Raw genomic sequence first — 105777 nt, 5'->3', positions numbered from 1 at the left:
GTGACAGCCCTGTAGTCGAAACTTCGTTCCCTCCCGAGCGGATCCTGAGTACGGCGGGACACGGGAAATCCCGTCGGAAGCAGGGAGGACCATCTCCCAAGGCTAAATACTCCCTAGTGACCGATAGTGCACCAGTACCGTGAGGGAAAGGTGAAAAGCACCCCGGAAGGGGAGTGAAAGAGAACCTGAAACCGTGTGCCTACAAGTAGTCAGAGCGCGTTCATGCGTGATGGCGTGCCTTTTGTAGAATGAACCGGCGAGTGACGATGGCGTGCGAGGTTAAGCCGAAGAGGCGGAGCCGCAGCGAAAGCGAGTCTGAACAGGGCGAAAAGTACGTCGTCGTCGACCCGAAACCAGGTGATCTACCCATGTCCAGGGTGAAGGCCGGGTAACACCGGCTGGAGGCCCGAACCCACGCACGTTGAAAAGTGCGGGGATGAGGTGTGGGTAGGGGTGAAATGCCAATCGAACTTGGAGATAGCTGGTTCTCCCCGAAATAGCTTTAGGGCTAGCCTCGGGATGGAGAGTGTTGGAGGTAGAGCACTGATTGGGCTAGGGGCCCTCATCGGGTTACCGAACCCAGTCAAACTCCGAATGCCAACGACTTATGCCCGGGAGTCAGACTGCGAGTGATAAGATCCGTGGTCGAGAGGGAAACAGCCCAGATCGCCAGCTAAGGCCCCAAAGTGCACGTTCAGTGGAAAAGGATGTGGAGTTGCCGAGACAACCAGGATGTTGGCTTAGAAGCAGCCACCATTTAAAGAGTGCGTAATAGCTCACTGGTCGAGTGACTCTGCGCCGAAAATGTACCGGGGCTAAACGTGCCGCCGAAGCTGCGGGATGACCGTTGGTCATCGGTAGGGGAGCGTTCTAAGGGCAGAGAAGCCAGACCGGAAGGACTGGTGGAGCGCTTAGAAGTGAGAATGCCGGTATGAGTAGCGAAAGCAGAGGTGAGAATCCTCTGCGCCGAAAGCCTAAGGGTTCCTGAGGAAGGTTCGTCCGCTCAGGGTTAGTCGGGACCTAAGCCGAGGCCGAAAGGCGTAGGTGATGGACAACAGGTTGAGATTCCTGTACCACCTCCTTCCCGTTTGAGCGATGGGGGGACGCAGGAGGATAGGGCGAGCAGGCGGCTGGAAGAGCCTGTCCAAGCCGTGAGGCTGATCCGCAGGCAAATCCGCGGATCATAAGGCTAAGCGGTGACGGCGACGGATTGATCCGGAAGTCCCCGATTTCACACTGCCAAGAAAAGCCTCTAGCGAGGGAAGAGGTGCCCGTACCGCAAACCGACACAGGTAGGCGAGGAGAGAATCCTAAGGCGCGCGGGAGAACTCTCGTTAAGGAACTCGGCAAAATGACCCCGTAACTTCGGGAGAAGGGGTGCTCTTTGGGGTGAAGAGCCCTGAAGAGCCGCAGTGAAAAGGCCCAAGCGACTGTTTATCAAAAACACAGGTCTCTGCGAAGCCGAAAGGCGACGTATAGGGGCTGACACCTGCCCGGTGCTGGAAGGTTAAGGGGAGCGCTTAGCGGAAGCGAAGGTGCGAACCGAAGCCCCAGTAAACGGCGGCCGTAACTATAACGGTCCTAAGGTAGCGAAATTCCTTGTCGGGTAAGTTCCGACCCGCACGAAAGGTGTAACGACTTGGGCGCTGTCTCAACGAGAGACCCGGTGAAATTATACTACCTGTGAAGATGCAGGTTACCCGCGACAGGACGGAAAGACCCCGTGGAGCTTTACTGCAGCCTGATATGGAATTTTGGTATCGCTTGTACAGGATAGGTGGGAGCCTGGGAAGCCGGAGCGCCAGCTTCGGTGGAGGCGGCGGTGGGATACCACCCTGGCGGTATTGAAGTTCTAACCCGCACCCCTTATCGGGGTGGGAGACAGTGTCAGGCGGGCAGTTTGACTGGGGCGGTCGCCTCCCAAAAGGTAACGGAGGCGCCCAAAGGTTCCCTCAGAATGGTTGGAAATCATTCGGAGAGTGCAAAGGCACAAGGGAGCTTGACTGCGAGACGGACAGGTCGAGCAGGGACGAAAGTCGGGCTTAGTGATCCGGTGGTTCCGCATGGAAGGGCCATCGCTCAACGGATAAAAGCTACCCCGGGGATAACAGGCTGATCTCCCCCAAGAGTCCACATCGACGGGGAGGTTTGGCACCTCGATGTCGGCTCATCGCATCCTGGGGCTGTAGTCGGTCCCAAGGGTTGGGCTGTTCGCCCATTAAAGCGGTACGCGAGCTGGGTTCAGAACGTCGTGAGACAGTTCGGTCCCTCTCCGTCGCGGGCGGAGGAAATTTGAGAGGAGCTGTCCTTAGTACGAGAGGACCGGGATGGACGCACCGCTGGTGTACCAGTTGTCCCGCCAGGGGCACCGCTGGGTAGCTATGTGCGGACGGGATAAGCGCTGAAAGCATCTAAGCGTGAAGCCCCCCTCAAGATGAGATTTCCCATCGCGTCAGGCGAGTAAGATCCCTCGAAGATGACGAGGTCGATAGGTCCGAGGTGGAAGCGTGGCGACACGTGGAGCTGACGGATACTAATCGATCGAGGGCTTAACCTATAAGCGGCTTCTTCCGACGGTTATCTAGTTTTGAGGGAATGAAAAAACTCTTGACAGCTCAGCGCGAATCATTATAATAGTAAATGTCTAAAGAGATGTCATTTCGCAGCAGCTCAGTGACGAGCATTTGCATCATCGGATGAACTGCGAGTTGCCTCGACGCATCCAGCTTCTTTGAATCGGCTGGCAGAGGAAGAGGCAGGACATCTTGTTGGGAGAATTGACCGTCGTTATGATTCCGCAGTAGCTCAGTGGTAGAGCAATCGGCTGTTAACCGATTGGTCGCAGGTTCGAATCCTGCCTGCGGAGCCATCGTGGAGAGCTGTCCGAGTGGTCGAAGGAGCACGATTGGAAATCGTGTAGGCGTGAATAGCGCCTCAAGGGTTCGAATCCCTTGCTCTCCGCCACTATCCAAAACCGTGGCCCGTTGGTCAAGTGGTTAAGACACCGCCCTTTCACGGCGGTAACACGGGTTCGAATCCCGTACGGGTCACTTCTTCGTGGAGGATTAGCTCAGCTGGGAGAGCACTTGCCTTACAAGCAAGGGGTCGGCGGTTCGATCCCGTCATCCTCCACCATTATTTGCAAAGAAAGAGTTTATCGTCGCGGGGTGGAGCAGTCCGGTAGCTCGTCGGGCTCATAACCCGAAGGTCGCAGGTTCAAATCCTGCCCCCGCAACCAAAATTGGTCCCGTAGTGTAGTGGTTAACATGCCTGCCTGTCACGCAGGAGATCGCGGGTTCGAGTCCCGTCGGGACCGCCATTGTTTCAAAATTATGAAAAGAGACAGCTCAGCAGTTCAGTTGGAGTTGCCTCAACGCATCTGGCTTCCTCGAATCAGCTTGTAGAGGAAGAGACACGGTGCAGTACAAGCAAAGCAATGAAAAACTTAATATGGCTCGGTAGCTCAGTCGGTAGAGACGAGCATCTGCTTCATCGAATTCGCTTCGAGTTGCCTCGACGCATCCAGCATCGTCGAATCCGCTGGCAGAGGAAGAGGCACAAAGCGGTATCAATAGGCAGTGTGAAAAATATAATACGGCTCGGTAGCTCAGTCGGTAGAGCAAAGGACTGAAAATCCTTGTGTCGGCGGTTCGATTCCGTCCCGAGCCACCATATAATTGATAGCAAGCTGACTTAGCTCTATTGGCAGAGACGAGCATCCGCTTCATCGAATCGATTGCGAGTTGTCCCGACGCACCCAGCTTCTTCGAATTGGCTGGTAGAGGAAGGGACACAACAAATGAACAATGAGCCACGATTTATATCATAATTATGCCGACTTAGCTCAATTGGTAGAGACGAGCACTTGCTTCGTCGAGTCGGCTTCGAGTTGCCTCGACGCATCCTGCTTCCTCGAATCAGCTTGTAGAGGAAGAGGCACAGAGCACAACAATGAGCCACCTTCTTGCATTTGTTTTATGCCGACTTAGCTCAATTGGTAGAGCAACTGAATCGTAATCAGTAGGTTGCGGGTTCAAGTCCTGCAGTCGGCACCATTCTTTGGAGGGGTAGCGAAGTGGCTAAACGCGGCGGACTGTAAATCCGCTCCCTTTGGGTTCGGCGGTTCGAATCCGTCCCCCTCCACCATGATTAAAGGGGCATAGTTTAATGGTAGAACAGAGGTCTCCAAAACCTCCGGTGTGGGTTCGATTCCTACTGCCCCTGCCATTTTGATTATCATTATGGCGACTATGGCGAAGTGGTTAACGCACCAGATTGTGGCTCTGGCATGCGTGGGTTCGATTCCCACTAGTCGCCCTTCACTTTCCGGCATTGGGGTATAGCCAAGCGGTAAGGCAACGGACTTTGACTCCGTGATGCGTTGGTTCGAATCCAGCTACCCCAGCCAATGATGCGGAAGTAGTTCAGTGGTAGAACACCACCTTGCCAAGGTGGGGGTCGCGGGTTCGAGTCCCGTCTTCCGCTCTCGATCAAGGCGGCATAGCCAAGTGGTAAGGCAGAGGTCTGCAAAACCTTTACCCCCGGTTCGAATCCGGGTGCCGCCTCCATCTAATGAATATAAAAAGTGTTGACAGACATGAAGTAATGTGATAGAATAATACATGTCGCGCCGATGTGGCGGAATTGGCAGACGCGCACGACTCAAAATCGTGTTCCCGTGAGGGAGTGTGGGTTCGACTCCCACCATCGGCATCGAAAATAGGGGAAAGGCTTTAGGGACAAGGGGTTTCACGTAAGTGAAATCCCTTGTTTTTTTATTTACCGAATACGATTCGAGAAAAGAAAATCGTGTGCGTACAATCGTGTTCGGTGAGGTGAAATGGAAAGTGAAAAGAATAGAAAATGAGAGAAAATTGCAGAGAAAGAGCAAGAGAGGAAGAAGAGGAGAGCTGAGTCGTGAAGAGTTGTTGTTAATATCTGACGACATTGGAGAAATTGAATACACATTTGAGGAATTGTTAGAGATATTTATTGAGGATTGCGAATTGAGGAATTTAAGGGAACATACGATTAAATATTACCGCAGTGAGTTAAATGCATTTGTAAAACTGCTGAAAGAGCAAGAAATCGAGTTGCGTGTAAGTGAATGGACAGGAGAAACCATTAAGCGAAATGTCATTATGTACATGAAAGAAAAAGGTCTTAAGACAGTCAGTATCAACTCCCGTTTGCGAGCCATGCGGGCGTTTTTTAACTTTTTGGAAGGACGGAATCTCATAAAAAGCAATCCGATGAAAGACATCAAATTGCTGAAGGATAGAAAAAGGATTGTAGAAACATTTGATAATCAGCAGATAAAGGCTTTATTTAAAGCATGCGACCTTCGTACGTTTGTAGGTTTAAGGGATTATACGATTATGATGTTGCTGTTGGAAACAGGGGTTCGAGTAAATGAATTAGTAAGTATAAAAACAACGGATATCATTTGGGAGCAAAAAGTCATCCGCATTCGAAACACAAAAGGTGGCTTCGAACGTTTTGTTCCTATTCAAGATAAAATGATTAATCAGTTGAAAAAATATATAGCTGTTAGAGGGAGCATTCCCGTTAGGAGCTTTTCCGGGGACTTGATCAAAAAAAGCCCTCTTGGTATGATACAGGGGTGTCAACCACATCACTCACCATACCAAGGAGGACTTCAGATGAATTGTACACAAAACTATAAAATTGATCAAGTAACCGAACAAACGCTTGTCGTGGGTATTGATATCGCGAAACGAACCCACTACGCCTGCTTCGTGGATGACCGGGGGCGCGTGCTTCGCAAATCGTTCCCGATCTTCCAGTCGAAAGAGGGGTTTCAACAGCTGTATAAAGCGATTCAGGGGGCGATGCAAGCGTTCGGGAAGTCAGAGGTGATCGTCGCCGTGGAGCCGACCGGGCACTACTGGTTGAACCTGGCCTACTTCCTCGAGGAGCACGGGATCCCGTTGGTCATGGTCAACCCGGCGCATGTGTGCCGGTCGAAAGAACTTGATGACAACCTGCCGACGAAACACGACGCCAAAGACGCCCTGGTCATTGCCAGACTGGCAAAAGACGGACGATTCCTCGTTCCCCGGCTGCTGCACGAGATTGAAGCCGATTTGCGCGTGGGGAGCACGCTCAAAGAGAAGCTCCGCAAGGAACAGACGGCGGTGAAAAACGCGATCGTCCGCTGGACGGATCGGTATTTTCCAGAGTTTTGGACCGTGTTTCGTGACTTGGGGAAAACGGCGCTTTCGGTGTTGGAGTGGACGCCGCTTCCGGCTGATATGGCCGGCCGGACGGTGGAGGAGCTTCTTGAGGTGTACCGGCAAAGCGAAGGGATGAAATGCCCGCAGAAGGCCAAAATTCAGGCGTTGATCAACACCGCGAAGGACTCGATTGGGGTGACGGAAGGGACAGCGATGGCCCGGTTTGAGATCGCCGCGTTCGTCCGCCGATACCGCCAATTGGAGGCGGAGATCGCTGCACTGGACGCCGAGTTGAAGGCATTGGTTCAAACGACGATGGAGTACCAATGGTTGAAAACGGTCGACGGGTTGGGAGACGCCACGATCATCGATCTGCTGGCGGAGATCGGCAGCTTCGCCCATTATCGGGACCCGCGCCAATTGGTGAAGTTGGCGGGCCTGACGCTCAAGGAGAACTCCTCCGGCCAGCGCAAAGGGCAAAAGCACATCTCCAAACGGGGACGGAAACGGTTGCGCTCGGTGCTGTTTCGGGCGATGATTCCGCTGATTCGGCATAACGAGGCGTTTCGCGAGCTGCATGAGTATTATACGACCCGATCCGTCAATCCGCTGACCGGAAAGCAGTCCATCGTCGCCTTGTGCCGGAAGCTGTTGAATGTGCTGTTTGCGATTTGTACGAAGAAACAAGCGTTTGACGCGGAGCGAATGAGGCGGGACGTCTTGTCCCATGTTCCACACCGGGCGGCCTAAGGCCTCCCCCCGCGAACGGAAGAAGTGTTGGACAACAGGATGACACCGGAGAAGCTGGCGTGATCTCATCCATTCGACCTTGAGTCCCGAAAGGAGCTTGGCCAGCCTCCGCCTGATGACGAGACCGAACGAGGGAATGTTGGCGCAAAGACGCCCGGAGACATGGGAGAGTTCGTCCTCATCAGCGATGCGGAGATCCAAGGGTGCATCGAATACACTTCCCCCCACGTCAGGAAAATGGATCCAGGCGTGGCCGCGAAGCGCACCCTAGGTCTGTAAGATATCCACAAAACTGAAAAAGGATGTAAGGGATTTTGTCGAAAAATATTTTTTCGGCACCCCTGAGAGGCCGAAAAGCCTTGATAGATCAACATTTCTAGAGGGAGGCAGCTAAGGTTTTAAATAAGTTTTCTTCGGAAAAGACAATTGTGGCAAGAATAGGCGGAGATGAGTTTGCAATACTTGTAGCTGATACGAATAAGGAAGAAGTAGAAAAATTATTAGCAGATATTTCAAGAGAAATATATAAATATAATGAACAGAGCAAAAATATAAAAATCAAGATGTCAGCAGGAATTGCTTTCAGCAACACTTCCATCGGAAATATGAATGAGTTGTTTGCTCAAGCGGATAAGAATATGTACAGGGAAAAGAAAGCAAAAAAAGAATCTTCCAAACATGCTTTGAATTGTTGACTACATCAATGATTTAGCAGAGTCTCTCGAGCCACTTCAAGAGGCTATTTAAGAGACGCTTAATGAATTAAGATTATAAACTTCTTTGTGTAAGAAAAATGGCTCATCGGATTATGTGATGGAAACATATTGATAATTGTATTGGAACAAAAGTTTATCCCGCCAATGAGGGATTCGTTCAATAAATATTATTTATATTTATAACAGTAACAGAAGACTGGAGGAAATGTTATGTTAGGAATAAAAGTAGAAAAATTAAATGATAACTTAGTGATTAGTTGGTTGCTATCGAAAATAGAAGTACCCATTTCTGATATTGTAGAAGTAACACTTGACGATACTTATGGTGGGGAGGAGAAGACAGCTATCAGAATTGGTACACCATATGGTGAAACGGATAGAGTGGTCATTCAAACACATTCTAATACCTATATTTTATTTACGACTGATGCAGTTTCTATTAAAAATAAAATCTGCTCGTTTATAAACGATGAACTCAAACAGAAATGAAATTCTATTTCCATGCCAAGTGTAAAAGCAAACTTTTGTTTAAAATAAAACGACAAAACAACTTTCCACTACAAAATCCGAATACCCAGGAAAATTATTACAAGTAATCCTTACGGAGATATAACTCAAATCAATACACTGCTTTGTGTATTGTCAAACTTTTGATTGGATTGAATTTTACAAAACCATTGAAAATACTGATATTATTGAAGCACCTATAAAATACGAGAGGAATGTATACAGATGACGTAAAAGAATTTATAAAACACTGTCCTGAGGTTATTTAAATAATTAAACTAATGGAAGCATTACTTCAAGAAGCAGGAAGTAATGCTTTTTTTGTTGAAGTAAAAGGTAGTTTAGTGGAAAAGCTTTTCTATATTTTGGGTTTTATGTAATAGTAGGGATATACGTTCGATTGGAGGAAATTAACTGATGATTATCAAAAATGACAAAGATATCATTCAACTGATTAAAGAAGACGAGTGGATGATGGATATATTAAGGGCCGTAAAGTCGTTGAATTTACCTGATTGGTGGGTCTGTGCTGGATTTGTTCGTTCGAAAATATGGGATACGTTACATGGTTTTAAAGAAAGAACTCCTATTCCAGATATTGACGTTATCTATTTTGATGATACCAATATGGAAGAATTAGAAGAAAAGAAGTTAGAAATGAGGTTAAGAAATATCCTCCCTAACGTTCCTTGGTCAGTGAAAAATGAGGCAAGAATGCACGTTGTCAATAACATTCCTCCTTATTCATCTTCCGTAGATGCTATATCAAAGTTTCCAGAAACAGCAACATCTTTAGGTGTAAAATTAGATGAAAAGAATGACATCATCTTGGTTGCTCCTTGGGGAGTAGATGATGTGATTAACTTGGAAGTAAAACCGACACCCTATTTTAAAGAATCAAAAGAATTATCAAAGATTTACGAAGAACGGATAACGAAAAAGAACTGGAAAAATATTTGGTATAAGGTTAAAGTTTTTCATATTGAAAATTCTTATTAAACTCTCATAGCAGAACAGAATTTTTCCTTAATCTGTGGTGCCGCGAAGCGATGCATGGATAGATTTTTTGTATACTCTTGGTAGGCAAAAATTAATTTAAGGAGAGAGTGAAATGTTAATCGGCCATATCAAGGAAATTGTCCGTTACCCTGTGAAATCTTTCAATGGAGAGAGTGTACAAAAAACTAAAGTAATGGAATATGGTTTGTATGGCGACCGTAGTCATGCTTTTTTAGATAAAACAAGACCAGGGAAGTTTTTAACAATAACACAATTCCCAGAAATGGTTCGATATAAAGCAAGATTTGTTGGGGAAGAGTTAATGGAAGAATACCCCAGAGTTGAAATAACGACACCTGAAGGTAAGGTTGTTGATTGGGGGGATGAAGACCTAATTAGAGAAATAGAAAACAAATCGAAACGGAAAGTTTCTCTTGTAAAATATACTCCCTCTTATGTACCTTTAGGGGCAATTGAAGAAGAACACATTCAATTGGTAACGGATGCTTCTTTGCTTAAATTAAAAGAAATATGGGGAAAAGAGGTCAATTATCAACGTTTTCGCCCTAATTTACTTATATCATTAAAAGAGAAAGTCCCATTTATTGAAGAAACGTGGTTTGGCAGAAGGATTAAAATAGGACGAGAAGTGGAGATTCAATTAAAAAGACATTGTGAACGGTGCATGATTATTACTGTTAATCCTGATAATGCAGAACGAGATTCGTCTTTGCTTAAAACTCTTGTACAACAAAGAAATAATCATTTTGGCGTTTATGCTTCTGTTATAAAAACAGGTGAAATTCATGTAGGCGATGAAGTCTTTCTTCTTGAATGATATTTTGCCAAATCACCATCAAACCAAATGTCAACTCTACTAAGCTCCCATGGAAGGATAGAACTTCTTGCATAATCTGTGGTGAAACTCGCTTCATGGTTGGCTAACGGGTACGATACTTCAGAAGGAGTATCGTTTTTCTTGTTGGACTAACGGGCAGTATAGTTGAAGTTACCTAAGTAAACCATTATTGTATTTTTATTTAAATATTTGTATAATTATGTAAAATCATATTTGATAAGGGGGAACTAAAGTGGAACTAATTCCTGGGTCCACTAATTTAATGGATTATCTGGAAGAATTGGATGTTGTAAATTTTTCCCATCATTTAATTCAGAAAAAAATGAATGAATTGTTTCATGAAGGACAGTCAGAAATGGAAAAGGCTAAAATAGCATTTGAATTTGTAAGAGACGAGATTTCTCATTCGTGGGATATACAAAGCACAAGAGTTACATGTAAAGCTTCTGAGGTTCTTTACTATTAAAGAAGGAATTTGTTATGCAAAATCAAATTTATTAGCTGCACTACTACGTTCGCAGGGGATACCAACTGGTTTTTGTTATCAACGATTGATGTTGTTTGATACGCCAGAAAAAGGTTATTGTATTCATGCTCTAAATGCAATTTTTCTGAAAACACTTAATAAATGGATTCGATTAGATGCTCGTGGTAATAAAAAGGGAATTGATGCTCAATTTTCAATTGACGAAGAAAAGTTAGCTTTTACTCCTCAAAAAGAATTTGATGAAAGAGATTACCCAATAATTTATGCGAAGCCACATCTAAAAACAATTGCTGTTTTAGAAGAACATACAGATGCATTAGAAATGTATAAAAATCATTTGCCAGAATATTTATAGTTGTTTAAGATAAAGGTGGCGATAGTTGAACAAGGCATACAAAAAAGACCGATTTACTTCGGTCTTTTTCTGTGGTATAAAAATCAACACTGAAATTTAACAAAGCCGAAGATTTAAAAAACTTGATAGGTAAAATTTATCTTTCGAAAACTTTTTATTCTTTTCTTATTTAACTATCCCGAAAATTAGTATTTTCATCATTTGCTGGTGCCGTAAGCACGACATGGAGGTCTATACTGAAAATTTCTCTTTCCAGTATTTTAATAAGGTTATGTAACATAGTTGAACATTCCATTAATTTTACGAACGGTTGGCAATAGTTGAGTGACAAAAAGAAAACGTTTGGTTTTTAAAAAATTATCCAAGCGTCTTTGCTTAGTGTGTGTTCAATCTTATGCTAAATGGTCAATGAAATGATGATTGTTTTATGTTGTTATTTGAGATTTTGTACTTCAAAATCTTTTGGTTAATTATCTCAGTGCAGAAAAATTTATGAATTTTAATAATGCAGGAAAAAGGCAAGAAAAAATTATTGACCAAAAATGAGATAATTTATATAATATCTGCAAACAGCATGAAGGCTTGAGTCGTATTCGGTAATAATGAACCAAAAAATGAGGAAATGAAAGAACCCCTTGTTGCATCTGGGTTTGCTTTAATTGAGAGGGATGCACGGTTTCATAATCGACTCAAAATCGTGTGGGGTAGCCCCCCGTGTGGGTTCGACTCCCACCATCGGCATCGAAATAGGGAAAAGGCTGACAAGGGATTTCACGTACGTGAAATCCCTTGTTTTTTTATTTACCGAGGAGGTAGATGTTAAGTTTTACTGATAAGAGTCAATAAAACCATCTTTACATGTTTTTTAAAGGTTATGTGGAATTTGAGGTTAATATATTTTTGGGAGGTTATTCAACTGGTGGGCAGTCTGGCTGAAGAGGGAGGATTAAAAGAAAGAATATTGAATATCTAAGTAAAATAAGAAGGTACAGGTGGGATATGTGATGTATATAACAAGATGGGCAACAAAAAATGAGCTCCCGTTACTTGCAGAATATTAGTTTAAAATGGCATGTGAGATGGGGGAAAAGGATGGTATACCTATACCAAACATTGAACGTGTTAACGAAGTTAGAAACTTATTTCTTAAGGAGAGCGAGGAGAATAATCTAAGATTCAGGGTTGCGGTTGATGAGAAAGGAAACATTGTGGCATGTGCAGGGGGGCTTATTAGAATGGAGTATGCCACTCCTCTAAGTGAAGAGCAAACTCCTTTTGGTTGGATAATTGGTGTTTATACAATTAACAATCACCGAAAAAAAGGCTTGGCTTCTCAATTGGTGGAAGAAGTCTGTTCTTGGCTAAAAGAGCGAGGAGCAAGAAGGGCTCGACTATGGGCAAGTTCACAGGGCAGGAGAATCTATGAAAGGATTGCACGAGTGTTGATTATCCAAAATTATACATACGCCTTCCATAAATTTGGGCATACTCAAACAAAGCAGCGGCCATCCCGGATTTCCAATCGAGAGGAAGCTGCCCAGAGAAAAAACGGCGAACGAACGAAATGAAGGAAAGAGAGACATTCGTCTGTTTTTTGGTTTGATCATACAGCCATCGCAGCAACACATACGCGATGAACGCCGCAAACAGTTGGTTGTATACCGCATTTTCCGTCGTGCCAAACAAGGTCGGGACATTCAGATATTGCTTCACCCAACGGAAAAAGACCTCAACAGTCCAACGTTGTTGGTACATGTCGGCAATGGTTTCCGCAGACGCATGGAAGAGGTTCGTCACGACCCGAATGTCGCGGCCATTCGCATCTCGAAAGATCACCACCCGGTGACGCTTGGTGGAGCGGCATTGTTTCGTCCCCAACTGGCACGTGAAGTCGGCTTGAACCGATGAGGATGTGCTGGAAAGGCGTTTCAAGCTTTTTTTCTGATGAAGTTCGATGTTGTCCTTCATCCGAATGACAAAGAGCTGATGCTGCTCCACAAATCGATCGAGGCGTTCGATTTTGAAATACGCCCGGTCTTCCACCAGCACTTGTTGAGCGTTCGTCAACTGTTCTCCCACCGGGCCATCATGACGCAGTCCGATGGTTTCCACCACGTCTGCCGGCAACGAGGATTCCGGCGAATACGCGACGTGCAGCTTCACTCCGGCGCGTTCGCCGTGATACGGCGCCCATGGCAGGCGGTTTTTCCCGACCGTGACGGTCGTCGAATCCACCACCCGAAGCGGTTTGGGAAACCGAAGCGAACGGCGGGTTTGGCGGTTGCACTTGGAAATGATCAACGCCAACAAGCGTTTCATGATGTCATAGGGAACTTCTTTCGCTTTCTTGGATACAGTTGAATAATGGAATCGCGGCAATCCATACAGAGGCCCCACATCGGCTCCGTGGCGAAAGCTTTTCCATTGATGCATGGCGGCCAGCAGGAAGAAGTGAATCAACTCGCGCAACGTAAAGGTTCGAGACGAATCACGATACCCAACCGCTTCGGCAATCAGTTGAATCTCTTCATCCGAAACAAGTTTTTGCATCAAATTCGGGAGTGTGGTATGCTTGTTCATAGAGAGCACCTCCTGGGTTTGTTTGTGTCGCTACTCACATTCTACAGGAAAGGTGCTCTTTTTTCTATACCCTTTGGATTTTATTGGATAATCAACACGCCTGTTATGATATGATAATGACGATACTAATCATTTCATACTCGGAGGGGATGGGTGTTGGGAAAACGGAGGAACAAGGCGGCAGCGAGTGCAGTGTTGGCGCTTGGGCTCGTCTCTTCGTCGCTGCTGTCGACGTCGGCGGGTGCTGAGGACCAAGATGTCGTCAAGCTGCGCATTTTGGAGACCACCGACGTACATATGAATCTCGTCAACTATGATTATTTCAAAGATAGTCCGACGAATGAGTTCGGGCTGTCAAAAACGGCGCGATTGATCGAGCAGGCGCGCGCTGAGCAGCCGAATACGCTTCTGTTTGACAACGGAGATTTGATTCAAGGAACGCCGCTTGGCGACTATGTGGCGAAAGTGAAGCCGCTGCAAGATGGCGAAGTGCATCCAGCCGTGAAACTGTTGCATTTGTTGAAATATGATGCGGCGACAGTGGGAAACCATGAGTTCAACTATGGCTTGGATTTCCTCGATGAGGTGTATGATGATGCCAAGCTGCCGATCGTGAACGCGAATGTGTACCGCGATGACCATGATCAAAATCCAGATAACGATGTCAACTATTTCACGCCGTATCACATTTTAGAGAAAGAAGTCGTTGATGAAGACGGGGAGGCACATACGCTGAAGATCGGTGTCATCGGCTTTGTGCCGCCGCAGATTATGGATTGGGACAAAGCGAATTTGCAAGGGAAAGTGATAGCGAAAGACATTGTGCAGTCGGCGCAAAAGTATATTCCAAAAATGAAAGCCGAAGGGGCCGATTTGATCGTCGTGCTGTCGCACTCGGGCATTGAAACCGGCGGAAACAGCCCGAATATGGAAAATGCCTCCTATTATTTGACGCAAATTCCGGGGGTCGACGCCGTGCTGACCGGCCACCAGCATAAAAAATTTCCGGCGCTTCCGGGAACGACGCCTGATTTTCTGGATGGGAACGGTATCAACAATGAAAACGGGACGATCAATGGCGTTCCGGTGACGATGCCAGGTTCGTGGGGCGATACGCTTGGGGTCATTGACTTGACGGTTGAGCAAGTGGATGGGAAATGGAAAGTAACACAGGCAAAAGCCCAGCTTCGCCCGGTGTATGACAAGGCGACGAAAACGCCGTTGGTTGACAGCGATTCGGCCGTTGAGCAGGCCATTCAGGCGGAGCACGAAGCGACGATCCAGTACGTCCGCAGCCCAGTGGGAAAAACTACGAGCCCGATCAACAGCTATTTTGCACTCGTTCAAGATGATCCGTCCGTGCAAATCGTCACGAACGCCCAAAAGTGGTATGTGGAAAAAATGTTAAAAGGGACGCAGTATGAAGGCCTTCCGGTGCTGTCAGCCGGCGCTCCGTTCAAGGCCGGCGGGCGCGGTGGACCGAGCTATTACACGGATATTCCGGCAGGGGAAATCGCCATTAAAAACGTCGCCGATTTGTACTTGTATCCAAACACGGTGTATGCGCTGAAAATTACGGGAGCCGAGTTGAAAGAATGGCTTGAGTGGTCGGCGGGACAATTCAACCAAATCGACCCGAACAAGACAGGCATTCAGCCGCTTGTCAACAACGACTTCCCGACGTACAACTTCGACATTATTGATGGCGTGACGTATGAGATCGATGTGACCGAGCCGGCGAAATACGACAAAAACCAAAATGTGATCAACCCGAAAGCAAACCGCATTAAAAACTTGCGATTCCAAGGCAAACCGGTGACGGCGAAGATGGAATTTATCGTTGCGACGAACAACTATCGGGCGACGACGAACCGGATCATCAATCCGGGCGGGAAAAACACGATTTTGGCCGCGCCGGATGAAAACCGGCAAGTGATCATCGATTATATTCGCGAAAGCGGAACGATCAACCCGTCCGTGGACGGCAACTGGACCTTTGCGCCAGTGAAAGGGAAAGCATCGGTGACCGTTTCCTTTGAATCGTCACCGGAAGCACAAAAATATTTGCCGCCAGACGGCCGCATCCGCTATGTGGCGACGTTGCCGAGCGGGTTCGCTCAATATGAATTGGCGCTGCTGCCCCGGAAAGAAGCGAAAACCGGCCATTCGAAAACACCAACAACGTTCGGACGCTGAGCGAAAGCGGGGGGAACGGCCGCTGACTTGCCGTCTATCCGCACATTATGTCGGAATCTTGTTTCACTAAAGGAATGTACCCGTGGCGCCATATAGATGCAATTTGAAGCTTTAACATTTGCAGCTTTTACCAAGCATTTGATTGACTGTCGGGCGACCGAACAACGCCGCTTTCAGACCCATATATAGATCCGTGAAGCAGGTGGTTGTTCGGTCTTTCGTCACGTCAAGGCGTGACGGAGACAAGTTTGTGGCTTGCCTCCGACAGTCGAAAATGGATGAACCGCTTTTTCGTCAAGGGTATGGTAAAAAATATGCGTTCCTTTTAAACTAAGCGAGGATGAATTTGGCTTATTTCAACAGACCGATCGCCAGTTTCCATGAGCCCCATCCGGGAAGACGCTTGTCCCCTCCCGGATGGGGTTTCGTGCTTTCATGGACATCGCAGCCAAGGCCCAAACGCTGCTGAGTGAGGGGATCGTCCCCACGATCCTTGTCTGAAAGGGATGGTTTTTCTTGCGCGGCTGCACCGCCCGCCCCTTGCCCCATTATTGCGCGTGCCGCAGGCTGGCGATGGATGCCTCATGTTCGATCGAGCGTTTGCAAAGGATGGCCAAAATGTGCTCATGGCGCTCTTGGTTGACTTCGATCCTTTTGACAATGTGATTGATTTCCATGACCGCTTGCCGGATAGGAACAAGATCGTCTTTGGTCGCCATGTTGGCTTGAATGTCGTTTACGTTGGACTGGAGTGCAGCCAGTTCCTCTTTGGTCGCCATGTTTGCTTGAATGTCGCTTACCTTGGACTGAAGCTCGTCCACAGTGGAGCGAAGTTCGGCGAGCTCGTCTTTCGTGGCCATGTTCGCCTCGATTTCGTTTACTTTGGATCGGAGTTCAGCGAGCTCGTCTTTGGTGGCCATGTTCATTTCGATGTCGTTTACTTTGGACTGGAGCTCGTCCACAGTGGAGCGAAGTTCAGCGAGTTCATCTTTCGTGGCCATGTTCGCCTCGATGTCGTCCACTTTGGATCGGAGTTCGGCGAGCTCGTCCTTGGTGGCCATCTTCGTTTCGATGTCGTTTACTTTGGACTGGAGTGCAGCGAGTTCATCTTTCGTGGCCATGTTCGCCTCGATGTCGTCCACTTTGGATCGGAGTTCGGCGAGTTCGTCTTTGGTGGCCATCTTCGTTTCGATGTCGTTTACTTTGGACTGGAGTGCAGCGAGTTCGTCTTTGGTGGCCATGTTCGCTTTGATGTCATTGACGTCGGATGTCAAGGCGCCGACGTTTGTGTGCAATTGATCGAGGCGGCTCAAAATTTGGTTCAAGAGCGCTTCCATATGGATCTCCTTTCCCTTTGTTAACTGGCGGTGATTCGGGCTCACTCTCCAAGGCTGTTTCTACGTTGCCAGCGCGTCTGGATCTCGTCGATGCAGGGCTTGGTCAAAGGGTTCAACGATCAGTGGGGATATGTGCAGCAGTGTGGGGACGTCCAATTCCCATTTTAGCACAAATCATTTGAGGAGGGACAAGAGATTTTTGCGTGTTGGGAAGGATGGGAGATGTTAGGGAGATGCGGCTTTTCGCGCTGTTTCGCAAACGGAAAACCATTGCGGCGCCGTCCTTTCCTCTTCTTGCGATTTCCCGCCAATCCGGGGAATCCATAGGTTTTCGCCGGTCTTTCAGCGGGCGGGTAATCTGTTTCGAAGGTGTCGGGCTGGATGGAAAAGGTGGTTTGACACCATTTTCAAAAAGATGGGGAGGAACTTCCGTTTCCGGCAGACTGCAAACCTTTGAGGCTGTCAGGCGGGTTCTGTCCTCAAAAACTAGGAAAATGGCCAATATACATATTGAAAACTATGCGGGTGGAAGCGATAATGTAAAGTATACATGATCTTTTCGGAACAGATCGCTCATCGCAATGAGGGGGGAGAAGGATGTTAGGCATTACCAGCTACGGAATGTATTTGCTTGCGTCGATTTTGATGCATGCCACTCCGGGCGTGGACACGATGTATATTATGGGCCGCAGTGTGGCGCAAGGGAGGAAAGCAGGCGTTTATTCGGTGTTGGGCATCTCGACGGGGGTGCTCGTTCATACGCTGCTGGCGGCGTTTGGCTTGGCGGTAGTTTTGCAGCGGTCGGTGGTGGTGTTTACAGCGATTAAAATCGCCGGGGCGGCGTATTTGGTGTACCTTGGGGTGAAAATGATGCGGCAGCCGGCGCCGCCCGCGTTGGAGTCGGGGGAGTTGGCGCCGATGAAGCTGAAAAAAATTTATTGGCAAGGCGTGACAACGAATGTGATGAATCCGAAAGTGGCGCTGTTTTTCCTTTCGTTTTTGCCGCAGTTCATCGAAACGGCTCAGCCGTACGGTCCGCTCCCGTTTCTGCTGCTCGGCGTTTCGTTCGTGGTGACGAGCACGCTGTGGGGGCTTGGCGTCGTCTATGTGGCTGCGCTGGCGACGAAACGGGTGCGCCAACATGCGAAAGCGGCGCTTTGGGTGAATCGGCTGACAGGGATCGTGTTTATCGGGCTTGGCGTGAAGCTGCTGCAAACGAAAGCGTCGTGAGCGAGGGCGGGCGGCGTCGGAACGCACGATTCTCAGCCGAATGAAAGCGCGGGCGGTGATTCATGAGGGGTTGGTTGGAGGAATGGGGGCGGATGACAAAGGAATAGCGGTGATTCTCCTTGTGGCGGGAATCGGGATGTTTCCGTTTGGGATCGTGATCCTTAAGCAGCAGTGGGAAGCATACAAGAAGGGGGAGGAGCGTGAGCGGAGAATAGCCTTGTTTTTTGAAATGATCGATCTCTGGTCAACGTGGGTGCTGTTCCTCCCCCTGCTTCTCATATTAGGAGGCGCGGCGCTGTTGTGGAGATGAGCAGAAAAGAGGGAAGCCGCCCTCTTTTTTCTTGCCGCTACGACCGCTCGCTGAAGGCGATTTGGATGCCGATGGCGGCGAAAAGGATCCCTTTTAGCCAGTTGATCCGCCGAGCGATTCGTTCGTTCGACAGCAGCCAGTGGCGCAGTTTTTCCGCACCGATGCTCACCAAGGTGAAGACAACGAGCGCTTGAACGAGAAAGATGACGCCTAACAGCAGCATTTGCCGCGGCACTTGGCCCGCCGACGGATGGACGAACTGCGGCAATAGCGCCAAAAAGAAGAGCGACACTTTCGGGTTGAGCACGTTCATGACAATGCCTTTTTTGTACAGCGAGGCGTATGCCATCGGCTTCTGCCGCCCGAAGGCGAGGCCCTCGTCTTGTTCACGGAACGCCTGCCAGGCTAGGTACAGCAAATACGCGGCGCCCGCGTACTTGACGATGGCAAACGCCAAAGCGGATTGGTACATGACGGCCGAGACGCCAAGCACAGCGGCGCTGATATGGACAAGCAGCCCTGTGCAAAGCCCGAGCGCGGTGGCGATGCCCGCCCATTTGCCTTGCGACACGCTTTGGGCGATGACGAATAAAATGTCCGGACCCGGCGCCAATGTAAGCAATATGGCGACGCCGAAAAACGACAAGATGACCTCGATCTCCATCGGAACCCTCCTTTTTGATCAGTTTGGCGGGGCGGCCGTGAAAGGCGGTTATGTATATGGATTCGCGAAAGAGCGGGCGATTCCTTCTCGAACGGCGGCGATCAAAGCGAAAACCGGCGGATCAGTTCTCTTAGAGAAACGCTGTCAGATGGGGGGCTTTTTGGTCCGACATGGCCAGACGGGGTGCCAAACTCGTTTTTCACCGGCTTTCCACGGCAGCGAAACGAAACGGATTTGCCGTTTGACAAACGCAGCGATGCGGCTGAAAATAAAAGTATGGAACGGCTTGCAAGAGGTGGGGGATATGGATTCGCTGCTTGTTTCGGCCATTCGCCAAGTTGTGAATGAATGGTTTCCCGTTGAGGCATCGCTTGTGATTTCCGACGACCGGCGGTACATTTACTACCAGCCGAGCCGGCAAATTGATTTGAAAATCCGTCCGGGTGATGAAATCAAACCGGATTCGGTCACCTACAAGGCGTTGGTGATCCGCCGGAAAATTGAAGAGCAAAAAGACAGCCGGGTGTTCGGCGTTCCGTATTTCGGCGTGTCGGTTCCGATTTTGGAAAACGGGGTGCCAAAAGGATGCGTGACAGCTGTCTGGCCGAAAAAGCCGCTTCTGGCTATTTCGTATTTGACGATACGGACGATGGACCGCTGGGTTCCGGTGCCGTTTGACGCGGTTGTTTATTTGGAAGCGCAAAACCGGAAAACGTTCGTCAAATCGATGCACGTCGGGGGCTATCATAAATACAATTTGACCGAATTGGAATTTTCTTTGCCGGCTGACCGGTTTATCCGCTGCCATCGGTCGTATATTGTCAATGTTGAGTATATCGCCGAAATTCAGCCGGATTCCCACTCGACGTTTTTGCTTGTGATGAAGGACGGCTCCAAAGTGCCGGTCAGCCAAACGTACGCTAGCCATTTCCGGAGATGGCTCGGCTTTTGATGACACCGCCGATACAGGCGGTTATTTTTGTGAAGCGGCAAGTTTTTCTGCGTGATGCAGGGAAAATGCTGCTTCGGCGCAAAAGAAAGCCCTTTTGCTCCAATTCGAATGATTTTCCCCTTGCGAGCCGCTATAATTAGGGAAAAACAAAAGGGGGAAATCGCTTTGGAACCATTCGTTTTCGAACGGATCGGCCATCAGGCGTTGCGGGAGCGGATCGTGACGGCGGAAACGGCCGCCTCATGGATTGAAGATGGCATGACCCTCGGATTGAGCGGTTTTACCCGCGCGGGGGACGCAAAAGCGGTGCCGACGGCGCTTATTGAGCGGGCAAAGCGGCAGCCGCTGAAAGTCGACGTCTATACAGGGGCTTCGCTCGGATCGGATATTGACAAGATGATGGCAGAAGCAGGCATTGTCCGGAAACGGCTGCCGTTTCAGGCTGACGCCGCGATGCGTCGGAAAATTAACGAAAGGGAGCTGCTGTTTGTCGACCAGCATTTGTCGCATACGGCGGAACTCGTCCGTTCCGGTGTGCTGAAACCGATTGATTACGCTATTGTGGAAGCGGTTTCGATTACGGAGGACGGCATGATCATCCCGACGACGTCTGTCGGCAACTCATCGATTTTTGTGGAAAAAGCAAGACGGGTCATTGTCGAATTGAACGTCGCCCAGCCGAAAGCGCTTTACGGGTTTCATGACATTTATGAAGTCGGGAAGCAAGGGGAGCGCGCCCCGATTCCGCTGACGAAAGTGGACGACCGGATCGGGACGATCGGCATTCCTGTTGATCTGGAGAAAATCGCTGGAATTGTCGTGACGAACCAAACGGATTCACCGTCGACGATTGTGCCTCCGGATGCGGAAACAGCGGCGATTGCCAGGCATTTGATCGAGTTTCTTCGCCGCGAAGTAGCGGCGGGGCGGCTGTCCGAACGGCTGGCGCCGATTCAGGCCGGGATCGGCTCTGTCGCGAATGCGGTTCTTTACGGCCTATTGGATTCTGAATTTTGCGACTTGTAAGTCTATTCGGAAGTGCTGCAAGATGCGATGTTCGATTTGCTTGATGCAGGGAAAGTGCGGTTTGCCTCGGGATGTTCGATCACCTTGTCGGAAAACAAGATGAAACAAGTGTACCACAACTTGGAAGCGTACCGGGGCAAACTCGTGCTGCGGCCGCAGGAGATTTCCAATCATCCTGAACTGATTCGCCGCCTCGGCCTCATTTCCATTAATACGGCGCTTGAGGCCGATATTTACGGAAATGTGAACTCGACGCATGTCCGCGGCACCCAGATGATGAACGGCATCGGCGGCTCGGGCGACTTTGCCCGCCATGCGCGCCTGACGATTTTTGTGACGAAATCGAGCGCCAAACATGGGGCGATTTCGAGCATCGTGCCGTTCGTCTCCCATGTCGACCATACGGAGCATGATGTCGATGTCATCATCACGGAACACGGATATGCCGATTTGCGCGGGCTCGCCCCTGTCGAGCGCGCCCCGCTCATCATCGAACATTGCGCCCATCCGGATTACCGTCCGCAGCTGCGCGATTACTTCGCTGAAGCGCTCAAGCGCGGCGGCCATACGCCGCACGTATTGGAACAAGCGTTGTCCTGGCATATCCGGTATGAACAATTTGGAACGATGCGGGAAGAAACGTATCAGCTGCAATGATGGAAAGAAACACAGGGCGTGGCGCCAAACCGCGTTCTGCGCTGGTTTTTTCATAGCGGCCGAGCGCAATAGACGGCAAAATGACGAAAGACCGCCTTGCCGATTCGGCATGGGCGGTCTTTATCATTGCGGCTGCTTCTTTTTCTCCAAAAACGCCTTCCCATAGGTTCCGTGGTCGTGGAGCATGGCGTGCTCGACTTGGATCGTGGCATGCTCAATGCCGTATTTTTCCTTCAGCATTTCATTCACCGCCAAAATGACACAAAGCGGCTGGATGCGTTCGTTGACAAACACATGAGCCGACAGCGAGTAATGGTCGGTCGAGATGGCCCATAAATGCATGTCGTGCACGTCTTCGACCCCTTCGATCTGTCGAATGTCGGCGCGGATTTGTTCGAGATCGAACCCATCAGGTACGGCTTCCATTAAGATGAGATACGATTCACGCATAATTTTCGCCCCGCCTGTGAAAATGATGGCGGCGATCACGAGGCTGATGATCGGATCGAAAATCGTCCAGCCGGTGAAGTAAATGAGCAGCGCGGACACGATGACGCCGATCGAGCTGATTAAGTCGCCGATGAAATGCCAAAGGGCGCTCTGAACGTTCAAGTTGTCTTCTTCTTTCGTGCTCCGGCTTAAGACGATGGTCAACGTCAAGTTAACGATGAGGCCGATCGCCGCGATTCCGAGCATAAGACGAAAGTTGATCGGTTCAGGATGAAGAAAACGCTGAATGCCTTCCCATAAAATCCACAGCGCAATGACGGCCAACGTCAGCCCGTTCAAAAACGATGTGATGATTTCAAATCGCAAAAAACCGAACGTAAAGCGGCGGTTCGGCGGGCGCGTTGCCATGTAGAGGGCGACCATGCTCAATCCAAGCGCCAATACATCGGATGCCATATGGGCCGAATCGGACAAGAGGGCGAGCGAGTTGGAAATCAGTCCGCCAATGATTTCAACGGCGGTGAAAAACATGGTCAACAAAAGCGTCACCCAGAGCGCTTTTTTTGATTCATGTTGCGTTTTGACGTGCGGGAGATGGTGAAAATCGTACAGTGTTGGAGCCATAATGCACCTCCGTTATTTATAATAATTATCAACTTATATATATTATAATATAAAAATCCGCCTGTGTGCAAATGAAATTTCGACAGCGAGAAAGAGCGGTTGTTGGAATTTGTCTAAAAATATAGACGAACAATTCAAGGAATGAATCCTGCTGTTGGCGAATAGGAATCAATGTTGTGTATGGCCATCATTTTGCTTCGGAAAGGATGCGATCCAGCTTGATTGCGGCGAATCCGACAGATTTAGAAGTGTATTTGTTTCATGAAGGCCGTTTGTATCAAAGTTATGAGTTGTTCGGCGCTCATGTCATCCGCGACGGCGGAGCGGTCGGCACTCGCTTTTGCGTGTGGGCGCCCCATGCGCGGGAAGTCCGTCTTGTCGGCAGTTTCAACGATTGGAATGGGGCGAATTCCCCCCTGACGAAGGTGAACGACGAAGGGGTATGGACGATCGTTGTTCCAGAAAACTTGGAAGGGCATCTCTATAAATATGAGATCATCACACCGGATGGCCGTGTTCTGTTGAAAGCCGACCCGTACGCCTTTTACTCCGAATTGCGCCCTCATACCGCCTCGATTGTCTACGATTTGAAAGGATACCAGTGGAATGATTCATCTTGGCAGCGGAAGAAACGGCGAAAGCGGATTTATGACCAACCGATGGTCATTTATGAACTTCATTTCGGTTCGTGGAAAAAGAAACCGGACGGCCGCTTTTATACGTACCGTGAGATGGCCGACGAACTCATTCCGTACGTGCTGGAGCGCGGATTTACGCACATTGAGCTGCTTCCGCTTGTCGAGCATCCGCTCGATCGTTCGTGGGGATATCAAGGGACCGGCTATTATTCGGTGACAAGCCGCTATGGCACGCCGCACGATTTCATGTATTTCGTCGACCGCTGCCATCAAGCGGGGCTTGGCGTCATCATCGACTGGGTGCCGGGGCATTTTTGCAAGGACGCCCACGGGCTGTACATGTTTGACGGCGCACCGACGTATGAATACGCGAATGAAAAAGACCGAGAAAATTACGTCTGGGGGACGGCGAATTTTGACTTGGGCAAGCCGGAAGTGCGCAGTTTTCTGATCTCCAATGCGTTGTTTTGGCTGGAGTATTACCATGTGGACGGGTTTCGCGTCGATGCGGTCGCCAATATGCTTTATTGGCCGAACAATGACCGGCTCTATGAAAATCCGTATGCGGTCGAGTTTTTGCGCCAGTTGAATGAGGCGGTGTTTGCCTATGACCCGAACGTCTTGATGATCGCTGAAGATTCGACCGACTGGCCTCGGGTGACCGCGCCGACGTACGATGGCGGCCTTGGGTTTAACTACAAGTGGAACATGGGCTGGATGAACGACATGCTGAAGTATATGGAAACGCCGCCGCATGAGCGGAAATACGCCCATAACCAAGTCAGTTTTTCCCTCCTTTATGCGTATTCGGAAAATTTCATTTTGCCATTTTCCCATGATGAAGTTGTGCATGGCAAAAAATCGCTGCTCAATAAAATGCCTGGGTCGTACGAAGAGAAGTTCGCCCAGCTGCGCCTATTGTATGGCTACATGATGGCCCACCCTGGGAAAAAGCTGCTGTTTATGGGCAGTGAGTTTGCCCAGTTTGATGAATGGAAGTTTGAGGGAGAGCTCGACTGGGTGCTGTTCGATTTTGAATTGCACCGGAAAATGGACGAATATGTGAAGCAGCTGATCGCCTGCTATAAACGGTATAAGCCGTTTTACGAGCTTGATCATGATCCGAGGGGGTTTGAATGGATTGACGTTCATAATGCCGAGCAAAGTATTTTCTCATTCATCCGCCGGGGGAAAAAAGAAGGTGATGTGCTGGTCATTGTTTGTAATTTCACAAATCAGGCGTATGACGATTACAAAGTCGGCGTGCCGCTTTTGGCGCCGTACCGCGAAGTGCTTAACAGCGATGCAGCGGAGTTTGGCGGATCAGGGCATGTCAATTCGAAGCGGCTTTCCGCTTTCCATGAGCCGTTTCATGGAAAACCGTACCATGTGCGCATGACGATTCCGCCGTTTGGCATTTCCATTTTGCGGCCAGTGCAAAAACGAGGGGAGAGAAAGCAGAATGAAGAAGAAGTGCATCGCCATGTTATTGGCCGGCGGGCAAGGAAGCCGGCTTCGCTCGCTGACGAAAAACATCGCGAAACCAGCCGTGCCGTTTGGGGGGAAGTACCGGATCATTGATTTTACGTTGAGCAATTGCACGAACTCGGGCATTGACACAGTCGGGGTGTTGACCCAATATCAGCCGCTTCTTTTGCACTCGTACATCGGCATCGGAAGCGCATGGGATTTAGATCGAAGAAACGGGGGCGTCACCGTCCTTCCCCCTTACTCCGCCTCTTCCGGCGTCAAATGGTACGAAGGCACAGCGAACGCCCTTTATCAAAATATGAATTATATTGAACAGTACGACCCGGATTACGTTCTCGTGCTGTCTGGCGATCATATTTACAAGATGGATTACCAGCAGATGCTCGACTACCATATCGCCAAACAGGCGGATGCAACGATTTCCGTCATTGAAGTGCCGTGGGAAGAGGCGAGCCGATTCGGCATTATGAACACGAATGAAAACATGGAGATTGTCGAATTTGCCGAAAAGCCGGCCAATCCGAAAAGCAATTTGGCATCGATGGGCATTTACATTTTCAATTGGCCGTTATTGAGGGAGTATTTGCAAATCGACAACGCCGACCCGCATTCGTCGCACGACTTCGGCAAAGATGTGATTCCGCGGCTGCTTCGGGAGAACAAGCGGCTCGTGGCCTATCCGTTCAAAGGCTATTGGAAAGATGTCGGCACCGTCAAAAGCTTGTGGGAAGCCAACATGGATTTGCTCGATGAACACAATGAACTTGACTTGTTTGACCGCTCGTGGCGCATTTATTCGGTCAACCCGAACCAGCCGCCGCAATACATCGCTCCCGAGGCGGAAGTGAGCGATTCTCTCATCAATGAGGGATGCGTCGTGGAAGGAACGGTGGAGCGCTCAGTGCTGTTTCAAGGCGCCCGCATCGGCAAGGGAGCGGTTGTGAAAGAATCCGTCATTATGCCAGGGGCAACAGTTGGTGAAGGAGCGTATGTCGAGCGAGCGATCGTCACTCCGGAGATCGTCATCCCGCCGCATTCGACTGTGAGCCCGGGCGATGCTGATGATGACGTCGTGCTCGTAACGACCGAGTGGATCAAGCAACGGAATAAGGACACCGCAAGGAAGGATGGAGCACAATGAACAACAACATGATGTTGGGCGTCATCGACGCGACCACGTATATGGAGGCGTTAGCGCCGCTTGTCGAGCAACGCTCAATCGCAGCGGTGCCGTTTGCCGGGCGGTATCGGCTCATTGATTTCGTGCTTTCAAGCATGGTCAACTCCGGCATTGAAAGCGTCGCGATTTTTCCGAAATACCAATATCGGTCGCTGATGGACCATTTAGGATCAGGGAAGAATTGGGATTTAAACCGAAAGCGGGACGGATTGTTTTTCTTCCCATCGCCGGACTTGTTGTTTTCCGGTGAGCGCCGGGTCGGGGCGTTTGCCCATTTTGAGCAGCATATCGACTATTTTTTGCGGAGCCGGCAAAAGTATGCGGTCATCGTCAATAGCTACACGGTGTGCAACATCGACTTTGACGCCGTCCTCGAGCGCCATATCGAACGCGGCTGCGATGTGACGCGAATTTGCCATCGCGGCGAGCCGCTGGAGATGTACGTGTTGGAGACGTCTCTTCTGCTTGATTTGATCGCCGGCTACAAAGACCACGGCTATCGGAGCATCGTCGATGTCATTCATGACGACCGCCATTCGCTGTCCATTTGCGACTATGAATACAGCGGGTATGCGGCCGTCATCGATTCGCTCGCCCGCTATTTTCAGGCAAGCATGGAGCTGCTTGACCGAAGCGCTTGGGAGCAGCTTTTTCTTCCATCGCGGCCGATTTATACGAAAGTGAAAGACGAGCCGCCGACGAAATACCGCCGGGAAGGGAATGTGAAGCGCTCGATGATCGCCAACGGCTGCGTCATTGAAGGAACGGTGGAAAACAGCGTCCTGTTTCGTTCCGTGAAAATCGGCAAAGGAGCCGTTGTGAAGAACAGCATCGTGATGCAAAAATGCCAAATCGGCGATGGTTGTGTGCTTGATGGCGTCATCGTCGACAAAGACGCGAAAATCGAACCGGGGGTCGTTTTGCAAGGGACGGCGGAGCGGCCGTTTGTCGTTCGCAAAGGAACGGTGCAAGGGGAGGTCGTGAATCGATGAACGTGCTGTTTGCCGTATCAGAATGCGCCCCGTTTGCCAAATCGGGAGGATTGGCCGACGTCGCCGGCGCGCTGCCGAAAGAGCTGCGCCGGCTTGGCGTCGATGTCCGCGTCATGTTGCCCAAGTATGAAACAATCGCTTCAAAGTGGAAAGAACGAATGGACAAAGTGGCGGAGTTCGTCGTGCCAGTCGGGTGGCGCCGCCAGTATTGCGGCGTTGAGGAGCTCGAGCATGACGGGGTCGTCTATTACTTGATCGACAACGAATACTATTTCAAACGGCCGCAGCTGTACGGCCATGATGACGACGGCGAGCGGTTCGCTTATTTTTGCCGGGCGGTGCTGGACGCGCTTCCGGCGATTTCGTTTCAGCCCGACATCATTCATTGCCATGACTGGCACACCGGCATGATTCCGTTTTTCTTGCGCGAGCAATACCGTCATGATCCGTTTTATGCGGATATCTGCACGATCTTTACGATTCACAACTTGCAGTTTCAAGGGCTGTTTCCGCGCGGGATTTTAGAGGATTTGTTGAATTTGGACGGACGGTATTTCACCGTCGACCATCTCGAGTTTTACGGAAGCGTCAGCTTTATGAAAGGGGCGCTTGTCGCCTCCGATTTGATTACGACGGTCAGCCCGACGTACAAAGAAGAGATTCAAACCGCTTATTACGGCGAGCGGCTTGACGGGCTGTTGCGGGCGCGGCGGGATGATTTGCTTGGCATTTTAAACGGCATTGACGACGAGTTTTACAACCCGGAAACCGATCCGTTTTTGGCGGCGACCTATAGCGTACATACGCGGGAAAGAAAAAAACTCAACAAGCGCGCCCTGCAGCGGCGGTTCGGTCTGCCAGAGCGGGATGATGCGCCCGTTGTCGCGATGGTGACGCGAATGACGGCGCAAAAAGGGCTCGATTTAGTCACGTGCGTCTTCCATGATCTGATGCAGGAAGAGATGCAGCTTGTTGTGCTTGGAACGGGGGATTGGCGGTTTGAACAGTTTTTCTCGCAAATGGCGGCGGCCTATCCGGACAAAGTCGGGGTGTACATCGGCTTTCACGAACCGCTCGCCCATCAAATTTATGCGGGCGCGGACTTGTTTTTAATGCCGTCGTTGTTTGAACCGTGCGGGCTGAGCCAAATGATCGCGCTTCGGTATGGGACGATTCCGATCGTTCGGGAAACGGGCGGGCTGAACGATACGGTGCAATCGTACAATGAATTCACAGGAGAAGGGAACGGGTTCAGCTTTACGAACTTTAACGCCCACGACATGTTGTACACGATCCGCCGGGCGCTGTCGTTTTACCGCCAGCCGTCTGTCTGGGAGCGGCTCATGGAGCGGGCGATGCGCGGCGATTACAGCTGGCGCCGGTCGGCGAGGGAGTATCGAAAAGCGTACGAACAGCTGAACAAAAAGGGGGAAGACGCGCTTGTTCGCGGATAAAGAAACGTTTCAACGGGCGTTTGTGACGCGGGTCGAGGCGTTGTGCGGCAAACCGTTTGCCGAATCGACGGCGCGCGATCATTATCATGTCCTTGGCCATATGGTGCGCGAACATATCAGCCGCCATTGGATCGCGACGAACGAGCGCTGCCGGGCGGAGCGGCGGAAGCAGGTGTACTATTTGTCGATCGAGTTTTTGCTCGGCCGTTTGCTCGGAAGCAACTTGTTAAACCTCGGCGTCCGCCCGATGGTCGAAGAGGGGCTTCGCGAGCTCGGCATCCGCCTTGAGGACATTGAGGAATGCGAAGCGGACGCCGGGCTCGGAAACGGCGGGCTCGGGCGGCTCGCCGCCTGTTTTCTTGACTCGCTCGCCACATTGAATTTGCCGGGCCACGGCCACGGCATTCGCTATAAACACGGGCTGTTTGACCAAAAAATCGTTGACGGCTATCAAGTCGAGCTGCCGGAGCAATGGCTGCGAAACGGGAACGTTTGGGAAATCCGGAAAGAAGAGCTGGCGGTCGAAGTTCGCTTCTGGGGAAGGGTCGAGGTGTCGGAACAAAACGGCCGCCTTGTGTTCCGCCATGTCGACAGCGAAAACGTGATGGCTGTGCCGTACGATATGCCGGTCATCGGCTTCGGGACGAACACGGTCAACACGCTCCGGCTTTGGAGCGCCGAGCCGGCGAAAACGTTCCCGCTTCATAAAGATGTGATGCAATACAAGCGGGAGACGGAAGCCATTTCGGAGTTTTTGTACCCGGACGATACGCACGATGAAGGCAAACTGCTCCGGTTAAAGCAGCAGTATTTTCTCGCCGCCGCCAGCCTCGGTAGCATCACTCGCTCCCATCGCCGCCAGCACGGGAGCTTGCGCCGCCTCCATGAATATGTCGCCATTCATATCAACGACACGCACCCGGTGCTCGCGATTCCGGAGTTGATGCGCATTTTGCTCGATGAGGAAGGGATGAGCTGGGAAGAGGCTTGGCACATTACGACCCATACGATCGCGTACACGAATCATACGACGCTGGCGGAAGCGTTGGAGAAATGGCCGATTCGTCTGTTTCAGCCGCTGTTGCCGCGCATTTATATGATCGTCGAGGAAATCAACGAACGGTTTTGCCGCGAGCTGTGGGAACGTTATCCCGGCGATTGGGGGCGGATTGAACAAATGGCCATCGTCGCCCACGGGATGGTGAAAATGGCGCACTTGGCCGTCGTTGCGAGCCATAGCGTCAACGGCGTGGCGAAACTGCATACGGAGATTTTGAAACAGCGGGAGATGCGCTTGTTTTACGAATGGGCGCCGCACAAGTTCAACAACAAAACGAACGGGGTGACGCACCGGCGCTGGCTGTTGAAAGCCAACCCTGAGCTGTCGGCGTTGATTACGGAAACGATTGGTCCGCGCTGGATCCGCGAGCCGGAAGCATTGATTGAGCTGAAGTCTTATGCTTCCGATCCGGCGTTTCAGCAGGCGTTGGCTGCGGTCAAACAGCAGCGGAAGCTGAAGCTTGCCAAGCGCATTTCGGAAAAAACGGGCATTGTTGTCGACGAATCGTCGATATTTGATGTCCAAGTGAAACGGCTGCACGCTTATAAACGGCAGTTGTTAAACGTTTTGCACATTATGCATTTATACAATCGGCTGAAAGAGGATTCACACTTCTCGATTTATCCGCGCACGTTCATTTTCGGAGCGAAAGCGTCGCCAGGCTATTACTACGCCAAGCGGATCATTAAGCTCATCCATTCCGTTGCCGACAAGGTGAACAACGACAACCAGGTAAATGAACAGCTGAAAGTCATTTTTTTGGAAAATTACCGCGTATCGCTCGCGGAAGAAATCATTCCGGCCGCCGATGTGAGCGAACAAATCTCAACAGCCAGCAAAGAAGCGTCCGGGACGGGCAACATGAAGTTTATGATGAACGGCGCCGTTACGCTTGGCACGCTGGATGGAGCGAACGTCGAAATCGCGGAAGCCGTCGGGGAGGAAAACATGTTTTTGTTCGGGCTGACGGCCGATGAAGTGCTCCGCTACTACGAACACGGAGGCTATCGGGCGCATGAGTATTACCATCATGACAAACGGATCAAACAAGTTGTCGACCAGCTTGTCAACGGCTTTTTCCCTGATGTCGGCGACTACTTTGAGCCGATTTACGACTCGCTGTTGGCGCAAAACGACGAATATTTTGTGCTGCGCGACTTTGCCGCCTACGCCGAGGCGCACGAGCGAGTTGAGGCCGCTTACCGCGATCCGGCGCGCTGGTGGCGGATGAGCGCCGTCAACATCGCCCATTCCGGCCGTTTCGCCAGCGATCGGACCGTAGCGGAATACGCGGCCGAAATTTGGGGTCTTTTGCCGTCGGGGGAACGTTTCTCAACTTAGGAAAGGACGTTGGAAAGGACGTTTTTGGGTTGCTTTTTCATCGTCTTTGGCGAGGAGACCCCCACTTCAACGACCAAAGGGAGTAAGTGGGGGAGGAATCGCTTTTTTGTGTTTTTGTATCACTAAAAAATATATTTAGTGAAAGAGAGGTGAGACAAATGGACATGACGTTAACAGCCAAAATCAAAATTTACCCAACAGCGGAACAAGCAGAAGTATTGAAAGCCACCCTTTCCGCCTATCGACAAGCGTGCAACGCTGTGTCTGTTGTGATTTTTGACACAAAAGTGCTTGCACAAGCCAAGTTACACGACATGACCTATCGTCTACTTCGATCAAACTACGCTTTGCGTTCGCAAATGGCGCAATCTGTGATTAAAACGGTTATCGCTAGATACCGTTCCCTAAAAAGCAATGGTCATGAATGGACATTGGTTCGCTTTAAAAAGCCTGAATATGATCTCGTTTGGAATCGAGATTACTCCATTGTTCAAGGGTTATTTTCTGTCAATACACTAGAAGGACGAATCAAAGTGCCATTCGAACCAAAAGGCATGGAGCCATATTTTGATGGCTCATGGACGTTTGGCACAGCCAAACTCGTCTACAAGCATAACAAATTCTTTTTGCACATCCCCATGACCAAAACAATTCCAACCGTAGATGAACACAACATTCGCCAAGTGGTCGGTGTTGATGTAGGGGTTAACTTTCTTGCAACAGCTTATGATTCGCAAGGGAAAACGATCTTTTTTAACGGACGAAAAATCAAGCATATGCGTGCCAAGTACAAACGAATGCGAAAAACCCTCCAGCAAAAAGGGACGGCTTCTGCGCGTCGGAAGTTGAAAACAATCGGACAACGAGAAAACCGTTGGATGACGGATGTGAACCATGCTGTCACGAAGGCACTCGTTCGTCAATATGGAGAACGTACCCTTTTTGTATTAGAAGATTTAACAGGCATTCGTGAAAAAACAGAACGTGTATGGATCCATGACCGATATGAAACCGTATCGCGGGCTTTCTATCAGTTCCGTCAACTGTTAGAGTATAAGGCACGTTTGCATGGGTCAAAAGTGATGGTGGTTGCTCCGCATTACACCTCTTTGACATGTCCAAAGTGCGGGCATACGGAAAAAGCCAATCGAAACAAGCGTACACACACCTTTTGTTGCCGAACATGCGGATACACCTCAAACGATGACCGCATTGGTGCCATGAACCTTCAACGAAAAGGAATAGAGTACATCGTTGAAGGAACGACACAGGCATGACCTGCGTCGTTGGGCAGTTGTCAACCTGCCCCTGATGCAACCCCAAGTCAAGGAAGGAGGACCAAGTCCGCTCGCACTTCTGGGGAGTTGCAAGCCCCCACTTCAAGCGTTAGCGAAGTGGGGGCAGTTGACTCAATCATCGTCCTTTTAGGGAATTTCGAGGGAGAAGGCATAAAAGCAAAAGGGCGTTCCGTTTGGCCGGAGCGCCCTTTCTCGCTTAGTCGTCGCCGTCGAGCCAGTCGCCGATGCCGCCGAGGATGCTGCCTTCGCCGACCGACCGTCCGCCGGCGCTCGGGGCGGCAGCGAGGACGCGGTCAGCGAGCCGGCTGAACGGAAGCGACTGCACCCACACTGCTCCCGGACCGGTGACGGTGGCCAAAAACAATCCTTCGCCGCCGAAGAAGGCGGTTTTGATGCTGCCGACATATTCAATATCGTAGTTGACGTCTTTCGTCATGGCGACAAGGCAGCCGGTGTCAATGCGAAGCGTTTCCCCGGGCTGCAAGTCGCGGCGGTGGATCGTTCCGCCGGCGTGCAAAAAGGCAAGCCCGTCACCTTCCAACTTTTGCATAATAAACCCTTCGCCGCCGAAAAAGCCAGCGCCGAGTTTGCGCTGAAACTCAATGCCGACGGAGACGCCTTTTGCCGCACACAAAAAGGAGTCTTTTTGGCAGATGAGCTTCCCGCCAAGTTTGCTCAAATCGACCGGGATGATTTTTCCCGGATACGGAGCGGCGAAGGCGACGCGGCGCTTGCCGCTTCCTTGGTTGGTAAACACGGTCATGAACAAGCTTTCGCCGGTGAGCAGCCGCTTCCCCGCGCCGACAAGGCGGCCAAGCAGCCCTTTTCCGGACGAGGAGCCGTCGCCAAATACGGTTTCCATGACGATGCCGTCATCCATCATCATCATCCCGCCCGCTTCCGCGACCACGCTTTCGTATGGGTCGAGCTCGATTTCGACAAACTGCATGTCATCGCCGTACAGCCGGTAATCGATCTCATGTGCGTTCATCATTTCGCCTCCATTAGGATCATATAACGTTCTGCTCTGTACTACGGAAAACGGCATTGGCCTGTTTCACAAAAAAGACCATCTTGCCGATGGCCTTTTTCATGGAGTCGTTTCCCCAAAATGCTGCTGGGACGGTCTTTCATCGTACCGGCGGTAGCTGTCTTTCGATGTATACGGGTCTTTTTCATACGCCGGCAAATCGCCGATGTTCGACATGATGCCTTCGTCATCCAATATGTTTTCCAGCAGCTCATGCTCCCGTGTCGGGTACACACGTACGCGTTGGCCATGCAAATCGACGGCCGCGAAATTTTCCAAGTCTTCGACATAGCCGACGTTCTCTTCCGACTCGGCATACACTTCGCTGTAGGAATCGACGTTTTTGCCAAGGTCCGAAGGGGTGTCGGACGTGCCGTAGCGGGCTGCTTCCTGCCATGCATCTTCCGCGTCGTAAGCGACCGATTCCGCGCGGTCATCGAAATCGAATTTGCCAAACGGCGGCATCAGCACGCCCTCTTCAAGCGGCCGCTTTTGCGACACCGTTTGATCCGGGCTGTGCTCACGGCAGTAGAGTGTTGTCGGCAGCGCCTCGAGCCGTTCGTATGGGATCGGACGACCGCATACGCAGCACGTTCCGTATGTGCCGTCGACGATGGCGCCAAGCGCCTGTTCAATCTCGCGAAGTTCGCGCTCGGCATGCTCCTTTAGGGCGAGATCTTTTTCCCGCTCATACAGCTCTGTCGCCTCATCGGCCGGATGGTTGTCGTAGCTCGCCAGCTCACCGACCGCATCGTGGGCGTGGCTGCGGATCATGCCGAAATGGTCGTTTTGCTTCAGCCGGTCTTCCGTCTCCCGTTTCATGTCGAGCAGTCTTGAGCGGAGGGCGGCAAGCTGTTCGTTCGTCAGCATCAGTCGCAATCCCTTCCTTCGCAGTAGCGTCTATATGGTGTAGTATGGGCGAAAATCAAAAAAAAACACGGTCATGTTGACCGTGTTACAGCCAATGGGCAATGAGCAAGCCAGCGGCGAGCAAAAAGCCGAACTGTGTATTCGTTTGCGCCGTCGCCTTCATGGCCGGCATCATCTCGATCGGCTTGATTTTGCCGATAAATCCGCGCGTCGCCGCAACCGCTTTCGGGATGCTCAACAGCGCAAGCAGCGCCCAAGGCGGAACGATGTGAAACAGAACGAGGGCGGCCGTCCAAAGAAAGGCAACGGCGAACATGGCAGCGAGCAGGCGGATGGCCCAGTTGCGGCCGATCAAAATCGCGAGCGTCTTTCGCCCTTTTTCACGGTCGCCGTCCAAGTCGCGAATATTGTTCGCCAGCAAAATGGCGCCGACCAAAATCGCGATCGGAATGGCGGTGAGCACGGCGCCGCCGCTGATATAGCCTGTTTGGATGAAAAATGAAATCAAAATAATGACAAAGCCCATAAAAAACCCAGCCGCCAGTTCGCCAAACGGCGTATAGGCGATCGGAACCGGCCCTCCGGTGTAAAAATAACCGGCCGCCATGCAAATCGTTCCGACAACGGCGAGCCACCAGCTGCTTTCGGCGCAAATGTAGACGCCGATGAGCATAGCCAACCCAAGACAGCCAACCGCCAACGCCAGCACCGTTTTCGGCTTGAGGCCGTCGCGGACGATGGCGCCGCCGATGCCGACCGATTCCGCGGAATCGAGGCCGCGTTGATAATCGTAGTATTCGTTGAACATGTTCGTCGCGGCTTGAATCAACAAAGAGGCGATCATCATCGCGGCAAACAGCAGCCAATTGACAGACGTTTCGCCCATCGCCAGCACCGTGCCGACGCATACGGGCACAAACGCCGCCGTCAACGTATGCGGGCGCGTCAGCCGCCAAAAGACGCGCCAGTCGCGGCGCGCCGGCGGGCGATGGTCCATATGTGTGAATGATTGCATATTCATTCCCCTTAGATTCTGTGAAAATGTCATTCGTTTATGTCCAAAATAAGTGTAGGCAAACGTTGAAAGCATGTCAACCCTTCCCGATAGATAAATGATTTCCTATTATATATAATGGGAAGTGGGGATGGAGGGGGAATTTTACGACAGAAAGCGTGAGGAACGTGGCGATTGGATTTCGACATCACCTGCAGCAACAATTGCATAGATTGGCGGTGAATGCAGGGCGGCCGTTTGTCAGCTGGACGGAACCGTGGGAGGGCGTTGATCCGGTTTCTTTTTTTATGCAAGGGCCGTCATGCGGCTTCCGCGAACGGTTTTTTTGGGCGGATCGAACCGGAGGCACGATATTGGTCGGCCTCGGCTCCGTTTATGCGATCGAAACGGAGAAGGCCGACAGCCGGTTTGATGACGTGGAAGCGGGCCGGCGCCGATGGGAGAAGGAGATGGAGCCATACGGCGCGGCCGATGCGCCGCCGTTATTGTTTGGCGGATTTTCGTTTGACCCCTATCGGCCGGGCACCGACATGTGGCGCGGCTTTCCGGCCGGGAAGCTCGTGGCGCCGGCCGCGCTTCTTGCCGTAAGAAACGGCAAAACGACGTTGACCGTCACCGTCCCAACGGACAAAAGAGGACGGGACTGGGAGCGGGTCGGGCGCTTGCTTGAGCGGATCAGCGACCCTATGGCCGCTCCAAAGCGGCTTCCGCGCCTTGTGTCAGACGAAGAAGAAGAGAAAGAACGATGGTTGGCGGCTGTTCGCGAAGCGATCGCCTCGATTCGGGCGGGGGCGTTGGACAAGGTGGTGCTCGCCCGCGCTCGGCGCCTGGCGTTTGCCAAAACGGTGGATGCCGCGGCCGTACTCCAGCGGCTTCGCGAGCAGCAGCCGTTTGCTTACATTTTTGCGTTTGAACAGGACGGCCGCTGTTTTATCGGGGCTTCCCCTGAGCAGCTTGTCCAAAAAGAAGGGAAAATGTGCCGGTCGGTTTGCCTCGCCGGATCGGTGCGCCGCGGGGCCGCTATGGAGGAAGACGAGCGGCTTGGCGCTTGGCTGCGGGCAGATCGAAAAAACAACGAAGAACATCAGTTTGTTGTGCAAATGATCGGTCGCTTGTTTTCTTCCGTCTGCGAGACGGTCGAGATGCCGCCCGCGCCGCAGCTGCTCAAGCTGCCGCACATCCAGCATTTATGCACTCCGGTTGTCGGCCGTGGCTGCCGCGAGCGCTCGGTGCTCCGCTTAGTGGAAATGATGCATCCGACACCCGCGCTCGGCGGAACGCCGCGCGATCGGGCGCTGGAGGTGATCCGCGCCCTTGAGCCGCTTGACCGCGGATGGTATGCAGCGCCGATCGGCTGGGTGGATGGCGAAGGCAATGGGGAATGGGCGGTCGCCATTCGCTCCGCCTTGCTCGCCGGGAAGGAAGCCATGCTGTTTGCCGGCTGCGGCATTGTCGCCGATTCCGACCCAAACAGCGAATATGAAGAGACAAATGTGAAAATGGCTCCGATGTTATCGGCGTTGGGAGTGATGAACGATGGCTGATGCCTTGTCTGTTTATGTAGCGGCATTGGTGGACGGATTGGCGCAGGCCGGGGTGGCGGAGGCGGTGATCAGCCCCGGTTCGCGCTCGACGCCGCTTGCGATGGCGATGGCGGCCCACCCTGGCCTTCGACTATATATGAATATCGATGAGCGGTCGGCCGCGTTTTTCGCCCTCGGCTTGGCGAAAGCGAAGCAGCGTCCGGTCGCGCTCGTATGCACGTCCGGAACGGCGGCGGCCAACTATGGGCCCGCGGTTGTCGAGGCATACTATTCGCGCGTGCCGCTCGTGGTGCTGACGGCCGACCGGCCGCATGAACTGCGCGATGTCGGGGCGCCGCAGGCGATTGATCAGCTGCACTTATACGGACGCTACGCCAAGTGGTTTGTGGACTTGGCGCTGCCGGAAGAGGCGGATGATATGCTGCGATACGCGCGGACGATGGCGGCAAGAGCCGTCCAAACGGCCGCCGGTGCACCGTGCGGGCCTGTGCATGTGAACGCGCCGTTTCGCGAGCCGCTTGTCCCGCATATCGATGAGGCGGTTTGGGAGCGGGTGCGGTCCGTTTCGAGAGCGCCGCAAGTATGGCGCGGCCGCCCAGCGCTGCCGCAAGAGAGCGTATCGGCGCTGTATGAGCAGCTGTCGGCGGCGGAACGCGGGTTGATCGTCTGCGGGCCGCTCGATCGCCCTGGGTTTGCCGAGGCGGTCACCGAGTTGGCGCGGGCGCTTGATTTTCCGATTTTGGCCGATCCGCTTTCCCAGTTGCGCGCCGGTACGCATGACAAAACGTACGTGCTGGACAGCTATGACGCCATATTGCGGGAGGAAACCGCCGCTTCCAAGCTTGTTCCGGATGTGGTGCTTCGGTTCGGCGCCATGCCGGTGTCGAAGCCGCTCTTTTTATGGCTCAAGCGCCATCGCGCGATTCGTCAAATTGTTGTCGACGACGGCGGCTGGCGTGATCCGACGTTGTCCGCGGACAGCTTCGTTCAGAGTGATGAATGGATTCTTTGCCGCCAGCTTCTTGAATGGGCGAAACCGAAAGAAAACAAAAGCGCGTGGTCGGCGATATGGCGCGAGATGAACGCGATCGCCCGCGCGGCGCTTGAGCGCCATCTGCCGAAAGAAGAATGGTTTGAAGGGAACGTGTTCACGGAGCTTGCCGATTTGCTTCCAGCCGGGGCGGCGCTGTTTGTCGGCAACAGCATGCCGATTCGCGATGCGGATACGTTTCTCTTTGCGACGGACAAGCCGCTTCGCGTTTTGGCCAACCGCGGCGCCAACGGCATTGACGGAGTCGTCTCGAGCGCCTTGGGCGCAAGCGTTGCCGCGAACCCGCTTGTGCTGGTGATCGGCGACTTGTCGTTTTACCACGATTTAAATGGCTTGTTGGCGGCGAAGATGCATTCGTTGTCAGCTACCATTGTGTTGTTGAACAACAACGGCGGCGGCATTTTCTCGTTTTTGCCGCAGGCGCGCCATAAAGGGGCGTTTGAAACGCTGTTTGGCACGCCGACGGATTTGTCGTTTGCCCACGCCGTCGAGATGTACGGCGGCCGCCATACGGTGCCGCACAATTGGGCGGAGTTCCGCCGCCATGTATCGGAATCGCTGTCGTCAGGCGGGCTTCATGTCATTGAAGTGCGCACGTCGCGCGCGGAAAATGTCCGAATGCATCGATTGTTGTGGAACGAGGTTGCCCGGGAAATCGCGAAATGTCTCGAATGAAGAGGATTGGCATGACCATGATGGTGAATGGGGTTTGTTACCATGCGGAACAATACGGAGAAGGAGAGCCGCTTCTGTTGCTTCACGGGTTTACGGGCAGCGCGGACACGTGGCGGCCGCTCGCCCCGTTTTGGCCGGACTTCCGTGTGATGGCCGTCGACTTGTTGGGCCATGGGCGGACCGAGGCGCCAAAGGACGCCCGACGGTATCGGATCGAACACGCGGCGGCTGACTTGGCGGCGCTCCTTGACGAATGGGGCGTCGAACAAGTGAACGTGCTCGGCTACTCGATGGGCGGCCGGCTCGCGTTGGCGTTCGCCGTTTGGCATCCGCGCCGCGTTCGCCGCTTAGTGCTGGAAAGCAGTTCGCCCGGCTTGGAGACAGAGGAGGAGCGGCGCGCGCGGCGGGAAGCGGATGAGGCGTTGGCGCGAAAGATCGAAACGGAAGGCGTCCGTGCTTTTGTCGATGATTGGGAAAAAATCCCGCTGTTTGCCACTCAGCAGACGCTCCCGGATCCGGTGCGAGCGGCGATTCGCCGCGAGCGGCTCCGCCATACGGCAACGGGGCTTGCCAACAGTTTGCGCGGGATGGGGACCGGCGTGCAGCCGTCGTTTTGGGAACGGCTTGGCGAACTTGCCATGCCTGTGCTCCTTGTTTGCGGGGAGCGCGATGAGAAGTTTTGCCGCATCGCCGCCCAAATGCACGAGCGGCTGCCCAACAGCGAACTTATCTGTGTAAAAGGAGCCGGACATGCAATTCACGTGGAACAGCCCGGCATTTTTGCTAAAATAGTAAGTGAATTCATGACAAAGGGGGAAGTGTAAATGCCGTTTGAATGGGTGAAGCAGTACGACTATGAGGATATTATTTACGAAACGTACAACGGCATCGCCAAAATTACGATCAACCGTCCGGAAGTACATAACGCGTTTCGGCCGAAAACGGTGAACGAGATGATCGATGCGTTTACGAAAGCGCGCGATGATTCGAATATCGGCGTCATCATTTTGACCGGCGCCGGCGGCAAGGCGTTTTGCTCGGGCGGGGACCAAAAAGTGCGCGGCCATGGCGGCTATGTCGGCGAGGATGAAATTCCGCGCCTCAATGTGCTTGATTTGCAACGGCTCATCCGCGTCATTCCGAAGCCGGTTATTGCGATGGTCGCCGGCTACGCCATTGGCGGCGGGCATGTGCTTCATGTCGTCTGCGATTTGACGATCGCCGCGGACAACGCCATCTTCGGCCAAACCGGGCCGAAAGTGGGAAGCTTTGACGGCGGCTATGGCGCCGGCTATTTGGCCCGCATCGTCGGCCATAAAAAGGCGCGGGAAATTTGGTATTTATGCCGTCAGTACACGGCGCAAGAAGCGCTCGAAATGGGGCTGGTCAACAAAGTCGTGCCGCTTGAGCAGCTTGAAGAAGAAACGGTCAAATGGGCGCAGGAAATTTTGGAGAAAAGCCCGACGGCCATTCGCTTCTTAAAAGCGGCGTTCAACGCCGACTCCGATGGCTTGGCCGGCATCCAACAGCTCGCCGGCGACGCGACGCTTCTCTTCTACACGACCGAAGAGGCGAAGGAAGGCATGCGGGCGTTCAAAGAAAAACGGAAGCCGGACTTCAGCCAATTCCCGCGCTTTCCGTGATGGGAATAAAGCAGCTTGATGAAGAATCAAGCTGCTTTTTGCCGCTTTTTCAAAGCGAGGAATGATGGCCGATGGGCGAGAGCGGCAAGAAAGGAGGAACGCTAGATGACAACGATGCCAAACTGGCTGAAGCAGCGGGCGTTTTTAACCCCGGAGCGAATCGCCGTGAGCGACGGGCGGCGGACCAAAACGTTTGCCGAGCTGTATGAAGCGGCTGCCGTCTGGGCGCGGCGCCTCGCGCGGGCGGGCGTCAAGGAAGGAGATATTGTCGCCTTGCTGATGAAAAATCGCATCGAGATGATCGAGATCATCCATGCGTTGTTTTTTCTCGGCGCCCGCGTCCTGCTGCAAAACGTGCGCCTGACGTCCTATGAGCTTGGCTGGCAGCTGGATGACAGCGGCGCGCGGCTTGTCATCGCCGATGAGGAGCTGGCCGGGAGTCTTGACGGCGACGGGCGCGTTCTGACCGTCGGTGCGTTGGCCGCGTTGCCCGAAGCGGACGTTTCCTTCAAGGAAACATGCGATTTGGAGGAAACCGCCACGATCATGTATACGTCCGGGACGACCGGCACTCCGAAAGGCGTCTTGCAAACGTACGGCAATCATTGGTGGAGCGCCGTCGGTTCGGCGCTCAATTTAGGGTTGTATGAGCGCGACTGCTGGCTGGCCGCCGTGCCGCTGTTTCATATCAGCGGCCTGTCGATCGCCATGCGCAGCGTCATTTACGGCATGCCGATGCGGCTGCAAACGTCATTCGACCCGAAGGAAGCGAACGAATGGATCATGCGCGGCGACGTGACGATCATGTCGGTCGTGGCTGCCATGCTTCAGCGGATGATATCGGAGCTCGGGGAAGCGCGCTACCCCGATACGTTCCGCTGCATGCTGCTAGGGGGCGGGCCGGCGCCGCGCCCGCTGCTTGAGGCGTGCAAAGAAAAAGGCATTCCGGTGTACCAGACGTACGGGATGACGGAAACGGCGTCGCAAATCGCAACGCTCGCGCCGGAATACAGTTTGACGAAGCTCGGTTCGGCCGGCAAGCCGCTTTTTCCGGCGGAGCTTTGCATCCTAAAAGACGAAAAGCCGGCTGCGCCGCATGAAGCGGGAGAAATTGTCGTCAAAGGGCCGAATGTGACAAAAGGATACTTGCATCGCCCGGAAGCGACGGCGCAAGCGATCCGCGGCGGCTGGTTTTTTACCGGCGATATCGGCTATATTGATGAAGAGGGATTTTTGTACGTCCTTGACCGCCGTTCTGACTTGATCATTTCCGGCGGCGAAAACGTCTATCCCGCTGAGGTGGAGGCGGTGCTGCTGTCGCATCCCGATGTGGAAGAAGCCGGGGTGACGGGCGTCGAGGATGAAACGTGGGGGCAAGTGCCGTATGCGTTCGTCCGCCTGAAACGCGGAGCGTCGCCAGACGAAGCGGCCCTTCGCGCGTTTTGCCGCGAGCGGCTGGCGAAATATAAAGTGCCGGCCCGCATTTACTTCGTCGACGAACTGCCGCGCAACGCCGCGCAAAAACTGCTGCGCCGCGAACTGAAAAGGCTCATTCCAAAAACAGAACAAACATTTTGATAGGAGTAGAAACATCTGTTCGGAAGCAGAAAAGGCAGGAACTCGCCTAGGCCGAGTTTCCTGCCTTTTTGCCGCTGCCATTCCTGCGGCGTTCCGACCGGGAGGCATGGCGTTCGCCGAATCGAAGCCCTTGCTTTTAGACCGCTGCGATCCAGCTTCATCCATCCGCTTTGTCCCCTGTTGGAGGACGGCAGTCAAACGTCATCCCTTGCACGGCCGATTTCCATCGCGCAGATGGAAACATAGGGATGGCCATCCAACGATGTTTTTTACTCCATCTGGCGTTGGTTTCGAAATGGACGGCCCTCAAACGTCATCCATCCACCCGAGTTCAGCGGCCCGATGGGCGACGAGCCGTTCAATCTCAGGTGGGAGCTGATCAAACGAACCGAACTCATAATCCCACAAACGGGCGAAGGAGTCGATGCAAGCTGGGTATGTTCCTAAAGCGGCCCGCTTCATTTCCGTTTGCAGCGCTTGAATGAGGCTGGCGCGTTTGTCCATCGTCATCCCCCTCGAACGATGCAAGCGCCGCCCGGTCGGCCGGGCAGCGCCTCGTTGGTCTCGCATTATGCTTCATGGGCCGGAACAAACGTTTTGCAGTCTGTTTCCGTGGAATCAGACGCCATGTTTCCGGCATGGCTGACCACGTAAATGGCTTCAGCGCTGCAGCGATTCCCTTCTGCCCAATAACGACAGTTGCGCACTTCGCAAAGAACATCTTTCGCCATGGTCATCCCCCTTGTCGTGATGAAATCGCCCGCATCTATAGTTTGACGCATTTGCAGGCGTTTTATCCATCTCTAACCGAGAAGACTCCCGCTTGGGATCAACGGAGGCAGGGGCAATCGACAGCTTCCGTTGCGCCCGTTGCTTCACGCTGTCCCAAATGGAAAGAAGGGCTTCGTGCAGAAATGGTGTTTGCCTCGTGCCGCTGTTGAAGAGGACATCATGGCCTAAAAATAGATGAAAATCTTTCTTATTTTAATTGACACAGAAAATCATTCTCAATTAAAATAAAAGAGAAAAAAGAAGAGAACAAAGGAGGATTTTATGATGGCATCGCTTCTTGTCGTTGGAGCGGATCATTTAGGCCATATTACCGATAAATTGGAGCGTTCCGGATTCCGGGAAATCATTCATCTCAATGGACGAAAAGTGAATATGGTGAAACGCGACATTCCGGAGCATGTCGACGCCATATTGGTCATGATCGATTACGTGAACCATAATTTGGCGAAGAAAGTGAAAGAGAAGGCGAAAAGCAAAGACAAGCCTATTTATTTTGCGAAACGGTCATGGAGCTCGATCAACGCCGTGTTGGAGCAGCTGGAAAAACATGCATGAACAAACAGGAGGCGAGCCATGGTGCCTATCCATCACGAGACGTTGGATGTCTGGCCGTGTGCGCTGCGCCGGTTTCTTCGCCGCGTCATTCAAGCGTATTGCGACACCGCGCCTTCGCTGCGGTCTCCGCTTTGCTTGCTCCGGCTGATTGATCAGCACCGTTCGCTCCTTCCTTTGTCGATGTTTCCGACGCCGTTGCATTATGCACTAGTGTTGGCCAAGGTGACGGATCATTTGCTGCAGTTTTTTGGTTCGATGGAAGAGGCGGCGTGCAAGCCGCTATTGTTGGCGGACGGCGGATTGGGGGAAGAGGCGGATCGAGCGTTGTACATCGTTTACCGCGACCGGGTTCGTGTGCTGCTGTGGTGCGAGGAAGAGGAAGCCATTCGGCGATGCAAAGAAACGGCGTCGTCCTTATGCAGGGACGCGATCGGATGTTGCCCGAACGAACTGGAATGCTGCTTTTTATGGACGGGCGGACGCCGCGTTGAGTGGCTTTCGGCTTGAATGGAAGGACCACAGGCATGAAAAGCGCCGTTTTATAGGCAAAGCGTTGTCGAATCAATTTTGGCTTGAACAAAGAGGAAGGGACGGCGTATAATAAACGTTAGTGAGAATGAAAATCGTTATTTTAAAAATGGAGGAGCAAGCCATGAAACGCATGCCTTGGAAAGTCATGGCCACGTCGGCGGCGGCCTCGCTGCTTTTGGCGTCCGGCTGTTCCGCCGTCGGGGAGAAAGAGAACGGCCGTTCATCGGAAGCGCCGCGCCTGCACGTGCCGGTGGCGGACGATCATTTTGATACGGCCGGCAATATGTTTGCCTACTCGGAATTTGAACTTTCGGGCGAACCGCTCGCTGAAGGGCTCGGGCTTGATTTGGACACCCTTGACGCGAGAAAACCTGATAAACCGACGAAATTCGACTATACGGCTGGCATCGAGTCATACGAGTATTCCGAAGAGGCGATGTACGAAGTGACGGAAAAGTCAGGGCTGGGGCTTCATCTCATCAACGGCCCGATCGCGAAGCAGCGGGCCGAACAGCGGCATCAGCCAGCCGATCAGGCGCTCGCCGACCGTTTTTATGAGCTTGCGGACAGCGTCGGCTATCCGCGCGAGGAACTTTTCCGCAACATGTTCCCAACCTTCATCGAGTACGCCGGCGGCGATCCGCATTATGCACAAAAGGTTGACACGGGCGTGTATGCGGAAAATGATGACGGTACATATGTTCCCGTCTATCAAGTCGATTTCCAATCGCTTCGCTGGGATCGCGGAAAAATGGACAAAGTGCTCACGCCATCGGCTTACGGCGGCGTCTTTTTGAAGCAAGCGCTTTGGGCCGGCGACTTTTTGGGGAATTTTCATCAAAAAGACAGCGATGAAGAGGTGGAGGCGAAAACGCCAAACGACGATCAAAGCGGGAACATCGCTCTTGGCGTCAGCTCCGCCGACGGGATGCAAGGGATGATTTTGACAGAACAAATATGGAACAAGCTGGCTTTTATCCGTGACCATTTATTTTATGATGCGAAGCAACAGGCGTTGACGAAGGCAGCCGGCAGCCGCTACAACCCAAGCGGGGGATTTGTCTATTTGCCGCACGCGGTGGAAGTGGCTGAAGGGGGAAGCGAGCTGGCGCCGGATGCGGCGAAGTTGGTCGTCAAAGATCCCCGCAGCTTGCTTGAGGACCAATGGCTCATGCTATGGCCGGCGGCGGAGTTTTTCGGCATGACCGACCAGCGGCCGGAAAACAAAAACCAAAACCCCGCGTTTTTGGCCGTGTTTGACGGAAAACCGTTCCCAAGCGCGCCAAAGGAAAACCTTGACGCGACGACGGCGAACGACCGCGTGGCCGACGACCCGTATTCCGTCAACCGCGACGTGCTGCTGCAAGTGTTTCGCAACATCGATGCCATGCATTTCAATGAAAAAGCGGGCGCGTTTGTGACCGAACATGACGGGCGAACGCAAGGAAATCGGGTCGATACGTTCCAAGCCGGCTATACAATGGAAGCGCTCCGCATCTTCGAACGGGCGATTGACGGGATGCCGGTCGGCTATGCGAGCGGAGAGAGCGCCAAAGGGCTCGGCACGCCGGAAGGAAAGCGGGCGCTCGAGCTCATCCGCCGGCAAGCGGATTTTATCATGCACAACTTGATGCGAAAAGACGGACTTGTCGAAAACGGCTATACGATCGGCCAAGGGCCGGATCAAGACGAGCCGACGCTTCTTGCCCAGCTTGGCGCGATCCGCGGGCTGACGGCGGCATTTTTGGCGACGAAAGACGAAGCATACCGCGATGCGGCGCGCCGTGTTTATGAGGCAATGAACAAACATTTTTGGGATCAAAAATGGCACGTGTACCATACGGGAGAAAAAGAGGACAAGTACACCCCGTGGCTCGCCGGCGCGTTGTCGGGGGTGTTCCGCGTGGCCTTGCAAAACTTGAACAACGACCAAGCGGATGAGACGGCGAAATCCCTTGACCGCGAAACGATCATCTCCCGCTACGTCGACTTTTACGACCGAATCGTCGACGGCCCGACGCTTCAGGAAGGGATGCAGGCAAGCGAGTTTTGGGATACGGGAGATGTCTACATCAAAGGGAAAAAATTGGGCAACACCGATCATGACCATGTCCCGCAAGTGCAGGCGGCCGGCGGCCCATACGGCGTGGCGCCGGTGTTGCGGACGGTCAAGGTCAACGTTGGATCCGCCAACAAATAACAGAAAGAAAGCGGCGAATACGATTGAGATTCGCCGCTTTTCTTTGTAAAATTGAGGATGGTTATCATTTTCGTGAAAAAACGGGGGAATATTGAAATGCGAAAATGGTGGTTCGCCGCGGCGATCGCCACGCTGTTGGCCGGCTGTCAGGACGAAAAGGCATGGCATGAGCAGCCGAAAGTGGTCAGACATGCCCCGGCGCACGGCGACAACATCGCCGTAAGCAGCGACGGGCGCTATGTCTACACCGCCAACATCGATGTGGATACAGTGACAATCATCAACGCGAAAACGAAAACGAAGGAAGCGGAAATTCCCGTCGGCCGCGAACCGCGCCAGCTGGCGCTCAGCCCGGATGGACGGACACTGTATGTTTCCTGCATGTACGATGATGAAGTGGACGTCGTGTCGCTTGACAAGCGGAAAGTCGTCGACCGTTGGAAAACGGGGATCGAGCCGTTCGGCATCGTCACCAGTCCGGATGGGGCGGAAGTATATGTCGCCAACTACCGCTCGGGCACGGTCTCGGTGTTTGACGCCGAGAGCGGGAAGCGGACGAAAGACATCCAAGCGGGCGATCGGCCGCGGGCGCTGGCGCTGACAGCGGACGGAAGGAAGCTGTACGTGACGCAATATTTGGCGGCCAAAGTCACCGTGATTGACACAAAGAAACGGCGGGCGGTCAAGGAAATCGCCCTCGCCCCGTCGCCGGACAAAGCCGATCGAAAAAAGAGCCAAGGCGTTCCGAACACGCTTGAGCAAATCGTCATCGCCTCGGACGGCAAAAAAGCGTATATTCCGCACTTATTGACGAACATCGATACGCCGATCCAATTTGAGGAAACGGTCTTTCCGGCCATCTCGGTCATTGATGCAACGAAAGACGTTGAGTTGCCGGACGAGCGGAAAGAGCTGTTTGCCGCGATCAATGTCACGGATGTTCATAACGAGACGATCATCGTCTCCAATCCGTACGATGTGGCGTTTTCCCCGGACGGCGGCAAAGCGTACGCGGTCATGTCTGGAAGCGAGGACCTCGTCGTCTTTGACTTGCGACGCGGCGGCAAGGCGACGCAAATTTTGCGCCGCATCCACGGCAACAATCCGCGCGGGATCGCGATTTCGCCGGATGGGAAGACGCTTTACGTCCACAACGCCATGAGCCATGATTTGGCCGTGATCAAAACCGGAGGAAAAAGCCCATATGCGAAAGCGAAGCAGGAAGATGGCACGATCCGCCTCATTGCGAAAGATTCGCTCTCCCCGCTCGTGCGTGAAGGAAAAACGATCTTTTACAGCGCCAACAGCGACGAGTTTGCCATCAACATCACAGGGAACAATTGGATGAGCTGCGCTTCGTGCCATAGCGACGGCGACATCAACGGCTTGACGCTCATGACGGCGAAAGGGCCGCGCAACGTGCCGAGCAATATTTTGGCGACGAAAACCGGGCTGTTTATGTGGGATGGGTCGCGCGACGATTTTACCGACTACATTCATACCGTGCAAGGCGAGATGGGCGGCATGACGGCGATCGACCCGTCCAAGCCGCTGCCGCCGAACGTCCAGCATATGTTTGACGCCATTCTCGCCTACTTGAACGACCCGCGCTCGTTCCCCGTGCCGAAAAGCCCGTACCGGAACCGCGACGGCAGCTTGACGGCGGAAGCGAAGGAAGGGGAGCGCCTGTTTAACGGGAAAGGGAATTGCTTAAGCTGCCATGGGGGCGAGTATTTCACCGACAGCGTCAAGGCGGTCGGGCCGGACGGGAAATTGACGACTGCCAATACCGCCTACTTGCACGACATCGGCACGGCCAATCCGAAGGACCGCGCCTCCAAAGGCGACGCCCGCGCCCGGTTCACAAACCCGCGGACGCCCAAGCAGTGGGATACGCCGACGCTGCGCGGCGTATGGGCGACAGCCCCGTATTTGCATGACGGCAGCGCGAAAACGATCGAGGAAGCAATCCGGCGCCATCGGACGAAAGAAGTGCAAACATTGACGCCGGGAGAAATTGCGGCCATTGCGGCCTATGTCCGCTCGCTGCAATAGTGAGAGTGATGGGTGAGGAAAAGGGGGCTTTTCTTTCTGCAGGGCAGAAGATAGCACCGTCATAAAGGAAGGTGTCCCACGCGTGTTGGGGACACCTTTTTCCTTGTTATTTTGGCCGTACATAGCGCTTATCGTGCATAAACAAACGCCAGAAATAGACGAAGCCGGGAAACAAAATGAGAAAGCCCACGATGTAGGAGGCAAACAGCGCCCGGAATGTATCCGGATGGGGAAAAGGAAACGAAACCGCCTGCCTCAATCGAAAGAGGCAGGCGGTTGTATTTCAATGAAGGGCTTTTTGCAGCACGCGGAGATTCTCGGCCATAAGGGAAAAGTAATCTTTGTGGGCTTTTCGATCTTCATCGGTCAGCGATTCCAAGTTATGCAGACGGAGCGGCTTGGCGCCGATTTCGTTCTGAATCACTTCCGCCGTTTTGGGATGAACATTTTGTTCGAAAATGACATAGCGGATGTGATGCTGTTTGGCTGTCTGGATGAGCTGAGTCAGCTCTTTTTGCGATGGTTCGTTGCTCGGAGAAAGCCCGGAAACGCTCAGCTGTTTGATTCCGTAGCGGTCTTCCCAATATCCGTAGGCTTGATGGGAAACGAGTATCTCTTTTCTAGGAGCTTTCTCCACTGTTGAACGGAATTGCCCGTCAAGGCGCTCGAGTTTCATCTTTAACGTTTCAAAGTTTTGCATAAACAGGTCTTTTTTTTCAGGTTTCAGTTCAATCAGCAAATCGCGGATGTTCTTGGCGATCGCAATGGAGCGGATGGGGTCAAGCCATACGTGAGGATCTTTGTCTCCGTGTTCATGGCCATGTTCTTTCTCATGTCCCTCTCCGTGTTCGTCTTTGTGCCCTTCGCCATGCGCATGCTCCTGTTCATGGTTCGATTCAAGCAATTCGATGCCGTTTGTAGCAACGAGAAATCGGACGTGCTCATTTTGTAATGTTTCCTGCAGTTTTTCGGCGAACGGTTCCATCCCGTGGCCAATGTAAATGAAGGCGTCCGCATCGGCAATCTGCTGCACGGTTTTGGTTGTCGGTTCGAACGTATGGGCTTCCACTCCCGGCGGGTAAACGCTTTTGACGTTCACGGCGTCGCCGCCGATTTTTTTCGTAAAGTCTTCAAGCGGATAGACGGTTGTATAAATCGTTAGCTGATCGTTCGATGTTTGGCCCTCTTTTGTTTCTGGCTTCGATTGACAGCCGTATAGCAAGGCGCTCGTCGCCAAAAGGAAAGACAAAATGATGGACGTTGCTCTCATGTTGAACTCCTTTCTGGAATCAAGATGTCCGCATTTATTATATCGTAATCATTACGATTTACAAGATCGATCATACAAAAAAATAAAGCAAATGGCAAGGCCATTAAGTGATTTTGTTTCTTTTCGCGTGTTCTGATGATTCAGGAACGGGATCAAAACCGCCCGGATGGAACGGATGGCATTTCAAAATGCGCTTCGCCGTCAGCCATCCCCCTTTTATGGCGCCAAAGCGCCGGATCGCTTCGATGCCATAGTTCGAGCAGGTCGGATAAAAGCGGCATGTCGGCGGCTTGAGCGGAGAAAGGAAGCGTTGATAAAAGCGGATGCACCAAATCAGCCATTGGCCCATGCCCAGTTCTCCTTTCTGTGATCATCATGATTACAATAGAACAAACCTTTCTTTTGTTCAAGCAAAACGACTGTCGTTCGCTCGGAATGGGGGCGCTCGCCCAGACCTTGCTTTTTGGGCATAGACGCCAAGCGAGAGGCAAAAAAGATGCGGGACGCCCCTCGTTTTGGTTATGATAAAGAAAGAGGATCAAAATAGCTAGGAGTGATTGACATGCCTTCACCGGTGGAAAGCTTTGAATTGGACCATTGCGCGGTCAAAGCGCCGTACGTTCGGCATTGCGGCGTTCACAAAGTCGGCAGTGACGGCGTCGTCAATAAGTTTGACATTCGCTTTTGCCAGCCGAACAAAGAAGCGATGGACCCGGCCGCGATTCATACGCTCGAACATCTGTTGGCGTATACGCTGCGCCGACATGCGGCCAAATATGATCATTTCGATATTATCGACATCTCGCCTATGGGTTGCCAAACCGGGTTTTATCTTGTCGTGAGCGGCTCGCCGACCGTGGACGAGATCATTGATTTGTTGGAAGAAGCCATGAAGGACGCGCTCGCCGCGACGGAAGTGCCAGCCGCGACCGAGCGGCAATGCGGCCAAGCGAAGCTGCATGATCTAGAGGCGGCCAAACAGCTGATGCGCTTTTGGCTTTCGCAAGAGAAAGAAGAGTTGAAAAAGGTGTTTGGTTGATGAACAAGCCAGCCCCGCGCCGCTACTGCGGCTGCTTCGGGCCGGCTTGTTGTTCGCCGCCGTGTTCATTCGGGTGCGGATCGACCGTATGCTTGTAGGCATACGCTTTGGACGTCGTGACGACCGCCAGCACGAGAACGACAGCGGCGATGATGAGGCAAACGATCAAGGTCCAGTACATCATGACGCCCGCCTTTTTTCTTTTTATTATACCATATCTGGCAGAGCTGGCGTTCATATTTCCGGTGAAATCGGGCAAGCTATCCATCGACACGTTTTCCATGTTTCATCTCTATTTCGCGCAGGAGACTCCCACTCAACGACCAAAGGGAGTAAGTGGGAGAGGAATGCGCGTTCCCCCTTTCTTTTGTGTATGATCGAATAAAGGCGTGGAGAAAACTGTTCAATAAAGGCACTCCACTCACGGCTGCTCGATGGATGGGGTTGGTTGCAGGAAACGTTGCAACCGTAAAACATCGAGCGTAGGTCCGTCTGTTGTGTGTGGAAGCCAAGTACTGCCAACAGACACACCGAGAGAATCGGCAACGATGCAGGCATGACCTGCATCGTTGGGCAGTTGTCAACCTGCCCCTGATGCAACCCCAAGTCAAGGAAGGAGGACGAAGTCCGCTCGCACTTCTGGGGAGTTGCAAGCCCCCACTTCAAGCGTTCGCGAAGTGGGGGTAGTTGACCAACAAGCCAGCTGGGTACAAGAACCATAAGGAGGAGTGAGAGGATGACAACTCGACTGATCGATCTTGTCAACAAGCAAATCGCCAACTGGACTGTGTTGTACGTGAAATTGCACAACTATCATTGGTATGTCACCGGGCCGCAGTTTTTCACGCTGCATGAAAAATTCGAAGAGTTGTACAACGAAGCCGCGACCCACATTGACGCACTGGCCGAGCGGCTGTTGGCCTTGGGTGGCAAGCCTGTGGCGACGATGAAAGACTGCCTCAAGCAGGCGTCCGTCAAAGAAGCAGCCGGGACGGAAACGGCGGAGCAAATGGTCGCTTCGATTGTCGGCGACTTTGAAACGATGATCGGCGAATTGAAAGAAGGCATGCAGCTGGCGGATGAAGTGAACGATGAAACGACGGGGGATATGCTGCTTGGCATTCATCGCAGCTTGGAAAAACACGTCTGGATGTTGAAATCGTTCTTAGGACGATAAGAAGAGGAGGCTGTCCTCAGGCCGGGGGACGGCCTTTTGCTTTGTCCTGTCTTTGTCGAAAAAGGGCGATTTTTTAGGGAATGCGCCGCGTCGCGTTCTCCTCACCGGGCATACGATAGTTACGCGTATCCTATGTTCAAGGAGGGGGGAGCGTGAACAAGCCGATCCCGATGGTTGCCGTGTCGCTGTTCGGTTCGTTTTTGTCGCTGTTTGTCGGCAGCGTGGACTCATTTGTCGTGATTTTGCTTGCTTTGGTCATTGTCGACTACCTCACCGGCATCGCCGCCAGCGCGGTTGAAGGCAAGCTATCAAGTCAAGTCGGCTTTCGCGGCATCATCCGCAAACTGTTGATTTTCATTCTGGTGGCGGCATCGCATCTCGTCGATTTGGCCATTGGATGGAACATGCATGTCATCCGCGATGCGATCATTTTTTTCTATATCGCCAATGAGTTTATCTCGATTGTGGAAAACGCCGGCCGGGCGGGCGTTCCGATCCCGTCCGTGCTGCGCAAGGCGATCGAGCTGTTGAAAGATGAAATAAAATGAGCATAGTTTTCCCCGATTGCCCCACACTAAGCAAAAAGAGCAAAAGAAGGAGTGGATGAAGGTGGCAGATGAACAAAAAAAGACGTATTACGTCTCAATGGCGCACGGGGAAATTTCCCAGTTGAAAACGGCATCGCCGTGGGACTTTCAAATTGAGGCGACCGACGAGGAAATCGCACGCCTGCGCGAGTATTTTGACCAAAACTACTCCACCGACTGGCAGGCGTTTTGGCGCACCCATGTGCCGTACATCCAATACCACTATGATCGGGAAAACGATGCGTACGACCGGACGATGGTCGACATTTACAAAATGATTTATGAGCTCGGCAACGACGAAGCGAAAGCGCACATCCGCTCGATGGGCATTCTCCCGGACGAAAAAGAAGAGTAAACGCCGCGAGTCGAGCGGCGTTTTTCTGTATAATGGGGAGAGGAAAGGGGAGAGTCCGATGCATGAATTTCGCGATTATTACGGACATCGCGTTCGGCTGGCCTTTGCGGATCATCCGTTTTCCCCCTCCCCCGGGCATGTATGGGTCATTTGCCGCTATGGCGGGCGATGGCTGTTGACGGATCATCCGCGCCGCGGCCTTGAGTTTCCCGGCGGCAAGGTGGAAGAAGGGGAAACAGCGGCGGAAGCCGCGGTCCGCGAAGTGATGGAAGAAACGGGGGGAATCGTCGGCCGGCTCGAATACATCGGCCAATATAAAGTGGAGCCGGATATCGTGAAAAACATTTATTTTGCCGACATCGCTGCGCTCGTCGAGCGGGGGTCGTATTTGGAAACGAACGGCCCGGTGCTGCTTGAGGCGCTGCCGGATGACATCCGCACGGATGAACGGTTCAGCTATATCATGAAAGACGATGTCCTTTCGCTTTCGCTTGCCGAGTTGAAACAGCGCGGACTGATCAGCCGAGGGGAAAGAAGCGGAGAACGGTGATGATTTTAGACGGCTTTTGTTGGTCATCCGGTTCCATGAAGGAAGAAGCCAAGGGGGGATGGGCGGATGCCGGCCCGACGTCAGGAATGAAAAGAGACGCCCGTCGATCGTTTACGAACGTCTCTTAACGACGGCTGCCCCATTTTTTCTCGACGATGGCAACAAGTTGGTACATAACAGTCGACAACAAAGCGACAATGAGCAGGCTCATCAATACGAGCGTGAAGTTGAACACTTGGAAGCCGTAAATGATTAAATACCCAAGCCCTTGCTTGGAGACGAGAAACTCTCCGGTGATGACACCGACCCAAGCGAGGCCGACGTTCACTTTCAACGTCGAAATGATCGCCGGGAACGACGCCGGCAGCACCGCCTCTTTAAAGCATTGGTAGCGGGTGGCGCCGAACGTCCGCAGCACTTTCAAATAGTTCGGGTCAACTTCTTGGAACGCCGAATAGACGACAATCGTCGTGATGATGATGGAAATGACGACGCCCATGGCGATGATGGACGTAAATCCCGGTCCGAGAGCGACGATCAAAATCGGCCCGAGGGCGACTTTTGGCATGGCGTTGAAGACGACCAAATACGGATCGAGCGTTTTCGCCAGGCGCGGAAACCACCAAAGGACCGCGCCGATGAGCGCCCCGCCGGCGGTGCCGATAAGAAAGCCGAGCAACGTTTCAAACAATGTCGCCCACGTGTGGACAAACAGCGAATGATCGCTGAGTTTTTCGATAAACAGCCTGATGATGGCCGACGGTGAGCTGAACAAGAGCGGATCGACCCAATGAAAGCGGCTCGCCGCTTCCCAGACGGCGAAAAAGGCGACAAGCAGCGCCGTCTGCCAAAGGCGGATCACCCGCCGCTCTTTGCGCAATGCGGCGAGGTATTCACGGTGCAGCGATTCGATGCGATCATGGAGCGGCTTCAAGGTCCTCCATCTCCTTCCAAATGGATTGGAACAATGGCGAAAACGCCGGATGCTGGCGGGCGGCAAGCGGCGGGCGGCCGCGCAGTTCATCCGGGATGACAAACGTCCGCACAAGGCGCCCAGGGCGCGGTGAAAACAAGAAAATGCGGTCGCTCATGGCGATGGCTTCTTCGATGTCATGGGTGACCAAGACGGCTGTTTTTTCGTATTGCCGCAGCGTCGCCCAGACGAGCTCTTCCAATTTCAGCTTCGTCTGCTGGTCGAGGGCGGAAAACGGCTCGTCGAGCAACAACAGTTTCGGATCAGTCGCGAGCGTGCGCACAAGCGCCGCGCGCTGGCGCATGCCGCCGGACAGCTGGCTCGGGTAATACGACTCGACGCCGCCAAGGCCGATCTCAGCGAGCAGGGCGAGCGCCCGCTTTTTCGTTTCCGGCGTCAACGTTCCCGTGATGTGGGGTCCGAGCAAAATGTTTTCCTCGATCGTTTTCCAAGGGAATAGGTAGTCTTGCTGAAGCATGTAGCCGACCGCACGCCGCGCCGTTTGGGCGTCCGATCCGCCCGACCAGAGCGGTTCGCCTTCTATGAGCACCGCCCCTTCCGTTGGTTCGATCAATCCGGCGATGATCGAAAGCAGCGTCGTTTTGCCGCAGCCGCTAGGGCCGAGAAAGGAGACGAACTCCCCTTTCTCGACGGACAGCGACACATCATCGAGTGCAGTGACAGCGGTCGTTTTTGTCAAATACGTGTGCGAGAGGCGGTCGATGACAAGAAACATTTCGTTCACCCGCTTTCGTCACTTGTTCATCGCGCTTTTGGCAAACGACGAATCAACAAGCGTGTCAACGTGGATGCGCTTCGGCAGCTCGCCGGCTTCGGCCATAATGTCTTGCAAGTGGTTCCATTCTTCTTCATCCAAAATCGGATCGGTCGCGTAGGTCCCTTGGCTTTTGTACCGGTCGACGACTTTTTCGATCAAAGCCAAATCGGTGTCTTTGAAATACGGCTGAATAGCTTTCGCGATCTCGGCGGCGCTGTGCGATTCGACCCATTGCTGCGCTTTGTAGATCGCGCGCGTAAATTTTTCAATGACGTCTTTGTTCGCTTTGATGTAGCTTCGTTTCGCCATATACGACGTGTACGGCACGCGCCCGGATTCGGTGCCGAATGAAGCGACGATATAGCCTTTTCCTTCTTGTTCAAAAATGCTCGCCGTCGGTTCAAACAGCTGGACGAAATCGCCCGTCCCGCTCGCAAAGGCGTTGGCGATATTGGCGAAATCAACGTTTTGGATCAGCTTCAAATCTTGATGCGGGTCAATGCCGTGTTTTTTCAGCACAAACTCGCCGACCATTTGCGGCATGCCGCCTTTCCGTTGGCCGAGGAACGTGCTTCCTTTCAGCATCTCCCATGTAAAGTGGTCGATTTTCTCGCGGGAAACAAGAAACGTCCCGTCGGTTTGCGTGAGCTGCGCGAAATTGATGACCGGATCGTCCGTCCCTTGCGCATAGACATAAATGGATGTTTCCGAGCCGACAAGGGCGATGTCCGCGCCGCCGGAAAGCAGCGTCGTCATCGTTTTGTCGCCGCCCCATGTCGTCGTCAGTTCGACATCCAGCCCCTCTTCTTGAAAGAAGCCTTTTGCCAGGGCGACGTACTGCGGCGCGTAAAAAATCGAGTGCGTCACTTCGGCGAGCCGCACTTTTTTGAGCGGCTTTTCGCTTTGGCCCCCGTCATTCGTGCAGGCGGAAAGCGGCAAAAGCAAGAGAAGCGAGCATAACCATACGGCCCATTTTTTCATGTTCGTTAACCCCCTTGGTTCGCATGCGGTAAACCGTGGTTTCACCTTATCGTATGCACGCAGCAAAAATGTGTGAATGCCTAGAAAAAATGGGCGGTCAGCCGAGAACGGGCGGCGGTCGGGACGCTCCTCGCGCTCCAGGGCTTTTTCAAGATGACGCTCGGCCAAGGGGAGGCATGCAAGAGCGGCGAGGCAGTCGGACATCCCCACTTGTCCTAATGAAAGAAGGCGTTGGGGGATGATGACGGGTGGTTCGCATCATCTGTTTTCGCATAGGAAGGAGGCAGGCGTATGGACGGGGACATCATCGACCAATACCGGTTTCCGTCGCCGCATCCGGGAATCGATGTGTTCTTTGTCACCTATATGTCCCAAGGGCTGAAGGTGAAAGGATTTTTAGCGGCGCCGAAACAAAATAAGGTGTATGACGGCTTCTTGTATTTGCGCGGCGGGATTAAAAATGTGGGGCAGGTGCGAGTGCCGCGCCTTGTCCAATTCGCTTCGCAAGGGTTTGTCGTCTTCGCTCCGCTTTACCGCGGCAATGGGGGCGGAGAAGGAAACGAAGATTTCGCCGGCGACGACCGTTATGACGCGCTCGCTGGGTTTCATCTCCTTCGCCGCCATCCGCTCGTCCATCCCGGGCGCGTTCACATGTTCGGCTTCTCCCGCGGCGGGGCGATGGCGCTCCATGCCGCTCTAATGGCCGAGGGGGTCTGTTCGGTGGCGGTCTGGGGCGGGGTGGCGGATCTGGAGCTTACGTATTGGGAGCGGCCTGACTTGCGGCGAATGATGAAGCGCGTCATCGGCGGGACGCCGAACAAATGCCCGGAGCGCTACCGGCATCGAACCCCGCTTTATTATCTCGAGCGGCTCCAAGCCCCGGTGCTCATCATCCACGGCGGGCGCGATGAGAACGTATCGATTGAGCACGCCTATCGGCTTGAGCGGCGGCTGAAGCAGCTCGGCAAACCGGTCACGGCTTGGTACTTCCCTGAGTTCACCCACTATTTTCCGCCGCAAGCCAATCGCGAGACGGTGCAAAGGCTCACGGAATGGATGAAACAACAGCTGACAATGTGATACGATACAACTAGAGGGGCGGCTGCGCGCGCCGCTCGGGTGGCGGCGCGGCCGCCAACGAATCGATGGGGTGCCAAGGAGGTTGGAATCATATGGGCATGCCGATGGAGCTGCAGACGGTCATTGTGACAAAAGGAAAGGAACAGCGCGTTCAAGGAAATGTGTTTGTGTTGGAAAAAGAAGGATACCGCTTGTATCCGCTTGACGTGCCGCTTGAAGTGCGCCGGACGGTGCAAAGCGAAGCGAGCGGCGTTGCGGTCGTGAGAAAGCTTGAGTGGAAAGACAGCCGGACGACGGTGACGTATGAGCTCGTCAGCCTGTATTCGACGAATTGAACGAGGCTGCACACCACGAAGCGGCTGAATGAGAGCTGAACGGGTTCATCGGACAGGAGCGCAAACGGAAGAACGGTTTGCGCTCTTGGCTCAAGTTTTTTCCGTCTATAGTTAACTTGTGGCGTCAGGCCGATTCAGACAAGCATAAAAATAGCCTTTGCTTGAGGACTTCCTGTGCGACGTTTGATCATACCATAAAAAAGTAGGGGGGAGGAGAAGGAGTTTGGCCGCGGAGAGCGAATATCATACGATGAATTCGATGCCGCAAGGAGGGAAAACGTGGCGAAAAAGCGAATCGATCACGACCGGTTGTTCAAGGAGCTGCTGTCGACGTTTTTCGAAGACTTTTTGCTTCTTTTCTTTCCTGACGTGTACGAGCACATCGACGTCCATCATCTTTCCTTTCTCTCCGAAGAGCTGTTCACCGACGTGACAGCTGGGGAAAAGCACCGCGTCGACTTGTTGGTCGAAACAAAGGTAAGAGGGGAGGACGGGCTCGTCATCGTTCACGTCGAACATCAAAGCTATAAGCAGCGGACGTTCCCCGAGCGAATGTTCCTCTACTTCAGCCGCTTGTTTCAAAAACACCGCCGCCGCATCCTCCCGATCGCCATTTTCAGCTACGACGAACGCCACGACGAACCTTCCTCATTGATGATTCAATTTCCATTTTTGACGGTTCTTGACTTCCGCTTTCTGACGGTGGAACTGCGCAAACTGCCGTGGCGCGAGTACATCCGCCGTGACAATCCGGTTGCCGCCGCCTTGTTAAGCAAAATGGGGTATAATGAAAGCGAGAAGGTGGAAGTGAAAAAGGAGTTTTTGCGCATCCTAGTCCGCCTCGAGCTCGATGAGGCGAAGCAGCGGCTGTTGTTTGGGTTTTTTGAAACGTATTTGCGGTTGTCCGAAGCGGAGGAAATCCAACTGCGAAACGAGGTGAGCCAAATGGAGACGAAGGAAGCGAAACAAGTGATGGAGCTCATCATCTCATACGAACAGCGGGGAATCGAGAAAGGCATTCAACAAGGAGTCAAACAAGGAATCGAACAAGGGTTGAAACAAGGAATAAAGCAAGGGATGAAGCAAGGGATTGAACAGGGACGCCAAAAAGGGATCGAGGAAGGGAAAATCGACATCGCGAAGAAAATGTTGGCGAAAGGGTACGATGTCGACACGATCCACGAGCTGACCGGGTTGCCGGCGGAAAAGATTGAACAGCTGAAGAAGTAAACCCGCCTTCGCATTGTCGTCGACCCCCAATCGTGCCAAAACCCCGGGGGATCGACGACAATCATTTTATGCGTTCGAACCTTACGGCCATCGAGGGTAAAGTCTATTGACAGAATTTGTCGGTGACGTTCATCGTCCCGATTGGCGTTTTGATTCTAATGTTGAAAAGGCAGGAGCGCAAACAATCCTTCGGTTTGCACTCTGCCATATGATGAAGCAAGACTGATTCCTTTGCTTTGTTCTGAAATAAAGTGATCATTTACAGAGGGAGCTCACAAAATAGTTCCCGTGATTTCTCCTCCTCAATCCTCTCTTTGATCATCGAAACGATTGGTGATGGAATCGTAAACACGAACCAAAAGCCAGCTCTTCAGTTTTTGATAAAACGCGCTCTTTGTCGCGCCCCCAAGCAAGGGGGCGAAGGAAAGCGGATGGATTTTCAACAATTTCCTAAAGGCGAATGGATATACTGAAGCAATGGAAGCCTCCCCCTTATTCTTGTGCAGAGTCTATTTTTTATTACCACAACTTCCCTTGTTTGTCAAGGATTTGTTCGGCATCGGAATGAAAAAATCCTCCCGATTTTCGTGGGAAGGAGGCGAAATGGGAGGCCCAAAGCAACGGAAAGAAATAAAAAACAGCCGGACAGGGAATACCCTGTCCGGCCGTGTTCTTGTTACACGAGCGGTCCGCCGAGTTTTTCGATGGACGGATCGATGTGGGCGAATTTTTGGAAGTTGGCGCGGAATTTTTGCGCCAGCTCTTTTGCTTTTTGTTCGTATGCTTGTTTGTCGGCCCATGTGTTTTGCGGCTGCAGGACGTCATCCGGCACGCCGGGGACGCGGGTTGGGATGGCGAGGCCGAAAATCGGATCTTTGACTGTTTCGACGTTGTCGAGCTCCCCTTCGACGGCGGCTTGCACCATCGCCCGGGTGTAGGCGAGCTTCATGCGGCTGCCGACGCCGTACGCCCCCCCTGTCCAACCGGTGTTGACCAAAAAGACGCGGACGTTGTGTTCGGCGATTTTTTGCCCGAGCATTTCCGCGTATTCGACGGCCGGGCGCGGCAAAAACGGTGCGCCAAAGCACGTTGAGAACGTTGCTTCCGGTTCGGTGACGCCGCGTTCGGTGCCGGCGAGCTTGCTTGTGTAGCCGCTTAAGAAATGGTACATCGCTTGTTCGCGCGTCAGCTTGCTGATCGGCGGCAGGACGCCGAACGCATCAGCCGTCAAAAACACGATCGTGGACGGATGGCCGGCGACGCTCGGGTCGATGATGTTTTGGATCGCCTGAAGCGGGTAGGCGGCGCGCGTGTTTTCCGTCAGCGTGCCGTCGTCGTAATTCGGCACCCGCGTCGCGTCATCGAGGACGACGTTTTCGAGCACCGCGCCGAAGCCGATGGCGTCAAAAATTTGCGGCTCTTTCTCGCGCGATAGGTTGATGCATTTCGCATAGCAGCCGCCTTCGATGTTGAAAATACCGCGGCTTGACCAGCCGTGTTCATCATCGCCGATCAAGCGGCGGTTCGGGTCGGTCGAGAGCGTCGTTTTTCCCGTTCCCGACAAGCCGAAAAAGAGGGCGACGTCGCCTTCCTGGCCGACGTTGGCCGAGCAGTGCATCGGCAGGATGCCTTGTTCCGGCAGCAAATAGTTCATCACCGAGAAAATCGATTTTTTCATTTCGCCGGCATACTCGGTGCCGCCGATCAACACGGTGCGCCGTTCAAACGAGATGATGATGAACGCTTCCGAGCGCGTGCCGTCGACTTTCGGGTCGGCTTTAAAGTTCGGCGCGCAAATGACGGTGAATTGCGGCTCATGCACGGCGAGCTCTTCGGCGTTCGGCCGAATGAACAGCTGATGGACGAACAAGTTGTGCCAGGCGAATTCGTTGACGACTTGAATCGGCAGCCGGTATTTCGGATCGGCGCCGGCAAAGCCTTTAAACACGAACAGTTCATCTTTCTTCATTAAATAGTCGAGCACTTTGTCGTACAGTTTATCAAACGTCTCCGGAGACATCGGCTGGTTGACCGCTCCCCAGTCGATCGTTTGCTTCGTTGACGGTTCTTCGACGATGTATTTGTCTTTCGGCGACCGCCCTGTGTACTTGCCGGTCGTGACCGCGACGGCTCCGGTGTGCGTCAGCCGTCCTTCGTTCCGCTGCAGGACTTTCTCGACGAGCTCGGCGACGGACAGTTGATGATGCACGTACGGTTTTTGCAGCAATACATCAAGCTTATTCGTCATGTTTGCGATCCCCATATTCAAAACCTGCCTTCTTTTTGAAATCACTCTTGAAAATAGTATAACACATTTTTATTAATAGTCCATACTAATTGTGTGGGTTTTTCAAACTTTATTTTGCCCAATGTGTCGATTTCCTTGAGGAAAGAATTTTCTCGGCTGGAAATGATAAAAAATGAATTTTGATAGTTGACTTTGCCGATTCCATTGCGATAAGATAAGTCATTGAACGGATACTCTTATCCCGAGCCGGTGGAGGGACAGGCCCGATGAAGCCCAGCAACCGTCACAACTGTACATGTGTGAAATGGTGCTAACCTGTGGCAAGGCGCAGTCCTTGAACGATAAGAGTGAAAGGAAGCAATACGATTGCCATGACCTTTCCTCAGCCGTTACAGGAAAGGTTTTTTATATTGCGAAGGGAAAAAGGGAAATGAGTTCCGTGTCGCCACATTATGCCAAGAGGAGGAAACAAACCGAATGTCAGCCAAACGCCGCTTGTTTACTTCAGAGTCTGTGACGGAAGGACATCCGGATAAAATTTGCGACCAAATTTCTGACGCCATTTTGGATGCCATTTTGGAAAAAGATCCGAACGCCCGCGTCGCCTGCGAAACGAGCGTCACGACCGGGCTGGTGCTCGTGAGCGGGGAAATCACGACATCAACATACGTGGACATTCCGCGCATCGTCCGCGATACGGTCCGGGAGATCGGCTACACGCGCGCCAAATACGGATTTGACGCCGATACGTGCGCGGTGCTGACGTCGATTGACGAACAATCGCCGGACATTGCGATGGGGGTGAACCGGGCGCTTGAGGCGCGCGAAGGTCAGATGACTGACGAGGAAATTGAAGCGATTGGCGCCGGCGACCAAGGATTGATGTTTGGGTTCGCCTGCAATGAGACGGAAGAATTGATGCCGTTGCCGATTTCGCTTGCGCACCGCTTGGCGCGCCGATTGGCGGAAGTGCGCAAAACGGATGTCTTGCCGTACTTGCGGCCGGACGGGAAAACGCAAGTGACGATCGAATACGATGAAAACGGCAAACCGGTGCGCGTCGATACGATCGTCGTTTCCGCGCAGCACCATCCGGAAATTACGCAAGAGCAAATCGAGCGCGACATTAAAGAACAGGTCATCAAGCCGGTCGTGCCCGCAGAGCTGCTTGATGAGAACACGAAATATTTCATCAACCCGACAGGACGGTTTGTCATCGGCGGTCCGCAAGGGGATGCTGGGTTGACGGGGCGCAAAATCATCGTCGATACGTACGGCGGCTACGCCCGCCACGGCGGCGGCGCGTTCTCGGGCAAAGATCCGACGAAAGTCGACCGCTCGGCGGCGTATGCGGCCCGCTATGTCGCGAAAAACATCGTCGCGGCAGGACTGGCCGACAAATGCGAAGTGCAGCTTGCCTACGCGATCGGCGTCGCCCGCCCAGTTTCGATTTCGATCGATACGTTCGGCACCGGCAAAGTATCGGAAGACATTTTGATTGAGGTCGTGCGCAACAACTTCGATCTCCGCCCGGCGGGCATCATCAAAATGCTCGACCTTCGCCGCCCGATTTACAAACAGACGGCTGCTTACGGCCATTTTGGGCGTACGGACATCGACCTGCCGTGGGAGCGCACCGACAAAGCCGCCTTGTTGAAAGAACAAGCGCTGGCGTTGGCGGACAAGTGATGAAAGAAAAAGAGCTGCCTGATCACGGCAGCTCTTTTTTGTTGGCGCACGATGTCCGCTGTTGCTGCAGCGCTTTGTAATACTGCCCTTTCTCGACATATTCGCGGCGTATGCGCTCCATTTCACGGATGTCGTCTTCCGTCAGTTCGCGGACGACTTTCGCCGGCCGGCCGAGGGCGAGCGTGTTGGGCGGAATTTTTTTGCCCGGCGGCACTAAACTGCCGGCGCCGATAAACGCGCCTTCCCCGATTTCCGCGCGGTCCAAAATGATCGAGCCCATGCCGATGAGCGCGTTTTTGCGAACGATGGCGCTGTGCAAAATGACTTGATGGCCGACTGTTACACCGTCTTCAATGATAAGCGGATTGTTTGGACTTTGATGCAAAATTGAGTTATCTTGAATATTGACCCGGTTGCCAATCACCGTTGGCGCCACATCGCCGCGAATGACGGTATTGAACCAAATGCTCGTCTCTTCGCCGATCACGACATCGCCGGTGATCGTCACATAGTCGGCGATAAAGGCGGAGGCGGCAATTTGCGGCGTTTTGCCTTTGTATGGGTAAATCATGGGCGTTCGTTCCTTTCTGCTGCAAAATCGATCGTTCACCATGTATTGTACAACGCTGCGTCCAAATCGCCAACGAAAGTGAGCGCGCCTGATCGGGATTGGTGAAAAACGTTTCGTTTCGCCCGATGAGTGGTTGGGATCGGGAAAGAAGATCCGATTTCACAAAGCTTCTCAACGTGAGAAGAACCGTTGTTGAGCGGTTTTTTCATTCCATCGCCAACCCTTTTATGGTTTGCCCCGGCCGCATTGATGGCAATACTGGAAGACGAGATCGCAGGCTGTTCAGACGCGAAACGATTTTGGTTGCTGATAAGATGGAAATGCTAGGAGACGAGACCATGGTGTTTGCACCTGAGGTGAGCCGATTGAACATTCCGAAAAACCCCATCGCCTTGATGAAAATGGTGTATCGTGACGTGCTTCCGCTTGTCCACCGCGAGCTTGCCTATTGGCGGCGCCAGGCCGAGCGCATTCCCGACCCGGAATTGCGGCGCCAGGCCTTGGCGAGCATCGCTTCGAAAACGTTCCATTGCGAAGGCGGCTCCATTTTGGCGCTCTTGGCCGGAGAAAACATGGAGGATTGCATCCGCTTTATCGTGGCTTACCAGACGATCAGCGATTATTTGGATAATTTGTGCGACCGCAGCACCTCGCTCGATCCGCTCGACTTTCGCGCCTTGCACGATTCGATGCCGGACGCTTTGACGATCGGCGCGGAGCCGTCGAACTATTACCGCCATCGCCGCGAACAGGAAGACGGCGGCTATTTGCCGGCGCTCGTCCGCACGTGCCAAGAGGTGCTCGAGACGGTGCGCCATTATGAGACGATCGCCCCATTTTTGCATGAATTGGCCGGATATTATTGCGACTTGCAAGTGCATAAACATGTCGAAGCGAGCGATCGGGTGCCGCGGCTGGAGAAATGGTTCGCGCAATACAAAGACGCCTTGCCGCCGATGGAATGGTATGAGTTTTCCGCCTGCTCCGGTTCGACGCTCGGCATTTTCTGCCTCGTCGCCTATGCGTTTGGCGAATCGCTGCCGCCGGAGATGGCGAGACAAGTGCGCGACGGTTATTTTCCGTACATTCAAGGACTGCACATTTTGCTCGACTATTTGATCGACCAGGAGGAAGACCGGGACGGCGGCGATTTAAACTTTTGCTTTTACTATCCGAATGAAACGGTGATGCTTGAGCGGCTTTGCCATTTCATCGAAGAGGCCGACCGCCATGTCGGCGCCCTTCCGCACGGCGAGTTTCACCGCCTTATTCACCGAGGGCTTCTTGGGTTGTATTTGTCGGATGCCAAGGTGAAAAAGCAGCGCGGGCTGCGCCGGCTGGCGCGCCGGCTCGTCCGCGCCGGCGGGGCGGCGTCGCAGTTTTTCTATTGGAACGGAAAAGCATACCGCTTTTGGCAGGAGCGGCAAAAACGGCTGTCCTTTTCATAAGGGCGGCCGTTTGCTTGTATTGGCAAGAGCAGTGGTTCGTCGGCGGATCGGACGGAATCAGGCGCCCCCATCCGCCCGATTCTCGAGCGCGAGCAAAAACGGCGGGTTGTTTTGCCGATTGATGAATTCGTATTTCAAGGCATGGACGCGCCGTTGATCAAGAGAACGGACGTAATCAAGGAGCGCGTCGCGTTCGCGCTTTCCTTCCGGATGGCCGTGGTAGACGACAAGAACGATGACGCCGCCCGGCTTCATGACGGAAAGCAACTGGCGGACCGCTTCGATCGTCGATTCCGGCTGGGTGACGATTTGCTTATTGCCGCCCGGCAAATAGCCGAGGTTGAACACCGCGCCGGCGATGCGCCCGTGTACATCGGCGGGAAGCGCCTCAAGCAGTTCACTATGGCTTCGCTCGAACAACGTCGCCCGCCCGCATAGCCCATGTTCCGCGAGGCGGGCGGAAGCGGCGGTGATGGCCTCAGGCTGAATGTCAAAGCCGAACACATGGCCTGTCTCCCCGACGCGTTCGGCCAAATACACGGTGTCGTGCCCGTTGCCGACGGTCGCGTCGACGGCGATGTCGCCTTCGTTGACCGCTTGATCAAGCAAAAAGCGGGCAAACGGCAAAATGTTCATCAAAGCCATCGGTTGGCCCCTCCTTGTGATCGTTTCATCGTTTACGTTGGCAGGCGTGTCGCTGCGCCAAAGATGCCGGATGCCATCGTTTTTCCCTAAAAGACTGGTGATTTAGTGAAAAGTCGCGGAAAACGGACTTTCTTCTCAAATGGGGAAGTCCTGTAACATCAACGCTTCTCTTTCAGCCGAAAACAGCGGGTTCGGCGAAATCGGTCGTTTTTCACCAGTCCTCTAAAGCCTCGCCATCCTCTGCGCCGACGTGACAGAAAACCTTGAGCTGACCGACATCGGCCTGATTGAGCTGAACGAAGATCCCCACGTCGGCATTGTAACAAAAACTTCATGGAAAATCGATCGCTGCCAATCATTGGCGTGATACGGCCGGCCTATGCGGCGCATAGTAAACATGAGGGAATATCACGAAACGAGGTGAGCGCATGGCGACAAGACAATCCGTTGAGGAATTTTTGCAGCGGTGTGAAGATGTGATCCGCTACGCGAAAGAGCAATATACAGAAGCGCAAAAGCAGGAGCATTACAACATCACCGAATACACCAACGCCCAGCAGATGCTCGAGCAGACGGTCATCGATTTGGCGCACTTGGCCCGAAGCTGCAACGCCCAGCAGCGCGAGCAGCTGCATCGGATGCGGCTCCAACTGGAGCAATTGCAAAACGACATGATTTTGCTTGACCGCTGAAACGAGGAGGAACACGACATGAAGCGACGCTTGAAACAAACGAATCCGGAACAAAAAACACGCAACGGCCAAAACAATAACGATTTGGAGCTTGGTCAAGACTTTGACCCGGTGAAGCTGGCGAAAAAGCAATACGAGGAAACGGGCGGCCAACCGATCCGCTCCAAGCAGCGGAACGGGTGACGACAAGCCAAAGGGGCGGAAGCCGCTCCGTCTTGTTCTTCTTTTCGCGCAGGAGCCCCGCTTCAAAAGCCATTGTTTCCGTGGGGAGTTAGTTTGGCAAAAAAGTGGCGGACGCATCGGAACGCTCCGCCTTTTTGATTGCATTTTTTCCTGTTTTCCCCTACAATTATTTCGGAACTCAAAATAAAAACCAGAAAAGGATGATGACCGATGCCCCGCGCTCTTTGGTGGCTGCTTGTCGGCATGGCGCTCAATGTGACAGGGGCGTCGTTTCTATGGCCGCTAAACACGATCTATTTGCACGAACAGCTCGGCCAGCCGCTCGCTGTCGCTGGTGTCGTGCTCATGCTCAACTCTGGGGGAAGCGTCATCGGCAGCTTGGCCGGCGGCTTTTTGTTTGACCGGATCGGCGGGTTTCGCGTTTTGTTGGCCGGAGCGGTGTTGACGATGGCCGCGCTCGGCGGCTTAAGCGTTTGGCACGGTTGGCCGCATTATGCGGTGTTTTTGGCGTTTGTCGGCGTTGGCAGCGGCGTCGTCTTTCCGGCGGCGTCGGCGTACGCCGGGGCGATTTGGCCGGAAGGGGGGCGGCGGGCGTTCAACGCCTTGTATGTCGCGCAAAACATCGGCGTCGCCGTCGGGTCGGCGCTTGGCGGGCTTGTCGCTTCATATTCGTTCTCGCTCGTTTTTTTCGCCAATCTTTTGTTGTATGCCGCGTTTTTGTTTACGGTTGTGGCCGGGCTGCGCCGCGTTCCGCTCTTGCCGCCGCCGAGAAAGAAACGATCCGGAGAAGCGGAAAGAGCGCCATCCCGCTCCGCGGGCTGGGCGCTTGCCCTCCTTTGCGCCGGCTATGGACTGTGTTGGTTGAGCTATGTCCAATGGTCGACGACGATCGCCGCCTATACACGCGAGCTCGGGATACCAGTCGGGCAGTACAGCTTGCTTTGGACGATCAACGGGGCGTTGATCGTCTTGGCCCAGCCGCTGTTGTCAGCGGTCATCCGCCGCTTCATGCCGACGTTGAAGCGGCAAATCGTGATCGGTTTTTTTATTTTCGCCGTTTCGTTTGCCATGCTGTTGGGGGCGCATTCGTTTGCAGAGTTTGCCGCGTCCATGATGGTGCTCACGATCGCCGAGATGATCGTCTGGCCGGCGATTCCGGCCGCGGTGAACGAATGGGCGCCCCCGGGGAAAGCCGGGTTTTACCAAGGAATCGTCAACGGGACGGCCACGGCCGGACGGATGATCGGACCGGTCATCGGCGGCTCGGTCGCCGATCTGTTTGGAATGAAACTGCTCATCATGATGTTAGCATTGTTTGCCTTATTGGCGGTGCTGGCCGCGCTTTTGCATGATCGTCGGCTCCCGAAGCGGACGGAGAACGCGGATGAAAAAACCGCGGCTTCCGTATAGATTTCGGCTTGCAATTGATCGACAAATTTTTTAAAATAATAATAAATTTGTCATTCTGTCCACTCATCGCTCGATTCATCCTATTTCGCGCAGGAGACTCCCACTTCAACGACCAAAGGGAGTAAGTGGGAGAGGAATGTGCGTTCCCCCTTTCTTTTGTGTATGATAGAATAAAGACGTGGAGAAAACTGTTAAATAAAGGCACTCCAATAACGGCTGCTCGATGGATGGAGTTGGTTGCAGGAAACGTTGCAACCGTAAAACATGAGCGTAGGTCTGTCTGTTGTGTGTGGAAGCCAAGTACTGCCAACAGACACACCGAGAGAATCGGTAACGATGCAGGCATGACCTGCGTCGTTGGGTAGTCGTCAACCTGCCCCCTGATGCAACCCCAAGTCAAGGAAGGAGGACGAAGTCCGTTTGCACTTCTGGGGAGTTGCAAGCCCCCACTTCAAGCGTTAGCGAAGTGGGGGTAGTTGACGTGCGAATAAGGCGAATAACGGTGAAGAGGAGCAGTAGCGGGCCCGACGGACGGCAGAGAGTTGACGGATGGTGCGAGTCAACCGAAGTCGGCTCGTGAACTCGCCTCGGAGTTGCCGGCGTGAACGGTCATCGACAGCGCCGGCCGTCCATCCGCGTTAAGGAAGAAAGCGGGTGCGCCGTTTGGCGCGCCAAAAAGGGTGGTACCGCGGGAAGCGCGCCTCTCGTCCCTTTGCTGTGGGGATGGGGGGGTTTTTTTGTACATATTTTCGTCAATGATGCAAGTAGAACTTGATAGGAGGAGTGCTGCGATGAGCTTCAACCACCGCGAAATTGAACAAAAATGGCAGGACTATTGGGAGAAAAACAAAACGTTCCGCACGTCCGATGATGATGACAAGCCGAAGTTTTACGTTCTCGACATGTTCCCGTATCCATCCGGCGCCGGCTTGCACGTCGGCCATCCGGAAGGATATACGGCGACCGATATTTTGGCGCGCATGAAGCGGATGCAAGGGTACAACGTCCTTCACCCGATGGGCTGGGACGCGTTCGGGCTGCCGGCCGAGCAATATGCGCTCGATACCGGCAACGACCCGGCGGAGTTTACGCAAAAAAACATCGACAATTTCCGCCGGCAAATCAAATCGCTTGGCTTTTCGTACGACTGGGACCGGGAGATCAATACGACCGACCCGAACTATTACAAATGGACGCAATGGATTTTCTTGAAGCTGTATGAAAAAGGGCTCGCCTACATGGATGAAGTGCCGGTCAACTGGTGCCCGGCGCTCGGCACGGTGCTGGCGAACGAAGAGGTGATCAACGGCCGGAGCGAGCGCGGCGGGCATCCGGTCATCCGCAAGCCGATGCGGCAATGGATGCTGAAAATCACCGCCTATGCCGACCGCTTGCTTGAAGATTTGGAAGAGCTCGACTGGCCGGAAAGCATTAAGGAGATGCAGCGCAACTGGATTGGCCGTTCGGAAGGAGCGGAAATCGAGTTCGCCGTCGACGGCCATGACGAAACATTCACCGTGTTCACGACGCGTCCGGATACGCTGTTTGGCGCGACGTACACCGTCTTGGCGCCGGAGCATCCGCTCGTTGAAAAAATCACGACGCCGGAGCAAAAGCCAGCCGTTGACGCCTACTTAAAGGAAATTCAAAGCAAAAGCGACCTTGAGCGCACCGATTTGGCGAAAGAAAAAACGGGCGTGTTCACCGGCGCGTACGCCATTCACCCGGTCACCGGCGATCGGCTTCCGATTTGGATCGCTGACTACGTCTTGATGAGCTACGGCACCGGAGCGATCATGGCCGTGCCGGCGCACGATGAGCGCGACTACGAGTTTGCGAAAAAATTCCACTTGCCGATGAAAGAAGTCGTCGCCGGCGGCGATATCGAAAAAGAACCGTACACCGGAGATGGCGAGCATATCAACTCCGAGTTTTTGAACGGGTTGAACAAGCAGGAAGCGATCGACAAAATGATCGCCTGGCTTGAGGAGCACGGCAAAGGGCGGAAAAAAGTGTCGTACCGGCTGCGCGACTGGCTGTTCAGCCGCCAGCGCTACTGGGGCGAGCCGATTCCGATCATCCATTGGGAAGACGGCACGATGACGCCGGTGCCGGAAGAGGAATTGCCGCTTGTGTTGCCGAAAACGGATGAAATCCGTCCGTCGGGAACGGGCGAGTCGCCGCTGGCCAACATCGAAGAATGGGTCAATGTTGTCGACCCGAAAACCGGGAAAAAAGGGCGGCGCGAAACGAACACGATGCCGCAATGGGCTGGAAGCTGCTGGTATTATTTGCGCTACATCGACCCGCACAACGACAAGCAGCTCGCCGATCCGGAAAAGCTGAAAAAGTGGCTGCCGGTCGATGTTTACATCGGCGGGGCGGAGCACGCGGTTTTGCATTTGCTTTATGCCCGCTTCTGGCATAAGTTTCTCTATGACCTTGGCATCGTGCCGACGAAAGAACCGTTCCAAAAGCTGTTCAACCAAGGGATGATTTTAGGCGAAAACAACGAAAAAATGAGCAAATCAAAAGGCAATGTCGTCAACCCGGACGACATCATCGAAAGCCATGGGGCCGACACCTTGCGGCTGTATGAAATGTTCATGGGGCCGCTTGAGGCGTCGATCGCTTGGTCGACGAAAGGGCTTGACGGGGCGCGGCGCTTCCTCGACCGCGTCTGGAGGCTCTTTGTCACCGAGAATGGCGAACTGAACCCGAACATTGTCGACGAACCGGCAAACGATACGCTCGAGCGCATCTATCACCAAACGGTGAAAAAAGTGACGGAAGACTACGAATCCTTGCGCTTTAACACCGCCATTTCGCAGCTTATGGTGTTCATCAACGAAGCGTACAAAGCGGAGCAAATGAAAAAAGAATACATGGAAGGCTTCGTCAAGCTCTTGTCGCCGGTCTGCCCGCACATCGGCGAGGAGCTGTGGCAAAAGCTTGGCCACACGGACACGATCGCCTATGAACCGTGGCCGACGTATGATGAAACGAAGCTTGTCGAGGACGTCGTGGAAATCGTCGTGCAAATCAACGGCAAAGTGCGGTCGCGCTTGCACGTGCCCGTTGACTTGCCAAAAGAAGCGCTCGAGGAGCGGGCGCTCGCCGATGAAAAAATCAAAGAGCAGCTTGAGGGCAAAACCGTGCGCAAAGTGATCGCCGTCCCCGGCAAGCTCGTCAATATCGTCGCCAACTGATGATGAGGGCGGGCTTCGGCCCGCTCCCTATCCACCAACGAAAGGGGTCGATCTGCCATGGAAGAGATCAAGGAAATCACGCCGGCTGAAGTGAAAGAAAAACTCGAACGCGGGGAAAAGCTGAACATTGTCGATGTGCGCGAAGACGAAGAAGTCGCCCTCGGCATGATCCCCGGCGCGAAGCATATCAAAATGGGCGACATCCCCGATCGGCTTGAGGAATTCGACCGCAACGAAGAATATATTTTCGTCTGCCGCTCCGGACGGCGGAGCGAAAACGTCTGCCGCTACTTGCAAGAGCTTGGCTATCGCGTCCGCAACATGACGGGCGGCATGCTCGAGTGGGAAGGCGAAACAGTGCCGAAGCGATAAGCGCTTCCGGCTCAAAGAACAGGGCATGGCGGCGGGCCGTCATCCAAGTGATCCCGTTTTTGTCGAGACCAAAACGACGGAACGTGTCAGCGGATGGGAAATGGATCCATCCGAACGGCCCCGTTCAGTCAAGAGGCAGAGGAATGGCTGGCTGCCGCGGGCCTTTTCATGCGTCGGCGGCTTGCGCTTCCCCGGTCCGCTTGCGGGGTAGGAGCGAAAAAGCGTCCCAGCTTTTAGGGGCGCTTTTTCCATTTTGTTTTAGTACCAAAGTGTGATGCAAGAAAAAAAAGGAAAGGATATAATTTTCGGTAAAATCAGACACTTGTTCGAAGGAGGAGCTCTCTGTTGAAACTCGGCGACCGCTTGAAATTCGCCCGCTTGATGAAAGGCCTGACCCAAGAAGAAACGGCTGAAGGCATTATTTCGGTTTCTTATTTATCGAAAATTGAGAATAACCAAGTCATACCGAGCCAAGAGGTGCTCGAATGGCTGTTTCGGCGGCTGGACATCCGGCCGGGTGGAAACGAAACAATGCCTTCATGGTTCGAATGGGTGATGTCGTGGTATAAGGCGATGACGAACCGTGATGTGCCTGCCGCGCGGGAACTGTATGAAACGGTCAAAGAACGATGCGAGCAGTCTGGGGATGCCGAAGCCATGATTTATTTTCAGCTGATGCGAATCCGGTATTGGCTGCTTCTTGGCGACAAAAAGGGGGCGGAAACGGCGGCGCAAAGCGTGCGGGACTGGTATGGGTCGTTGAGTGATGACATGCGCTATTATTATTGGAAGTTTTTTGGGCTTTTATATTATTGTCAAGAAAAATATGACGACGCCTTGCATTGTTATCAAAAGGCAGAAGAGTTGTTGAAGGGAGAATGGAAAACGAGCGGGGAGGAGGCCGATTTGGCTTACTTGTCGGCGCTTGCATGCAGCCGTCTGTGGAAATGGTTTCAATGCCTTCATTACGCCGAGCGCGCGCTGGCGCTCAGCCAGGCGGAATACGACTTGCGGCGGAGCGCCGAATGCCATGTGCTGCTGGCGATTTGCCATCGGCGCTGCGGGGAGATCGATAAAGCGGTTGACCATTGTCTGCTGGCCCAAAAGGCGGCGAGGATGGTGGATGATCGACGGCTTCTTGGGATTGTGGAACACAATCTCGGCCACTTGAAAGGAATGAAACGTCAATACCGCGAGGCGGTGCAACATTATGAGAACAGTTTGATCTATAAAGAGGCCGCTCCGCTGGATTCCCGGCTCATCACGCTTTTGTCGCTCGTGCGCGTGCATTGTGATGCCAAGCATTATCGCAAAGCGTTGATGGCTGTCGAGGAAGGGTGGAAACAGCTCGAACAAGCCCCTAACGGCGCGTCCGAGCATTATGAGTATTATTTGCATTTTTCCATTTACCGGCTGCTTTTGAGCGAAGAAGATGAACCGTTGGAGCGGCTGCTCAAACAGGAGGCGATTCCCTATTTCCAAAAAAAGAAGGAGTATGACGACGCGTCATTGTATGCCGAATATTTGGCGGATTGTTATATGCGGAGGCGCCAATACAAGCAGGCGGCCCAATATTATCAATTAAGTTGCGCTCTCTTGCGGGCGCAAACAGGCGTTTGAAAGGAGGTGAAGCTCGTGAAAAAGCGGGTCGTTGTGATCATCGTTCTCACCGTCCTTGGCCTCGCTTCAGCCTTTGGCCAAGGCATCGGGGTGAAAGAAGCGGCTAAAGATGAGCATCCGCCGCCGACGGTGATCGCCCGATAAAAGAAGCGGCTGGATTGGCGCTTTGCCTGTCTGTGTTGATCTTCTTCGAACCGATCCGTCTCCTGTTTTCGCCATGGGGCGAAAGCGGGGGATGAGTCGGTTTTTTTGTTTCGTCCGTCAAAGCACGTCCTGTGGAAATCCGTCGGCTCAAGCGAAAAGGATGAGTCGTTTTTTTGCTTGGCCGCTTCGCTGTCAGTCGTGTTTCACTTTGGCCGTTTTGTCGCAGGCGGAAAGCTGCAAAGAGGGAAAAACGGAAAATAGGCTGCCGGATCAGGCCGCATGTCGCCCGATCATTTTCCCAATACCCAATCAAAATATATTGTAATAAAATTTTTATTAGAATAAATAATTTGAAAATATAAGGAAGGGGTAAAGGGAATGAACAAACGGGCGATGCTTGGCGCGATTGGGTTGGCGTTTGGATTGATGGCTTGGCCGCTCGGTGCTTCAGCGAAGGAAAGATCAATGGTGTGGAACGAACAGTGGAAGACGCCATCGTTCGTTTCTGGTCCGCTGTTAAAAGGCGAGGATGCTCCGGAAGAATTGGTTTACCGTTATCTTGATCAAGAGAAGAATACGTTCCAGCTTGGTGGACAAGCCCGCGAACGGCTGAGCTTGATTGGCAAACAAGTGGATGAACTCGGCCATACGGTCATGCGTTTTGAACAGCGCTATCACGGCATCCCAGTGTATGGCGCCGTGCTCGTTGCCCATGTCAACGATGGCGAATTGTCCTCTTTGTCGGGCGCGCTTATTCCGAATTTGGACAAACGAACGTTGAAAACAGAAGCCGCTATTTCCGTTCAACAAGCGGAAATGATCGCGAAACAAGATGTGGCTGATGCGGTGACGAAAGAACGGCCGGCGGCCGAAGAGGGAAAACCAACGCGGCTTGTCATCTATCCGGATGGGGAGACCCCGCGCCTCGCCTATGAAGTCAATGTCCGCTTTTTAACCCCTGTCCCAGGCAACTGGATCTACATGATCGATGCCGCGGACGGAAAAGTGTTGAACAAATGGAACCAAATGGACGAGGCGAAGCCGGGCGGCGGGCAGCCGGTCGCCGGCGCGTCGACGGTCGGCGTGGGCCGCGGTGTGTTGGGGGATCAGAAATATATCAATACGACGTATTCCTCGTATTACGGCTACTACTATTTGCAAGACAATACGCGCGGCAGCGGCATTTTTACGTATGACGGACGAAACCGCACCGTTTTGCCCGGCAGCTTGTGGGCCGATGGCGACAACCAATTTTTCGCCAGCTATGACGCGGCGGCCGTGGACGCCCATTATTACGCCGGCGTCGTGTATGATTACTACAAAAATGTGCACGGCCGGCTGAGCTATGACGGCAGCAACGCCGCCATCCGTTCGACCGTCCATTATGGCCGTGGCTACAACAACGCGTTTTGGAACGGTTCGCAAATGGTGTACGGCGATGGCGACGGACAGACGTTTTTGCCGTTTTCCGGCGGCATTGACGTCGTTGGGCATGAGTTGACCCATGCGGTGACGGATTATACGGCCGGGCTTGTTTACCAAAACGAATCCGGCGCCATCAATGAAGCGATGTCCGATATTTTCGGCACGCTCGTGGAGTTCTACGCCAACCGCAACCCGGACTGGGAGATCGGCGAAGACATTTACACGCCTGGGATCGCCGGCGATGCGCTCCGCTCGATGTCCGACCCGGCGAAATACGGCGATCCGGATCATTATTCCAAACGGTACACCGGCACGCAAGACAACGGCGGCGTCCATACGAACAGCGGCATCATCAATAAAGCGGCGTACTTGCTCAGCCAAGGCGGCGTCCATTACGGCGTGAGCGTCACCGGCATCGGCCGCGACAAAATGGGGAAAATTTTCTACCGGGCGCTTGTCTACTATTTGACGCCGACGTCGAACTTCAGCCAGCTGCGCGCCGCCTGCGTGCAAGCGGCCGCTGATTTGTACGGGTCGACAAGCCAAGAAGTCAACTCGGTGAAACAGGCGTTCAATGCGGTTGGAGTGTATTAAGACGAATGAAGTTTCTGACGTCACGCGTCCCGCTGTTCGGGGGCGCGTGACGCCTTTTGTGGGCAGGATTTTCCCTAAATGCGTGGAAAAGGAAAAAGAAAACGGGGGAATGGCGATGTACAAAGTGAAAGTGTTTGATAAAGAGCATGAAAAAGATTTGGAAGCGGCGGTCAATGATTTTTTAGCCCGATTGAAAGACGGACAGTTGATCGATGTCAAGTACAGCGTGGCGGCGATGGAATCGGAAGGCGAGCAAATCTACTGTTTTTCCGCCATGGTCATTTACCGGACTTGACACTTCACACGGCTCCAGACTGCGGGATTCTTTGGCCGTTTTCGTGCTGATCCCCCCAAAGCGGGCGACGCTTTTTTCGTTGCGGCATTTCCATTTCAGGCGGCGAAATTTTGCGATCGCCCGCCTTGAAGACGGGCGTTGTCGGAATGTCAGCGAACGCCCCGGAGCACCCGAGGGGCATGAGGACGGCGGTCAATTCGTTGCTGTCTGCCCCGCGGAGCCGCTCGCCCCGTTTTTTTCCGCCAATGCATAGCGGGCCGCATTCATGCCGGCAAGGCGCCCGGTCACCAGGGCGGCGGTGATGTTGTAGCCGCCGGTGTAGCCGTGAATGTCCAAAATTTCGCCGCAAAAGTAAAGGCCGGGCATGCATTTGGACGCCATCGTTTTCGGCTCAATTTCTTTGACCGACACGCCGCCGCCGGTGACGAATGCTTTCTCAAGCGGCAGCGTGCCGTGGACGTAAAAGGTAAACTGTTTGCACTGTCGGACAAACGCCCGCAGCGCCTCATGGCCGACCGTGCCGGCAGAGGCGTGCGGGTCGATGCCGGCCCGCTCGAGCAAAAAGACGGCGTACCGCTCGGGAAGCACCGTTTTGGCGATCGTTTTCATCGCCTTTTTCGGCTCCTCTTTGCACAGCTTGGCGAACTGTTGAAACAGTTCTTCCTGCGTCACGTCCGGAAGCGCGTCGATGCTCATTTTGACCGCGCCGTCCGCCGCTTTTTTCAACGCCTTAACGACAAACTGGCTGCAGCGGAGAGCAGCTGGGCCGGAAATGCCGAAGTGCGTAAACAGCATATCCATCCGGTGGGTGATGATCGGCTTGCCGTTCGGCTTTAAGACGCTTAACGCGACGTCGCGCAGCGACAAGCCTTGCAGCGTCCGCTCTCGGATGAACGGCTCATGCGAGACGATCGGAACTTCGGTTGGAAACAATTCGGTCACCGTGTGGCCCGCTTTTTCCGCCCACGGATAGCCGTCGCCCGTTGAGCCGGTTTGCGGCACCGATTTGCCGCCGACGGCGACGACAACCGCACGGGCGTGGATCGTCTCCCCGCTTTTCAGCGTGACACCGACTGTTTTTCCTTGTTCATACAACACGTCCGCCACTGGCGATTCAAGCCGAACATCGACGCCAAGGCGCGACAATTCGCGAACAAGCGCGTCGACGACCGACTGGGCGCTGTCGCTTTTGGGAAACATGCGGCCGTGGTCTTCCTCCTTGAGCGGCACGCCGAGCCGCTCAAAAAAGCGGATGATGTCTTCATTGTTAAATACGGAAAAGGCGCTGTATAAAAAGCGGCCGTTGCCGGGAATATGGCGGACCATTTCATCCACCGGCAGCCGATTCGTCACGTTGCAGCGTCCGCCGCCGGAGATGGCGAGCTTGCGCCCGAGCTTCGTTCCTTTTTCCAACAAGAGCACCTTCGCCCCTTCTTCGCCGGCGCCGATGGCCGCCATGAGCCCGGACGGACCGCCGCCGATGATGATGACGTCGTATCCCATGTTCATTCCACCCTTTCTTTCTGCGCGTGGGTGTGAGTAAAATATTTGTGGGTGACATTCCGAAATGATCCCCGACGAGGGTTGCGAACTTTTGTTCGCGACGCTCGTCGGGGCCACCAAGCGAAGCGCGGTAGAAAAAAGCAAATGTCATGCAAAAAGGACTCTCTCCCTGCTATGATGGTGATTGTCAACATCAACCGAAAACAGGAGGGAGAGAGTCCATGAAACATCTTACCACAGAATGGCCTTTATTAAAAGAGCTGGAGGAACAATTAGTCAGAACTCTTCAAAAGGTGTTCGCTGTCTTGTTGGCGGCCCTTTTGGAGGAGATTGATCAACAACTGGCGGAAGCGCGGGACAAGCGCCGGTATCAGCTGAAAGACAAACGGCCGACTACGATCCAAACGCTGTTTGGAGAAGTGACGTTTCGACGGAACTACTACTATGACCGGCAAACGGGGAACTATACCTTCTTGCTGGATGCCGAATTAGGCTTTGATGGGGCCCGATCGATCAGTCCTTGCCTCGAGGAAACGGCGGTCGAGTTGGCCGTAGAGTGCTCTTCCTACCGCAAAGCGGCCCGTACGTTGGAGTCGATCGTGGGGTATGCGGTCATGAGCCACGAGGCGATTCGCCAACTGGTGCTGGAGGCCCCTGTCTCGCTGCACCGCCCTGTTTCCCAACGGCACGGCCGGGTGCTGTTTGTGGAGGCGGATGGACTGTTTATTTCCCGCCAGGGGAAAGGGAAACGGGCGAAAGAAGAGAAAATCCTGGCGGTTCACGAGGGATGGAAACGAAACGGTTCGCAGCTCGAGCTCGTGAACCGGCGCCACTACCTCCATGAAGGGGAGGGAGACGTGTGGGAACGGTTCGAAGAGTGGCTGATGAACGAATATGCCTATGATCCGTGCCGGGACCTGTTGATCATCAACGGCGACGCGGCGTCGTGGATCACGGCCTGCCGGGAGTATTTTGGGAAGCGGGCGTGCTTTCAGCTGGATCGATTTCATGTGGCGCGGGAGCTGCGTCAGTGTCTGTCCGGCCATCCGCGTTGGCGGGAGGTGCGGAAGAAGCTGGCGAAACAAGACGAAGAGGGGCTTCTCGTGGAGCTGAACAGCGCGGTCGGCACGTTGGAGGACGAAGCGAAAGAGAAGCAGATGGCTGCCATGATCCGCCGGATCGAGTCGATGCCGGGATGCATCCGGGACTATCGGGAGTGGCTGTCGGAGCAAGGGGTGGAGACGACCGGCATGCGTCCGATGGGCCACGCCGAGAGCGTGATGAGCCGGTTTGCGCATCGGGTGAAATCCCGCCGCAGCTGGAAAGACCAAGGGCTTCGGGCGTTTCTGAGGGCGATGGCGGCCCGAATCGACGGGATTTGGCGGAGAAATGGGCAGTTGGTGGAGGAAGAAGAGACCCGAACGGCGGCCTCGGCCTCAACAAAGTCCAAGCGGATCGAACAGGCCAAACGGAAGGCCGGACGGTTATGGGCAGATGTGGTGCGTCAGAATCTACCGTGTCTGCAGCGGTCATCCGGGACACCGATCCATCAAGCGTTGTCGGCGCTCCGGGATGGTGGTTGGGTGTAAAAAAATGGAATATCGTATCATCGCCTCAAGATGAGGGATGAGAGTCCGAAAGCGCTTACGATATTAATTCCTGAAAATGGTTCGCTAACTAGTGATTGACAACGCCCGTAGTGAACCGAAAAAATGTTCTCCACAAAGTCTTGACTGACTCTGCGCGTGGCCGATATTTTTCGTTCCATTGACAACTATGGTAAAATAGATACGTTGTCATTTTCAACGTCCATGGCTAGGGAAGGGGTCATATGTCAACATCGAAACTGCTGCGCGGCACGTTTATTTTAACGGCTGGCGTGATGATTTCTCGCCTTCTTGGTTTATTTTACGTCATCCCGTTTTACCATCTTGTCGGCGAGCGCGGCGGGGCGCTGTACGGATACGGCTATGTGCCGTACCAAATTTTTTTGAGCTTGGCGACCGGCGGGCTGCCGGTGGCGGTGTCAAAGTTTGTGTCGAAATACAACGCGCTTGGGGAATACGGCGTCGGCTATCGGCTCTTTCGCTCCGGCCTTGTCTTGATGATCGCAAGCGGCATCGCCTCATGGCTCATTTTGTACGCCCTGGCGCCCATCTTGGCGCCGCACGTCATCGATGCGAAAACGAACGTCAACTCGGTCGACGACGTCACGGCCGTCATCCGCGCGGTCAGCTTTGCGCTCCTCATCGTGCCGGTGATGAGCTTGATCCGCGGATTTTTCCAAGGACATGAGTCGATGGGCCCGACGGCGCTGTCGCAAGTCGTCGAGCAAATCGCGCGCATCGCCTTTTTGCTTGGGGCTTGCTATGTCATTTTGCGCGTTTGGGACGGCTCAATCGTCGCGGCGGTGAGCGCGGCGACGTTTGCCGCCTTTGTCGGCGCCATCGGAGGGCTGCTGGTGCTTGTGGTGTATTGGTGGAAACGGCGGCCGTATTTGCAGTCGCTGCTTGCGCGTGACCGCGGCGAAGCGGACGTGTCGCTTTTGGCGATGTATAAAGAGCTGCTTCTTTCTTCGATTCCGTTTGTTTTTGTCGGCTTGTCGATGTCGCTGTACCAGCTCGTCGATCAGTTTACGTTCAATCACGCGATGGCGGCGGCGGGCCGCGGGAACATCTCGGAGCACGCGTATTCCGTGTTCAACATGTGGGCGCAAAAGCTCGTCATCATACCAGTGACGCTCGCGACCTCGTTCAGCTTGGCGCTCATCCCGACGATTACGAAAGCGTATGTCGCGCAAGATCGGAAAGCGCTGCGGCAATATTTGAACCAGACGTTTCAAGTGCTCATGTTTTTAACGCTCCCGGCGGTGATTGGCATGGCGGTGCTTGCAGGGCCGGTGTACAGCTCGTTTTACAGCTATGATCCGCTTGGTGAACAAGTGTTGCGCTGGTATGCGCCGGCGGCGATTTTGTACGCTTTGTTTTCTGTGACGGCGGCGATCATGCAAGGCATCAACGAGCAGCGGTTTACGGTCGTCAGTTTGACAGCCGGCTTGCTTGTGAAGCTTTTGCTCAACACGCCGCTCATTATGAAATGGTCGGCCGTCGGGGCCATTGTGGCCACGATGGCGGGCTATTTCGTCTCGGTGGCGTTCAACTTATGGGTCATTCAGCGCCGCACGCGCTACCGCTATCGGTTTGTCGCCCGCCGGACGGCGTTTATGGCCATCCTGACGGCGGCGATGTCAGCGGCGGTTATGGGGGTCGAGGCGCTGTCGTCCCGATGGATCGATTACCGCGCCGGCACCGCTGAATCGGTGGGCGCTGTTTCCATCGGCGCAGCGGTCGGGGCGGCCGTCTACTTGTTTCTCAGCATCCGCTCCGGGTTGTTTTCGGCGCTGTTTGGCGACCGGTTTGCGTTTTGGCGCCGGAAAGAGAAAAAGGCGGTATCGTAGACGAGGGTGTATGGGGGGATCGGCCGTTGACCGGACGGCCGTTTCCTAGAAGCGGCTCGTTTAGGCCGGGAGCCCGGCGGACGGCGCTTCTTGCGAACATCGCGGCGCCCGAGCGAAAGGGTTCGACGACGGCTGTTTTTCGCCCTCCCCCATGCCGTTCGGCTTGCGGCAAAAAAAGAAGAAGGCGGTCGTCCCCGCCTTCTTTCTCGATTTCGCTTACGACAGGCCGAGCCGGCGTTCGATGCGATCGAGGCGGCTTTCCACCCGGTCGAGCCGGCGGTCGAGCCGTTCGACGGCCCGCTCAAGCCGTTCGATGCGCCGCGCCCAGTTGGCGAATGGCCCGCCTGGGTATCCGGGCCAAAATTGGCTGGCTGGCGGCTGTTGACGGTAATCATCCAACGTTGGGACATAATAGTAATATTCATTCATCGGCAAATCCCCCTTCTTGATGTTTCCTTCACAGTGTATGGGGGGAAGGCGGAAGCGGACTAGATGAACGCCTAATGAAGGCCATATTTTTAGGAGGGAGATTTGTGGAGCTGCGCATTGACAAGCTGCTCGCCCATATGGGGTATGGGACGAGGAAGGAAGTGAAAAAGCTGCTCAAGTCCGGAGCGGTGAAAGTGGACGGCGCGCCGGTTCGTGATGCGAAAACGAAAGTGCGGCCGGATGAGCAAATCGTGACCGTTTGGGGAGAAACGGTCGAGTACAAGCCATTCATTTACTTGATGATGAATAAGCCTTCGGGGGTCGTTTCCGCGACGGAAGATGCCGTGGAAGAGACGGTCGTCGATTTGCTTGAAGAAGAAGACCGGGCATTTTCCCCGTTTCCGGTCGGGCGGCTTGACAAAGATACGGAAGGGCTGCTGCTCTTGACGAATGACGGCCAGCTCGCCCATCAGCTGTTGTCGCCGAAAAAACACGTGCCGAAAACGTATTTTGCCGTCGTGGACGGGGAAGTGACGGAAGCGGATGTCGCGGCGTTTCAGCGCGGCGTCGTCCTTGATGACGGCTATGAAACAAAGCCGGCCAAGCTCGTTGTGTTGAAATCCGGCCTTCGTTCCGATGTCAAGGTGACGATCACCGAAGGGAAGTTCCATCAAGTGAAGCGGATGTTCCAAGCGGTCGGCAAGCGGGTCGTCTATTTAAAACGAATTCAAATGGGGCCGCTCGCCCTTGACCCGGATTTGGCCGTCGGCGAGTATCGGGAATTGACGGACGAAGAGGTGGACATGTTGAAGCAATACCGGCCAGAGACGGACGAAAAAAAAGGAACCTGACGCGGTTCCTTTTTTATGGAAAAATAGTGGATATTCATCTGTGGAAAAATGGTTCGCGTTCATCTCCCATCTTGCCTACCCTATTGGCACCGGGTTTACGAAGAGATGCGCACTTTTTTGTTTGTGGTCGTCCATTTGCCCTTGCTTGGGCTGCGAACGAGATCGTTGTACATAAGCACGTTTAAGTCGCGCTGGATCGTTCGTGGGGTGGTGCCGAACTCATCAACAAGCTCTTGGGTCGTAACCGTTCCTTTTTCGCTAATGTACATATACACGGATTTGATGCGGGTAAGCATCCGATGTGTTGAAGGTTTCAAAAGACCACTCCCTATCTTAGCATCATTCGCATGGCACAACCGACCGCTAGCAGATGAGAGATGTCTTTGTCTGTTTACTACCATTGTACACGAAATGAGAGGGAAAATGCTACCCGGTTGCCTCTATTCACGAAAAATTTCAACATTTTGTCATGAAACGGAAATCGATTTGCAACGAATGAAACATTTTGACTTCCTGTTTTTGATATGATACGTTGGCAACAAAGGGTGTTGAATAAGGAAAGGAAGAATGGCGTTGAACATCGACTGGATGAACGAAGCGAAGAAACGAAAAGACGATCTTGTCCGCGACGTGCAAGCGCTTGTCCGCATTCCGAGCGTCCGCGATGATCAGCAGGCGCAGCCGGGCGCGCCGTTTGGGCCCAAGGTGGCCGAGGCGCTTGAGCATATGCTTCGCCGCGGCCGGGAGGAAGGGTTTCGCGTCAAAAATGTGGACGGGTTTGCCGGGCATATCGAAATGGGGCATGGGGAGAAACTTGTCGGCGTGCTCGGCCATATCGACGTCGTGCCGCCTGGGGACGGCTGGACGATGGATCCGTTTGCCGCTGAGGTGCGCGATGGCCGCCTTTACGGGCGCGGCGCGATCGATGACAAAGGGCCGACCGTCGCGGCGTTTTACGCGATGAAAATCATCCGTGACCTCGGGCTGCCGCTTGACAAGCGGGTGCGGCTTATCATCGGGGGCGATGAGGAAAGCGACTGGCGGTGCGTAGAGCACTATTTTCGTCATGAAGAAATGCCGGATGTCGGATTTGCGCCGGATGCTGATTTTCCGATCATTCATGCCGAAAAAGGAATCATTGACGCCGATTTGTCGTACCGCCCGCTTGAATCGGCGGAGGCGGAAGGGCTCGCGCTTGCCTCATTCCAAGCCGGGCGCCGCTACAATATGGTGCCGGATGCGGCCGAAGCGGTGGTGGAAGGAGCGGGACGGACGGAGGAGCTGCTTGGCCTCTATGAACAGTTTTGCCGGGAGCGCGGCGTAAAGGGGAGCATCAGGCAAAGCGAAGGGGACGTCGTCTTTCAATTGGAAGGGGTGTCCGCTCATGGCGCCGAGCCGGAGCGCGGCAAAAACGCCGGCGTCTATTTGGCGCAGTTTTTGGCGTCGCTTCCGCTCGATGGCCGAAGCCGGCCGTTCATTCAGTTTGTGGCCTCCGCCTTTTTCGGCGATGCCCGCGGCCGGCGGCTTGGCCTTGCGTATCGCGACGAACAAAGCGGCGACTTGACCGTCAACGTCGGGGTGCTGTCGTATGACCGGCAGCATGGCGGAACGATTGGGCTGAACATCCGCTATCCGGTGACGGCCGACGGCGAGGCGATCCGCCGGACGCTCGCTGGCGCCGCGGCTGAACATGGATTCGCGCTCAGCCGGTTCAGCGATACGAAGCCGCATTATATCGACCCCAACCACGAGCTTGTCCGCACGCTTCAGCGCGTCTACGAAGAGCAGACGGGCGAGCCGGCCCGGCTTTTGGCCATCGGCGGCGGCACATACGCCCGCGCCTTGAACGCCGGGGTGGCGTTTGGCGCGTTGTTTCCGGGCCGTCCGGATGTCGCCCACCAGAAAGATGAGTATATCGAAATCGACGATTTGGTGAAAGCGACCGCCATTTACGCGCAGGCGATTTACGAGCTGGCGAAATAAACGGCGGTCCGCCGCCCCGGCGAAAAAGAGAGCGGGGCGGGCGTTGTTTGAACGAAAGGGGGGACGGGATGGAAGCGGCGTTCAAACGGGAGGCGGCGGTGCGAAAACAGGTGTTTCCGCTCTTTTATTTTCTCATCTTTTTTGCTTTTGGCGCGTTGTTTCCGCTTTTGTCCGTCTATTTGCAGGAAGAGGCGCGCCTTTCGGGGGCGGCGATCGGCTGGATCATGTCGCTTCCCCCGATCGTGACGATGGCGGCCCAGCCGCTTTGGGGCACGGCGGCCGATTATACGCGCAAACCGGTCGAACTGTTGACGCTGGCGCTCGGGGTGACAGCGCTGTTTGGGTTTCTTTATTCGCTGGCCGGAAGCTACCGGGTGTTCGTCGCCTTGACCGTGCTGCTGTCGGCGGCGCAAAGCGCGATCGTTCCACTCTCCGACAGCATCGCTCTTCATCATGTGCGCCGCTCGGGCGGAAACTACGGGGCGATTCGGCTTTGGGGATCGATCGGGTTTGCCGCGGCCGTGTTGGTTGTCGGATGGCTGTCTGATCATGTCGCGTTTGTGGTCATTTTTTACGCCTTTTCTGTGGCGCTGCTGGCCGCGTTGGCTTTGGCCGCCCGTCTGCCGCGCTACCCGATGGCGGCGCCGGGGGCGTTGACGCTTCGGGATGTGCGCCGGCTGCTGTCCTTCCGCTCGTTTCAGCTCTTGCTTGTCGCAACATTTTTGCTGTTTGGTCCGATTTTGGCCAATAACTCGTATTTCGGGCTGCTCATTCATGAGTTGGGCGGGACGTTAACTGGCATCGGCTTCGCCTTTTTGTTTGCCGCCGGCAGCGAGGCGCCGTTTATGAAAGCGGCGGATCGGCTCATCGGCCGTTTCGGCATGGTGCGGCTTCTTCTATTGGCTGCGCTCATCTCCGTGGTTCGCTGGCTGTCGTACGCGGTCGACCCGCCTCTTTGGTTTGTGTATGTAACGACGGTCGTCCAAGGCTGCTCGGTCGGGCTGGCGATCCCGACGGCGCTTCAATATGCGCGCCGCTTGGCGCCGGAGCGGGTGCAGGCGACGGCCGTGGCGTTATACTCAGCGGTCGGCAATGGCCTTGGCGCGTGGTTTTGCACGTTGGTGGGCGGATATTTGTTTGAGCGTTGGCAAATCGGCGCTGTCTACTTGTTTTTTAGCATCTGCACGATCGTGGGTGTGCTCGTGCTCCTTTTGCTCGCAAAACGAGAACGAACGGCAGGTGAAGAGAAGTGAAACGAAGCCATTATTTTATCGCTGTTCCGCTGACGTCTGAAGCGAAACAAGCCATTGCCCGATTTTCGGGGGATGCGGCGTCGTCGCTGCCGTTTCGCACATGGGTGCATGAAGAGGACTATCATATCACCCTCGCGTTTTTAGGCGATGTGCCGCCGAAAAAAATGGCGCCGCTGTGCGAGGCGATGGCCGCCGTCGCCGCCAAAAGCGCCCCGTTTTCCCTCGCGCTTGCCGGGCTTGGGACGTTCGGAGAGCGGACGGCGCCTCGCGTTTTTTGGCAAGGAGTCGAAACGGAAGAAGCGTTGAATGGATTGCGGCGCGACGTGTATGAAGCGTGCATGAAGCTTGGGTTTTCCTTGGACCGGCGTCCGTTTGCCCCGCATATTACGATCGCCCGCAAATGGCAGGGAGCCGAACCGTTTCGCCCGGATCGCCTCCGTTCGCTTGCCGCGGCCAAGGTGGTGTTTTCGGTGCCGGAGATCGTGCTGTATCGGACGAATATGGAACGGACGCCAAAGTACGAAGCGATCGCCGTGTTCCCGTTGCTTGGCGCGCCGATGAATGACCGGGAATAGCAGGTGAAACAATGGGTCAGCTCGTGAAACTCATGGATTGCATTTCCCGTTACGAAACGGATGTGTACTATTATGTACCGGAATTCATCCGGCTCAAGCAACGGCAATGGGAGCAGGCAAAAGCGCGGTGGCAAGCCGAACGAACGGCTGAGGCCAGCGGATGGCTTGAAACGGGCGAGACGTGGGATGTTTGGCTTGACAAACCGTCATGGTGGGAACGGCTGACGAAACGATGGCGCCGCCGTGCCGCGCTTACGGAAGAAGAGCCGTTTTCTCTTGCGCCGATGGCTCGTCCGGCGGCTACTCTGGAGGAATTGAAACAGCAGTTTTTGGATGAGTTGTTCGAGTTGCAGCTGAAATGGGCGAGTTCCACGATGATGTACGTTTCCTCCCTCGATGAGGCCGTGTATGGCGATGAGACGTTGAAATATTTTTTGCAGCGGTTTCCGGATACGCATTTATGCTTTTACCGGCCGGTGGCGATGGTCGGCAAGGCGCCGGTGGAGCTGGAGACGATGATGTTGACGCCATCCGCGCTCTGGTGCATTGCCTTTGTCGAAGGAAGGCCGGACAACATCGTCATGGCGTCAACCGGCCGGTTTTGGGTGGAACAGGCCGGAACGAACGAAACGAGGCTGGTCAACCCGGTCGTGTCGCTGCGGCGGACGGAGCAGATCGTTTCGGAGATTTTTCGCAAACATGGGGTTGATTGGCCGATCCATCTCGTGCTGTTAAACCGCTCCGGCTACATTGACAGCGGCGGTCTTTTTCCGTTTATCCGCTATATTGATAAGCGAAATTATGACGAGTGGTTTTCCCGCCTGCGCCGCTCAGCTCTCCCGCTTCGGCACGGGCAGCTGAAAGCGGCTGAGGCGCTGCTTCGCCATTGCGCCAGCTTTTACGACCGCCGGCAAGACGAGAATATGAACAGCGAGGAAGGGCAACAATAGAAACATCTGTGCATCGATAGGGCGACCGGCCGATGATTTGGCACCGCCCTTTTTCTTTTACGTATGATGGTATTAACCGGAGAAAAAAGGGGTGAACGCACATGCTTCACATCAGCCGAACGTTTGCCGCCTATTTGGACGAGATGGATCAAATCGTTGTGCTTGCGCCGAAATCGCTCGGCTTTGATGGAATGGCGCCGTTTACGCTCGTGGCGCCGAGCGGCGAGGAGATTCCGCTGTCCGTGCAGCACGTCGAGGATGTTGGGGAGACGGTGAAATATGTGTGCCGGTTTGCGTCCGCGTTCGAGTTTGGAGCGACATACTGGGTGCGTTCTTGCCGCGGGGAGGAGACCGATGTTCAAATCGGCGCCGTTGTGCGCACTCCTGCATTTGATGATCGGTTTTTCTATGATGGGCCGTTAGGAGTGGAGTATTCCAAAGAACAGGCGGTATTTCGCGTATGGGCGCCGACCGCCACCGCGGTCAACGTCAAGCTTGTTCATCCGCATCTCGGCGAGGTTCATTGCGTGCCGCTTGAGCGCGGCGAGCGCGGCGTATGGTCAGCCGCCGTCCCCGGCGATTGGGAGAGAGCGTGTTACACGTATATCACCTGCATCAACCGCGTATGGCGCGAGGCGGTGGACCCGTATGCGACTGCTGTTTCGATCAATGGCGAATTCGGCGTCGTGATCGACTGGGAGAAAACGAAGCTGGCGCCGCCCTCTTCGCCGCTTCCGCCGCTCTGTTCGCCGACGGATGCCATCATTTATGAACTGAGCATCCGTGACTTTACGAGCCACCCGGACAGCGGTGTCGTCCATAAAGGGAAGTATCTCGGGCTGGCTGAAACGAACACAAGCGGGCCGAACGGGACGGCCACCGGGCTTTCGTATGTCAAAGAGCTGGGCGTCACCCATGTGCAGCTCATGCCGTTTACCGATTTTGCCGGGGTTGATGAGCGCGACCCACAAGTGGCTTACAACTGGGGATACAATCCCCTTCATCTATATGCGCCGGAAGGGAGTTATGCGACCGATCCAGCGGATCCATACGCGCGCATCATCGAGTTGAAACAGACGATCCGCACGTTGCATGAAAACGGATTGCGCGTCGTGATGGATGCGGTCTACAACCATGTCTACGATCGGGAGCAATCGCCGCTTGAGAGGCTCGTTCCCGGCTATTACTTCCGCTACGACGCCTATGGCCAACCGGCCAACGGCACCGGCGTCGGCAACGACATCGCTTCGGAGCGTCGGATGGCGCGCCGCTGGATCGTCGATTCGGTTGTATTTTGGGCGAAAGAATATGGCATTGACGGGTTTCGCTTTGATTTGATGGGCGTGCACGATATCGAGACGATGAAAGCGGTGCGTGATGCCCTCGACGCCATCGATCCGTCGATCCTTGTGTATGGGGAAGGTTGGGACTTGCCGACGCCCCTTCCACCGGAACAAAAGGCGACGATGGCCAACGCCAAGCAGCTGCCGCGCTTCGCTTATTTCAATGACCGGTTTCGCGATGCGGTGAAAGGGAGCACCTTTCATTTGCCGGACCGTGGGTTCGCCCTCGGCAACCCAGGCGGCCGAGAACAGGTGAAGCTCGCCATTGCCGGGAGCTTGCGAGCGCTAGGCGGGCTGTTTTGCCACCCGCGTCAGTCGATCAATTACGTCGAATGCCATGACAACCATACGTTTTGGGATAAGATGGAGGCGGCCAACCATGATGAGCCGGAATGGCTCCGGAGGAAGCGGCAAAAGCTGGCGACGGCGATCGTTCTGTTGGCGCAAGGCATTCCGTTTTTGCACAGCGGCCAAGAGTTTTATCGGACGAAAGGCGGCGATGGGAACAGCTACCGATCGCCGGATGCGGTCAATCAGCTGGATTGGGGGCGGAAAAGCCGCTATGAAGACGACGTCCGCTACGTTCAAGGATTGATCGCTCTTCGCCGCGCGCATGGCGCGTTCCGCCTCGCGACGGAAGCGGAAGTGCTGCGTCATTTCACGTTTCTTGAGCCGCTGCCGCCGTCGGTCATCGCCTATCGGCTGCATGATGTCGCCGTCTATGGGCCTTGGGAGGACATCATCGTTGTGCATCATAACGAGGAGAAAGAGACAGCTATTGCGCTCCCCGACGAGCGCGAGTGGGCGGTTGTATGCGACGGACAGCGATGCGGGACAACGCCCTTTGGCCAAGCGCGCGGCATGCTTCGGCTTGACGGCATCGGCACATGGGTGCTCGTCCATCCTGCAGGGTGACCGCTCAGACGGCGCGCGGGGTTCGCCACAAGACCTTTGGAAGGCCGATGAAAAACGAGTATGTTCGCCAAGCCAATGGGGGTTGTCGGAAAGGAGAAGCCGATTTGGCAATCCTTCTGCACTTGAGAAAGACCGGCGTTGAGCAGGTTGTTTGTTTCAGTCGTCAGCCCTTTGCAAGAGCGGCTGCGCTCGTCTTTGGCGCACCCAATGAACGGTGTTCCAGTTGAGACGAAACGGGAAAGGGCGGCCGATCGGAGTGGGAGCCGCGGGGCACTTCCGCTTTGGCAGTTTTAAGCAGGGCGTTTGCCGAGAAAAATGTTTGCATGCCGGAGCGGTATTTCAGTATAATACAAGTAAAACGGACGGAGGAAGGACGCGGCCTGGCCGTCCTTTTTATTTGGGCGCGAGAAGCAAACGGAGATGTTTCTATTTTTAAGTCGCAGGTGAACACGCTTGGAACAGTTACTAGGTAAGGAGTGGGAGATCACTCCCGCTGGCGGCGCTACAGGGGATGCGTATTTTGCGGAATATGAAGGAAAGAAATTGTTTTTAAAGCGGAATTCTTCTCCGTTTCTGGCTGTATTGTCGGCCGAGGGCATCGTCCCGAAGCTTGTATGGACGAAACGGCTCGAAAACGGCGATGTGTTTACGGCCCAGCAATGGCTGAACGGCCGGGAGCTGAAGCCGTGGGAGATGGGAAGCGAGCAAGTGGCGGCGCTGCTAAGGAAAATCCATCGTTCAAAAGAGCTGGTGACGATGCTGAAGCGGCTCGGCAAATCTCCGCTGCGCGCGAAGAAAATGCTCGCTCTCCTCGCTGAGCAGCAGCGGCGTCATCCGGTCGGTGGTTCTGTCGTCTGTCAGGCGCTTGACTGGCTGGAGCAGCATGTGTCGTCATTGCCGGATGGCGAATATGTTGTCTGCCACTGTGACATCAACCATAACAATTGGCTGCTGGCCGATGATGGCACGTTGTACTTGATCGATTGGGACGGAGCGATGATCGCCGATCCGGCGATCGACATCGGCATGCTCCTTCATCTGTACATTCCGCGCGCCGAATGGAAGACGTGGCTCGACCAGTACGGATGGGAATGGAGCCAGGAGCTTGGCCTCCGCCTAAAGTGGTATACGATCGCTCATACGTTGCACTCGCTGTTTTGGCCGAAAGGGAAGGACGGCCAAAAAGAAAAGGAGCAGTCGCTTCGGTTATTGAAGCGCGTCATGGTAGAGAGTTGACCAAGCGAGGCCTCAGCGTCCGAACGGCCGGCGCCGGGGGCTGCGCGATCGCTGTGTTCGGCTGCCGCCGCGCCATTTGTTTCCGCTGCCGATGACGAAGGCGCCGCGGTCAGGACAGCCCATTCACCCAGTCGGCGAGCTGGCCTTGGTGGGCGGAAATGTGGGCGTTTAAATCAGCGCTGTATTTCCCGCCTTGGCCATAAGCGTAAATATGGGGGAGAATTTGCTTGACTTGGCCGTCCACCTCATCGTTGGCGAGCAGCGATTTAGCGAGCCGTTCAATTTGTTCGCATTCGGAAACCGTTCCGCAGCAATCGAGCTGATGTTCGGATAAAATGTCGCGAAGTACGGTCAATTGATGGTTATAGTCGAGCGGCATGCTGGTCACCATCCTTTCGCCAGGCTGTACGGTTTTATCATGCCCGGATCGAGCCGAGTTTATGATTCGAAACCGAAAAGACCCCCTGCTTCTACGCGTGAGCGTAGGTGGGAGAGCGTTCAAGCCCGGGCGTTTTTTCGCGTTTGCTTCTTTGGCGCGAGTGTGGTATCGTCAAACCAACAAACGGAAACAAGGCTGAGGTGTCAATATGCGTTTGCGCAACAAACCGTGGGCGAAAGACAAAATCGCCGCGTATCCGCAATACGTCATTCCCGATCCCGAAACAAAGCGCGGGCGATGGCGCGAGCTGTTCGGCCACGACCAACCGCTCCATGTCGAGATCGGGACGGGGAAAGGCAAATTTATCACGGAAATGGCCAAACTTCATCCGGATGTCAATTTCATCGGCATCGAGCTGTACCCGAGCGTGCTCGTGTCCGCGCTTGACAAACTGATCGAAAGCGGGCTCGCGAACGTCAAGCTGCTGAACGCCAATGCGAAAGATCTGACCGCGTTTTTTGCCGACGGGGAAGTGTCGCGCATTTATTTGAACTTTTCCGACCCATGGCCGAAAAAGCGGCACGAAAAGCGGCGGCTGACGTATCGGGACTTTTTGGCGCTCTATGACCGCATTTTGGCGGAAGACGGAGACATCCATTTGAAAACGGACAATCAATCGTTTTTCGAATACTCGCTTGTCAGTTTGTCGCAATATGGGTTTGTGCTCGCATCGGTCCAGCTCGACTTGCATCAAAGCGGCATGACGGACAATGTCATGACAGAGTATGAGGAAAAATTTTCTGCCAAAGGAAACCGCATTTACCGATGCGAGGCGGTGCGCCCGCCGCGGCGGTCGTCATAGGCCCGAACCGATTGGTCGGGTCTTTTTCTATTTCCGATTGATGGAGAAAATGGTACACTAGTGGAGGGGGGAGAGAGGAAATGGAACAGTTGCGAATTGGACAAGTCACATTGACATGGCTTCGGGGCGGCGTCACCCATCTTGACGGCGGGGCGATGTTTGGCGTCGTGCCGAAACCGCTTTGGTCGAAAAAATATCCGCCGAACGACAACAATCAAATCGAGCTGCGCACCGATCCGATTTTGGTGGAAGCCTATGGAAAACGGCTGCTCATTGAATCCGGCATCGGCAACGGCAAGCTGACCGACAAGCAAAAGCGAAACTTCGGCGTCACGGAAGAATCAGCGATTGATGAATCGCTTGCCAAGCTCGGGCTGACGCGGCGCGACATCGACATCGTCATCATGACCCATTTGCATTTTGACCATGCGTGCGGATTGACCGTTTGGGAAGACGGACGGCTCGTGCCGGCGTTTCCGCGCGCGGCGATCATCACCTCGGATGTCGAGTGGGAGGAAATGCGAAACCCGAACATCCGATCGCGCAATACGTATTGGAAAGAAAATTGGGAGCCGATCGCGGATCAAGTCGTTCCGTTTACAAAGGAAACGGAAGTCGTTCCTGGCATCCGCCTCGTCCATACCGGCGGGCATAGCGCCGGGCATGCGATCGTGCTCATCGAATCAGACGGGGAGATGGCCATTCATCTTGGCGATTTGCTTGGCACGCACGCCCATCAAAACGTCCTTTGGGTGATGGCGTACGACGATTACCCGATGGATTCGATTTTTGCCAAACAGCGATGGCTCCCGTACGGCGTAAAGCAAAATGCGTGGTTTACCTTCTACCATGATGCCTACTATCGGGCTGTGAAATGGCAGGAAGACGGGACGATGGCCGCCGCCGTGAAGCGGGAGCGGCCGCTATGACAGCGGCTTGGCGTCTACGATGGCTCCCGTGTAGGCGTTGATGAAAAACTCGTCATCCCCGTCGTCGCGGCAGACGCCGCCGCGGTATACGGTGTACGCCAGGCCGTTTTTCTCATACCGCTCCGGGGCGGATTGAATCCAGGAACCGCGGATGGCGCGCGGACCGCCAAGCGCGGCTTTCGCCAGCGCCAGCGCTTGTTCCGGGGCAAGGAGCGCCGGTTTGGAAGCGGAGCGGATGGCATAGACGACGGCCGCACCGACGGCGGCGCCGACGAGCCACTGTTTCCAAGCCATGTTTCTTTCCTCCTTTTCGCTTTGATACGGTTTAGTATAGCCGATTTTGGCGGAACATGTAAGAAGGACGGAAAGAAACGGAACGGTGAAATCGAACATAGAAAGGGAGACGCGTGATGAATAAGGACACGCTGCAATTATTCCAAACGTTGACCGAGCTTCCAGGCGCACCGGGTTATGAACATCCGGTGCGGCAGTTTATGCGCCAAGAGCTCGCGAAATACGCCGATGATATTGTGCAAGACCGCCTCGGGAGCCTTTTCGGCGTCAAACGCGGTGATGAGGCGGGCCCGACGGTGATGGTCGCCGGCCATATGGATGAAGTCGGATTTATGGTGACAGCGATCACGGATCACGGCATGATTCGTTTCCAGCCGCTAGGAGGCTGGTGGGATCAAGTGCTGCTCGCCCAGCGCGTGCAGATTATCACGGACGGAGGGCCGGTCATCGGCGTGATCGGGTCGATTCCGCCGCATTTGCTTGATGAGGAGCAGCGCAAAAAACCGATGGAGATCAAAAACATGTTGATTGACATCGGAGCGGAAAGCCGTGAAGATGCCGAACGAGTCGGCATTCGCCCCGGCCAGCCGATCGTGCCGGTCAGCCCGTTTACTTTGCTTGCCAACGGAAAAACCGTGATGGCAAAAGCGTGGGACAATCGGTTTGGCTGCGGATTGGCGATCGAGCTGTTAAAAGAGCTGAACGGCGAAACAGTGCCGAACGTCTTGTACGCCGGGGCGACCGTGCAGGAAGAGGTCGGGCTGCGTGGGGCCCAGACGGCGGCTTCGATGATCAACCCGGACATCTTTTTTGCCCTGGAAGCAAGCCCGGCCAACGATATGTCCGGCGACAAGCAGGCGTTCGGCCATATCGGCAAAGGAGCGCTCATCCGCTTGTACGACCGGACGATGATTACGCACCGCGGCATGCGCGAATTTGTGCTTGATACGGCGGAAACGATCGGCGTCCCGTACCAGTTTTTCATTTCCCCAGGCGGCGGAACCGACGCCGGGCGGGTGCATATCGCCAACCGCGGCGTGCCGTCGGCGGTGATCGGCATTTGCGCCCGCTACATTCATACGCATGCGTCGATCATTCATGTCGACGATTACGCGGCGGCCAAACAGCTCATCGTTGAGCTCGTCAAACGGTGCGACCGGACAACGGTCGAGACGATTCGCCAAAACAGCTGAGGAGAAGCGAGCGCTTCTCCTTTTCCATGACAAGGAGGGCACTGGATGAAAACTGTTGCGGTTGGAACGAACAACGAAGCGAAAATCGCCGCCGTTCGGGCGGTGCTTTCGGAAAAGGAATACCGCATTGTATCGCTTGAGGTGCCATCAGGCGTTTCCGCGCAGCCGCTGTCCGATGAAGAGACGCGGCTTGGCGCCATCGGGCGCGCCAAACGGGCGCTCGAAGCGGCGGAGGCGGACATCGGCATCGGATTGGAAGGCGGCGTGACGAAGATCGATGGGCAATGGTGGCTGTGCAACTGGGGGGCGCTCGCTGACCGAAACGGAGTGGTGGTGGCCGCCGCCGGCGCCCGCCTCGCCCTCCCGCCGGACGTCGGCGCCGGCATCGAGGCGGGGCGCGAGCTCGGCGACGTGATGGAAGCGTACACCGGGCGGAGGAACGTTCGGCGGAAAGAAGGCGCGGTCGGCGTATTGACGAACGGGCGCGTTGACCGATCGGCGATGTTTTCCCACATCGTCGAGCTTTTGGCCGGTCAATATGAATGGCTTTGTCAAAACGGGTCGTTCCATGTATGATAAATAACGAACGGTCATGCCGATGATGGCGGGCGGCTGAATGAGCGGGCCGCGCGAGGATCTAGACCGAGCGGCTGGCAACGTCAAACGGTGGAAAACGCCGCACGGGCATGGCCTGGCATTGTCAACGCCGGATGCGCCTTTGGCCAAGTCCCGGCCGAAAGAGGGAAACGGAAGGCACGGCCGCCGGCAAAACAAGGAGGAACACGAATGAACAGCCGGCAAATGTATGAGAAGATTAAAGAGCGCCTCGTCGCCCACCGGCACTGGACGTTTCGCTTTGACGCCAAGCAAGACGCGATGCGCGTCGAAGACCGCCGCACGAAAAAAGGCGTCACGATCTCGCTTCCCGGCGTGATCGCCAAATGGCACGAACAAAAAGATGAGGCGGTGCGCGAAGTCGTTTATTATGTAGAGGAAACGTTGAAAACGATGGAGGAAGACGCGGCGCTTTCCGGCAACGAGCGAAACATTTATCCCGTCATTCGCTCGGCGTCGTTTCCGACGGAGACGAAAGAAGGCATTCCGTTGCTGTTTGATGATCATACAGCCGAAACGCGCATTTACTATGCGCTCGACCTAGGCAAAACGTATCGCTTGATTGATGAGCGCATGCTGGAGAAAGACAAATGGAGCCGCGAGCGGGTGAAGGAAATCGCCCGTTTCAACGTTCGGTCGCTGCCGACGCCGGTGAAAGAGGACCGGGTGGCGGACAACGTGTTTTATTTTGTGAACACCAATGACGGGTATGATGCGAGCCGCATTTTAAACGAATCGTTTTTGGCCGGCATGCGGGCGCGCGTGGAAGGAACGATGGCCGTCGCTGTTCCGCATCAAGATGTGCTCATCATCGCTGATGTCCGCAACGACATCGGTTATGACGTGCTCGCGCAAATGACGATGAGCTTTTTTGCCGGCGGCCGCGTGCCGATCACGGCGCTGTCGTTTTTATACGAAAATGGGAAACTTGAACCGATTTTTATTTTAGGAAAAAAACGGAGAACGTAGCGGCAAGGAGGAATGAAGCGATGAACGTGTTTTACAACCGAGAAGGGGTCGGCGACGTGCTGCTCGTGTCGCTGAAACCGGCGGCGGATGAGGAACGGACGTTTGTCAGACAAGGCGATGTCGTCCGCATCATGTCCGAACGGACGGGCGAGACGGTCGGCTATAACATTTTTTCCGCGTCTTCGTACTATCCGTTTTCCGGCAACGGTCCGCTGGAAGTGAATGAGGAGCTCGTCGGCGTCATCAACGACATCTTGGCGAAAAACGGTTTTGACGAACCGATCGAAGCTGACTTGTCGCCGAAGTTTGTCGTCGGATATGTGAAAGAGAAAACGAAGCATCCGAACGCCGATAAATTGAGCGTCTGCCAAGTCGATGTCGGCGGTGAGGTGCTGCAAATCGTCTGCGGAGCGCCGAACGTCGCCGAAGGGCAAAAAGTCGTCGTCGCCAAAATCGGCGCCGTGATGCCAAACGGCCTCGTCATTCAAGAAAGCGAGCTGCGCGGCGTCCGGTCATCCGGCATGATTTGTTCGGCCCGCGAGCTTGGGCTGCCAAACGCCCCGCAGGAGAAAGGCATTTTGGTGCTGTCCGATGAGTATGAGGTCGGCCAGCCGTTCGTTTTTTGACGTTCCGACGGGCGGTGCAGACGGATTCCGACTGTTGTTTCGCCACTGGAACGACGCCAGTGGCGTTTTTTCCGACAATGAAGGCAAAGAAAGAGTGACGTGATGGATGAAATTTTGGAAACGATGGCTTCGTTTTCTCACGAGCGATGAGGAAGAGGAAGGGAACGAACAGCGAGCGAATTCCCCTCTGTCGGCCAGCATGCCCGAACGCGGCGCGGTGAATGTCATTTACCAATATCCGCAAGGCCGCTTCCGCTTTCCGTTGATTCCGGATGACCAGCCCGGTGAAAATCGGGAAAGGTCGGGGCGGGCGAAAAGCGAGGCATCCCGGCCGCTGCCGAGTCGGCGCCCGTCGGCTGGCGTTTCAAGGGAAATAGCGGAAAAACGGCCGTTCCGCCCGTCCGATGTGCCATCCCCGGTTTTTGGATATGATCGGAATCGGGGGAAACAGCGGCAACGAGCGGATGAACCCGGGCTGACCGGTGCGGGGGACATGGAGAATCGGAGCGATGAGGCGGTTCGGGAAGAGGCCCTCCGCGGCGAAGCGACACGGCGAGACGCGCGAGAGGGCACGGAAAGCCGGGCGGCTGAACCGCCAAAAGAAGAGGCGCCTTTGGCCAAGGGGGCAGAGGAATGGAACGAAGACGCGAGCGGAGCGATGCCCGCGGCTGTTATGGAAACGGAAGGAAAACATGAGCTGGCGCCGGCGGCAGGGCAGGAAGAACGTGATGCCGAGGCGGATGAAAAGAAAGGGCGGGAGCTGGACGAACGAGGCAACGAACGCGCGCCGCACGCAACAGACGGCGGCTTGGAGAGCGAAGGACGAGGGGTGCCGTCACAGATGAGGAAGAATGGAGACGGAGGGAGCGCTTCTTCGACAGAACAGCGGGAGACGACCCCAGATCGCGAAATCCGTCACTCGGCGGCGCCCGCGGGCCGGGAGGAGGCTTCCCGCCCCGAACGAACGCGCATCCCGTATAATGTGATCATGTTAAAGCAAGATTGGCGCAAACTCGAAGAAAAGGCGGCGAATCGATCGAACAGCTGCGTACTGCCGCCATTGGCGCTTCTTGAACCGCCCGAGAAAGCGGCCGAACGCGACGAGCAGTGGCTTCGCGACCAATGCCAGCGTTTGGACCGGACGTTTGCGAGCTTCCATATCGGCGCCAAAGTCGTTGGGGCGACGCAAGGACCGACGGTGACGCGGTTTGAAGTGCAGCCGGATTTAGGAGTGAAAGTGAGCAAGATTACGAGTTTAATCGATGATATCAAACTCAGTCTGGCGGCGAAGGACATTCGCATCGAGGCGCCGATCCCGGGAAAACGGACGATCGGCATTGAAGTGCCGAACCGAACGAGCCGTCCGGTGCGCCTGCGGGAAATTTTAGAAAGCGAAGCGTTCCGTAAAAGCCCATCGCCGCTTACCGTGGCGCTTGGGCTTGACATTAGCGGTGCGCCGGTCGTGACTGACATCCGAAAAATGCCGCATGGGCTGATCGCCGGGGCGACCGGGTCGGGAAAAAGCGTATGCATGAACGCGATGCTTATCAGCATGTTGTATAAAGCAGCGCCGCACGAAGTGAAATGGCTGCTTATTGATCCAAAAATGGTCGAACTGGCGCCGTACAACGGGCTGCCGCATTTGCTCAGCCCGGTGATCACCGAGGCGAAGGCGGCGGCGGGGGCGCTCAAGTGGGCGGTCGGCGAAATGGAACGGCGGTATGAACAGTTTGTCCACGCCGGCGTGCGCGATATTGAAAAGTATAACGCCCATCTTCGCGAACGCGGAAGCAGCGAGCCGCCGCTGCCGTACATCGTCATCGTCATTGATGAGCTAGCGGACCTCATGATGGCCGCTCCAGCCGATGTCGAAGAATCGATTTGCCGGCTGGCGCAAAAAGCGCGGGCGTGCGGCATCCATCTGCTGATCGCGACGCAGCGGCCGTCGGTCGATGTCCTCACGGGATTGATCAAGGCGAACATTCCGACGCGCATTGCGTTTTCCGTCTCCTCCCAAGTCGATTCGCGCACCATTTTAGATGTGAATGGGGCTGAGCGGCTGCTTGGGCGCGGCGATATGCTGTTTTTGGAAAATGGTTCGGCCAAGCCGGTGCGGCTGCAAGGCTGCTTTATTTCTGATGAGGAGATCGAGCGGGTGGCAGCGCACGTGAAAGAGAAGCAAGGCCCATCCTATCTGTTTGATCCGGACGATTTTCGGCAAACGGCGTCGATGGGCGGCGAGGATGACGAACTGTTCGAGGAGGCGTGCCGGTTTGTCATCGCCCAAGGAGGGGCGTCGACATCGAGCCTGCAGCGTCATTTCCGCATCGGCTACAACCGCGCTGCCCGGTTGATCGAGATGATGGAGGAACGAGGGTTGATTTCGGAGGCGCGCGGCAGCAAACCGCGCGATGTGTTGATGAGCGAGGATGAGTGGGAGCGCTGGCGCGAGCAGAACAGCTGAGGGCGGGCGGCCTCCTTTGGGCGGGCGGTAGTGTTTTGCCTCCTTGCGTGCTATAATGGGGAAATGAATGGTGCACCGCAATGAGAGAAATGACAAAACGAGATGGATATCATATACTGTCTTACAGAGAGACGATGGTTGGAGGGCTTAACGATGACAGCTTACCATTTTGTAGGCATTAAAGGCACGGGGATGAGCGCGCTCGCGCAAGTGCTTCATGACCTTGGCTATACGGTGCAAGGGTCGGATGTAGAGAAATGGTTTTTCACGCAAAAGGCGCTTGAAGAGCGGGGAATCCCGGTGCTGCCTTTTTCGAAAGACAATATTCGTCCAGGTTATACGGTCATTGCCGGCAACGCATTTCCGGATACGCATGAGGAAATCGAGGCGGCCCGTCAGCTTGGTGTGCCTGTCATTCGTTACCATCGCTTTTTAGGCCAGCTGGCAGGCAAGTTTACGAGCATCGCGGTGACCGGTTCGCATGGAAAGACGACGACGACGGGGTTGCTTGCCCATGTGATGCAAGGAGCCCATCCAACGTCCTATTTGATCGGAGACGGCACGGGAAAAGGAGAACCAGGGAGCAAATACTTTGTGTTTGAAGCGTGCGAATACCGCCGGCACTTCCTTTCCTACTTTCCAGATTATGCGATCATGACAAATATTGACTTTGATCACCCGGATTATTTTGCCAATGTCGACGATGTGTTTTCCGCTTTCCAGCAAATGGCGAATCAAGTGAAAAAAGCGATCGTCGCCTGCGGGGATGATCCGTATTTGCCGAACATTCAGGCGAAAGTGCCGATTTTGTTTTATGGATTCGGCGAAGAAAACGATTTTCAGGCGCGCAATATCGTCAAGACGACGGAAGGGATGGCGTTTGATGTGTTCGTGCGCAACACATTTTTCGCTTCGTTTGCCATTCCGCGCTTCGGCACTCATAACGTATTGAATGCTCTCGCCGTGATCGCCCTCTGCCACTACGAAGGGGTGGATGCGGGCACGATCGCCAAGCGGCTGCAAACGTTCCAAGGCGTGAAGCGCCGCTTCAGTGAAAAAACGGTCGGGCGCCAAGTGCTGATCGATGATTACGCGCATCATCCACGCGAAATTACGGCGACATTGGAGGCGGCAAGGCAAAAATATCCGGGGCGCGAAGTGGTGGCGATTTTTCAGCCGCATACGTATACGCGGACGCAGACGTTTTTGCGCGAGTTTGCCGAAAGTTTGCTGCAAGCGGACCACGTGTATTTGTGCGACATTTTCGGCTCGGCGCGCGAACATGAGGGCAAGCTGACGATCCGTGATTTGCAGGCGCAAATTCCGCGTTCCCAGCTGCTTGAGGAACAAAACGTAGCCGTGTTGAAGCAGCATCAAGATGCGGTGTTGGTGTTCATGGGCGCCGGCGACATTCAAAAGTTTCAACAAGCGTACGAACGGGCCGTTCTTTCCGCCTGACGGCCGACAGGGAACGGGCTGTGATGAAGATGGCCCGTTTTTTCCTGTTTCAAAAAGGAAGCCGTCTTTTCTATGTCGAAGTTTGAAAGCGGGAAAAGATGGGTACAAAGGGAATGAAACGTTCGAATGGGCAAGGAGGGAATCGGGTGGAATGGCTTTTGTATGGAAGCGTGGCGCTCATCGCGCTTGCTTTTTTGCTGCTTGTTGTTTACATAGCCAGGACGCTCATCGTTTTGCAGGAAACGCTGCGCCGGCTGACGGCGGCGATCGACCATGCCGATGAGCAAGTGCAAACGGTGGCGAAAGAAGTTCGTGAACTTCTCCATACGGCCAACGGCATCGCCAGCGATGTGCAAAAAAAAGTAGAAACGCTAAATGGCGCAATCGAAGCGGTCGGAGAGATCGGCGGCACGATTCGTTCGCTCAACCGCGCGCTTCGGCAGGCGGCTGCCGGTTTGTCGGCGCGGGCGGGCCTGGGGCAAGGAAAATGGGGCAAGGCGTTGCGCTGGACAAATGTTTTGCTCGATTTACGGGAAAAATGGAGAAAAAACAATCGTTAAAGGAGGGTGTATCGAATGGCGAAAAATAACGGTGGATTTTTGCTTGGCGCGCTGGTCGGCGGCATCGCCGGCGCGGCTGCTGCGTTGTTTTTGACGAGCGAAAAAGGGCGGAAATGGCTGGCCGAGTGGAGCAACGATGAAACGTGGGAGCCGGTGAAAACAACGGCTGTCGAATGGTTGGAAACGGCGAAAGAGAAAACGAAGGAAATCGCCAACTTCATCCCGTTGAAATCCACGACGGCGCCAGCCGGCGGGGAAAACGATGGAGAGGAAGCCAAGGAGGCGACGATTCCGATTCCGCCATCCGCCGGGCCAGCCGACCGGGAAACGCTGCAAAAGCTGCTTGAGGAAGCCGAGGCGGCGCTTGATGACGCCGAGCAAAGCATCACGTCGCGAAAAGAAACGGAGTGAAGGCGATGGGAATGGAGAAGCTGGAGACGATCGAACAGTTTGACCGCGTCATGAAGGAAACGGAGCGTTTTTTGTTCGTCAAGCATAGCCTCACCTGCCCGATCAGTCAAGCGGCGTTTGGCGAATGCGAGAAGTTCGCCGCAGACCATCCAGAGCTGGCGGTGTATTGCCTGTACGTCCAAGAGGCGCGGCCGCTCTCCAACTATATCGCCGAAACGACCGGGGTGAAACACGAGTCGCCGCAAGTGCTGCTGTTTGAAAACGGCCGCGTCGTCTGGCATGCGTCCCATTGGGCCATTACGTATGGCGCGCTCTCGGAGCATGTCGGCGCTTGACCGTCCGCCTTTACTGCGGGCGGTTTTTTGCACACTTTTTACTTTATCGCTTAAAAGCGTTTAATCAAAAAAGCATTTTTTTCGTGACAACGATAGCTCCATCGATTATAATAAACACTAATTAAACGACTTCGCTCTCCAAGACGGGGGCGCCGCTTGCCGGCAAGCGGCGAAAACAATGCACTACACTTGGCGAAAGGATGAGAAAAGCATGAGCAATGAGAGATTAGACGAACTGCGGGCGCGAGTCGATGAGATCAACTTGCAGCTGTTGAAACTGATCAATGAACGGGGGCGGCTCGTTCAGGAGATCGGAAAAATTAAAGAAGCGCAAGGGACGCACCGCTACGATCCGGTGCGCGAACGGAAAATGTTGGATCTCATTTCCGAGCATAACGATGGGCCGTTTGAAACATCGACGCTGCAGCACATTTTCAAGGAAATTTTTAAAGCAGCGCTTGAGCTGCAGGAAGACGATCACCGCAAGGCGCTTCTCGTCTCACGGAAAAAGCATCCGGAAAACACGATTGTTGAAGTGAAAGGCGAGCGAATCGGCGACGGCAATCAATATTTCGTCATGGGCCCGTGCGCTGTGGAAAGCTATGAACAAGTCGCTGCGGTGGCGGAGGCCGTGAAAAAACAAGGGATCAAGCTGCTGCGCGGCGGCGCCTACAAACCGCGCACGTCGCCGTACGATTTCCAAGGGCTCGGCGTGGAAGGGCTGAAAATTTTGAAACGGATCGCCGATGAGTTTGATTTGGCGGTCATCAGTGAAATCGTCACCCCGGCGGACATTGAAATCGCCTTGGACTATATTGACGTCATCCAAATCGGCGCGCGCAACATGCAAAACTTTGAGCTGCTTAAGGCAGCCGGCCAAGTGAACAAGCCGATTTTGCTGAAGCGCGGCTTGGCGGCGACGATCGAAGAATTCATCAACGCCGCTGAGTACATCATGTCGCAAGGAAACGGGCAGATCATTTTGTGCGAGCGCGGCATCCGCACGTACGAGCGGGCGACGCGCAACACGCTCGACATTTCGGCTGTGCCGATTTTGAAGAAAGAAACGCACTTGCCGGTGTTCGTCGATGTCACCCACTCAACGGGGCGGCGCGATCTGCTCATCCCGTGCGCCAAAGCGGCCTTGGCGATCGGCGCCGACGGCGTCATGGCCGAAGTGCATCCGGACCCGGCCGTCGCCTTGTCCGATTCCGCCCAGCAAATGGACATCGCTCAATTCAACGAGTTTATGGAAGAAGTGCGCGCGTTCCAACGTCAGTTTGTTCAGGCGTAAGACGATCCCCTCGGTTGTTGCCCGAGGGGATTTTTTGATGAGATGGCGAGTGTTGGGGCAAACTACCCGTGAACGGTTTGTGAACAAACCGGCAAAATGGTTGCGATTTCGTTGCGAGTTGGCGATAATGTATCGTATGATAGTTGTACATACATTCGGAATTTGACCGGTTATCGGATCGAGCGAAAAGGAGTGAAACAAAATGACGGTAACGATTTATGATGTGGCGCGGGAGGCGAACGTCTCGATGGCGACCGTCTCGCGCGTCGTCAATGGCAACCCGAACGTCAAACCGTCGACGAGGAAAAAAGTGCTTGAGGCCATCGAACGGCTCGGCTACCGCCCGAACGCCGTGGCGCGGGGGCTCGCCAGCAAAAAAACGACGACGGTCGGAGTGATCATCCCGGATATTTCGAGCATTTTCTTCGCCGAACTGGCGCGCGGCATTGAGGACATCGCCACGATGTACAAGTACAACATCATTTTGAGCAACTCCGACCAAAACAAAGAAAAAGAGCTGCATTTGCTCAACACGATGCTCGCCAAGCAAGTGGACGGCCTGTTGTTTATGGGCGGGACGATCACCGAAGAGCACGTCGCCGAATTTCAAAAGTCGTCGGTGCCGATCGTGCTTGCGGCGACGATGGGACCGAACGAGATTCCCTCGGTCAACATCGACTACGAGCAGGCGGCGTTTGAAGCCGTGACGTATTTGCTGGAAAAAGGAAACCGCCGCATTGTCTATGTAACCGGTCCGACCGATGACCCGATCAACCAGCGGAAGTTGGCGGGGTACCGACGCGCGCTTGAGGAACACGGCGCGCCGTATGAGGAAGAGCTCGTCATTGAGGGCGACAACTCGTACGACTCCGGCTTGGAGGCGTATGAGAAAATCACAGAGCTTGCCGAACGGCCGACGGCGGTGTTTGCTGGCACGGACGAAATGGCGCTCGGCATCATCCACAGCGCCCAAGACCACGGGGTGCGCGTGCCGGATGAACTGGAAGTCGTCGGTTTTGATAACACGCGATTGGCGACGATGGTGCGGCCGCGGCTGACGACCGTCGTGCAGCCGATGTACGACATCGGGGCGGTGGCGATGCGGCTCTTGACGAAGTATATGAACAAAGAGCCAGTGGACCACCATATCGTTGTCTTGCCGCACCGGCTTGAAGTGCGGGAGTCGACGAAATGAAAAAAGCTGGCCTCAACACGGGGGCCAGCTTCTTGCTTGCTTTGCTCCATTTCTTTTTTGACAGCTGCAATCGCCTTGCAGTCGGCCCGTTTTTCGGTGAAAACGGAAGTTGACTAGGAAAACAGGACGTAGAAATCCATTGTTTTCTTTAAATGAAAAAAAATCAAGTCCCCGCCCGGCGTTGACTGCGAATGAAATACAACGCCTTTTCCACCGTTTGCGCATTTTTTTCGCTGATCTCCGCCTTGCGCGGGATCGGGGGATACAAGTCATCCGGGTCGTCCCACTCGAGCGGAAGCGCGACGGGTGAAAGCGGTTGCCAACGTTCGCGCCACTCATCCGGCAGCGGGCCGGACACATCGGCTTGTCCCGTCATCTCGAGCCAAAGGAGCGCCCATGCCCGCGGCACGACGCGCCAGATGTCATAGCCGCCGCCGCCGACGGCGATCCAGCGTCCGCCGCAATATTCATGCGCGATTTCGTGCGCGAGTTTCGGAATGGCGCGGTAGGTTTTCATCGTCACCGACAAATGGGTGAGCGGATCGTAATAGTGGGCGTCGACGCCGTTTTGCGTCACGATGACGTCCGGGCGGAAAAAGTCGGCGATTTCCCGAAGCGCGGTCGTATAGGCGGCGATCCATGATTCGTCTTCCGTGAACGCATCAACGGGAATGTTGAACGAATAGCCGTAGCCCGCGCCTAAGCCGCGCTCGTTGACATTTCCGGTCCCTGGGAACAAATAGCGCCCCGTTTCATGAATGGAAAACGTGCAAACGTTCGGATCGTCGTAAAACGCCCATTGCACCCCGTCGCCGTGGTGGGCGTCCGTGTCGACGTACAACACGCGCAGTCCGTATTTCTCCCTGATGTATTGAATGGCGACCGCGCTGTCGTTGTAGACGCAAAAGCCGGATGCTTTGCCGCGGAAGCCGTGGTGCAGACCGCCGCCAAGGTTGAGCGCATGCTCGGCCGCTCCGGAAAGAACCGCGTCGACGGCGGTGAGGGTGCTGCCGACCAAAAGAGCGCTCGCTTCGTGCATGTTTGGGAAAATCGGCGTATCCTCGGTGCCAAGGCCGTAGTTTTGCGCCGCCGCTTCCGACAGCTCGCCGCGCCCGGCCGCTTTCACCGCCTCGATGTAGGAGCGGTCGTGAATGAGCGCCAGCTCGTCATCGGTCGCCATGCGCGGGGCGACGATCTGGCGGTCTTCGAGCGCGCCGAGCGTGCAAAGCAAGTCGTATGTCATTTTGACCCGCAGCTGGTTGAACGGATGGTCGTCATGAAATTTGTACTGAAGAAATTGCTCGCTATAGACGAATGCGCAGTTTCGGCTCATGACGTAACCCCCGGCAAGTTCGGCCATAGCACGTGATAGCCGGCGTTTTGCAAATCGCGGATCAATGGAAGCGGATTCATCGTCTGCACGCGGAAAACTAAAATTTTCTCATTCGGATCCGGAGCTGGATACACCAAGACGCTGGCGATGTTCACATGGCGCTCGCTGATGATGGCCGCCGCTTTGCTTAACATGCCGGTTTCGTTCGGCACTTTGATCTCGATTTGCGACCCCGGCTGGTGAACGCCGGTCAATTCAATGAACGTGCGGAGCAAATCCGTTTGCGTGATGATGCCGACGAGTTTCCCGTGATTGACGATCGGCAGACAGCCGATTCGGTGTTCGTAAAAGAGCGCCGCCACCTCCTCGACGAAATCGAGCGGATGGCCGACGATGAGGTCGGTTTTCATAATCGTGCTGACCGGTTTTTGCAAGTCTTCAAGATGTTCATGAAGATGGAAAATGGACGGGCTCGCGTCGCGCAAATCTTGGCTCGTCACAAGCCCCAGAAGACGTCCTTCCTCGTCGACGACCGGCAGATGGCGGATGCGGTGATGTCTTAGCAGCTGCAGCGCTTCGGCGATTGTATTGGTGGCGCGAAGCGTGATAACCGGTGCTTTCATCACTTGTTCGACAAGCATCGTTCTCCTCTCCCCTTTGTGCGTGGCATTTTATGCGCGCCGCCCGCAACCGGCAAGGCGGGCGCAAACGTCCGGACAGCTGAGAATTTCAGCTAGTACATATAGCGGTTCATAAACCGAAGCCGGTCGAACCGTTGAATCGATTCGGCGTCGACCCGTTTGCCAATGCGGACCATGAGGCAGTTCGCCGGATGGGAGCAAATTTCCGGGTCGTCGGTCGCATACCAGACGAGCCCGCCGGCGTTCATCATTTTCTCCATCACTTTTCGGTACTCCCATACGTTCAGCCCCGTGCCTTTTAGATCCCAATGCCAATAATACTCCGTTGTAATGATGATATAGTCTTCCATGGCGTCGTCCATCATCGAGACGATCAATAAATTTTTTCCGACGCCAAACCCGCGGAACTCCGGAATGACTTCAATGGCGCCAAGCTCGAGCAAATTTTCCATGTTCCCTTCCGACCAACGTTCGAGAGGATCAGGATACAAAAACGTCACATACCCGACAATCACCTCGCCGCGGCGGGCGATGATGATCCGCCCTTCCGGCAGCTTGGCGATTTCGATCAACGCTTTGTGCTGTTTGGCAGGCGGGCGGAAGGAAGTGAGGTCATGGTGGAATTCATAGCTGGCCAACGCTTCCGGCGTCACCGGCCCTTCGATGAGGAGCGTTCCTTTCGGGGTTTTCAGCTCTTTGGCGTTATACGTTTTTTTATGTTCCATTCGTCCACCACCTGAATTGGTCGTTCTGCTTCCATTATACATAAAAACGGCGCCGGCTGGTGCGGTTCAAAAAAATTTCAAAAAAGTGGGGACGAGGAATATTTTAAAAATTGAGAAATGGTTTTCAATCGACTATAATAGAAATGTAATCACTTACATAAGGGGGATCGGAGAATGAACACAGAACGGCTTCCTGTCATACAAGGGGAC

Annotated in this window: 93 protein-coding genes, 15 tRNA genes, 1 rRNA gene, 5 pseudogenes, 1 riboswitch and 1 other annotated feature (2 of these 116 running past the window's edge); of the genes and pseudogenes, 88 read left to right on the top strand and 26 right to left on the bottom strand. The window is 54.2% G+C overall.

Annotated elements, in window-relative coordinates:
• The 24 genes and pseudogenes from GHH_RS14750 to GHH_RS19570 all read left to right on the top strand — a co-directional run.
• Positions 1–2557: ribosomal RNA gene (locus GHH_RS14750) — 23S ribosomal RNA — on the top strand (it extends 371 nt beyond the left edge of the window).
• A gap of 237 nt (positions 2558–2794) precedes the next feature.
• Positions 2795–2869, top strand: a tRNA-Asn gene (locus tag GHH_RS14745).
• A gap of 4 nt (positions 2870–2873) precedes the next feature.
• Positions 2874–2964 (top strand) — tRNA-Ser (locus tag GHH_RS14740).
• 14 nt (positions 2965–2978) lie between these two features.
• Positions 2979–3050, top strand: a tRNA-Glu gene (locus GHH_RS14735).
• A gap of 9 nt (positions 3051–3059) precedes the next feature.
• Positions 3060–3135: transfer RNA gene (locus GHH_RS14730), tRNA-Val, on the top strand.
• A 26-nt stretch (positions 3136–3161) separates the two neighbouring features.
• Positions 3162–3238, top strand: a tRNA-Met gene (locus GHH_RS14725).
• 5 nt (positions 3239–3243) lie between these two features.
• A tRNA-Asp gene (locus tag GHH_RS14720) sits at positions 3244–3319 on the top strand.
• Positions 3320–3596: 277 nt separating this feature from the next.
• Positions 3597–3672: transfer RNA gene (locus GHH_RS14715), tRNA-Phe, on the top strand.
• Between the two features lie 307 nt (positions 3673–3979).
• Positions 3980–4055: transfer RNA gene (locus GHH_RS14710), tRNA-Thr, on the top strand.
• A gap of 6 nt (positions 4056–4061) precedes the next feature.
• Positions 4062–4146 (top strand) — tRNA-Tyr (locus GHH_RS14705).
• Positions 4147–4153: 7 nt separating this feature from the next.
• Positions 4154–4227 (top strand) — tRNA-Trp (locus GHH_RS14700).
• 17 nt (positions 4228–4244) lie between these two features.
• A tRNA-His gene (locus tag GHH_RS14695) sits at positions 4245–4317 on the top strand.
• 16 nt (positions 4318–4333) lie between these two features.
• Positions 4334–4408 (top strand) — tRNA-Gln (locus GHH_RS14690).
• Positions 4409–4413: 5 nt separating this feature from the next.
• Positions 4414–4485: transfer RNA gene (locus tag GHH_RS14685), tRNA-Gly, on the top strand.
• 9 nt (positions 4486–4494) lie between these two features.
• Positions 4495–4568 (top strand) — tRNA-Cys (locus GHH_RS14680).
• Between the two features lie 61 nt (positions 4569–4629).
• Positions 4630–4713 (top strand) — tRNA-Leu (locus tag GHH_RS14675).
• Positions 4714–4757: 44 nt separating this feature from the next.
• Positions 4758–5543, top strand: a pseudogene (locus tag GHH_RS19325) (tyrosine-type recombinase/integrase); the annotation flags it as partial.
• A gap of 120 nt (positions 5544–5663) precedes the next feature.
• Entirely contained in the window at positions 5664–6947 is a 1284-nt protein-coding gene (locus GHH_RS19320; RefSeq protein ID WP_041470583.1) for an IS110 family transposase, read from the top strand.
• 395 nt (positions 6948–7342) lie between these two features.
• Positions 7343–7642: pseudogene (locus tag GHH_RS14665) on the top strand (diguanylate cyclase domain-containing protein); the annotation flags it as partial.
• Between the two features lie 231 nt (positions 7643–7873).
• Positions 7874–8152 (top strand): hypothetical protein, encoded by a 279-nt coding sequence (locus GHH_RS14660; RefSeq protein WP_015375700.1) that lies wholly within the window; start codon positions 7874–7876, stop codon positions 8150–8152.
• 435 nt (positions 8153–8587) lie between these two features.
• Positions 8588–9169 (top strand): nucleotidyltransferase family protein, encoded by a 582-nt coding sequence (locus GHH_RS14655; RefSeq protein ID WP_015375699.1) that lies wholly within the window; start codon positions 8588–8590, stop codon positions 9167–9169.
• A gap of 112 nt (positions 9170–9281) precedes the next feature.
• Positions 9282–10007 (top strand): MOSC domain-containing protein, encoded by a 726-nt coding sequence (locus GHH_RS14650; RefSeq protein WP_015375698.1) that lies wholly within the window; start codon positions 9282–9284, stop codon positions 10005–10007.
• A 253-nt stretch (positions 10008–10260) separates the two neighbouring features.
• Positions 10261–10870: pseudogene (locus tag GHH_RS14645) on the top strand (transglutaminase family protein).
• A gap of 1067 nt (positions 10871–11937) precedes the next feature.
• Positions 11938–12288 (top strand): annotated as a pseudogene (locus tag GHH_RS19570) (GNAT family N-acetyltransferase); the annotation flags it as partial.
• 28 nt (positions 12289–12316) lie between these two features.
• Here GHH_RS19570 and GHH_RS14640 read toward each other — a convergent pair.
• Complete coding sequence (locus GHH_RS14640) at positions 12317–13450, bottom strand: IS4-like element IS5377 family transposase (protein WP_015375695.1); 1134 nt, start codon at positions 13448–13450, stop codon at positions 12317–12319.
• A 153-nt stretch (positions 13451–13603) separates the two neighbouring features.
• On the opposite strand from GHH_RS14640, the gene GHH_RS14635 reads away from it, so the two are divergent.
• The gene (locus tag GHH_RS14635) at positions 13604–15646 is read left to right on the top strand and encodes a bifunctional 2',3'-cyclic-nucleotide 2'-phosphodiesterase/3'-nucleotidase (protein WP_015375694.1); all 2043 of its coding nucleotides are present in this window, start codon (positions 13604–13606) and stop codon (positions 15644–15646) included.
• Between the two features lie 548 nt (positions 15647–16194).
• Here GHH_RS14635 and GHH_RS14630 read toward each other — a convergent pair.
• A complete protein-coding gene (locus GHH_RS14630; protein WP_015375692.1) occupies positions 16195–16983 on the bottom strand; it encodes a hypothetical protein in 789 nt (262 codons plus the stop codon).
• A 233-nt stretch (positions 16984–17216) separates the two neighbouring features.
• Between GHH_RS14630 and GHH_RS14625 the strand changes: the two genes are divergently transcribed.
• Genes GHH_RS14625 through GHH_RS14615 form a run of 3 tightly spaced genes read left to right on the top strand, consistent with a single transcriptional unit; the run spans position 17217 to position 18523 of the window.
• Positions 17217–17537: a hypothetical protein gene (locus tag GHH_RS14625; RefSeq protein WP_144052016.1), complete on the top strand. Its 321-nt coding sequence runs from the start codon at positions 17217–17219 to the stop codon at positions 17535–17537.
• Positions 17538–17580: 43 nt separating this feature from the next.
• Positions 17581–18213: a LysE family translocator gene (locus tag GHH_RS14620; RefSeq protein ID WP_015375691.1), complete on the top strand. Its 633-nt coding sequence runs from the start codon at positions 17581–17583 to the stop codon at positions 18211–18213.
• Positions 18214–18253: 40 nt separating this feature from the next.
• On the top strand, positions 18254–18523 hold the full coding sequence (locus GHH_RS14615; protein WP_144052015.1) for a hypothetical protein: 270 nt from the start codon (positions 18254–18256) through the stop codon (positions 18521–18523).
• A 37-nt stretch (positions 18524–18560) separates the two neighbouring features.
• Here the strand turns inward: GHH_RS14615 and GHH_RS14610 are convergent, their stop codons facing one another.
• Entirely contained in the window at positions 18561–19187 is a 627-nt protein-coding gene (locus GHH_RS14610; protein WP_015375689.1) for a LysE family translocator, read from the bottom strand.
• A gap of 304 nt (positions 19188–19491) precedes the next feature.
• On the opposite strand from GHH_RS14610, the gene GHH_RS14605 reads away from it, so the two are divergent.
• Positions 19492–20139 (top strand): LytTR family DNA-binding domain-containing protein, encoded by a 648-nt coding sequence (locus GHH_RS14605; protein ID WP_041470742.1) that lies wholly within the window; start codon positions 19492–19494, stop codon positions 20137–20139.
• Between the two features lie 165 nt (positions 20140–20304).
• Positions 20305–21822, top strand: a pseudogene (locus GHH_RS14600) (acetyl-CoA hydrolase/transferase family protein).
• 123 nt (positions 21823–21945) lie between these two features.
• On the opposite strand, the gene GHH_RS14595 reads toward GHH_RS14600, so the two are convergent.
• Positions 21946–22896 carry a cation diffusion facilitator family transporter gene (locus GHH_RS14595; protein WP_015375687.1) on the bottom strand — a complete coding sequence of 317 codons (951 nt, stop codon included), beginning with the start codon at positions 22894–22896 and terminating at the stop codon, positions 21946–21948.
• A gap of 206 nt (positions 22897–23102) precedes the next feature.
• Between GHH_RS14595 and glgB the strand changes: the two genes are divergently transcribed.
• From glgB to GHH_RS14565, 6 genes are all read left to right on the top strand, one after another.
• Positions 23103–25115 (top strand): 1,4-alpha-glucan branching enzyme, encoded by a 2013-nt coding sequence (gene glgB, locus GHH_RS14590; protein WP_236612614.1) that lies wholly within the window; start codon positions 23103–23105, stop codon positions 25113–25115.
• Positions 24997–26166, top strand: coding sequence for a glucose-1-phosphate adenylyltransferase (locus tag GHH_RS14585; protein WP_015375685.1), 1170 nt, complete (start codon positions 24997–24999; stop codon positions 26164–26166). Before glgB ends, GHH_RS14585 begins: the two co-directional genes overlap by 119 nt.
• A complete protein-coding gene (locus tag GHH_RS14580; RefSeq protein WP_015375684.1) occupies positions 26163–27197 on the top strand; it encodes a sugar phosphate nucleotidyltransferase in 1035 nt (344 codons plus the stop codon). The genes GHH_RS14585 and GHH_RS14580 overlap by 4 nt, the downstream gene beginning before the upstream one ends.
• The gene (gene glgA / locus GHH_RS14575) at positions 27194–28651 is read left to right on the top strand and encodes a glycogen synthase GlgA (protein ID WP_015375683.1); all 1458 of its coding nucleotides are present in this window, start codon (positions 27194–27196) and stop codon (positions 28649–28651) included. Before GHH_RS14580 ends, glgA begins: the two co-directional genes overlap by 4 nt.
• On the top strand, positions 28638–31052 hold the full coding sequence (locus GHH_RS14570) for a glycogen/starch/alpha-glucan phosphorylase (RefSeq protein WP_015375682.1): 2415 nt from the start codon (positions 28638–28640) through the stop codon (positions 31050–31052). Before glgA ends, GHH_RS14570 begins: the two co-directional genes overlap by 14 nt.
• 158 nt (positions 31053–31210) lie before the next feature.
• On the top strand, positions 31211–32329 hold the full coding sequence (locus GHH_RS14565) for an RNA-guided endonuclease TnpB family protein (protein ID WP_015375681.1): 1119 nt from the start codon (positions 31211–31213) through the stop codon (positions 32327–32329).
• 217 nt (positions 32330–32546) lie between these two features.
• Here the strand turns inward: GHH_RS14565 and GHH_RS14560 are convergent, their stop codons facing one another.
• From GHH_RS14560 to GHH_RS14550, 3 genes are all read right to left on the bottom strand, one after another.
• Positions 32547–33341 (bottom strand): TIGR00266 family protein, encoded by a 795-nt coding sequence (locus tag GHH_RS14560; protein WP_015375680.1) that lies wholly within the window; start codon positions 33339–33341, stop codon positions 32547–32549.
• Positions 33342–33440: 99 nt separating this feature from the next.
• Positions 33441–34250, bottom strand: a complete 810-nt coding sequence (locus GHH_RS14555) for a yteA family sporulation protein (RefSeq protein ID WP_015375679.1) — start codon at positions 34248–34250, stop codon at positions 33441–33443.
• A gap of 85 nt (positions 34251–34335) precedes the next feature.
• Positions 34336–35265, bottom strand: a complete 930-nt coding sequence (locus GHH_RS14550; RefSeq protein WP_033026055.1) for a 1,4-dihydroxy-2-naphthoate polyprenyltransferase — start codon at positions 35263–35265, stop codon at positions 34336–34338.
• A gap of 167 nt (positions 35266–35432) precedes the next feature.
• On the opposite strand from GHH_RS14550, the gene GHH_RS14545 reads away from it, so the two are divergent.
• The 5 genes from GHH_RS14545 to GHH_RS14525 all read left to right on the top strand — a co-directional run bounded on the left by GHH_RS14545 (position 35433) and on the right by GHH_RS14525 (position 41756).
• Positions 35433–36809, top strand: coding sequence for an isochorismate synthase MenF (locus GHH_RS14545; protein ID WP_013524476.1), 1377 nt, complete (start codon positions 35433–35435; stop codon positions 36807–36809).
• Positions 36802–38535: a 2-succinyl-5-enolpyruvyl-6-hydroxy-3-cyclohexene-1-carboxylic-acid synthase gene (gene menD, locus GHH_RS14540; RefSeq protein ID WP_015375677.1), complete on the top strand. Its 1734-nt coding sequence runs from the start codon at positions 36802–36804 to the stop codon at positions 38533–38535. Before GHH_RS14545 ends, menD begins: the two co-directional genes overlap by 8 nt.
• A gap of 11 nt (positions 38536–38546) precedes the next feature.
• Positions 38547–39359 (top strand): 2-succinyl-6-hydroxy-2,4-cyclohexadiene-1-carboxylate synthase, encoded by an 813-nt coding sequence (gene menH, locus GHH_RS18990; protein WP_011232346.1) that lies wholly within the window; start codon positions 38547–38549, stop codon positions 39357–39359.
• Positions 39360–40178 carry a 1,4-dihydroxy-2-naphthoyl-CoA synthase gene (menB, locus tag GHH_RS18985; protein WP_011232345.1) on the top strand — a complete coding sequence of 273 codons (819 nt, stop codon included), beginning with the start codon at positions 39360–39362 and terminating at the stop codon, positions 40176–40178.
• Between the two features lie 105 nt (positions 40179–40283).
• The gene (locus tag GHH_RS14525; protein ID WP_015375676.1) at positions 40284–41756 is read left to right on the top strand and encodes an o-succinylbenzoate--CoA ligase; all 1473 of its coding nucleotides are present in this window, start codon (positions 40284–40286) and stop codon (positions 41754–41756) included.
• Between the two features lie 306 nt (positions 41757–42062).
• Here GHH_RS14525 and GHH_RS14520 read toward each other — a convergent pair whose 3' ends face one another.
• Both GHH_RS14520 and GHH_RS18500 read right to left on the bottom strand, forming a co-directional pair.
• On the bottom strand, positions 42063–42260 hold the full coding sequence (locus GHH_RS14520; protein ID WP_015731616.1) for a hypothetical protein: 198 nt from the start codon (positions 42258–42260) through the stop codon (positions 42063–42065).
• A 65-nt stretch (positions 42261–42325) separates the two neighbouring features.
• Entirely contained in the window at positions 42326–42487 is a 162-nt protein-coding gene (locus GHH_RS18500) for a DUF1540 domain-containing protein (RefSeq protein ID WP_015375674.1), read from the bottom strand.
• A gap of 325 nt (positions 42488–42812) precedes the next feature.
• On the opposite strand from GHH_RS18500, the gene GHH_RS14515 reads away from it, so the two are divergent.
• From GHH_RS14515 to GHH_RS14500, 4 genes are all read left to right on the top strand, one after another.
• Entirely contained in the window at positions 42813–43103 is a 291-nt protein-coding gene (locus GHH_RS14515) for a DUF2325 domain-containing protein (RefSeq protein ID WP_013524471.1), read from the top strand.
• Between the two features lie 18 nt (positions 43104–43121).
• On the top strand, positions 43122–43610 hold the full coding sequence (locus tag GHH_RS14510; RefSeq protein ID WP_015375672.1) for a hypothetical protein: 489 nt from the start codon (positions 43122–43124) through the stop codon (positions 43608–43610).
• 145 nt (positions 43611–43755) lie between these two features.
• Entirely contained in the window at positions 43756–45834 is a 2079-nt protein-coding gene (locus GHH_RS14505; protein WP_015375671.1) for a hypothetical protein, read from the top strand.
• A 96-nt stretch (positions 45835–45930) separates the two neighbouring features.
• Positions 45931–47889 (top strand): beta-propeller fold lactonase family protein, encoded by a 1959-nt coding sequence (locus GHH_RS14500; protein ID WP_015375670.1) that lies wholly within the window; start codon positions 45931–45933, stop codon positions 47887–47889.
• Positions 47890–48172: 283 nt separating this feature from the next.
• Here GHH_RS14500 and GHH_RS14495 read toward each other — a convergent pair whose 3' ends face one another.
• Together GHH_RS14495 and yidD are read right to left on the bottom strand one after the other, a co-directional pair.
• Positions 48173–49159: a metal ABC transporter substrate-binding protein gene (locus GHH_RS14495; RefSeq protein ID WP_015375669.1), complete on the bottom strand. Its 987-nt coding sequence runs from the start codon at positions 49157–49159 to the stop codon at positions 48173–48175.
• A 103-nt stretch (positions 49160–49262) separates the two neighbouring features.
• Complete coding sequence (yidD, locus tag GHH_RS14490; RefSeq protein ID WP_011232336.1) at positions 49263–49508, bottom strand: membrane protein insertion efficiency factor YidD; 246 nt, start codon at positions 49506–49508, stop codon at positions 49263–49265.
• A 213-nt stretch (positions 49509–49721) separates the two neighbouring features.
• Between yidD and GHH_RS14485 the strand changes: the two genes are divergently transcribed.
• On the top strand, positions 49722–50198 hold the full coding sequence (locus tag GHH_RS14485; RefSeq protein WP_011232335.1) for an S-ribosylhomocysteine lyase: 477 nt from the start codon (positions 49722–49724) through the stop codon (positions 50196–50198).
• A 22-nt stretch (positions 50199–50220) separates the two neighbouring features.
• On the opposite strand, the gene ytzI is transcribed toward GHH_RS14485, so the two are convergent.
• The gene (ytzI, locus tag GHH_RS18495) at positions 50221–50382 is read right to left on the bottom strand and encodes a YtzI protein (RefSeq protein ID WP_015375668.1); all 162 of its coding nucleotides are present in this window, start codon (positions 50380–50382) and stop codon (positions 50221–50223) included.
• A gap of 552 nt (positions 50383–50934) precedes the next feature.
• Here ytzI and GHH_RS14480 point away from each other — a divergent pair.
• The 4 genes from GHH_RS14480 (at position 50935) to ytkD (ending at position 52867) form a co-directional block, all read left to right on the top strand.
• Complete coding sequence (locus tag GHH_RS14480; RefSeq protein ID WP_011232333.1) at positions 50935–51375, top strand: Dps family protein; 441 nt, start codon at positions 50935–50937, stop codon at positions 51373–51375.
• A gap of 152 nt (positions 51376–51527) precedes the next feature.
• Entirely contained in the window at positions 51528–51923 is a 396-nt protein-coding gene (locus GHH_RS14475; RefSeq protein WP_011232332.1) for a holin family protein, read from the top strand.
• Positions 51924–51984: 61 nt separating this feature from the next.
• Complete coding sequence (locus GHH_RS14470) at positions 51985–52317, top strand: hypothetical protein (protein WP_041470577.1); 333 nt, start codon at positions 51985–51987, stop codon at positions 52315–52317.
• A gap of 58 nt (positions 52318–52375) precedes the next feature.
• A complete protein-coding gene (ytkD, locus tag GHH_RS14465; protein ID WP_015375666.1) occupies positions 52376–52867 on the top strand; it encodes an RNA deprotection pyrophosphohydrolase in 492 nt (163 codons plus the stop codon).
• A gap of 124 nt (positions 52868–52991) precedes the next feature.
• Here the strand turns inward: ytkD and GHH_RS14460 are convergent, their stop codons facing one another.
• The 3 genes from GHH_RS14460 to GHH_RS14450 are packed head-to-tail and all read right to left on the bottom strand — an operon-like array spanning position 52992 to position 55599.
• Positions 52992–53801, bottom strand: coding sequence for an ABC transporter permease (locus GHH_RS14460; protein WP_015375665.1), 810 nt, complete (start codon positions 53799–53801; stop codon positions 52992–52994).
• Positions 53785–54576 carry an ABC transporter ATP-binding protein gene (locus GHH_RS14455; protein WP_015375664.1) on the bottom strand — a complete coding sequence of 264 codons (792 nt, stop codon included), beginning with the start codon at positions 54574–54576 and terminating at the stop codon, positions 53785–53787. The genes GHH_RS14460 and GHH_RS14455 overlap by 17 nt, the downstream gene beginning before the upstream one ends.
• Positions 54577–54594: 18 nt before the next feature.
• Positions 54595–55599, bottom strand: a complete 1005-nt coding sequence (locus tag GHH_RS14450) for an ABC transporter substrate-binding protein (RefSeq protein WP_041470575.1) — start codon at positions 55597–55599, stop codon at positions 54595–54597.
• Between the two features lie 291 nt (positions 55600–55890).
• Between GHH_RS14450 and GHH_RS14445 the strand changes: the two genes are divergently transcribed.
• The 3 genes from GHH_RS14445 (at position 55891) to GHH_RS14435 (ending at position 58244) form a co-directional block, all read left to right on the top strand.
• Positions 55891–56679, top strand: a complete 789-nt coding sequence (locus GHH_RS14445; RefSeq protein ID WP_015375662.1) for a S9 family peptidase — start codon at positions 55891–55893, stop codon at positions 56677–56679.
• A gap of 92 nt (positions 56680–56771) precedes the next feature.
• Positions 56772–57014, top strand: a complete 243-nt coding sequence (locus GHH_RS14440; protein ID WP_015375661.1) for a DUF2584 domain-containing protein — start codon at positions 56772–56774, stop codon at positions 57012–57014.
• 279 nt (positions 57015–57293) lie between these two features.
• The gene (locus GHH_RS14435; RefSeq protein ID WP_015375660.1) at positions 57294–58244 is read left to right on the top strand and encodes an Rpn family recombination-promoting nuclease/putative transposase; all 951 of its coding nucleotides are present in this window, start codon (positions 57294–57296) and stop codon (positions 58242–58244) included.
• 676 nt (positions 58245–58920) lie between these two features.
• Here the strand turns inward: GHH_RS14435 and pckA are convergent.
• Positions 58921–60507: a phosphoenolpyruvate carboxykinase (ATP) gene (gene pckA / locus GHH_RS14430; protein WP_015375659.1), complete on the bottom strand. Its 1587-nt coding sequence runs from the start codon at positions 60505–60507 to the stop codon at positions 58921–58923.
• Positions 60508–60725: 218 nt separating this feature from the next.
• A riboswitch (SAM riboswitch) is annotated at positions 60726–60840 on the top strand.
• Positions 60841–60969: 129 nt separating this feature from the next.
• On the opposite strand from pckA, the gene metK reads away from it, so the two are divergent.
• The gene (gene metK / locus GHH_RS14425; protein ID WP_014196594.1) at positions 60970–62181 is read left to right on the top strand and encodes a methionine adenosyltransferase; all 1212 of its coding nucleotides are present in this window, start codon (positions 60970–60972) and stop codon (positions 62179–62181) included.
• Between the two features lie 22 nt (positions 62182–62203).
• Here the strand turns inward: metK and GHH_RS14420 are convergent, their stop codons facing one another.
• On the bottom strand, positions 62204–62752 hold the full coding sequence (locus tag GHH_RS14420) for a gamma carbonic anhydrase family protein (RefSeq protein ID WP_013144421.1): 549 nt from the start codon (positions 62750–62752) through the stop codon (positions 62204–62206).
• Between the two features lie 338 nt (positions 62753–63090).
• On the opposite strand from GHH_RS14420, the gene GHH_RS14415 reads away from it, so the two are divergent.
• Positions 63091–64200, top strand: coding sequence for a tetraprenyl-beta-curcumene synthase family protein (locus GHH_RS14415; protein WP_015375658.1), 1110 nt, complete (start codon positions 63091–63093; stop codon positions 64198–64200).
• 57 nt (positions 64201–64257) lie between these two features.
• Here GHH_RS14415 and GHH_RS14410 read toward each other — a convergent pair whose 3' ends face one another.
• Positions 64258–64845 carry a class I SAM-dependent methyltransferase gene (locus GHH_RS14410; RefSeq protein WP_014196591.1) on the bottom strand — a complete coding sequence of 196 codons (588 nt, stop codon included), beginning with the start codon at positions 64843–64845 and terminating at the stop codon, positions 64258–64260.
• Between the two features lie 428 nt (positions 64846–65273).
• On the opposite strand from GHH_RS14410, the gene GHH_RS14405 reads away from it, so the two are divergent.
• From GHH_RS14405 to GHH_RS14370, 9 genes are all read left to right on the top strand, one after another.
• Positions 65274–65537 carry a YtzC family protein gene (locus GHH_RS14405; RefSeq protein WP_011232317.1) on the top strand — a complete coding sequence of 88 codons (264 nt, stop codon included), beginning with the start codon at positions 65274–65276 and terminating at the stop codon, positions 65535–65537.
• A gap of 18 nt (positions 65538–65555) precedes the next feature.
• A complete protein-coding gene (locus tag GHH_RS14400; protein WP_011232316.1) occupies positions 65556–65720 on the top strand; it encodes a hypothetical protein in 165 nt (54 codons plus the stop codon).
• Between the two features lie 210 nt (positions 65721–65930).
• Positions 65931–67130 carry an MFS transporter gene (locus GHH_RS14395; RefSeq protein ID WP_015375657.1) on the top strand — a complete coding sequence of 400 codons (1200 nt, stop codon included), beginning with the start codon at positions 65931–65933 and terminating at the stop codon, positions 67128–67130.
• A 493-nt stretch (positions 67131–67623) separates the two neighbouring features.
• Positions 67624–67845: a binding site (T-box leader), on the top strand.
• 76 nt (positions 67846–67921) lie between these two features.
• Complete coding sequence (leuS, locus tag GHH_RS14390) at positions 67922–70339, top strand: leucine--tRNA ligase (RefSeq protein ID WP_015375656.1); 2418 nt, start codon at positions 67922–67924, stop codon at positions 70337–70339.
• A 57-nt stretch (positions 70340–70396) separates the two neighbouring features.
• Complete coding sequence (locus tag GHH_RS14385) at positions 70397–70711, top strand: rhodanese-like domain-containing protein (protein WP_013144427.1); 315 nt, start codon at positions 70397–70399, stop codon at positions 70709–70711.
• 345 nt (positions 70712–71056) lie between these two features.
• Positions 71057–72331, top strand: a complete 1275-nt coding sequence (locus GHH_RS14380) for a helix-turn-helix transcriptional regulator (RefSeq protein WP_014196588.1) — start codon at positions 71057–71059, stop codon at positions 72329–72331.
• Positions 72332–72346: 15 nt separating this feature from the next.
• Positions 72347–72475, top strand: a complete 129-nt coding sequence (locus tag GHH_RS19660) for a hypothetical protein (protein WP_015375655.1) — start codon at positions 72347–72349, stop codon at positions 72473–72475.
• A 378-nt stretch (positions 72476–72853) separates the two neighbouring features.
• Complete coding sequence (locus GHH_RS14375; RefSeq protein ID WP_015375654.1) at positions 72854–74494, top strand: M4 family metallopeptidase; 1641 nt, start codon at positions 72854–72856, stop codon at positions 74492–74494.
• 115 nt (positions 74495–74609) lie between these two features.
• Positions 74610–74789, top strand: a complete 180-nt coding sequence (locus tag GHH_RS14370) for a sporulation protein Cse60 (RefSeq protein WP_008880941.1) — start codon at positions 74610–74612, stop codon at positions 74787–74789.
• A 192-nt stretch (positions 74790–74981) separates the two neighbouring features.
• On the opposite strand, the gene GHH_RS14360 is transcribed toward GHH_RS14370, so the two are convergent.
• Complete coding sequence (locus tag GHH_RS14360; RefSeq protein WP_015375652.1) at positions 74982–76292, bottom strand: NAD(P)/FAD-dependent oxidoreductase; 1311 nt, start codon at positions 76290–76292, stop codon at positions 74982–74984.
• A gap of 221 nt (positions 76293–76513) precedes the next feature.
• On the opposite strand from GHH_RS14360, the gene GHH_RS14355 reads away from it, so the two are divergent.
• Positions 76514–77881 carry an ISLre2-like element ISGsp3 family transposase gene (locus tag GHH_RS14355; RefSeq protein WP_015374689.1) on the top strand — a complete coding sequence of 456 codons (1368 nt, stop codon included), beginning with the start codon at positions 76514–76516 and terminating at the stop codon, positions 77879–77881.
• 242 nt (positions 77882–78123) lie between these two features.
• On the top strand, positions 78124–79749 hold the full coding sequence (locus GHH_RS14350) for a polysaccharide biosynthesis protein (RefSeq protein ID WP_015375651.1): 1626 nt from the start codon (positions 78124–78126) through the stop codon (positions 79747–79749).
• A 216-nt stretch (positions 79750–79965) separates the two neighbouring features.
• Here GHH_RS14350 and GHH_RS14345 read toward each other — a convergent pair whose 3' ends face one another.
• Positions 79966–80178, bottom strand: a complete 213-nt coding sequence (locus tag GHH_RS14345) for a hypothetical protein (protein ID WP_011232307.1) — start codon at positions 80176–80178, stop codon at positions 79966–79968.
• Positions 80179–80282: 104 nt separating this feature from the next.
• On the opposite strand from GHH_RS14345, the gene GHH_RS14340 reads away from it, so the two are divergent.
• Positions 80283–81029, top strand: a complete 747-nt coding sequence (locus GHH_RS14340; RefSeq protein WP_015375650.1) for a pseudouridine synthase — start codon at positions 80283–80285, stop codon at positions 81027–81029.
• Positions 81030–81124: 95 nt separating this feature from the next.
• Here the strand turns inward: GHH_RS14340 and GHH_RS14335 are convergent, their stop codons facing one another.
• Positions 81125–81346 (bottom strand): DeoR family transcriptional regulator, encoded by a 222-nt coding sequence (locus tag GHH_RS14335; protein WP_008880936.1) that lies wholly within the window; start codon positions 81344–81346, stop codon positions 81125–81127.
• 250 nt (positions 81347–81596) lie between these two features.
• On the opposite strand from GHH_RS14335, the gene pepV reads away from it, so the two are divergent.
• From pepV to GHH_RS14305, 6 genes are all read left to right on the top strand, one after another.
• Positions 81597–83012, top strand: a complete 1416-nt coding sequence (pepV, locus tag GHH_RS14330) for a dipeptidase PepV (protein WP_015375649.1) — start codon at positions 81597–81599, stop codon at positions 83010–83012.
• A 68-nt stretch (positions 83013–83080) separates the two neighbouring features.
• Positions 83081–84265 (top strand): maltose permease, encoded by a 1185-nt coding sequence (gene malA, locus GHH_RS14325; RefSeq protein WP_015375648.1) that lies wholly within the window; start codon positions 83081–83083, stop codon positions 84263–84265.
• Complete coding sequence (thpR, locus tag GHH_RS14320; protein ID WP_015375647.1) at positions 84262–84840, top strand: RNA 2',3'-cyclic phosphodiesterase; 579 nt, start codon at positions 84262–84264, stop codon at positions 84838–84840. The genes malA and thpR overlap by 4 nt, the downstream gene beginning before the upstream one ends.
• 11 nt (positions 84841–84851) lie before the next feature.
• The gene (locus tag GHH_RS14315; RefSeq protein WP_015375646.1) at positions 84852–85790 is read left to right on the top strand and encodes a hypothetical protein; all 939 of its coding nucleotides are present in this window, start codon (positions 84852–84854) and stop codon (positions 85788–85790) included.
• Between the two features lie 101 nt (positions 85791–85891).
• Positions 85892–88048, top strand: coding sequence for a type I pullulanase (pulA, locus tag GHH_RS14310; RefSeq protein ID WP_015375645.1), 2157 nt, complete (start codon positions 85892–85894; stop codon positions 88046–88048).
• 453 nt (positions 88049–88501) lie between these two features.
• On the top strand, positions 88502–89284 hold the full coding sequence (locus GHH_RS14305; protein ID WP_015375644.1) for a phosphotransferase family protein: 783 nt from the start codon (positions 88502–88504) through the stop codon (positions 89282–89284).
• 109 nt (positions 89285–89393) lie between these two features.
• Here GHH_RS14305 and GHH_RS14300 read toward each other — a convergent pair whose 3' ends face one another.
• On the bottom strand, positions 89394–89663 hold the full coding sequence (locus tag GHH_RS14300; RefSeq protein ID WP_015375643.1) for a YtzH-like family protein: 270 nt from the start codon (positions 89661–89663) through the stop codon (positions 89394–89396).
• A gap of 208 nt (positions 89664–89871) precedes the next feature.
• Here GHH_RS14300 and trmB point away from each other — a divergent pair, with 208 nt between their 5' ends.
• Positions 89872–90525: a tRNA (guanosine(46)-N7)-methyltransferase TrmB gene (gene trmB / locus GHH_RS14295; protein ID WP_011232297.1), complete on the top strand. Its 654-nt coding sequence runs from the start codon at positions 89872–89874 to the stop codon at positions 90523–90525.
• A gap of 80 nt (positions 90526–90605) precedes the next feature.
• Entirely contained in the window at positions 90606–91454 is an 849-nt protein-coding gene (locus GHH_RS14290) for an MBL fold metallo-hydrolase (protein ID WP_015375642.1), read from the top strand.
• On the opposite strand, the gene GHH_RS14285 is transcribed toward GHH_RS14290, so the two are convergent.
• A complete protein-coding gene (locus tag GHH_RS14285; RefSeq protein WP_011232295.1) occupies positions 91449–91748 on the bottom strand; it encodes a PepSY domain-containing protein in 300 nt (99 codons plus the stop codon). The two genes, GHH_RS14290 and GHH_RS14285, sit on opposite strands and share 6 nt — an antisense overlap.
• Before the next feature lie 116 nt (positions 91749–91864).
• Here GHH_RS14285 and GHH_RS14280 point away from each other — a divergent pair, with 116 nt between their 5' ends.
• The 12 genes from GHH_RS14280 to ccpA all read left to right on the top strand — a co-directional run bounded on the left by GHH_RS14280 (position 91865) and on the right by ccpA (position 102868).
• Positions 91865–92941: a M42 family metallopeptidase gene (locus GHH_RS14280; RefSeq protein ID WP_011232294.1), complete on the top strand. Its 1077-nt coding sequence runs from the start codon at positions 91865–91867 to the stop codon at positions 92939–92941.
• A 45-nt stretch (positions 92942–92986) separates the two neighbouring features.
• Entirely contained in the window at positions 92987–93517 is a 531-nt protein-coding gene (locus tag GHH_RS14275; RefSeq protein ID WP_013524367.1) for a DUF84 family protein, read from the top strand.
• Between the two features lie 40 nt (positions 93518–93557).
• A complete protein-coding gene (locus GHH_RS19230; RefSeq protein WP_014196573.1) occupies positions 93558–93731 on the top strand; it encodes a hypothetical protein in 174 nt (57 codons plus the stop codon).
• On the top strand, positions 93728–94525 hold the full coding sequence (locus tag GHH_RS14270) for a DUF1444 domain-containing protein (RefSeq protein WP_011232292.1): 798 nt from the start codon (positions 93728–93730) through the stop codon (positions 94523–94525). The genes GHH_RS19230 and GHH_RS14270 overlap by 4 nt, the downstream gene beginning before the upstream one ends.
• Positions 94526–94545: 20 nt before the next feature.
• Positions 94546–95151, top strand: coding sequence for a YtpR family tRNA-binding protein (gene ytpR / locus GHH_RS14265; protein WP_013144448.1), 606 nt, complete (start codon positions 94546–94548; stop codon positions 95149–95151).
• 106 nt (positions 95152–95257) lie between these two features.
• Positions 95258–97615, top strand: a complete 2358-nt coding sequence (locus tag GHH_RS14260; protein ID WP_015375641.1) for a DNA translocase FtsK — start codon at positions 95258–95260, stop codon at positions 97613–97615.
• Between the two features lie 153 nt (positions 97616–97768).
• Positions 97769–99073, top strand: coding sequence for a UDP-N-acetylmuramate--L-alanine ligase (gene murC, locus GHH_RS14255; RefSeq protein ID WP_011232289.1), 1305 nt, complete (start codon positions 97769–97771; stop codon positions 99071–99073).
• Positions 99074–99219: 146 nt separating this feature from the next.
• A complete protein-coding gene (locus tag GHH_RS14250; protein WP_011232288.1) occupies positions 99220–99633 on the top strand; it encodes a DUF948 domain-containing protein in 414 nt (137 codons plus the stop codon).
• Positions 99634–99648: 15 nt separating this feature from the next.
• Positions 99649–100044: a hypothetical protein gene (locus GHH_RS14245; protein ID WP_011232287.1), complete on the top strand. Its 396-nt coding sequence runs from the start codon at positions 99649–99651 to the stop codon at positions 100042–100044.
• Positions 100045–100049: 5 nt separating this feature from the next.
• On the top strand, positions 100050–100379 hold the full coding sequence (gene ytxJ / locus GHH_RS14240) for a bacillithiol system redox-active protein YtxJ (RefSeq protein WP_011232286.1): 330 nt from the start codon (positions 100050–100052) through the stop codon (positions 100377–100379).
• Between the two features lie 211 nt (positions 100380–100590).
• On the top strand, positions 100591–101673 hold the full coding sequence (locus GHH_RS14235) for a bifunctional 3-deoxy-7-phosphoheptulonate synthase/chorismate mutase (protein WP_011232285.1): 1083 nt from the start codon (positions 100591–100593) through the stop codon (positions 101671–101673).
• Between the two features lie 202 nt (positions 101674–101875).
• On the top strand, positions 101876–102868 hold the full coding sequence (gene ccpA, locus GHH_RS14230; protein ID WP_015375640.1) for a catabolite control protein A: 993 nt from the start codon (positions 101876–101878) through the stop codon (positions 102866–102868).
• Positions 102869–103031: 163 nt separating this feature from the next.
• On the opposite strand, the gene GHH_RS14225 is transcribed toward ccpA, so the two are convergent.
• The 3 genes from GHH_RS14225 to GHH_RS14215 all read right to left on the bottom strand — a co-directional run bounded on the left by GHH_RS14225 (position 103032) and on the right by GHH_RS14215 (position 105567).
• On the bottom strand, positions 103032–104201 hold the full coding sequence (locus tag GHH_RS14225) for an acetoin utilization protein AcuC (RefSeq protein WP_011232283.1): 1170 nt from the start codon (positions 104199–104201) through the stop codon (positions 103032–103034).
• Complete coding sequence (locus GHH_RS14220; RefSeq protein ID WP_011232282.1) at positions 104198–104842, bottom strand: acetoin utilization AcuB family protein; 645 nt, start codon at positions 104840–104842, stop codon at positions 104198–104200. The genes GHH_RS14225 and GHH_RS14220 overlap by 4 nt, the downstream gene beginning before the upstream one ends.
• 92 nt (positions 104843–104934) lie before the next feature.
• Entirely contained in the window at positions 104935–105567 is a 633-nt protein-coding gene (locus tag GHH_RS14215; RefSeq protein WP_011232281.1) for a GNAT family N-acetyltransferase, read from the bottom strand.
• Between the two features lie 174 nt (positions 105568–105741).
• On the opposite strand from GHH_RS14215, the gene acsA reads away from it, so the two are divergent.
• Positions 105742–105777 carry the 5' portion of an acetate--CoA ligase gene (gene acsA, locus GHH_RS14210; RefSeq protein ID WP_011232280.1) on the top strand. Its footprint extends 1680 nt past the window's final position, so the window shows 36 of its 1716 coding nt (coding positions 1–36); it begins with the start codon at positions 105742–105744; its stop codon lies off the right edge, out of view.

The organism is Geobacillus sp. GHH01 (genome assembly GCF_000336445.1).
Classification (GTDB): Bacteria; Bacillota; Bacilli; order Bacillales; family Anoxybacillaceae; genus Geobacillus; species Geobacillus zalihae.
The sequence above is the reverse complement of the archived record's forward strand: the minus strand, read 5'-3'. Positions and strand labels throughout refer to the sequence as shown.

Excerpts from the sequence above, each read along its gene's own strand:
- GHH_RS14285 (WP_011232295.1), bottom strand. The coding sequence starts at position 91,748 with ATGGCTTGGAAACAGTGGCTCGTCGGCGCCGCCGTCGGTGCGGCCGTC.
- GHH_RS14215 (WP_011232281.1), bottom strand. The coding sequence starts at position 105,567 with ATGGAACATAAAAAAACGTATAACGCCAAAGAGCTGAAAACCCCGAAA.
- GHH_RS19230 (WP_014196573.1), top strand. The coding sequence starts at position 93,558 with ATGAGCGGGCCGCGCGAGGATCTAGACCGAGCGGCTGGCAACGTCAAA.
- GHH_RS14555 (WP_015375679.1), bottom strand. The coding sequence starts at position 34,250 with ATGCTGACGAACGAACAGCTTGCCGCCCTCCGCTCAAGACTGCTCGAC.
- menH (WP_011232346.1), top strand. The coding sequence starts at position 38,547 with ATGACCATGATGGTGAATGGGGTTTGTTACCATGCGGAACAATACGGA.
- GHH_RS14410 (WP_014196591.1), bottom strand. The coding sequence starts at position 64,845 with ATGGCTTTGATGAACATTTTGCCGTTTGCCCGCTTTTTGCTTGATCAA.
- GHH_RS14420 (WP_013144421.1), bottom strand. The coding sequence starts at position 62,752 with ATGATTTACCCATACAAAGGCAAAACGCCGCAAATTGCCGCCTCCGCC.
- GHH_RS14450 (WP_041470575.1), bottom strand. The coding sequence starts at position 55,599 with ATGAAAAAATGGGCCGTATGGTTATGCTCGCTTCTCTTGCTTTTGCCG.
- GHH_RS14300 (WP_015375643.1), bottom strand. The coding sequence starts at position 89,663 with ATGCCGCTCGACTATAACCATCAATTGACCGTACTTCGCGACATTTTA.
- GHH_RS14280 (WP_011232294.1), top strand. The coding sequence starts at position 91,865 with ATGAATAAGGACACGCTGCAATTATTCCAAACGTTGACCGAGCTTCCA.
- pulA (WP_015375645.1), top strand. The coding sequence starts at position 85,892 with ATGCTTCACATCAGCCGAACGTTTGCCGCCTATTTGGACGAGATGGAT.
- ytkD (WP_015375666.1), top strand. The coding sequence starts at position 52,376 with ATGCATGAATTTCGCGATTATTACGGACATCGCGTTCGGCTGGCCTTT.
- GHH_RS19320 (WP_041470583.1), top strand. The coding sequence starts at position 5,664 with ATGAATTGTACACAAAACTATAAAATTGATCAAGTAACCGAACAAACG.
- GHH_RS14355 (WP_015374689.1), top strand. The coding sequence starts at position 76,514 with ATGAAACATCTTACCACAGAATGGCCTTTATTAAAAGAGCTGGAGGAA.
- pckA (WP_015375659.1), bottom strand. The coding sequence starts at position 60,507 with ATGGGGATCGCAAACATGACGAATAAGCTTGATGTATTGCTGCAAAAA.
- GHH_RS14440 (WP_015375661.1), top strand. The coding sequence starts at position 56,772 with ATGGGCATGCCGATGGAGCTGCAGACGGTCATTGTGACAAAAGGAAAG.
- GHH_RS14630 (WP_015375692.1), bottom strand. The coding sequence starts at position 16,983 with ATGGAAGCGCTCTTGAACCAAATTTTGAGCCGCCTCGATCAATTGCAC.
- GHH_RS14585 (WP_015375685.1), top strand. The coding sequence starts at position 24,997 with ATGAAGAAGAAGTGCATCGCCATGTTATTGGCCGGCGGGCAAGGAAGC.
- GHH_RS14275 (WP_013524367.1), top strand. The coding sequence starts at position 92,987 with ATGAAAACTGTTGCGGTTGGAACGAACAACGAAGCGAAAATCGCCGCC.
- GHH_RS14520 (WP_015731616.1), bottom strand. The coding sequence starts at position 42,260 with ATGGACAAACGCGCCAGCCTCATTCAAGCGCTGCAAACGGAAATGAAG.
- ytzI (WP_015375668.1), bottom strand. The coding sequence starts at position 50,382 with ATGATGTACTGGACCTTGATCGTTTGCCTCATCATCGCCGCTGTCGTT.
- GHH_RS14395 (WP_015375657.1), top strand. The coding sequence starts at position 65,931 with ATGCCCCGCGCTCTTTGGTGGCTGCTTGTCGGCATGGCGCTCAATGTG.
- ytxJ (WP_011232286.1), top strand. The coding sequence starts at position 100,050 with ATGGGAATGGAGAAGCTGGAGACGATCGAACAGTTTGACCGCGTCATG.
- GHH_RS14350 (WP_015375651.1), top strand. The coding sequence starts at position 78,124 with ATGTCAACATCGAAACTGCTGCGCGGCACGTTTATTTTAACGGCTGGC.
- GHH_RS14495 (WP_015375669.1), bottom strand. The coding sequence starts at position 49,159 with ATGAGAGCAACGTCCATCATTTTGTCTTTCCTTTTGGCGACGAGCGCC.
- malA (WP_015375648.1), top strand. The coding sequence starts at position 83,081 with ATGGAAGCGGCGTTCAAACGGGAGGCGGCGGTGCGAAAACAGGTGTTT.
- GHH_RS14605 (WP_041470742.1), top strand. The coding sequence starts at position 19,492 with ATGGATTCGCTGCTTGTTTCGGCCATTCGCCAAGTTGTGAATGAATGG.
- GHH_RS14375 (WP_015375654.1), top strand. The coding sequence starts at position 72,854 with ATGAACAAACGGGCGATGCTTGGCGCGATTGGGTTGGCGTTTGGATTG.
- ccpA (WP_015375640.1), top strand. The coding sequence starts at position 101,876 with ATGACGGTAACGATTTATGATGTGGCGCGGGAGGCGAACGTCTCGATG.
- yidD (WP_011232336.1), bottom strand. The coding sequence starts at position 49,508 with ATGGGCCAATGGCTGATTTGGTGCATCCGCTTTTATCAACGCTTCCTT.
- GHH_RS14485 (WP_011232335.1), top strand. The coding sequence starts at position 49,722 with ATGCCTTCACCGGTGGAAAGCTTTGAATTGGACCATTGCGCGGTCAAA.
- GHH_RS14595 (WP_015375687.1), bottom strand. The coding sequence starts at position 22,896 with ATGGCTCCAACACTGTACGATTTTCACCATCTCCCGCACGTCAAAACG.
- GHH_RS18500 (WP_015375674.1), bottom strand. The coding sequence starts at position 42,487 with ATGGCGAAAGATGTTCTTTGCGAAGTGCGCAACTGTCGTTATTGGGCA.
- GHH_RS14655 (WP_015375699.1), top strand. The coding sequence starts at position 8,588 with ATGATTATCAAAAATGACAAAGATATCATTCAACTGATTAAAGAAGAC.
- GHH_RS14315 (WP_015375646.1), top strand. The coding sequence starts at position 84,852 with ATGGGTCAGCTCGTGAAACTCATGGATTGCATTTCCCGTTACGAAACG.
- GHH_RS14580 (WP_015375684.1), top strand. The coding sequence starts at position 26,163 with ATGAACAACAACATGATGTTGGGCGTCATCGACGCGACCACGTATATG.
- GHH_RS14620 (WP_015375691.1), top strand. The coding sequence starts at position 17,581 with ATGTTAGGCATTACCAGCTACGGAATGTATTTGCTTGCGTCGATTTTG.
- GHH_RS14515 (WP_013524471.1), top strand. The coding sequence starts at position 42,813 with ATGGCATCGCTTCTTGTCGTTGGAGCGGATCATTTAGGCCATATTACC.
- ytpR (WP_013144448.1), top strand. The coding sequence starts at position 94,546 with ATGAACGTGTTTTACAACCGAGAAGGGGTCGGCGACGTGCTGCTCGTG.
- menB (WP_011232345.1), top strand. The coding sequence starts at position 39,360 with ATGCCGTTTGAATGGGTGAAGCAGTACGACTATGAGGATATTATTTAC.
- GHH_RS14640 (WP_015375695.1), bottom strand. The coding sequence starts at position 13,450 with ATGAACAAGCATACCACACTCCCGAATTTGATGCAAAAACTTGTTTCG.
- GHH_RS14505 (WP_015375671.1), top strand. The coding sequence starts at position 43,756 with ATGAAACGCATGCCTTGGAAAGTCATGGCCACGTCGGCGGCGGCCTCG.
- GHH_RS14270 (WP_011232292.1), top strand. The coding sequence starts at position 93,728 with ATGAACAGCCGGCAAATGTATGAGAAGATTAAAGAGCGCCTCGTCGCC.
- GHH_RS14405 (WP_011232317.1), top strand. The coding sequence starts at position 65,274 with ATGGCGACAAGACAATCCGTTGAGGAATTTTTGCAGCGGTGTGAAGAT.
- GHH_RS14560 (WP_015375680.1), bottom strand. The coding sequence starts at position 33,341 with ATGAACGCACATGAGATCGATTACCGGCTGTACGGCGATGACATGCAG.
- GHH_RS14550 (WP_033026055.1), bottom strand. The coding sequence starts at position 35,265 with ATGCAATCATTCACACATATGGACCATCGCCCGCCGGCGCGCCGCGAC.
- GHH_RS14610 (WP_015375689.1), bottom strand. The coding sequence starts at position 19,187 with ATGGAGATCGAGGTCATCTTGTCGTTTTTCGGCGTCGCCATATTGCTT.
- glgB (WP_236612614.1), top strand. The coding sequence starts at position 23,103 with ATGCGATCCAGCTTGATTGCGGCGAATCCGACAGATTTAGAAGTGTAT.
- menD (WP_015375677.1), top strand. The coding sequence starts at position 36,802 with ATGGCTGATGCCTTGTCTGTTTATGTAGCGGCATTGGTGGACGGATTG.
- GHH_RS14235 (WP_011232285.1), top strand. The coding sequence starts at position 100,591 with ATGAGCAATGAGAGATTAGACGAACTGCGGGCGCGAGTCGATGAGATC.
- GHH_RS14565 (WP_015375681.1), top strand. The coding sequence starts at position 31,211 with ATGGACATGACGTTAACAGCCAAAATCAAAATTTACCCAACAGCGGAA.
- GHH_RS14660 (WP_015375700.1), top strand. The coding sequence starts at position 7,874 with ATGTTAGGAATAAAAGTAGAAAAATTAAATGATAACTTAGTGATTAGT.
- glgA (WP_015375683.1), top strand. The coding sequence starts at position 27,194 with ATGAACGTGCTGTTTGCCGTATCAGAATGCGCCCCGTTTGCCAAATCG.
- GHH_RS14525 (WP_015375676.1), top strand. The coding sequence starts at position 40,284 with ATGACAACGATGCCAAACTGGCTGAAGCAGCGGGCGTTTTTAACCCCG.
- leuS (WP_015375656.1), top strand. The coding sequence starts at position 67,922 with ATGAGCTTCAACCACCGCGAAATTGAACAAAAATGGCAGGACTATTGG.
- GHH_RS14650 (WP_015375698.1), top strand. The coding sequence starts at position 9,282 with ATGTTAATCGGCCATATCAAGGAAATTGTCCGTTACCCTGTGAAATCT.
- pepV (WP_015375649.1), top strand. The coding sequence starts at position 81,597 with ATGGCGTTGAACATCGACTGGATGAACGAAGCGAAGAAACGAAAAGAC.
- GHH_RS14510 (WP_015375672.1), top strand. The coding sequence starts at position 43,122 with ATGGTGCCTATCCATCACGAGACGTTGGATGTCTGGCCGTGTGCGCTG.
- GHH_RS14500 (WP_015375670.1), top strand. The coding sequence starts at position 45,931 with ATGCGAAAATGGTGGTTCGCCGCGGCGATCGCCACGCTGTTGGCCGGC.
- GHH_RS14445 (WP_015375662.1), top strand. The coding sequence starts at position 55,891 with ATGGACGGGGACATCATCGACCAATACCGGTTTCCGTCGCCGCATCCG.
- GHH_RS14260 (WP_015375641.1), top strand. The coding sequence starts at position 95,258 with ATGAAATTTTGGAAACGATGGCTTCGTTTTCTCACGAGCGATGAGGAA.
- GHH_RS14615 (WP_144052015.1), top strand. The coding sequence starts at position 18,254 with ATGAAAGCGCGGGCGGTGATTCATGAGGGGTTGGTTGGAGGAATGGGG.
- GHH_RS14225 (WP_011232283.1), bottom strand. The coding sequence starts at position 104,201 with ATGAGCCGAAACTGCGCATTCGTCTATAGCGAGCAATTTCTTCAGTAC.
- GHH_RS14400 (WP_011232316.1), top strand. The coding sequence starts at position 65,556 with ATGAAGCGACGCTTGAAACAAACGAATCCGGAACAAAAAACACGCAAC.
- metK (WP_014196594.1), top strand. The coding sequence starts at position 60,970 with ATGTCAGCCAAACGCCGCTTGTTTACTTCAGAGTCTGTGACGGAAGGA.
- GHH_RS14245 (WP_011232287.1), top strand. The coding sequence starts at position 99,649 with ATGGCGAAAAATAACGGTGGATTTTTGCTTGGCGCGCTGGTCGGCGGC.
- GHH_RS14345 (WP_011232307.1), bottom strand. The coding sequence starts at position 80,178 with ATGAATGAATATTACTATTATGTCCCAACGTTGGATGATTACCGTCAA.
- murC (WP_011232289.1), top strand. The coding sequence starts at position 97,769 with ATGACAGCTTACCATTTTGTAGGCATTAAAGGCACGGGGATGAGCGCG.
- GHH_RS14415 (WP_015375658.1), top strand. The coding sequence starts at position 63,091 with ATGGTGTTTGCACCTGAGGTGAGCCGATTGAACATTCCGAAAAACCCC.
- GHH_RS14385 (WP_013144427.1), top strand. The coding sequence starts at position 70,397 with ATGGAAGAGATCAAGGAAATCACGCCGGCTGAAGTGAAAGAAAAACTC.
- GHH_RS14455 (WP_015375664.1), bottom strand. The coding sequence starts at position 54,576 with ATGTTTCTTGTCATCGACCGCCTCTCGCACACGTATTTGACAAAAACG.
- GHH_RS14290 (WP_015375642.1), top strand. The coding sequence starts at position 90,606 with ATGGAACAGTTGCGAATTGGACAAGTCACATTGACATGGCTTCGGGGC.
- GHH_RS14220 (WP_011232282.1), bottom strand. The coding sequence starts at position 104,842 with ATGCTTGTCGAACAAGTGATGAAAGCACCGGTTATCACGCTTCGCGCC.
- GHH_RS14625 (WP_144052016.1), top strand. The coding sequence starts at position 17,217 with ATGCGGCTTTTCGCGCTGTTTCGCAAACGGAAAACCATTGCGGCGCCG.
- trmB (WP_011232297.1), top strand. The coding sequence starts at position 89,872 with ATGCGTTTGCGCAACAAACCGTGGGCGAAAGACAAAATCGCCGCGTAT.
- GHH_RS14480 (WP_011232333.1), top strand. The coding sequence starts at position 50,935 with ATGACAACTCGACTGATCGATCTTGTCAACAAGCAAATCGCCAACTGG.
- GHH_RS14370 (WP_008880941.1), top strand. The coding sequence starts at position 74,610 with ATGTACAAAGTGAAAGTGTTTGATAAAGAGCATGAAAAAGATTTGGAA.
- GHH_RS14360 (WP_015375652.1), bottom strand. The coding sequence starts at position 76,292 with ATGGGATACGACGTCATCATCATCGGCGGCGGTCCGTCCGGGCTCATG.